Annotated in this window: 94 protein-coding genes, 1 tRNA gene and 2 pseudogenes; 43 read left to right on the forward strand and 54 right to left on the reverse strand. The window is 37.0% G+C overall.

The features are described 5' to 3' along the window. The first annotated feature begins 35 nt into the window (after nt 1-35). The 7 genes from DK858_RS12965 (at nt 36) to DK858_RS12995 (ending at nt 3,189) form a co-directional block, all read left to right on the forward strand. The gene (locus DK858_RS12965) at nt 36-569 is read left to right on the forward strand and encodes a hypothetical protein (RefSeq protein ID WP_109397857.1); all 534 of its coding nucleotides are present in this window, start codon (nt 36-38) and stop codon (nt 567-569) included. Further along, nucleotides 562-1,014 carry a single-stranded DNA-binding protein gene (gene ssb / locus DK858_RS12970; RefSeq protein WP_109397775.1) on the forward strand — a complete coding sequence of 151 codons (453 nt, stop codon included), beginning with the start codon at nt 562-564 and terminating at the stop codon, nt 1,012-1,014. Before DK858_RS12965 ends, ssb begins: the two co-directional genes overlap by 8 nt. Before the next feature lie 65 nt (nt 1,015-1,079). After that, nucleotides 1,080-1,346, forward strand: a complete 267-nt coding sequence (locus DK858_RS12975) for a hypothetical protein (protein WP_109397776.1) — start codon at nt 1,080-1,082, stop codon at nt 1,344-1,346. A 35-nt stretch (nt 1,347-1,381) separates the two neighbouring features. Further along, the gene (locus DK858_RS12980) at nt 1,382-1,696 is read left to right on the forward strand and encodes a hypothetical protein (protein ID WP_109397777.1); all 315 of its coding nucleotides are present in this window, start codon (nt 1,382-1,384) and stop codon (nt 1,694-1,696) included. 69 nt (nt 1,697-1,765) lie between these two features. Beyond that, nucleotides 1,766-2,443: a hypothetical protein gene (locus DK858_RS12985; protein WP_109397778.1), complete on the forward strand. Its 678-nt coding sequence runs from the start codon at nt 1,766-1,768 to the stop codon at nt 2,441-2,443. A gap of 33 nt (nt 2,444-2,476) precedes the next feature. Beyond that, on the forward strand, nt 2,477-2,950 hold the full coding sequence (locus DK858_RS12990; protein WP_109397779.1) for a class I SAM-dependent methyltransferase: 474 nt from the start codon (nt 2,477-2,479) through the stop codon (nt 2,948-2,950). A 50-nt stretch (nt 2,951-3,000) separates the two neighbouring features. Beyond that, nucleotides 3,001-3,189 (forward strand): helix-turn-helix transcriptional regulator, encoded by a 189-nt coding sequence (locus DK858_RS12995; protein ID WP_099660096.1) that lies wholly within the window; start codon nt 3,001-3,003, stop codon nt 3,187-3,189. 76 nt (nt 3,190-3,265) lie between these two features. On the opposite strand, the gene DK858_RS13000 is transcribed toward DK858_RS12995, so the two are convergent. Beyond that, nucleotides 3,266-3,342, reverse strand: a tRNA-Arg gene (locus tag DK858_RS13000). Nucleotides 3,343-3,532: 190 nt separating this feature from the next. On the opposite strand from DK858_RS13000, the gene folD reads away from it, so the two are divergent. The 4 genes from folD (at nt 3,533) to DK858_RS13020 (ending at nt 6,893) form a co-directional block, all read left to right on the forward strand. Continuing rightward, on the forward strand, nt 3,533-4,405 hold the full coding sequence (gene folD / locus DK858_RS13005; protein WP_109397780.1) for a bifunctional methylenetetrahydrofolate dehydrogenase/methenyltetrahydrofolate cyclohydrolase FolD: 873 nt from the start codon (nt 3,533-3,535) through the stop codon (nt 4,403-4,405). 3 nt (nt 4,406-4,408) lie between these two features. Further along, nucleotides 4,409-4,621 (forward strand): ribosome-associated protein YbcJ, encoded by a 213-nt coding sequence (gene ybcJ, locus DK858_RS13010; protein ID WP_023582608.1) that lies wholly within the window; start codon nt 4,409-4,411, stop codon nt 4,619-4,621. A gap of 650 nt (nt 4,622-5,271) precedes the next feature. Beyond that, nucleotides 5,272-6,213: a 1-phosphofructokinase gene (fruK, locus tag DK858_RS13015; RefSeq protein WP_109397781.1), complete on the forward strand. Its 942-nt coding sequence runs from the start codon at nt 5,272-5,274 to the stop codon at nt 6,211-6,213. 236 nt (nt 6,214-6,449) lie between these two features. Continuing rightward, nucleotides 6,450-6,893, forward strand: a complete 444-nt coding sequence (locus DK858_RS13020) for a hypothetical protein (RefSeq protein ID WP_109397782.1) — start codon at nt 6,450-6,452, stop codon at nt 6,891-6,893. Nucleotides 6,894-6,970: 77 nt separating this feature from the next. Here the strand turns inward: DK858_RS13020 and cysS are convergent, their stop codons facing one another. Next, complete coding sequence (gene cysS / locus DK858_RS13025; protein WP_109397783.1) at nt 6,971-8,362, reverse strand: cysteine--tRNA ligase; 1,392 nt, start codon at nt 8,360-8,362, stop codon at nt 6,971-6,973. Between the two features lie 375 nt (nt 8,363-8,737). On the opposite strand from cysS, the gene ppiB reads away from it, so the two are divergent. The 7 genes from ppiB to DK858_RS13060 all read left to right on the forward strand — a co-directional run bounded on the left by ppiB (nt 8,738) and on the right by DK858_RS13060 (nt 16,502). After that, complete coding sequence (gene ppiB, locus DK858_RS13030; protein ID WP_006533972.1) at nt 8,738-9,232, forward strand: peptidylprolyl isomerase B; 495 nt, start codon at nt 8,738-8,740, stop codon at nt 9,230-9,232. Nucleotides 9,233-9,244: 12 nt separating this feature from the next. Beyond that, nucleotides 9,245-9,967 carry a UDP-2,3-diacylglucosamine diphosphatase gene (locus DK858_RS13035; RefSeq protein ID WP_109397784.1) on the forward strand — a complete coding sequence of 241 codons (723 nt, stop codon included), beginning with the start codon at nt 9,245-9,247 and terminating at the stop codon, nt 9,965-9,967. Nucleotides 9,968-10,101: 134 nt separating this feature from the next. Further along, nucleotides 10,102-10,623 carry a 5-(carboxyamino)imidazole ribonucleotide mutase gene (gene purE, locus DK858_RS13040; protein ID WP_109397785.1) on the forward strand — a complete coding sequence of 174 codons (522 nt, stop codon included), beginning with the start codon at nt 10,102-10,104 and terminating at the stop codon, nt 10,621-10,623. After that, nucleotides 10,620-11,687, forward strand: a complete 1,068-nt coding sequence (gene purK / locus DK858_RS13045; protein WP_109397786.1) for a 5-(carboxyamino)imidazole ribonucleotide synthase — start codon at nt 10,620-10,622, stop codon at nt 11,685-11,687. The genes purE and purK overlap by 4 nt, the downstream gene beginning before the upstream one ends. Before the next feature lie 123 nt (nt 11,688-11,810). After that, a complete protein-coding gene (locus tag DK858_RS13050) occupies nt 11,811-13,070 on the forward strand; it encodes an MFS transporter (RefSeq protein WP_109397787.1) in 1,260 nt (419 codons plus the stop codon). Between the two features lie 67 nt (nt 13,071-13,137). Beyond that, on the forward strand, nt 13,138-14,163 hold the full coding sequence (locus tag DK858_RS13055) for a mechanosensitive ion channel family protein (RefSeq protein ID WP_109397788.1): 1,026 nt from the start codon (nt 13,138-13,140) through the stop codon (nt 14,161-14,163). 176 nt (nt 14,164-14,339) lie between these two features. Continuing rightward, on the forward strand, nt 14,340-16,502 hold the full coding sequence (locus DK858_RS13060; RefSeq protein WP_109397789.1) for an ornithine decarboxylase: 2,163 nt from the start codon (nt 14,340-14,342) through the stop codon (nt 16,500-16,502). Between the two features lie 88 nt (nt 16,503-16,590). On the opposite strand, the gene ybbP is transcribed toward DK858_RS13060, so the two are convergent. Both ybbP and ybbA read right to left on the reverse strand, forming a co-directional pair. Beyond that, entirely contained in the window at nt 16,591-19,032 is a 2,442-nt protein-coding gene (gene ybbP / locus DK858_RS13065) for a putative ABC transporter permease subunit YbbP (RefSeq protein WP_109397790.1), read from the reverse strand. Further along, nucleotides 19,029-19,715 (reverse strand): putative ABC transporter ATP-binding protein YbbA, encoded by a 687-nt coding sequence (ybbA, locus tag DK858_RS13070; RefSeq protein WP_109397791.1) that lies wholly within the window; start codon nt 19,713-19,715, stop codon nt 19,029-19,031. The genes ybbP and ybbA overlap by 4 nt, the downstream gene beginning before the upstream one ends. On the opposite strand from ybbA, the gene tesA reads away from it, so the two are divergent. From tesA to DK858_RS13095, 5 genes are all read left to right on the forward strand, one after another. Further along, nucleotides 19,686-20,315, forward strand: coding sequence for a multifunctional acyl-CoA thioesterase I/protease I/lysophospholipase L1 (tesA, locus tag DK858_RS13075; protein ID WP_109397792.1), 630 nt, complete (start codon nt 19,686-19,688; stop codon nt 20,313-20,315). The two genes, ybbA and tesA, sit on opposite strands and share 30 nt — an antisense overlap. A 50-nt stretch (nt 20,316-20,365) precedes the next feature. Next, nucleotides 20,366-21,151: an SDR family oxidoreductase gene (locus DK858_RS13080; RefSeq protein ID WP_109397793.1), complete on the forward strand. Its 786-nt coding sequence runs from the start codon at nt 20,366-20,368 to the stop codon at nt 21,149-21,151. A gap of 84 nt (nt 21,152-21,235) precedes the next feature. Next, complete coding sequence (locus DK858_RS13085; protein WP_109397794.1) at nt 21,236-22,093, forward strand: co-chaperone YbbN; 858 nt, start codon at nt 21,236-21,238, stop codon at nt 22,091-22,093. A 37-nt stretch (nt 22,094-22,130) separates the two neighbouring features. Next, nucleotides 22,131-23,054 carry an SPFH domain-containing protein gene (locus DK858_RS13090; protein WP_109397795.1) on the forward strand — a complete coding sequence of 308 codons (924 nt, stop codon included), beginning with the start codon at nt 22,131-22,133 and terminating at the stop codon, nt 23,052-23,054. 2 nt (nt 23,055-23,056) lie between these two features. Then, nucleotides 23,057-23,548, forward strand: a complete 492-nt coding sequence (locus tag DK858_RS13095; protein ID WP_109397796.1) for an NfeD family protein — start codon at nt 23,057-23,059, stop codon at nt 23,546-23,548. On the opposite strand, the gene cueR is transcribed toward DK858_RS13095, so the two are convergent. Then, nucleotides 23,499-23,912 carry a Cu(I)-responsive transcriptional regulator gene (cueR, locus tag DK858_RS13100; RefSeq protein WP_109397797.1) on the reverse strand — a complete coding sequence of 138 codons (414 nt, stop codon included), beginning with the start codon at nt 23,910-23,912 and terminating at the stop codon, nt 23,499-23,501. The two genes, DK858_RS13095 and cueR, sit on opposite strands and share 50 nt — an antisense overlap. Nucleotides 23,913-24,043: 131 nt before the next feature. Here cueR and copA point away from each other — a divergent pair, with 131 nt between their 5' ends. From copA to ybaK, 4 genes are all read left to right on the forward strand, one after another. Next, on the forward strand, nt 24,044-26,986 hold the full coding sequence (copA, locus tag DK858_RS13105) for a copper-exporting P-type ATPase CopA (protein WP_109397798.1): 2,943 nt from the start codon (nt 24,044-24,046) through the stop codon (nt 26,984-26,986). A gap of 365 nt (nt 26,987-27,351) precedes the next feature. Then, nucleotides 27,352-28,884: a YadA C-terminal domain-containing protein gene (locus DK858_RS13110; protein ID WP_109397799.1), complete on the forward strand. Its 1,533-nt coding sequence runs from the start codon at nt 27,352-27,354 to the stop codon at nt 28,882-28,884. A 120-nt stretch (nt 28,885-29,004) separates the two neighbouring features. Then, nucleotides 29,005-29,814, forward strand: coding sequence for a TraB/GumN family protein (locus tag DK858_RS13115; protein WP_109397800.1), 810 nt, complete (start codon nt 29,005-29,007; stop codon nt 29,812-29,814). A 23-nt stretch (nt 29,815-29,837) separates the two neighbouring features. Further along, a complete protein-coding gene (ybaK, locus tag DK858_RS13120) occupies nt 29,838-30,317 on the forward strand; it encodes a Cys-tRNA(Pro)/Cys-tRNA(Cys) deacylase YbaK (RefSeq protein ID WP_109397801.1) in 480 nt (159 codons plus the stop codon). A gap of 120 nt (nt 30,318-30,437) precedes the next feature. On the opposite strand, the gene ushA is transcribed toward ybaK, so the two are convergent. After that, nucleotides 30,438-32,102: a bifunctional UDP-sugar hydrolase/5'-nucleotidase UshA gene (ushA, locus tag DK858_RS13125; protein WP_109397802.1), complete on the reverse strand. Its 1,665-nt coding sequence runs from the start codon at nt 32,100-32,102 to the stop codon at nt 30,438-30,440. A 285-nt stretch (nt 32,103-32,387) separates the two neighbouring features. Between ushA and DK858_RS18355 the strand changes: the two are divergent. Further along, a pseudogene (locus DK858_RS18355) lies at nt 32,388-33,048 on the forward strand (MFS transporter); the annotation flags it as partial. 238 nt (nt 33,049-33,286) lie between these two features. Beyond that, nucleotides 33,287-35,047 (forward strand): YbaL family putative K(+) efflux transporter, encoded by a 1,761-nt coding sequence (gene ybaL / locus DK858_RS13130; RefSeq protein WP_109397803.1) that lies wholly within the window; start codon nt 33,287-33,289, stop codon nt 35,045-35,047. A gap of 118 nt (nt 35,048-35,165) precedes the next feature. Here the strand turns inward: ybaL and DK858_RS13135 are convergent, their stop codons facing one another. From DK858_RS13135 to DK858_RS13170, 8 genes are all read right to left on the reverse strand, one after another. Further along, nucleotides 35,166-36,476, reverse strand: coding sequence for an inosine/guanosine kinase (locus tag DK858_RS13135; protein WP_023582630.1), 1,311 nt, complete (start codon nt 36,474-36,476; stop codon nt 35,166-35,168). A gap of 103 nt (nt 36,477-36,579) precedes the next feature. Further along, nucleotides 36,580-37,698, reverse strand: a complete 1,119-nt coding sequence (gene wzz(fepE), locus DK858_RS13140) for an LPS O-antigen length regulator Wzz(fepE) (protein WP_109397804.1) — start codon at nt 37,696-37,698, stop codon at nt 36,580-36,582. A gap of 163 nt (nt 37,699-37,861) precedes the next feature. After that, entirely contained in the window at nt 37,862-38,842 is a 981-nt protein-coding gene (gene hemH / locus DK858_RS13145) for a ferrochelatase (RefSeq protein WP_109397805.1), read from the reverse strand. Between the two features lie 163 nt (nt 38,843-39,005). Next, nucleotides 39,006-39,650, reverse strand: coding sequence for an adenylate kinase (adk, locus tag DK858_RS13150; RefSeq protein ID WP_006534026.1), 645 nt, complete (start codon nt 39,648-39,650; stop codon nt 39,006-39,008). Nucleotides 39,651-39,831: 181 nt separating this feature from the next. After that, a complete protein-coding gene (gene htpG, locus DK858_RS13155) occupies nt 39,832-41,715 on the reverse strand; it encodes a molecular chaperone HtpG (protein ID WP_109397806.1) in 1,884 nt (627 codons plus the stop codon). 226 nt (nt 41,716-41,941) lie between these two features. Further along, nucleotides 41,942-43,126 carry a formate-dependent phosphoribosylglycinamide formyltransferase gene (purT, locus tag DK858_RS13160; protein WP_109397807.1) on the reverse strand — a complete coding sequence of 395 codons (1,185 nt, stop codon included), beginning with the start codon at nt 43,124-43,126 and terminating at the stop codon, nt 41,942-41,944. A gap of 124 nt (nt 43,127-43,250) precedes the next feature. Continuing rightward, nucleotides 43,251-44,162 carry an EamA family transporter RarD gene (gene rarD / locus DK858_RS13165; RefSeq protein WP_109397808.1) on the reverse strand — a complete coding sequence of 304 codons (912 nt, stop codon included), beginning with the start codon at nt 44,160-44,162 and terminating at the stop codon, nt 43,251-43,253. A 232-nt stretch (nt 44,163-44,394) separates the two neighbouring features. Beyond that, nucleotides 44,395-45,342: an aminoimidazole riboside kinase gene (locus DK858_RS13170; protein ID WP_109397809.1), complete on the reverse strand. Its 948-nt coding sequence runs from the start codon at nt 45,340-45,342 to the stop codon at nt 44,395-44,397. A gap of 272 nt (nt 45,343-45,614) precedes the next feature. Here DK858_RS13170 and DK858_RS13175 point away from each other — a divergent pair, with 272 nt between their 5' ends. Next, on the forward strand, nt 45,615-47,081 hold the full coding sequence (locus DK858_RS13175; protein ID WP_109397810.1) for a glycoside hydrolase family 32 protein: 1,467 nt from the start codon (nt 45,615-45,617) through the stop codon (nt 47,079-47,081). Between the two features lie 29 nt (nt 47,082-47,110). Here DK858_RS13175 and DK858_RS13180 read toward each other — a convergent pair whose 3' ends face one another. Further along, nucleotides 47,111-48,106 carry a LacI family DNA-binding transcriptional regulator gene (locus tag DK858_RS13180; protein WP_109397811.1) on the reverse strand — a complete coding sequence of 332 codons (996 nt, stop codon included), beginning with the start codon at nt 48,104-48,106 and terminating at the stop codon, nt 47,111-47,113. Nucleotides 48,107-48,571: 465 nt separating this feature from the next. On the opposite strand from DK858_RS13180, the gene DK858_RS13185 reads away from it, so the two are divergent. From DK858_RS13185 to allS, 6 genes are all read left to right on the forward strand, one after another. After that, the gene (locus DK858_RS13185) at nt 48,572-49,207 is read left to right on the forward strand and encodes a response regulator transcription factor (protein WP_109397812.1); all 636 of its coding nucleotides are present in this window, start codon (nt 48,572-48,574) and stop codon (nt 49,205-49,207) included. 943 nt (nt 49,208-50,150) lie between these two features. Continuing rightward, nucleotides 50,151-50,813, forward strand: a complete 663-nt coding sequence (locus DK858_RS13190; RefSeq protein WP_109397813.1) for a CDP-alcohol phosphatidyltransferase family protein — start codon at nt 50,151-50,153, stop codon at nt 50,811-50,813. A gap of 3 nt (nt 50,814-50,816) precedes the next feature. Continuing rightward, nucleotides 50,817-51,539 carry a lysophospholipid acyltransferase family protein gene (locus DK858_RS13195; protein ID WP_109397814.1) on the forward strand — a complete coding sequence of 241 codons (723 nt, stop codon included), beginning with the start codon at nt 50,817-50,819 and terminating at the stop codon, nt 51,537-51,539. Next, entirely contained in the window at nt 51,526-52,461 is a 936-nt protein-coding gene (locus DK858_RS13200) for a phosphatidate cytidylyltransferase (RefSeq protein WP_109397815.1), read from the forward strand. The genes DK858_RS13195 and DK858_RS13200 overlap by 14 nt, the downstream gene beginning before the upstream one ends. Before the next feature lie 334 nt (nt 52,462-52,795). Beyond that, nucleotides 52,796-53,617, forward strand: a complete 822-nt coding sequence (locus tag DK858_RS13205) for a CPBP family intramembrane glutamic endopeptidase (RefSeq protein ID WP_109397816.1) — start codon at nt 52,796-52,798, stop codon at nt 53,615-53,617. A gap of 378 nt (nt 53,618-53,995) precedes the next feature. Continuing rightward, a complete protein-coding gene (gene allS, locus DK858_RS13210; protein ID WP_036934748.1) occupies nt 53,996-54,910 on the forward strand; it encodes an HTH-type transcriptional activator AllS in 915 nt (304 codons plus the stop codon). A 58-nt stretch (nt 54,911-54,968) separates the two neighbouring features. Here the strand turns inward: allS and DK858_RS13215 are convergent, their stop codons facing one another. Genes DK858_RS13215 through DK858_RS13235 form a run of 5 tightly spaced genes read right to left on the reverse strand, consistent with a single transcriptional unit; the run spans nt 54,969 to nt 61,003 of the window. Further along, entirely contained in the window at nt 54,969-56,210 is a 1,242-nt protein-coding gene (locus DK858_RS13215) for an MFS transporter (RefSeq protein ID WP_109397817.1), read from the reverse strand. Nucleotides 56,211-56,235: 25 nt separating this feature from the next. Next, the gene (locus DK858_RS13220) at nt 56,236-57,141 is read right to left on the reverse strand and encodes a carbamate kinase (RefSeq protein ID WP_109397818.1); all 906 of its coding nucleotides are present in this window, start codon (nt 57,139-57,141) and stop codon (nt 56,236-56,238) included. A 47-nt stretch (nt 57,142-57,188) separates the two neighbouring features. Next, nucleotides 57,189-58,016, reverse strand: coding sequence for an oxamate carbamoyltransferase subunit AllH family protein (locus tag DK858_RS13225; protein WP_109397819.1), 828 nt, complete (start codon nt 58,014-58,016; stop codon nt 57,189-57,191). 41 nt (nt 58,017-58,057) lie between these two features. After that, nucleotides 58,058-59,323 (reverse strand): YlbE family protein, encoded by a 1,266-nt coding sequence (locus DK858_RS13230; RefSeq protein ID WP_075673293.1) that lies wholly within the window; start codon nt 59,321-59,323, stop codon nt 58,058-58,060. Between the two features lie 12 nt (nt 59,324-59,335). Continuing rightward, entirely contained in the window at nt 59,336-61,003 is a 1,668-nt protein-coding gene (locus DK858_RS13235) for an acyl-CoA synthetase FdrA (protein WP_109397820.1), read from the reverse strand. A gap of 1,150 nt (nt 61,004-62,153) precedes the next feature. Between DK858_RS13235 and DK858_RS13240 the strand changes: the two genes are divergently transcribed. Next, nucleotides 62,154-63,626 (forward strand): anion permease, encoded by a 1,473-nt coding sequence (locus DK858_RS13240; RefSeq protein WP_109397821.1) that lies wholly within the window; start codon nt 62,154-62,156, stop codon nt 63,624-63,626. A gap of 70 nt (nt 63,627-63,696) precedes the next feature. Here the strand turns inward: DK858_RS13240 and DK858_RS13245 are convergent, their stop codons facing one another. From DK858_RS13245 to DK858_RS13285, 9 genes and pseudogenes are all read right to left on the reverse strand, one after another. Next, nucleotides 63,697-63,999 (reverse strand): helix-turn-helix domain-containing protein, encoded by a 303-nt coding sequence (locus tag DK858_RS13245; protein ID WP_109397822.1) that lies wholly within the window; start codon nt 63,997-63,999, stop codon nt 63,697-63,699. A gap of 48 nt (nt 64,000-64,047) precedes the next feature. Next, nucleotides 64,048-65,031 carry a fimbrial protein gene (locus tag DK858_RS13250; RefSeq protein ID WP_109397823.1) on the reverse strand — a complete coding sequence of 328 codons (984 nt, stop codon included), beginning with the start codon at nt 65,029-65,031 and terminating at the stop codon, nt 64,048-64,050. Next, the gene (locus tag DK858_RS13255) at nt 65,012-65,305 is read right to left on the reverse strand and encodes a helix-turn-helix domain-containing protein (protein WP_185901171.1); all 294 of its coding nucleotides are present in this window, start codon (nt 65,303-65,305) and stop codon (nt 65,012-65,014) included. Before DK858_RS13255 ends, DK858_RS13250 begins: the two co-directional genes overlap by 20 nt. A gap of 25 nt (nt 65,306-65,330) precedes the next feature. Next, complete coding sequence (locus DK858_RS13260; RefSeq protein ID WP_109397824.1) at nt 65,331-65,822, reverse strand: fimbrial protein; 492 nt, start codon at nt 65,820-65,822, stop codon at nt 65,331-65,333. Between the two features lie 12 nt (nt 65,823-65,834). Then, nucleotides 65,835-66,350: a fimbrial protein gene (locus tag DK858_RS13265; protein ID WP_109397825.1), complete on the reverse strand. Its 516-nt coding sequence runs from the start codon at nt 66,348-66,350 to the stop codon at nt 65,835-65,837. A gap of 87 nt (nt 66,351-66,437) precedes the next feature. Continuing rightward, on the reverse strand, nt 66,438-68,948 hold the full coding sequence (locus DK858_RS13270; RefSeq protein ID WP_109397826.1) for a fimbria/pilus outer membrane usher protein: 2,511 nt from the start codon (nt 68,946-68,948) through the stop codon (nt 66,438-66,440). Between the two features lie 24 nt (nt 68,949-68,972). Continuing rightward, nucleotides 68,973-69,641 carry a fimbrial biogenesis chaperone gene (locus DK858_RS13275; protein WP_109397827.1) on the reverse strand — a complete coding sequence of 223 codons (669 nt, stop codon included), beginning with the start codon at nt 69,639-69,641 and terminating at the stop codon, nt 68,973-68,975. Nucleotides 69,642-69,700: 59 nt separating this feature from the next. After that, nucleotides 69,701-70,231, reverse strand: a complete 531-nt coding sequence (locus DK858_RS13280) for a fimbrial protein (RefSeq protein ID WP_006534062.1) — start codon at nt 70,229-70,231, stop codon at nt 69,701-69,703. Nucleotides 70,232-70,876: 645 nt separating this feature from the next. After that, nucleotides 70,877-71,410 (reverse strand): annotated as a pseudogene (locus DK858_RS13285) (histidine phosphatase family protein); the annotation flags it as partial. Between the two features lie 179 nt (nt 71,411-71,589). Here DK858_RS13285 and DK858_RS13290 point away from each other — a divergent pair. Both DK858_RS13290 and DK858_RS13295 read left to right on the forward strand, forming a co-directional pair. After that, nucleotides 71,590-72,414, forward strand: a complete 825-nt coding sequence (locus DK858_RS13290; RefSeq protein WP_194294850.1) for a VanW family protein — start codon at nt 71,590-71,592, stop codon at nt 72,412-72,414. Nucleotides 72,415-72,559: 145 nt separating this feature from the next. Next, a complete protein-coding gene (locus DK858_RS13295) occupies nt 72,560-73,489 on the forward strand; it encodes a Dyp-type peroxidase (RefSeq protein ID WP_109397829.1) in 930 nt (309 codons plus the stop codon). Nucleotides 73,490-73,569: 80 nt separating this feature from the next. On the opposite strand, the gene DK858_RS13300 is transcribed toward DK858_RS13295, so the two are convergent. Beyond that, entirely contained in the window at nt 73,570-73,917 is a 348-nt protein-coding gene (locus DK858_RS13300; protein WP_109397830.1) for a hypothetical protein, read from the reverse strand. Between the two features lie 304 nt (nt 73,918-74,221). Here DK858_RS13300 and DK858_RS13305 point away from each other — a divergent pair, with 304 nt between their 5' ends. Next, complete coding sequence (locus tag DK858_RS13305) at nt 74,222-74,848, forward strand: Fic/DOC family protein (RefSeq protein ID WP_109397831.1); 627 nt, start codon at nt 74,222-74,224, stop codon at nt 74,846-74,848. On the opposite strand, the gene DK858_RS18165 is transcribed toward DK858_RS13305, so the two are convergent. Both DK858_RS18165 and DK858_RS18455 read right to left on the reverse strand, forming a co-directional pair. Continuing rightward, on the reverse strand, nt 74,845-75,009 hold the full coding sequence (locus DK858_RS18165; protein WP_006536548.1) for a hypothetical protein: 165 nt from the start codon (nt 75,007-75,009) through the stop codon (nt 74,845-74,847). The genes DK858_RS13305 and DK858_RS18165 overlap by 4 nt on opposite strands. Before the next feature lie 200 nt (nt 75,010-75,209). Beyond that, nucleotides 75,210-75,677 (reverse strand): DUF4102 domain-containing protein, encoded by a 468-nt coding sequence (locus DK858_RS18455; RefSeq protein WP_109397832.1) that lies wholly within the window; start codon nt 75,675-75,677, stop codon nt 75,210-75,212. A 118-nt stretch (nt 75,678-75,795) separates the two neighbouring features. Here DK858_RS18455 and mutS point away from each other — a divergent pair, with 118 nt between their 5' ends. Further along, the gene (mutS, locus tag DK858_RS13315) at nt 75,796-78,360 is read left to right on the forward strand and encodes a DNA mismatch repair protein MutS (RefSeq protein WP_109397833.1); all 2,565 of its coding nucleotides are present in this window, start codon (nt 75,796-75,798) and stop codon (nt 78,358-78,360) included. A gap of 86 nt (nt 78,361-78,446) precedes the next feature. On the opposite strand, the gene DK858_RS13320 is transcribed toward mutS, so the two are convergent. The 17 genes from DK858_RS13320 to cysJ all read right to left on the reverse strand — a co-directional run bounded on the left by DK858_RS13320 (nt 78,447) and on the right by cysJ (nt 97,170). Beyond that, complete coding sequence (locus DK858_RS13320; protein ID WP_109397834.1) at nt 78,447-79,601, reverse strand: hypothetical protein; 1,155 nt, start codon at nt 79,599-79,601, stop codon at nt 78,447-78,449. Continuing rightward, nucleotides 79,598-80,860 (reverse strand): hypothetical protein, encoded by a 1,263-nt coding sequence (locus tag DK858_RS13325; RefSeq protein ID WP_109397835.1) that lies wholly within the window; start codon nt 80,858-80,860, stop codon nt 79,598-79,600. The genes DK858_RS13320 and DK858_RS13325 overlap by 4 nt, the downstream gene beginning before the upstream one ends. Nucleotides 80,861-81,029: 169 nt before the next feature. Next, the gene (rpoS, locus tag DK858_RS13330; RefSeq protein WP_109397836.1) at nt 81,030-82,013 is read right to left on the reverse strand and encodes an RNA polymerase sigma factor RpoS; all 984 of its coding nucleotides are present in this window, start codon (nt 82,011-82,013) and stop codon (nt 81,030-81,032) included. 677 nt (nt 82,014-82,690) lie between these two features. After that, a complete protein-coding gene (gene nlpD, locus DK858_RS13335; RefSeq protein ID WP_109397837.1) occupies nt 82,691-83,809 on the reverse strand; it encodes a murein hydrolase activator NlpD in 1,119 nt (372 codons plus the stop codon). A gap of 153 nt (nt 83,810-83,962) precedes the next feature. Next, nucleotides 83,963-84,589, reverse strand: coding sequence for a protein-L-isoaspartate(D-aspartate) O-methyltransferase (locus DK858_RS13340; RefSeq protein WP_006534074.1), 627 nt, complete (start codon nt 84,587-84,589; stop codon nt 83,963-83,965). Beyond that, nucleotides 84,583-85,347, reverse strand: a complete 765-nt coding sequence (surE, locus tag DK858_RS13345) for a 5'/3'-nucleotidase SurE (protein WP_109397838.1) — start codon at nt 85,345-85,347, stop codon at nt 84,583-84,585. The genes DK858_RS13340 and surE overlap by 7 nt, the downstream gene beginning before the upstream one ends. Then, nucleotides 85,325-86,380 carry a tRNA pseudouridine(13) synthase TruD gene (gene truD / locus DK858_RS13350; protein WP_109397839.1) on the reverse strand — a complete coding sequence of 352 codons (1,056 nt, stop codon included), beginning with the start codon at nt 86,378-86,380 and terminating at the stop codon, nt 85,325-85,327. Before truD ends, surE begins: the two co-directional genes overlap by 23 nt. Then, nucleotides 86,377-86,862, reverse strand: a complete 486-nt coding sequence (gene ispF / locus DK858_RS13355; RefSeq protein ID WP_109397840.1) for a 2-C-methyl-D-erythritol 2,4-cyclodiphosphate synthase — start codon at nt 86,860-86,862, stop codon at nt 86,377-86,379. The genes truD and ispF overlap by 4 nt, the downstream gene beginning before the upstream one ends. A 4-nt stretch (nt 86,863-86,866) precedes the next feature. Beyond that, nucleotides 86,867-87,613 carry a 2-C-methyl-D-erythritol 4-phosphate cytidylyltransferase gene (gene ispD, locus DK858_RS13360; protein ID WP_109397841.1) on the reverse strand — a complete coding sequence of 249 codons (747 nt, stop codon included), beginning with the start codon at nt 87,611-87,613 and terminating at the stop codon, nt 86,867-86,869. A 39-nt stretch (nt 87,614-87,652) separates the two neighbouring features. Beyond that, entirely contained in the window at nt 87,653-87,943 is a 291-nt protein-coding gene (gene ftsB, locus DK858_RS13365) for a cell division protein FtsB (protein WP_228407317.1), read from the reverse strand. Nucleotides 87,944-88,273: 330 nt separating this feature from the next. Then, complete coding sequence (gene cysC, locus DK858_RS13370; protein WP_369961159.1) at nt 88,274-88,891, reverse strand: adenylyl-sulfate kinase; 618 nt, start codon at nt 88,889-88,891, stop codon at nt 88,274-88,276. Then, nucleotides 88,888-90,339 (reverse strand): sulfate adenylyltransferase subunit CysN, encoded by a 1,452-nt coding sequence (cysN, locus tag DK858_RS13375; protein WP_109397844.1) that lies wholly within the window; start codon nt 90,337-90,339, stop codon nt 88,888-88,890. Before cysN ends, cysC begins: the two co-directional genes overlap by 4 nt. A gap of 11 nt (nt 90,340-90,350) precedes the next feature. Then, nucleotides 90,351-91,259 (reverse strand): sulfate adenylyltransferase subunit CysD, encoded by a 909-nt coding sequence (gene cysD / locus DK858_RS13380; protein WP_109397845.1) that lies wholly within the window; start codon nt 91,257-91,259, stop codon nt 90,351-90,353. 11 nt (nt 91,260-91,270) lie between these two features. Then, complete coding sequence (gene cysG / locus DK858_RS13385) at nt 91,271-92,695, reverse strand: siroheme synthase CysG (RefSeq protein ID WP_109397846.1); 1,425 nt, start codon at nt 92,693-92,695, stop codon at nt 91,271-91,273. 205 nt (nt 92,696-92,900) lie between these two features. Continuing rightward, nucleotides 92,901-93,632, reverse strand: coding sequence for a phosphoadenylyl-sulfate reductase (locus tag DK858_RS13390; protein WP_109397847.1), 732 nt, complete (start codon nt 93,630-93,632; stop codon nt 92,901-92,903). Then, nucleotides 93,629-95,359: an assimilatory sulfite reductase (NADPH) hemoprotein subunit gene (cysI, locus tag DK858_RS13395; protein ID WP_109397848.1), complete on the reverse strand. Its 1,731-nt coding sequence runs from the start codon at nt 95,357-95,359 to the stop codon at nt 93,629-93,631. Before cysI ends, DK858_RS13390 begins: the two co-directional genes overlap by 4 nt. Then, a complete protein-coding gene (cysJ, locus tag DK858_RS13400) occupies nt 95,359-97,170 on the reverse strand; it encodes an NADPH-dependent assimilatory sulfite reductase flavoprotein subunit (RefSeq protein ID WP_109397849.1) in 1,812 nt (603 codons plus the stop codon). The genes cysI and cysJ overlap by 1 nt, the downstream gene beginning before the upstream one ends. A gap of 297 nt (nt 97,171-97,467) precedes the next feature. Between cysJ and queD the strand changes: the two genes are divergently transcribed. Next, entirely contained in the window at nt 97,468-97,833 is a 366-nt protein-coding gene (gene queD, locus DK858_RS13405) for a 6-carboxytetrahydropterin synthase QueD (RefSeq protein ID WP_109397850.1), read from the forward strand. Nucleotides 97,834-97,912: 79 nt separating this feature from the next. Here the strand turns inward: queD and queE are convergent, their stop codons facing one another. Then, the gene (queE, locus tag DK858_RS13410; protein ID WP_109397851.1) at nt 97,913-98,584 is read right to left on the reverse strand and encodes a 7-carboxy-7-deazaguanine synthase QueE; all 672 of its coding nucleotides are present in this window, start codon (nt 98,582-98,584) and stop codon (nt 97,913-97,915) included. A gap of 166 nt (nt 98,585-98,750) precedes the next feature. Between queE and DK858_RS13415 the strand changes: the two genes are divergently transcribed. Beyond that, the gene (locus DK858_RS13415) at nt 98,751-100,118 is read left to right on the forward strand and encodes an amino acid permease (RefSeq protein WP_109397852.1); all 1,368 of its coding nucleotides are present in this window, start codon (nt 98,751-98,753) and stop codon (nt 100,116-100,118) included. An 87-nt stretch (nt 100,119-100,205) separates the two neighbouring features. On the opposite strand, the gene DK858_RS13420 is transcribed toward DK858_RS13415, so the two are convergent. The 4 genes from DK858_RS13420 to DK858_RS13435 all read right to left on the reverse strand — a co-directional run bounded on the left by DK858_RS13420 (nt 100,206) and on the right by DK858_RS13435 (nt 103,972). After that, a complete protein-coding gene (locus DK858_RS13420; RefSeq protein WP_109397853.1) occupies nt 100,206-101,387 on the reverse strand; it encodes a methionine gamma-lyase in 1,182 nt (393 codons plus the stop codon). A gap of 19 nt (nt 101,388-101,406) precedes the next feature. Then, complete coding sequence (locus DK858_RS13425; RefSeq protein WP_109397854.1) at nt 101,407-101,805, reverse strand: hypothetical protein; 399 nt, start codon at nt 101,803-101,805, stop codon at nt 101,407-101,409. A gap of 10 nt (nt 101,806-101,815) precedes the next feature. Beyond that, entirely contained in the window at nt 101,816-103,009 is a 1,194-nt protein-coding gene (locus tag DK858_RS13430; RefSeq protein ID WP_109397855.1) for an NAD(P)/FAD-dependent oxidoreductase, read from the reverse strand. 177 nt (nt 103,010-103,186) lie between these two features. Continuing rightward, a complete protein-coding gene (locus DK858_RS13435) occupies nt 103,187-103,972 on the reverse strand; it encodes an endonuclease/exonuclease/phosphatase family protein (protein WP_109397856.1) in 786 nt (261 codons plus the stop codon). Between the last annotated feature and the right edge of the window lie 293 nt (nt 103,973-104,265).

A 104,265-nucleotide genomic window follows, 5' to 3' on the forward strand; every position in this document is an offset into this window, starting at 1 on the left:
GATTTTTATTACCTAAAAATTGTGTGGAGAGAATAATGTCTTATATTGCAACAGCAACAAATAAACATTTCTATTATCTCGATGTACGGATCGAAGATATAGATATTCAAGATATTGCCAGTGGCCTTGCTAATGAATGTCGCTTTAATGGACAGATTGATAATTTCTATTCTGTTGCTCAGCATTCTGTATATGCAAGTTATTTAGTTGCACCTGAATTTGCTTTAGAGGCCCTACTTCATGATGCCAGTGAAGCTTATGTCAAAGACCTACCATCACCACTTAAAAAGCTATTGCCTGAATATAAATTAATTGAATTACGTGTAGAAAAGATGATCCGCAAAAAATTTGGGCTACCTGAATCTAAATCTGATGCGGTTCCTTTTGCTGACTTAATGATGTTAGCCACAGAAAAGCGTGATTTAGAAATTGATACAGGTAGTAACTGGTTAATGCTTGAAGGTATTCCAGCAAGTGATTTTGTTGTTAATCCACTAACACCGCCACAAGCAAAAGCCTTATTCCTCCGCCGTTTTAATGAGCTTTATAAGGGAACTGAAAATGGCTAACGGATCAGTAAACAAAGTAATTCTTATCGGCAATTTAGGGCGCGATCCTGAAATTCGCTACCTGCCTTCTGGTGGTGCTGTTGCCAATTTAGCTGTGGCCACATCAGAAAAGTGGCGAGATAAACAAACGGGTGACAACCGAGAAAAGACAGAATGGCACCGTGTCGTTCTATTTGGAAAACTCGCTGATATCGCCAGTGGCTATTTGTGTAAAGGCTCACAAGTTTATATCGAGGGCCAACTACAAACGCGCGAGTGGGATGATAACGGTGTTAAACGCTATACAACAGAAATTGTTGTAAAAGTTGGCGGTTCGATGCAGATGCTAGGTGGTGCTAGTAAATCAGCAGGGTCACAGTCGGCACAGCAAAACCTGCCATCAGCTCAATCTCAAGCACAGAGTAGTCAACCACCAATGGATTTCTCAGACGATATTCCATTTTGACCCCTACCAGTTTAACCAAAGGATATAACCATTACTCAGTGCAAGGATGCAAACAGGAGATAGATATGAAAAAGCAAACAGTAGATTTACTAAATTCTAATGACGAAACTATTTTGATGATGCGAGGCTGCCAAACCAAAGAGCAAGTTATCGACACTGCAATTAAAGAAAACATTATTTGTGAAAGCGATAAATCGGAATGGGTTAATTGCGATCGCGTTGATGTTTGTTATTACAAGGCAGTTCCTCGTGATGGTTATTCAGCATATTACTATCCATCAAATAAAGATGTTAAAGGTGCATTTTTAGCGACAGCTTTAATTATCTTTTAATTTAACTCGCAGGGATGCAATGAAGAGGAATGAATATGAAAGTTGAACAATCTCAAGTTACTAAGCTTGAAATTACAAATGTAGAAAAACACGACCCAATTAGAGTCTATTTAGAAGATGATAATCAAGGCCATGGTCGATTAACCATAACTGAATGGGGAGAAGCTTGGACTGCATATTGGCCTGCAATGTCATGTTTGTTAATTGATTTTATTATCAGAGCTGATAACGGATATTTAATTAGCTATCTTTCTTCAAAACCATTAGGTGTGAGAAGCGTTGCATACAAACGTCTAGACTCTAGGTTAAACGCTGTTCGTGGAGCATTAAAGCAAATAAGTGTGAATTAAGGAAGTATTTTGACCGTGGATTAGTCAAATGGATGTGAGTATGATTTCCACTTTAAATAAGGAGGATTCATGAATAAGAAGTGGTTACTGTACCTAATTGTCGTAAGTGCTATTTTTTCTTCGGTAACTTACGCTATTTTCTTTCATTTGAATATTGATGAAAATAACAAATGGAGTACATTTTTTAGTTTTACATCTGCATTTAGTATATTTTCTACTATTGGTGTTTATTTTTGGCAGAAAAATGATGCATTAAACAAGCAAAAGGATATTGATGATAGAATCATAGAGAAAATTGAGTTTAAACTAAAAATTATCAATTTAACAATAATTTCACTAATTACATTTTTAAAAAATGCTTCAAATTATGATATTGAAATTGATAGAAATGTAGCCATTTTTAAAAAGATATCCCCTTTAATTAAAATTGGAGACATGGAGGAAGAACCTATAAATAAAGTAGATATCATTTATGATGATTTAGACAATGAGATTAATCAATATACCATGCTAGTTAGTAAAAAATTATATAACATAATAAAAGATATAAATGTATGTGAAAGAAAAATCTTCTCTACTATCTACTTATACGCAGATCATAATTCTTATATAAAGAATAATATCGATAATTCAATTTCAATTGAAAGTGAAGTAGAAATAGATGCTAAAGAGGCAATAAAATATCTCATAAGTCACAGAGAAGAGATATCTAAAATAAAAAAACTTATTTATAACACTATGCAATAGAAGGATTTTTATCCCTAAAATTAAGAGGATATAATGAAGCCAATACTTGATATGTGTTGTGGCTCCCGTATGTTTTATTTTGATAAACAAGATGACCGTGTTTTATTTAATGATATTAGAGCCGAAGAACATATTTTATGTGACGGGAGAATTTTAAATATAACACCAGATATTATTTCTGATTTTAAAAATCTTCCTTTCCAAGATAATTCATTTTATCAAGTGCTATTTGACCCACCTCATTTAATTAGAGTTGGCAAAAATAGCTGGATGTTTAAAAAATACGGTTCGTTAAATAAAGACTCATGGAAAGAAGATTTAAAAAAAGGATTTACTGAAGCATTTCGTGTGTTAAAGCCAAATGGAACCTTATTGTTTAAGTGGAATGAAACTCAAATACCCGTTAAACAAATATTAGCTTTAACTAATGAAAAACCAACTGCCGTTCAGCGTGTAGGGAAAAACGATAAAACACATTGGATGGCGTTCTATAAAGGAAATCAGTAAATAACCACCAGCATTATTTAACGTGTGTACGGCACGAGTGGAGAGAAAATATGTCAGCACTAATAAAATATATAAAGATGAAAGAAATGGTTCAATTGACAGGAAAAAGCAAAACTACGTTATGGAGAATGTATGCCAAAAGAAAGGAATTCCCAAAACCACAAAAAACAAAAGGTGGTACATTTTTAGGTTGGCCAGAACATGTCTATGAAGAGTGGGTTAGAAGTGAAAAACTGTAATGCTAACTTGACCCGTTACTTGACCCGCATCTCTCGCGGGTTTCTTTTTAAAAACGCATAACTCATTGATTTTAAATGGTACGCCCTACAGGATTCGAACCTGTGACCTACGGCTTAGAAGGCCGTTGCTCTATCCAACTGAGCTAAGGGCGCCAAGAAGAACTTTAGACATCTGCAAGAGTGCTGATAACGGATGTGAATTATACGTTCAACATTCTGAGAGTCAACGATTTTTCAACGATATCAAACTATATGGTCAAAATATGGCAAGTATTCGACTGACAGATTGCTCCTGATCTGACAAAATAGACCAATACCGTAATTGAATAATTTGGATGTATAGATGTCAGCAAGAATTATAGATGGGAAATCGATTGCGCAGACCATCAGAAGCGAAGTTGCAGAAAAAGTAAAACAACGTATTAATGCAGGAAAACGAGCGCCTGGTTTAGCGGTTATTTTAGTAGGAGATAACCCAGCATCACAGATTTATGTCGGAAGTAAGCGCCGTGCTTGTGAAGAAGTCGGCTTTATTTCTCGCTCTTATGATTTACCAGATACAACCAGTGAAGCTGATTTATTGAATCTGATCGACCAACTTAATAAAGACAATACCATTGATGGTATCCTTGTTCAGCTCCCTTTACCTGCTGGAATTGATAATGTTAAGGTTTTAGAACGTATCCATCCTGATAAAGATGTCGATGGCTTTCACCCTTACAATATCGGCCGCCTATGCCAACGTGCACCTAAATTACGCCCTTGTACACCTCGTGGAATTGTCACACTACTCGAGCGTTGTAATATTCCAATGAATGGCTTAAATGCCGTTATTATTGGTGCATCAAATATTGTTGGTCGCCCAATGAGCTTAGAGCTATTACTTGCAGGTTGTACAACTACAGTTACCCACCGTTTTACTAAAGATCTACGTTTTCATGTTGAACATGCAGATTTAGTCGTTGTAGCAGTAGGTAAACCTAACTTTATTCCTGGTGAATGGATTAAACCTGGTGCAATCGTGATTGATGTTGGTATAAACCGCCTTGAAAGTGGAAAAGTTGTCGGGGATGTTGATTTTGAAGCCGCCTCTCAACGTGCGGGTTGGATTTCTCCTGTCCCCGGAGGTGTAGGCCCAATGACAGTCGCAACGCTTATTCAAAACACTCTGCAAGCATGCGAAGAATACCACGACCCTGAAACAGGAAATAATTAATCAATGGAAACATTTCAATTAGATGGGCACGACTATGTCGAGCTTTGTGATTTATTAAAACTTCAAGGTTGGACTGAAAGCGGAGCAGCTGCTAAAAGTGTCATTGCTGAAGGTTTAGTGAGTGTTGACGGTGAAGTTGAAACTCGTAAACGCTGTAAAATTGTTGCAGGAAAAGTTGTCACCTTTGGTGAGTTTTCCGTTAGCGTCAGCAAATAATCAGCAAATCAATTAATATTGAAAAAGCGTTGCTATCTTAGCCTCGCTTTTTTTCTTTTTAATCCTTTTTTACCTTAAATAGACTTTTTCTTCCTCTTTTTTCTTATTTAATCACGTAAAAAAAAAGGAAATAACATAACCAATTGAATTAAAATAAAATAATTAAATTTAATTTAATATATTTAAATTTAGATCATTATTTTTAAACTTATCTATGATTATAATCTCCTTTCAGCGTTCAGCAAATTGTACATTTTATAAAAAAATAGATAAAAAGAAATGCTATAAGTTATTATTTTATATACAGATAACACGTTTTAACCATTACTGTAAAACTTCAGCAACAAACCTTTTTGTTGATACTTTTATCCATTTATTCATGTTTAAATGCATTAAAATGTGATTTAGATCTAATTTATTTCTACTTTCATTAGGCAAAAGAACATTGTTTGTACTAAATTACAGGTTATAATTTGAAACGATTCAGCTTAATGATACGATTTGAGTCGTTATTTTATAATATTTACATCATTTTACCCTTTATCTAACAGGAGATTTTATGCTCGACTTACCCACTCAAGGTATCTCTGTTTTTGCTAAATTACAGCAAAAATTGATGCCTGTTCTTTTATTTAAGGTAAGGAACTAGCATGAAACGCAGAGTAGCAACTATCACACTCAACCCTGCATATGATCTTGTAGGTTTAAGTGCTCCTATTGAACTTGGTGAAGTTAATCGAGTTAAAACAGCAGGCTTCCATGCTGCGGGTAAAGGCATCAATGTGGCTAAGGTTTTAAAAAGCCTTGGTGTTGATGTTACTGTTGGGGGTTTTTTAGGCAAAGAAAACCAAGATGGATTCCAAAAAGAGTTTAGTGATTCGGGTATTGCTAACCGTTTTCAAATGGTTGAAGGTCGTACTCGTATTAACGTCAAACTCACAGAACCCAATGGTAAAGTGACTGACTTCAATTTTTCTGGTTTCGAAATCACAAAACAAGACTGGACTCGCTTTGTCAATGATACGCTAAGTTGGGCGGGTCAATTTGATATGATTTGTGTCAGTGGTAGTGTACCTCCTAGCATTGATCTCAATGATTTCACTAAATGGATGACACGCTTACGTAGCGAATGTATGTGTTTGATCTTCGACAGTAGTCGAGATGCCTTTGTCGCAGGATTAAAAGCTGCCCCTTGGCTTGTTAAACCTAATCATCATGAATTAGAAATTTGGGCGGGTAGATCCTTACCTGAACTTTCTGATATTGTGCAAGCAGCTCAAGCATTGCGTCAGCAAGGTATTGCTCATGTTGTTATTTCATTAGGTGAGCAAGGTGCGATGTGGGTTAATGCCTCTGGTGCATGGATGGCTAAACCACCTAAATGTGATGTTGTAAGTACCGTCGGAGCTGGAGACTCTATGGTTGGTGGTTTAATTTATGGTTTAATGATGCGACAAACCAGTGAACATACCTTACGTCTTGCGACTGCCGTTTCTGCACTTGCTGTGAGCCAAACCAATGTTGGTATTCATGATCGCGAACAATTAGCAAAAATGATGACAGAAGTAGAATTAACTCCGCTAAAATTATAAGTAATCATACTCTATGGTAATTTGAATAATATTAAGTAGAATTACCAACTCCTCTATTAAATAGATTAACGTTCTACTATAAAACATCAAAAATAGAATCTCTTTAATTGATTAATTTCTTTTATTATTAAATCAAACTTTATTTTTTCTATTTATTCGATAAACTTCACTTTAATAAAATTTAACAAAGATATTCTCAAACCAATAAAAACTTATTTCTGTTTTTAGGAGAAGTTATGGAAAGGCCCATAATACTTTTATGGATCCAAGTTATTTCAGTATTATTTTTAGGTGTTAGTTTATTTATATTAGTTGCTGGAGCACCAATTTATTTATTGGCAATGGCAATGGGGGGAGGCCAAACAATGCTAGCAGGACTGTTCATCATGCTGTGTTTAATTATAACGATGATCATGCAAGTAACAGCATGGATAAAACTCGCTAAAAATAGTAGAAATGCTTACTCTTTTTTAAAAATATCATGGGTATGTTTATCTATTTCACTCTTTTTTATACTTAGTATTTCGATGTCATTAACAAATATATCGGAAATTAGCTTTGTAGTTTTTTCTATTATCGTGATCTTAACACATCGACTCTTTTTCTCTGAAAATGTAATTACTTATTTTGAATATAAACAAAAAGATAGCAAAAGAGAAACAAATATTATTAGTCAATAAATTAATCATTAGACAAAAAAATATCGGATATTAAATATCCGATATTTTTATATTAAACACGATACTCAATTATCGTATTAATTATTACGACGCCAAACAGTTCCTTGAGGACCATCTTCTAAAACAATCCCCATCGCTGTTAATGCGTCACGAGCAACATCAGCCGCTGCCCAATCTTTATTTTTACGAGCATCATTACGCTGTTGAATTAATAATTCAATTTTTTCAACTTCACCTGCGTCATCTGCTTTAGCACCACTTTGTAAGAAATGCTCAGGCTGTTGCTCTAATAAACCTAATACTTTAGCAAGCTTACGTAATACTGCGGCTAAACCATTCGCTGCATTCATATCAACCGCTTTTAGACGATTAACTTCACGCGCTAAATCAAACAAAACGGAATAGGCTTCAGGTGTATTAAAATCATCGTTCATTGCGTCAATAAATTGCGCTTCAAACGCTTCGCCACCCACAGGCTGTGCATTTTCATCTGTACCACGTAATGAAGTATAGAGGCGTTCTAATGCAGTACGAGCCTGTTTTAGGTTTTCTTCAGTATAATTAAGTTGACTACGATAATGGCCCGATAATAAAAAATAACGCACTGTTTCAGCATCGTAATAAGCTAACACATCACGAATAGTAAAAAAGTTATTCAGTGACTTAGACATTTTTTCTTTGTCTACCATCACCATACCAGAGTGCATCCAGTAATTAACGTAAGGACCATCGTGAGCACAAGTTGATTGCGCTATTTCATTTTCATGATGAGGGAACATTAAATCTGAACCACCGCCATGAATATCAAAATGATGCCCTAACTCTTTACTATTCATAGCAGAACATTCGATATGCCAACCAGGGCGACCATTTCCCCATGGCGACGCCCAGCTTGGTTCACCCGGTTTAGACATTTTCCATAAAACGAAATCCATTGGATTGCGTTTAACATTAGCCACTTCAACTCGAGCACCAGCTTGTAGTTGCTCTAAATCTTGGCGCGAAAGTAAGCCATAATCAGGATCGGTATCAATCGCAAACATCACATCGCCATTGTCGGCAACGTAAGCATGTCCGCGTTTAATTAGCGCTTCTGTTAATTCAATAATTTCAGCAATATGATGTGTTGCTCGTGGCTCTGAATCTGGGCGAGCAATATTTAATGCATCAAAATCTTTGTGCATTTCAGCTAACATACGTGTGGTTAATTGTTCACATGTTTCATTATTTTCAATCGCACGTTTGATGATTTTATCATCTACATCCGTTACGTTACGGACATAGTTAACATCATATCCTAAGTAACGCAGATAACGGGTTATGGCATCAAAAGCCACAAATGTACGTCCATGACCAATATGGCATAAGTCATAAATAGTGATGCCACACACGTACATACCTATTTTTCCTGCATGGATAGGTTTAAATTCTTCTTTTTGGCGAGTGAGAGTATTAAAAATCTTTAGCATCAGTGGACGTTCCCGTTTTCAACTGTACGTGTTTATTACGTTTTTATATAAAAGAAAATAACAACTACTATAGCATGATATTAATTAGAATATTGGATCTTGAAGGCAAAGCAAACTCAAGATTAGGGTTTTTATCTTACTCTGCTTAGCGCTTATTTTCACTGCTCAATCGCGGCTAGTGAACAATCAATCTTCTATTATTTGGCTAAATTTTAGCGAAACGTGTTTTTTCCTTTTATTACTGATTTAGTTAGCAAGAAAAAACAGCGTAAGAAAAAGATGCATACTGACTAAATTAGGCAACTATGATATAAAAACGGGACTGTTGTTTATGCCCAAATCTGGGTAAAGCTAAAATTATATTAGGATCTGAATATGGTTACTTTTCATACCAATTACGGCGATATCGTGATTAATACATTTGCAGACAAAGCACCTGCAACCGTAGAAAATTTTTTAGACTACTGTAAAGAAGGATTCTACGATAACACTATTTTCCACCGTGTCATCAACGGTTTTATGATCCAAGGTGGTGGTTTTGAACCAGGTATGAACCAAAAAGCGACCAAAGCACCTGTAAGAAACGAAGCAAATAATGGCCTAGCAAACAACCGCGGTACATTAGCAATGGCTCGTACGAACGATCCACATTCTGCTACTGCTCAATTTTTTATCAACGTTGCAGACAACGATTTCTTAAATTTCCGTGCTGAAAACGCAAATGGTTGGGGATATTGTGTTTTTGCTGAAGTTGTTGAAGGCATGGATGTTGTTGATAAAATTAAAGCTGTTTCCACAGGTCGTAGCGGTTTCCACCAAGATGTTCCTCGTGAAGATATCGTCATTAAAAGTGTAACGGTTAGCGAATAAGCCTCACTTTTTATGTGTACGCTTTTTATTGCAGACCTGCATTTAAGTGAACATGAACCGGCAATCACTGCCGGTTTTCTTCGCTTTTTAAAAGAACAAGCCATTCATGCAAAAGCACTTTATATCTTGGGTGATTTTTTTGATTTTTGGATAGGTGACGATGATCCCAATCCTTTACATCAACAAATTGCTCAAGCTCTGATGACACTAAAAAATGCAGGAGTACCTTGCTATTTTATTCATGGAAATCGTGATTTTTTAATTGGCTCTCGTTTTGCAAAAGAGAGTGGTATCACCTTACTTCCACAAGAAAAAGTGCTCGAAATTGGAAAAAATCGCATATTAATTTTGCATGGAGATACACTTTGTACGGATGATGAAGCGTATCAACGTTATCGTAAAAAAGTACATAATAAATTTATTCAGCGCTTATTCTCACTCCTGCCTCTATTTATTCGACTGCGTATCGCTGACAAAATGCGCTCACGTAGCCAGCACGAAAATCAGTACAAATCAGATGCTATTATGGATGTTAACCCACAAGCTGTGATTGATACTTTTAAACATTTCAATACAGAATGGATGATCCATGGTCATACGCATCGTCCAGCAATTCATACTGTCAACATTGATGATAAAATACATTATCGTGGTGTATTAGGTGCTTGGCATACTGAAGGTTCTATGTTTAAAGTAACAGATGAAAAAATAGAACTTATTCATTTTCCCTTTTAAGCTGTTCCGTTTATTTTCCTTATAAAAAGCCATTTTTTTCTTTACGCAAACGTTTTCCTATGCGTGTTAGCGTGATACTATCATGCTCAGTTTATTAGGCTATATCCGTTTATGCTTACAGGAGCAGTTAAGTAATGTCTTCTCAAGTTGGTCTAAATACCTCTTCCGCTAGAATCGCCATTGTAATGGGCTCTAAAAGTGACTGGGCAACAATGTCTCATGCCGCTGATGTACTAGACGCACTACAACTCCCTTATCATGTTGAAATTGTCTCTGCACACCGTACTCCTGATAAGCTATTTAGCTTTGCAGAACAGGCAAAAAGTAATGGCTTTGATGTTATTATTGCAGGGGCAGGTGGTGCAGCCCATTTACCCGGTATGCTCGCAGCAAAAACACTCGTTCCTGTATTGGGTGTTCCTGTTCAAAGTGCTGCATTAAGCGGTATTGATAGCCTTTACTCTATTGTACAAATGCCAAAAGGTATTCCTGTGGGAACATTAGCGATTGGTAAAGCAGGCGCAGCTAATGCTGCCTTATTAGCTGCTCAAATTTTAGCATTACACTCTCCTACTATTTTTGAAGCACTAACGGCATGGCGTACATCACAAACTGACGATGTATTAAATAACCCTGATCCAAGGGAGGCACTATGAAGCCGGTTTGTGTTCTGGGAAATGGTCAATTAGGGCGAATGCTAAGACAAGCAGGAGAACCTTTAGGAATTGCGGTTTATCCAATAGGATTAGATGCAGAGCCTGAAGCCGTTCCCTATCAAAAAAGTATAATCACAGCAGAAATTGAACGCTGGCCTGAAACCGCACTCACCAAAGAGTTAGAACGCCATACTAACTTTGTAAACCGTGATATTTTTCCATTGCTTGCCGATAGATTACCTCAAAAACAGTTACTCGATGAACTGGGCTTAGCAACGGCTCCTTGGCAACCATTAACAGCACCAACACAATGGCCTGATATCTTCTCTCAACTGGGTGATTTTATTATTGTAAAGCGCCGTGTTGGTGGTTATGACGGCCGTGGTCAATGGCGTATTCATCCCGGTGAAGAACAGCAATTACCTGCTGAAATCTATGGTGAATGTATTGTTGAGCAAGGTATTCCCTTTTCTGGTGAAGTGTCATTAGTAGGTGCAAGAGATTGTAACGGAAACTGTGTTTTCTACCCTTTAACTCACAATCTTCACCAAGAGGGTATTTTACGCATGAGTGTTGCATTACCAACGCCTGCGTCAGAATTGCAACAATCAGCAGAAAAAATGCTGACCGCCATCCTTAATAAACTCAACTATGTCGGTGTAATGGCGATGGAGTGCTTTATTGTTGGTAACAAATTGCTTATCAACGAATTAGCTCCTCGAGTTCATAACAGTGGCCACTGGACACAAAATGGCGCCTCAATTAGCCAGTTTGAGTTACATCTACGTGCAATTTTAGATTTACCTATGCCAAAACCTGAAGTTTGCCAGCCGGCAGTAATGGTTAATTTGATTGGTACCGATGTCAATCCACAATGGCTTTCATTGCCATTAGTTCATTTACATTGGTATGAAAAAGAAGTTCGCCCTGTTCGCAAAGTGGGGCATCTCAATCTTGTTCATCGTGATAACCAACCATTGAAAGAGACACTCAAATCATTAAGCTCAATGCTTGATGATACCTATCAGTACCCTATCAAGTGGGCTTTAGAAAAATTAAGCTAGCAGTCCGACTCATAAAGTTAGAGAATAATAGCCTTTAAACGAACAGACCTCAAATAAAGAGGTCTGTTATTCGCTATTTTCTCCTGATTATTCAGGTTACTGCACCCATTTGTTGGAGTCAGGATGCAAGTCACGCAACAGGTTTTTGGACCCGTTTATCAGTGGAGTATGCTGATATTATTGGGCTTTGTGTATTTTTTAGCTACCGCAACCACATTTACCTCTTTAGGTGTTGTTCTTCCTAGTATGATAAATGAACTTGAGTGGAACTGGACTCAAGCAGGACTTGGCTTTACGTTATTAGGGTTAACCTGTGGCCTTGCGAGTTTTTTACCTACCTTACTGATCCGTAAATTGAGTGTTCGTCTTACACTACTGATTGGGTTGAGCATTTTTGTCAGTGGTTTCTATTTTCTTTACGAAACATACACCATTACGCGTTATTTTTTGGGTACTGCACTGTTAGGTATTGGTTTTACACTACTGGCTACCGTACCCGGTACTTATGTTATTTCCCGCTTATTTGAAAAACAGTCCTTTGCCTTTGGCGTCTATTTTACGATTGGTGGATTAGGTGGTGTTGCCGGGCCTTGGATCTACTTTTTGGCAACCCACTTTTGGCATACATGGCGAATGCATTGGCTTATTTCAGCGATCACACTTACCATTGTTACGCTTATCACCATTTTATTTTTACGCGAAGGTAGTAAAGAGCAAGAACACGCAAAAAAAATTAGCCAACTTCAAACCACAAAACGTATCTATCAAACTAAAGAGATTTGGACAGCCCGTCATGCTTTAAGAACATGGCAATTTTATGTTATTGCTGCGACTTACACGGCCTTTTTATGGTGTGGGATCACTGTCAATAGTTTTGCTGTTGCACATATTATTGAAAACGGTTTTGGTGAAACTATTGCCGCGACACTATTAAGTAGTATGGCATTTATCAATGCCTTCTCACGCTTAGCGGGGGGAGCTATTGGTGAATGGTTAGAACCTAAAAAATTACTTATTGCAAGCTTAAGTATTATTATTATTGGCTTGCTCGCACTAAGCATGGCTAACACTTGGATTTATCTGATCTTATTTACAGTTTGTGTCGGTATTGGTTATGGCATGACATTCTTAGCATCCAGTATATTGCTTGCTAACTATTTTGGTCGTTCCCCTTATCTTGAGCTATTTTCAGTAATGAATTTAATTTCAACATTGGCTTGTTTAGCGCCATTCTTTGCTGGGGCAATCAAAGATATTTCAGGTAGTTTTACACCTGCATTCTTGATTTTAACCCTACCTGTTTTACTGATTTTAGTGGTCACTTTGTTTATGAAACCACCGGTTTACCCTAAATTTCAGCATGCAAGTGAGCAAGAAAAATAACCATTAAATAAATAAGATAGCGAGTTTCATATTATAAAAACGCATTTTCTAAGGAGGCGTTAAGCTGATGAATGATGCATTAATAATAAAATACTCAATAGGTATTGGCATTGCTTTAGCCTGTTTTGTTGGTTTTGTCATCGTATCTCTTTTTCATGACAAAAAGAAAAAACGCCACAGAAATATTATTGTTCATATCAGCCAAGCTATTTTTCTTTGTAGTTTAGTGATTATCTTAAGCCAATATTGTGAAATGGCTGTTGTTGATTTTAATCTCCATTTTATCTCTTTTAGGATGATTAATTTCGTTACTTATGTTGGCATTGCATTAATTTTAATGAGGAAATTTTTCTTACTAATTAACCGACTAGAAAAAGCTCAAATTAAAAAAGGCAGTGATCCTACTTCTGCTCGTATTATTTCTCGCATATTCAAAATCACTCTATTCGTTATTATCATTTTATTGTTCGGTGAGCATTTTGGTATGAGCTTATCCGGCTTAATGACATTTGGAGGATTAGGTGGCATTGCTATTGGCATGGCAAGTAAAGATGTATTAAGCAATCTTTTCTCTGGTGTCATGCTCTATTTCGATCGTCCTTTTAATATTGGTGATTGGGTACGCTCTCCCGACCGTAATATTGAAGGCACTGTAGTCGAAATTGGCTGGCGTATTACCAAAATCATTACTTTTGATCATCGCCCTCTTTATATTCCCAACTCCATTTTTTCATCTATTAGTGTTGAAAATCCGGGAAGAATGACAAATAGACGGATCCAAACTGAAATTGGTTTACGTTATGAAGATTCAGATAAAATTGGAGTTATCGTTGAAGAGATCCGCACCATGCTAATGCAAAATGACAAAATCGATACACAACAAACGTTGTTAGTCTATTTTAATCAATTTGCAGACTCTTCGCTCAATATTATGGTGTATTGTTTTACCAAAACAACGGTATGGGCACAGTGGCTTGAAGCTCAGCAAGAAGTCTATTTAAAGATGATTGAGATTGTGCATAAACATGGCGCTGATTTTGCCTTTCCTTCTCAAACAATCTATCTCGAAAAACCTTCTCCAATTACCCAATAATAGAAAATGGATAAGTTTATTTCCCATAGACTTATCCATTTACCGATTTATTACAATGTGAATTTATGCGTTTTATATGCATAAAACCATTGCTTCTAACTTTTAATTTATTTCAATCATATTCACAACCAAGTATATTGGTCGCCAATTCTTCTATTGATGCAAATGCGAGTATAATGAAAAAAATGAAGTTGGCGTGTCACCCTACTCTTTCACACTATTTTTATTGTGAACGTCCGATTGTTGATATTGTTGATGCAAATTTAACGCAAGTATCAGCAGTAGTGTTGTCATTATCAGATATTGAGTCCGGCGAATTAGATCGCATTCATCAAACTGGCTTTCAACTCCCCGTATTTATAGCTGCTAATCTTAATGATGCAATTAGTGCTGAATTGCTTAATCAAGTTTCAGGGATTGTCATTACAGATAAAAGTGCACATCAAAAAAATAGTACATTAATTAATAAAGCGGTGCAGCAATATGAAGAGAGCCTATCCACCCCATTTTTTTCACGTTTAGTGAATTATGTTGCCGAAAAGAACATTGCTTTTGATTGCCCCGGTCATCAAGGTGGAGAATTTTTCCGTCGTCATCCCGTAGGTGAACAGTTTTATCAATATTTTGGGGAGAATCTATTTCGCGCTGATCTCTGTAATGCGGATGTAGAAATGGGGGATTTGCTTATTCATGAAGGAGCGCCTTATGATGCCCAAACTTTTGCCGCGCAAGTGTTTAATGCCGACAAAACCTACTTTGTTTTAAATGGGACATCCTCCTCTAATAAAGTTGCCTTAAATGCGTTATTGGCACCAAATGATTTAGTGCTGTTTGATAGAAATAACCATAAATCCAATCATCATGGTGCACTAATTCAAGCTGGAGCAACACCTGTCTATTTAGAAACAGCTCGTAATCCCTTTGGCTTTATTGGTGGTATCGATGCTCATTGCTTTGAAGAGCACTATTTACGCCAACAAATTGCAGAAATTACACCGGAACGTCAATTCGCTAAACGCCCTTTCCGTTTAGCGGTTATTCAACTAGGCACTTATGACGGTACAATTTACAACGCGAGGCAAGTTGTCGATAAAATTGGTCATCTTTGTGATTATATTTTATTTGATTCTGCATGGGTGGGTTATGAACAATTCATTCCAATGATGAAACAATGTTCGCCTTTGTTACTAACACTGAATGAAGACGATCCTGGTATTCTCGTTACTCAATCTGTTCATAAGCAGTTAGCGGGATTTTCACAAACCTCACAGATACATAAAAAAGATGCCCATCTTAAAGGGCAATCTCGTTATGTTAATCATAAACGTATGAATAATGCTTTTATGATGCATGCATCCACCAGCCCATTTTATCCCCTTTTTGCCGCTCTTGATGTCAATGCAAAAATGCACTCAGGCAAAAGTGGTGAAGCTATGTGGATGAGTTGCGTAAAGCAAGGCATTGAAGCCCGTAAATCATTACTAAAGCAGTGCCAGTTTATTAAGCCATTTATTCCTGAAGTGGTTGATGGTATTGCTTGGCAAGATCACGACACAGATGAAATCGCCCACGATCAGCGTTTTTTTAATTTTATTCCTAATGATAATTGGCACTCATTTGAAGGTTACACCACCAATCAATACTTTGTGGATCCTTGCAAATTAATGCTTACAACACCGGGTATCGATCCTCATACAGGGGAATATGGATCTTTTGGTGTACCAGCCTCTATTTTGGCAAATTATCTACGTGAGCACGGCGTTATCCCTGAAAAAAGCGATCTCAATTCAATCTTATTTTTGCTGACTCCCGCAGAACATCAAGCAAAGTTTGATCGCTTAATCTCTTTGATTGTTCAATTTGAAAAACACTTAATTGAAGATGTGCCATTAGAACAAATCTTGCCTTCTGTGTGTCGTCGCTATCCATCTCGTTATCAGGGATATACATTACGACAACTCTGTCAGGAAATGCATGATATTTGTGTCAGATACAATATCAAATTACTGCAAAAACAGATGTTTAGAAAGAGTCACTTTCCTAAACGAGCATTAAGTCCGCAACAAGCTAATATTGAGTTTGTTCGTGGTAATGTTGAATTTTTACCTTTAAATAAATTAGCAGGACGCATTGCCGCTGAAGGTGCTTTACCTTATCCGCCAGGCGTTTTATGTGCTGTACCCGGTGAAATTTGGGGAGGTGCTGTTTTACGTTATTTTCAGGCACTTGAAGCCTCGATTAATCAGCTTCCGGGCTTTTCAACTGAACTTCAAGGGGTCTATATTTATGATGAAGAAGATGGCAGTAAGCAAATTTATGCTTATGTTATAAAAGAATAATTGTCTTATCCTTTCCCATAAAAAATGCTGATACTTAATGGCATCAGCATTTTTATTTAACACTATTTATAACTCTTATTTATTCTAACTATTCGCCTTGGATCCGTCGATATTGACCTTTATCTTGCAACAACCTAACGCCTAAGATACTGCCACATAATGAAAGTAATAATGCCGCAACAATAGGTACAGTGAGCCACATTCCCCATTGCGGTTGCCACGGGAACTTAAACACTGATATTTGTAATAAGCTTAATGCGACTTCTGCACCAATGGCAGCGGCTAATCCCGCCATTAAACCTAATAATGCAAATTCAGCCCAAAGAGTCCGTCTTAATAATGATTTACCTGCGCCTAATGTTCGATACACCACTAGCTCAATGCGTCGTTGTGTCATTCCTACCTGAATTTGCGCAACTAACAATAACGCTCCACAGATCATGACCAATCCAACCATAATCTCTAATGCTCGGCTGACTTGTTGTAAAATTTGTTGAACTTGCTGAATTAATGCACCTGTATCTAACACGCTTACCGTTGGAAATTGCCGATTAAGTGCCGTAATTAATCCACCCTCACCATTGTAATAAAAACTACTCATCCATTTTTCTGGCTGATTACTTAACCCTTCTTCAGAGAAGATAAAGAAGAAATTAGGACGCATATTTTCCCAATCGACATGACGAATACTTGTAACAATGGATTTAAATTCACGAGTATCACCGACAAATGTTAATTCATCACCCAATTTAATATCGAGTTGTTCTGCAACACCTTGATCCAGAGAAACTCCATTCCCCTCAGGAGGCCATGTTCCCTCAACAATCACGTTATCTTTTGGCAATTCGCTATGCCATGTTAAGTTAAGCTCTCGACGAACGGTGTTATTACCTGCATCACGTTTATCTGCCCACTCTTTAGCATTATGCTCATTAATTTGTGTTAAACGCGCTAACACCACAGGGAATGCATCTGTAGGCTCAACATTATGCTTTGCCAATAAAGTATTAATTTCTTGAACTTGGGGCTCAGACATATTGATGAGAAAATAATTAGGGCTATCTTCTGGTAATTGCTTTTGCCATTTATCGAGTAAATCCCCTTGAATAAGGACTAAAAGCGTTAATAACATAAATGAAAGCGCAAAAGCCGCAAGCTGAGTCATCGTTTGAAAAGGTTGTCGTAATAAACGAGTAACGGCTAAGCGCGCACTAAGTTGACGGAATTTAAATTGCTTTAATACCCATAACCCTAGCCAGCCAATTATTCCAAGTAAAAAAGCGATAACAACAACACCAAATAGAATTGACCAGAGTAAAACACCTGTTCCCGCAAAAAGCGTTAAGGCACCGACAACAATTAGGCCTACTATCGGTAAATAATAACGAAGAGGCCATATAGGCGCCGTAGTATCACTTCTTAATACACGGGAAGGTTGTGTTGCCATTAATTGGTAGTAAGGCCTTATTCCCGTTAATAATGCAATTAGCAATAAAGAGCCTACAGACCATCCCCATGGTAAGAAACTTGCATCGGGTAAACTTTTCGGTAACACCGGCGCTAAAATTTGTAGCAGTATCGTTTCGAAAATAAGTCCTACGAATGAACCGACAATAATAGCGCCAATCAAAATCACGCCCCATTGCCCAATGATCCATTTTCTTAATGCACGCTTATCTGCCCCTAATGTTTTTAATACCGCAATTAAGGTATGACGACTGCGACAATAATGAGCCATGGAAACCGCAACTGCCGATATAGCAAGCAATAGCGTTAATAGAGCTGAAAGTAAAAGAAAGTTTTTAGCACGCTCCATTGATTGCGAAAGCGCACCACTATCTTGTTTTAAACTATTCCAACGTTGATCGGGTTTTAATAGTGGATCGAAGCGTTGTTGATAACTATCAATTACGGACTCATTACCGGCAAACATATAGCGATAAGTTAGGCGACTTCCGGGTTGTACTGCTCCAGTTGCTTCAACATCATCAAGATTAATTAAAATACGGGGGGCTATTTGAAAAGGATTAAACCCGCTGTCTGGCTCTTGAATTAATACACCACTAATCGTAAAGGATGCATCGCCTACATCAATTTTATCGCCGACTTTGATATCAAGTAATTCGAGTAATCTAGCACCAACAAGCGCAGTTCCTTTTTCAGGTTTTAACCCTGCTGGCTCTGTTTCCAACTCACCATACAGTGGATATAATTTATCCGCAGCTTTCACCAACGCGAGCTGGGGTGTATCACCTTCAGGAGCATAAGACATCGTGGTAAATTGCATTTGGCGACTGAGCGTTAACCCTTCGTTCTTCGCCTCTGTAAGCCAGTTTTCATCAACGGGATAAGACGCACGTAAGACTAAATCGCCAGCAATTAAATCACGACTTTGAGCGTAAATACTTTTATCTATGCGATCACCTATACGCCCTAAAGCAAGCACACAAGCAACCGCAAGCGCTAGAGAAAGCCAAACAATTAATAGTGCGGGAGAACGCCATTCACGCCAAAACCAACGCCAAATCATGACTCCTCCTTAAGTTGTCCATCTACTAATCGTAATCGTCTTTGGCAACGAGCAGCTAGCTCATTGTCATGTGTTACTAAAATCAATGTCGTGGCATAGTCTCGGTTAAGAGAGAACAGCAGGTCAGCAATTTTATCGCCCGTTTTACGATCAAGATTCCCTGTTGGTTCATCAGCAAAAAGAATAGCGGGCTGAGTACAAAATGCTCTTGCTAATGCAACGCGTTGTTGCTCACCGCCAGAAAGTTGTGCTGGCATATGGTATAAACGTTCGCCTAATCCTAACAGCTTAAGTAAATCAACTGCACGCGCATGGCTATGCTTTTCTGACTCACCTTTTAATAATGCGGGCAACTGCACATTTTCGAGCGCATTCAATGTTGGGATCAACATAAATGATTGAAAAACAAACCCAACATGTTGGGCTCGTAACTTAGCACGTTCTTCTTCATTCATTTTTGTGAGATCTTCTCCCATTAAATGCACACTGCCAGAGCTTCCATCATCTAATCCAGCAATGATCCCTAGAAGCGTCGATTTCCCCGATCCTGACTCACCAATTAACGCAATTGTTTCAGCAGGCTCGACAACTAACTCAACACCCTGCAATATAGAGATCTGACTATCACCTTGTCCTACTTGTTTGGTTAACTGATGAACTTCAAGAACCTTTTCCGTCGACATACATTTTTCCTTATCATTATGATGATGTTTAGCTTTAAGGCTATTGCTACTGATACCTTTTTAATCTTTGGTGACAGCTTGAGTGCAGGATATCGTCTTCCGATTGAAAGTGCATGGCCACAACGCCTTGCTGATAAATGGAAAACAACCTACCCTGAAATTAATGTTGTTAATGCAAGCATTAGTGGTGAAACAGCCTTTCAGGGGCAAAATAGGCTTCCTGATTTGCTAAAACAACATCAACCACGCTGGGTTTTAATTGAGTTAGGTGCAAATGATGGCTTACAGGGATACCCTGTTGCACAAACAAAGGAGGCATTACAAAACATCATTACACAAGTAAAAGATGCCGGTGCAACGCCACTTTTTATGCAAATAATGATTTCACCTAATTACGGTAAACGTTATACACAATCATTTTCAGCGATCTATCCAAAGCTTGCTGAAGATAATGCGCTTCCTCTGCTTCCTTTTTATATGGAGCAAATCGCAGATAAACCTGAGTGGATGCAAAATGACAGCATACATCCCAATGAAGATGCTCAGCCTTTTATTACGCAGTGGATGGATGAAACATTATCCCCTTACTTAACACGTTAGACTATTCTGACAGTAGTTGACGTAGATTAAACGAGATTAATTGTAAAATTATGCAAAAAACGGTATTGATTACAGGAAGTTCCAGTGGAATAGGACTCTGTGCGGCAAAAGCACTAAAGAAAAGAGGCTATAGAGTTCTTGCTGCTTGCCGTAAAGGCGAAGATCTTGAACGCATGGAAACGCTGGGATTAGAACCTATTTATCTTGATCTTGATGATCCAAAAAGTGTTGAAAATGCGGCATTAGAAGTTATTCGCCTAACAAACGGTCGTTTATATGGATTATTTAATAATGGTGGATTTGGTGTTTATGGCTCACTAGATGCCATTACCCGCCAACAAATGGAAAAACAGTTTTCTACTAACTTTTTTGGTTTACATCAGCTTACTACATTACTTCTGCCAGCAATGTTACCTCATGGTGAAGGAAGAATTATTCAAACCAGTTCTGTTATGGGGATTATTTCAACAGCGGGTCGAGGTGCTTACGCAGCCAGTAAATATGCAGTAGAAGCATGGTCTGATGCGCTAAGAATGGAAATTGCGCATACAGGTATTAAAGTCAGTTTAATAGAGCCAGGTCCAATACGAACATGTTTTACTGAAAATGTCGCTCAAGCCGAAAAAGATAAACCCGTAAAAAATCCGGGGATTGCGAGTCGTTTCACATTAACGCCTGAAGATGTTGTGAAAAAGCTTATTCATGCTTTAGAAAGCCCAAAACCTAAGATACGTTATCCCGTAACCTTACTGACTTACGCTGTCAGAATACTAAAACGTTTTCTACCTGATGCTTTAATGGATGTTATTCTCAGTCGCCAAAGTGGCAAGGCTTGATTTTTCAGGATCCACCCTTACTTATTAATAAAATAGCGTTATAAATCGCATCTATATTTAAAACTCTCAAAAAGGGGCAAGTTAATGTTAGCAACTGCACATATTGTTGATGTAAATGAATCAAATATTCAACAAGTTATAGAACAATCTATGACTAAACCGGTCATGATGTATTTCTATTCAGAACGTAGCCCTCATTGTGCAGAGCTTGGCGCAACATTAGATAAACTGGCAGCCGAATTTGCTGATCAATTTATTTTGGCAAAATTGGATTGTGATGTTGAACAAATGATTGCCTCACAATTTGGCCTACGTGCGATCCCTACTGTTTACATTTTGCAAGAAGGTCGCCCTGTTGATGGTTTCCAAGGCCCTCAACCTGAAGAAGCAATTCGCCAAGTGTTAGCCAATGTATTACCAAAACCAGAAGAATTAAAAGCAGCACAAGCCTCTCAATTACTTTCTGAAGGAAAAACCGATGAAGCTTTACCTCTGCTAAAAGAAGCTCATCAACTGGCACCTAAAAACAGTGAAATTACGCTTGCGCTAGCTGGTGCATTAATTTCTTTAAATAAAAATGAAGAAGCTCAAACGCTATTAATTACTATCCCATTACAAGATCAAGACAGTTACTACCATAGTTTGTTAGCGCAAATTGAATTACAAAAACAGGCTGCTGACACACCTGAAATTCAACAGCTACAAAACGATTTTAATCAACAACCTGAAAATACCGATCTTGCTATTCAACTCGCACTAAAATTACATGAAGTTGCTCGTAATGAAGAGGCGCTAGAGTTGCTATTTAGTTTTATCAAAAAAGATCTCAATGCAGGTGATGGGCAAGTTAAGAAAACCCTGATGGATATTCTATCAGCCTTAGGTACTAATGATAATTTAGCGTCTAAATATCGTCGTATGGTGTATTCTTTACTTTATTAATTTTATTTTCTTATAAAAGCAGACTTAGGACAGGTATATGGAAATAGTCATTGGTATTATCATCTTATTCGCTATTATTTTAGTTTTATGTGGTGTTAAAACCGTTCCACAAGGTTATCAGTGGACTGTCGAACGTTTTGGTCGTTACACTCGGACTCTAGCGCCAGGACTTCAAATTCTTATACCATTTGTTGATCGTATTGGTCGTCGTATCAATATGATGGAACAGGTCCTTGATATTCCGTCTCAGGAAGTCATTTCTCGTGATAACGCCAACGTTAGCATTGATGCGGTCTGCTTTATTCAAGTCATCGACCCTGTGAAAGCTGCGTATGAAGTTAATAATCTTGAACTTGCAATTATCAACTTAACATTGACGAATATCCGTACAGTATTAGGCTCCATGGAACTTGATGAAATCCTTTCTCAACGTGACCAAATCAACAGTCGCCTTTTACTAATTGTTGATGATGCAACAAACCCTTGGGGTATCAAAATTACTCGTATCGAAATTCGTGATGTTCGCCCGCCAAAAGAATTGATTTCTGCAATGAACGCACAGATGAAAGCTGAACGAACTAAACGTGCCGACATTCTTGAAGCTGAAGGTATTCGCCAAGCGGCTATCTTAAAAGCAGAAGGTGAGAAACAAGGGCAAATACTGAAGGCTGAAGGTGAGCGTCAATCTGCATTCTTACAAGCAGAAGCCCGTGAACGTGCAGCAGAAGCAGAAGCTAAGGCAACTCAAATGGTATCTGAGGCCATTGCAAAAGGTGATATGCAAGCCATTAACTACTTTGTTGCTCAAAAATATACTGATGCACTCTCTCAAATTGGTTCAGCTAATAACAGTAAAGTTATTATGATGCCATTAGAAGCAAGTAATCTCATGGGCGCGATTGGTGGTATTTCTGAATTACTCAATACCAAAAAAAGTGACTCTGGCAACAAGAGCAATTAATTATGATTGAATGGATTAGTGCTCAACCTGCACTTTTCTGGCTTTGTCTTGGTGGCTTGCTGTTAATTACAGAAATGTTAGGAACAGCAGGATACCTTTTGTGGTCAGGAATGGCGGCTCTATGCGTATCGTTGATCACATGGATATTGCCTGTTAGCTGGCCTATTCAAGGTATTCTATTTGCGATATTAACGGTTATTAGTGCTGTACTTTGGCACCTTTGGCTTAAACGCAGAAAACTATCAAAAGAAGCTGAAAACTTAAATCAGAAAACGCATCAACTGATTGGTGTTCACGCGGTTTTATTATCAGATACTGAAAACGGTTTTAGTCGCGTAAAATTAGCTGATGGCAGTTGGCGTGTTTATTCAGACACGCCATTAGTTGCCGGCGATAAAGTAACAGTAATCGCAATTGATGGTATTACCTTACAAGTGACTGCGCTTAAACAGACTGTTTCTGGTGATGACAACACCCTGACAAATGATCGATGATCGGGCAATCGGCTCCGTCATCACCGGGGCATTCGCTGGCTAACAGAAGTAACCGTTGGCGAATATCGTTGAGCTCATTAATTGTTTTCTCAATTTCAGCCACTTTTTTTAAGGTGGCTTCTTTCACATCAGAACTATGGCGAGAAGGATTTCTTAACAACATCAATAAAGCTCTACACTCTTCTAAATTAAAGCCAACTTCTCTCGCTTGTCGTAATAATGTTAACTCTTCAATATGTTGAGCCTGATAATAGCGATAGCCATTTTCACCTCTTCCCGGTGGGGTTATCAAGTCTTTTTCTTCATAAAACCGAATGGCTTTAGCCGTTAATCCTGTTTTACTGGCGATTTCACTAATATTCAAAATTCCCCCTTGACCTTCCCCTTGCGGAAAGGTTTAGCCTTTATCTCAATAAGAAAAAACCTTTAAAGAAAGCAAGTTACCGAATATTGCGCAATAATAGAGGTAACGCTTTTATGATGGAGATAATTAACATGGCAAAAACTGTAATACTCGCATTGAAAGGACTCTCATGCTCCCACTGTGTTAACAGTGTAAAAAAAGCACTTGATGCTCGCAATGACATAGAGCAGGCAATAGTAACTATTCAATACGCTAAAATTGACAGCGATGCAACTGCTGAAAGCTTAATCAACACAATTGAAGATGCAGGCTATCAAGCAAGTCTGGCAACACAACCCGATGTAAAATTAAGCCTAAGTGGCCTTAATTGCATGAAGTGTGTCGGTAAAACTGAAAAAGCATTATTAGCCGTTGAAGGTGTTGTTGCCGTTAATGTAACAAAAGAGTCGGCTGAAATTTTTGGTGACGCGAATGCGGATACTTTAATTGCTGCAATTACTGCTGAAGGTTTTCAAGCAAACTTAGCTCCTACTGACAACGTCATTCATTTAACTCTATCTGGCTTAAATTGCCAGCATTGTGTCAGTTCAGTTAAAAAAGCACTAGAAAATACAGCGGGTGTTGACACTGCTGAAGTTGAATTAACACACGCAAAAGTAACCGGTTCTGCAACCGCTGAAACCTTAATTACCGCCGTTACAGAGGCAGGTTTTGAAGCACAACTAGCGAGTACTGATTTCCCAAAAACTGAGCCGCTGGCGCAAACGCATGCACAACTGGAAGCATCGTCAGCGGCTGTTTGTGATGTTCCAGTCGAGAATGCTGATATTGATAATGGCACTGAAATCAATATTGACGATGACAACAGTGTTCAGCTTTTAATTGATGGTATGACTTGTGCAAGTTGCGTAAACAAGGTTCACAAAGCATTACAATCCGTTGATGGTGTTGAAAATGTGCGTGTAAATCTAGCAGAGCGCAGTGCATTAGTGACCGGTGAAATCGATCATGATGCACTTGTATCTGCCATCGAAAAAGCCGGTTATGGTGCTGAAATTATCCAAGACGACATAAAACGTAGAGAACGTCAGCAAGAAGTTGCTGTTGCCAATATGAAACGTTTTCGCTGGCAAGCTGCATTAGCGTTAATTGTCGGTATTCCTGTGATGATTTGGGGAATGATCGGCGACAATATGATGCTCACCGAAGATAACCACAGTATTTGGTTAGCAATTGGCATTACAACATTGTTTGTAATGGTTGTTGCAGGGGGACATTTTTATCGTAGCGCATGGCAGAGCTTAAAAAATCGTAGTGCCACAATGGATACCTTAGTGGCATTAGGAACAGGTGCCGCATGGCTCTATTCCATTACCGTAAATTTATGGCCTGACATTTTTCCTGCTCAAGCGCGCCACCTCTATTATGAAGCCAGTGCAATGATCATCGGTTTAATCAATCTGGGTCATATGCTTGAGCAAAGAGCCCGTCAGCGTTCATCTAAAGCATTAGAGCGACTATTGGATTTAACGCCACCAACTGCAAGAGTCATCACTGAAAATGGTGAAGTTGAAATGCCATTAGCTGATGTTAAACAAGGAATGACTTTACGTTTAGCAACGGGTGATAAAGTACCAGTTGATGGTGAAATTATCCAAGGTGAAGTGTGGATGGATGAAGCAATGTTGACAGGCGAGCCCATTCCACAACAAAAAACAGTGGGTGACACTATTCATGCTGGAACAACGGTTCAAGATGGCTCTGTGCTATTTAAAGCGGCAGCAGTGGGTAGTAAAACAACACTTGCTCGTATTATTAAATTAGTTCGCCAAGCACAAAGTAGTAAACCTGAAATAGGACAGCTAGCTGATAAAATATCAAGTGTATTTGTACCCATTGTCGTTGCTATTGCCCTTATTGCTGGTGCTATTTGGTATTTCTTTGGTCCATCACCACAAATTACCTATGCCTTAGTGATTATCACAACTGTTCTTATCATCGCTTGTCCTTGTGCTTTAGGTTTAGCAACACCTATGTCAATTATTTCAGGTGTCGGTCGTGCGGCTGAATATGGCGTATTAGTTCGTGATGCCGATGCACTACAACAAGCGAGTCTGCTAGATACTTTAGTGTTTGATAAAACAGGAACGCTGACAGAAGGTATGCCTCAGGTCACTGATATTCATACTTTCAATCAAATAGATGAAACTCAAGCACTGACATTGGCGGCCTCTTTGGAAAATGGTTCTAATCACCCATTAGCTAAAGCCATTTTAACACGAGCTGAAGGCATTGATTTTCCTGAAGTAAACAAGTTTCGTACATTAGCTGGTATGGGGCTAAGTGGTGAAATTAATGGCAAAACAGTACTTTTAGGTAACCCTAAATTGATGGTTGAATCCGGTATTGATATTAGTGAAGTTAATTCATTGATTGATTCTCAAGCAGCCAAAGGTGTTACGCCTGTTTTGTTAGCGCAAAGCGGCAAAATTGCGGCATTACTTTCGATTCGCGATCCACTCAGAGAAGATACGGTAAGTGCATTACAACGTTTACATCATCAAGGTTATCGCTTAGTGATGTTAACAGGAGATAATCCAATTACTGCGAATGCAATAGCAAAAGAAGCCGGTATTGACCAAGTTATTGCGGGTGTCATGCCAGAAGGTAAAGCACAAGCTATTACTGAGCTTCAAGCACAAGGTCGTCGTGTTGCAATGATTGGAGATGGTATTAATGATGCCCCAGCATTAGCGAAAGCAGATGTCGGCATTGCAATGGGTGGCGGTAGTGATATTGCTATTGAAACCGCGGCTATCACATTAATGCGCCATAGTTTGCATGGTGTTGCTGATGCCGTTGAAATATCAAAAGGCACGCTACGTAATATGAAACAAAATCTATTTGGTGCTTTTGTTTACAATAGCTTAGGTATTCCCATTGCAGCTGGTATTTTATACCCATTCACGGGAACATTATTAAACCCAGTAGTTGCTGGCGCAGCAATGGCTTTATCCTCAATTACTGTTGTTAGCAATGCAAACCGCTTATTGCGTTTTAAACCCAAGCAATAACACCTAACAATATATTAATAAATATTATATTTAAACCTCTTTTACTTATCGGTAAAAGGGGTTTTTTATTATTTATCAATGATTATTAATATTTTCAAAAGGTTAAAAAAAAAGCCGATATTTCTATCGGCCAGTCAAAGAGGAATTTCTCATTATACAAGAGAGTCATCACTCCGCTCTCTTAACGCTAGAATAGCAATATATTATAAGTTTTTCATTAAAATTTATCGGCACAATAAACTTAAATTATAGTTTTTAAAAAAAGAACAAACTATCATTTAATTTTTTTTTATTATTGTAGAAAACTATTATTTAAATAAAATAAAAAACTTACACAAAAATAACACTTTTAAAAGGATTTAAAAATGAATGTAAATAAAATTATTATTACAATATTACCATTAATTTATTCATCTCATGTATTTTCAGATGAAATGCATTATATAATACCAGATGAAACTCCATTTATCACCGTTGAACAAGATACGATAATCACATCTCCCTCTTCTTTTGATCAAAAAATAAGTAATTATTATATTAAGTTAGAAAAAAATAAAATATTATTAACTGATGAGATAATAGAAAAACTCAATAAAAACATAGGGAACATAAAAACAACATCTGGGGAAAGTATTACAAAAGAAAACATTAAAATAAAAAATAGTTTAATTATTTCACCGAAAGATATAGAGATAAGATCAAAGATTGCTTCTCTTTTTAATGAAATACAACCCCCTACTCTCGAATCAAACGATGATTCATATATTACATTTAATAAAAAAGCCGTTCTTCAATTTCTAGACGAACATAAAAATGATGATATACAGATTGCACGAACGGCATCAGCTAACCTAACAATTGAACAATACAATGATATTGTTAGTAGAGAAAAAAACAATATGATAAACCAAGGAGATTTATTTTCAATTGAAAATGAATTCAATAAAAAGATCGCTGCGTTAATCAAAAAGAACAATATTGAACTAAGTAAGTTTGATAATCAAATTAAGCTTAATAAGATGATAAGTAAAGTTAATAAATCCAGTCACGAAATGAATTTAGAAAAAATATTAGCAAATGAAGGCAGTATTGATACTAATAAAAAAGGCATTGATACCAATAGAATAGGTGTTAATATAAATAAAGAAAATATTGATAACAATAGAAAAGGCGTTGATATAAATAAACAAAATATTGACACTAATAGAAAAGGCATTGATATCAATAAAGAAAACATTGATACCAATAGAAAAGATATTAATATAAATAAAGAAAATATTGACACCAATAGAAAAGGCATTGATATCAATAAAGAAAACATTGATACCAATAGAAAAGATATTAATATAAATAAAGAAAATATTGACACCAATAGAAAAGGCATTGATATCAATAAAGAAAATATTGATACCAATAGAAAAGATATTAATATAAATAAAGAAAATATTGACACTAATAGAAAAGGTATTGATATAAATAAAGAAAATATTGATAATATTAAAGATAACTATATCGATAATCTAAATATCAATGGAAGCAATATTTCATTAAAAAGCCATTTTGCTACCCTTTATATGGAACAATCAATCTCAAGAAGCGAAGTTAAAACGCTAAAAAATAACTTTGAGCATTTTAAATCTGAAACCCAAAACCGTTTTTATAAAGTAGAAAAACGCGCTAATCAAGGTATTGCCTCTGTAGCTGCAATGAGCAATTTACCTTTTACTGACTCAGCAACATTTAGCACAGCTATCGGTATTGGTAATTATCGCAATGCAACGGCTCTTGCTTGGGGGATGCAATATCGTATTAATGAAAATGTAAAAGTCAGAGCTTCTACGGCGTGGAATGATTCAAATAATTTTGTCTCAGCCGGTGGTGTTGGGATCAGTTGGTAATACTTTACTCAAAAAAGTAAACAAAGTGAAAGCTAAGTAAATACTTGGCTTTCGCTGTTTCATTCCATTGAAAATCCGTTATGCTGAGACTGAGTGATCGACACTAAAAGGAGCATATCAATGACGGGTATTTTTCAGAAAATCAAACATTGGGTAGGGATAAAAAATACTGCCCATTACCCTTATCCTGCTGTTGATATTACGCTACCTAATAATATCTCTTTACACCTTGTGGGGAGTATCCATATGGGGGTTTCCACCATGTCACCACTTTCCAATGTGCTACTCAACGAAATAAAAAATGCAAATGCTATTATTGTGGAAGCCGATATTTCCACAGATGTACAACCGTTTGATCAAGCATCCCTTTTTAGAAAGTCGCTAGAAACACGCTTAAATAACTCTCTTTTTGCTCAAGTCACATGTCATTGTGAAGATCTCGCTCTCTCACTTTATCAACTTGAAAATAAACCACTTTGGCAGATTGCATTGATTTTACAATCTACCCAAGCAATGCAACTTGGATTACAACCGCAATATGGTATTGATTACCAGGTCATTCAATATGCTAATGAGTACAAAAAAAACATTATAGAACTTGAAGGCATTGAGGATCAGGTCGCATTATTATTAAGCTTCCCTGATGATGGTCAGCAATTACTCGAGGATACACTAAAAAATTGGCACGATAATGCACGTACATTGCAAATCATGATCAATTGGTGGTTAAATTATAATAGTCAAGAGAAACAACCACCTTTACCGAATACCTTTAGTAAAGCTGTATTTGATATTTTAATGGAAAGCCGTAACCAAAAATGGGTAAGCATCTTATCAAAATTACCGGCTGGACGTTATGTGGTAACTGTAGGTGCTCTTCATTTATTTGGTGAAGAGAATCTGATTGATTTACTAACAGGTCAATCATAAAAACATTGTGATTAGGAATAACTATGACTCCCGCTGTCAATTTATTGGAAAAACAAAAAATTAAATTTACGCTTCATCCTTATGAACATGATGCGAATGTGCATAATTTTGGTGATGAGGCCGTTGAAAAATTAGGTTTAGATAATCGCCAAGTATTTAAAACACTGTTAGTTGCTTTAAATGGTGATGCTAAAAATCTTGCCGTTGCAGTAACACCCGTTTCTGGTCAATTAGATTTAAAACTCGTTGCTAAGTGTTTTAAAGCAAAAAAAGCCGATATGGCAGATCCACAAATTGCACAAAAGGTCACTGGTTATTTAGTGGGTGGAATAAGCCCATTAGGTCAGAAAAAACGCCTACCAACCGTGATTGATGAACAAGCACTTGAATTTAACACTATCTTTGTTTCTGGTGGTAAACGAGGCTTAGATATTGAGTTATCTGCAAAAGACTTAGGTGTAGTGTTAGGTGCTCAATTTGCACTTATTCGTAAAGAGTCATAATCATTAATGATTTTTTATTTTAAGGCTCATCCTCAAAATAAGAAATTAACGTGATTAAGAGCAAAATAAAAGGCGACATAAAATGTCGCCTTTTGTCTATATAAGCGTTATTGATAAAACTTATTTTTTATAAACAATTTCGCCTTTAGGTTCGAAATCTGCGGCTTTCAATGGAGAGTGCGCTTCGATATAACCTTTTAAGACTTCAGCATCAACAAACCCTGTATTAACATAACCCGGATGAGTATCAATCTTAGGATAACCATCACCACCAATGCCGTTAAAGTTTAGTGTCGCCATACGGTAAGACTTCGTTTTATCCAATGGTTTGCCTGCAATTTTAACATCGCTAACTTTACAATCTGCATCTACTGTTAAGCTAACATTGTAGAATTGAGCATAAGCACCAGAGTCTACTTTCATACATGCAACCGCAGACAAATAAGGCTCGACTTCCTCACCTTTAAAATCAACATAAACCAGTTCGTTAGCAAAAGGTTGAACTTTTAACACGTCTTTATAAGTGATATCACCAGATTCAATTGAATCACGCACACCACCACCACTCATAATGGCAAAGTCTGCGTTCGCACGTTCAGCTTGAGCGGATAATAATAGACGCGCCATATTGGTCTGAACAAAACGAACTTTACTACGATCACCTTCTAATTTACCAACAACTTCACCCACTTTAATATTCAGTTGCTCACCCCCTTTTTCTTGGTAAGGTGTCAGCAATTTCATCATTTCAGGGTTATGAGGAATTTCTTCTGTATAGTAAACAAGCTCGGTTGTACCGTCATCTTTCTTCACTTTCTGATTTAAGTTGATTGGAATTAATTGGTAATGCTTTAACGTGAATTCACCATTACGGAATTCGAAATCTGCACGACCAACATATTTACCCCATTCATGAGCCTGAACAATCCATGTACCATTTTGATTATCTGGTGCACAAGGAGTGCCTGGTACATAATCAGCTTGTTTGTAGTTTTTATTCTCTTGAGACATACAAACAGGATCTTGTGAGTGACCACCCACAATCATATCAAGGTAGCCTTTTGGTAATTCACGCGCCATTTCCACATCACCTGGTGCGTTAGAGCCATGATTACCATCATCATAGTGACCCATATGCGTTGCTGCGATAATAATGTCTGGTTTTTCTGTTGTACGCAGTTCTTCTACAACTTTTTTAGCTTCATCTGAAGGTTTGCGGAATTCAGTATCAGGGAAGTTTGCTGGGTTACCAATACGCACAGTATCATCAGTCGTTAAGCCTAATACTGCAATTTTTACACCTTGCTTATCAAAAATGGTGTAAGGCTTGAATAAACGCTCACCCGTACTTTTTTGATAAATATTCGCAGATAAGAATGGGAATGTTGCCCATTTTTCTTGTTGGCGCAAAACATCTAATGGATTATCAAATTCATGATTACCCAAAGCCATTGCATCATACCCCACAAGATTCATACCTTTAAAATCAGGCTCTGCATCTTGTAAATCAGATTCTGGAACACCCGTATTGATATCACCGCCCGATAACAGCAACACGCTGCCGCCTTTTTTAGCGACTTCATCTCGAATGTTATCAACAACCGTTTTTTGTGCAGCTAAACCATATTCTCCACGATCGTTATGCCAAAAATGGCCATGGTGATCATTGGTATGCAAAATAGTAATTTCGTAGGTTTTATCCTTTTCCCATGCCTGAGACATCGCAGGCGTCATCGCTAAAGAAACCGTCAATGCGCATGCTGATAATTTAAAAGATAAGCTCATGGTATATCCCCATGTATATTATTTATTGAGAAGGTTCTGCCATGGTTCTACAGTAGAAAAAGAAGACAGAAGTTAAATACTTTTGCTGTATTTTATGATGTAGGTTATATAATTTTTTTATTATTTCATTGATCCAATAGTTTTTTTGAGACATGAATCAAACTCTATTTCTCACAAAAGCACTCAATTCAAATAAGATGTAAACCAGACCAATAAAAACATAAATAATTTACAAAAAAATAATACGGAAAGGAAAGTAAATATCCGTTGATTCTCTTTGTTACGTTGCTGGCAATTGTAGTGCTATTGCAAGTTAGTCGCAGGTATAAAATTCAACAAGATGCTCAGAAAAAACAACCTAACACGCTAAAAAGGAAAGCAATATTGCCATGTAAGCCCCTCTTGGGCTATTTAGCTATTTTACTTATTCTTATTTTTTCTAAGCATTTTTATCTTACAAACATCAGTAGCTACTATACTTTCTACTTAATACCTAAATTTGACGTTTCAGTACAAAGTACACCTGTTTGTTTTCCTCTTCGCTTGTCGCAGCTAACACTATAAATGTGGATCCAGTAGACGATAAAATTTGGCAGAAAATACGTTATTTGAGGAACTATTCTTGGTGTTGCACCTTTTACGCTGATATGACCCTATACCAACCTTTACTGGACGGACGTATTGACTGTATTCATTGGTGTAATTTTGGCTTCAGCATTTTCTGCTATCTCAGTTTATGCTCAAGAGTTAATTTTAGGTGAAAAAAGCATGATTTCCGCGCATTTCTTCGGAGTTGCTTTTAGGATGGATGAATTAATGCTGAGGTCTTAGAATATATTACGGTTCAGAAGAGTATTGAATATGTCTATCATATCTTCGCCCTCTCTCTATACTAGGTATTTTCCCCATTCTTCTTACTAAGATTGGGTGCAATAAAACTGAATAACTTGTAATTACCCCTGTTACTAAAATGAACCAGAAACAGATTATTTCTTACTTTAAAAGGTAAGACTAATTAAAATAACACAGAAAAGTGTATTTGCATTAAAAAATTCAATCAACTTGCTATTTTAATAAATAATCGATAATTTTTAGCGAATTTATTGCATGAATACGTTAAACTATTAGCCTGCTATATTACTCGCCCCCCGATACATGTAGTTTTATAAAAAGAAGGAGAATTGATGCCGCATTCAACACCCCTCATTACCACCATTGTTGGTGGATTAGCACTTGCTTACATTTTAGGCATGATCGCTCAACGGCTAAAAATTTCACCTTTAGTAGGATATCTTGCTGCGGGTGTACTCGCTGGCCCATTTACTCCCGGCTTTGTTGCTGATACCTCTCTCGCCCCTGAACTCGCTGAAATTGGCGTTATTCTGCTAATGTTTGGCGTAGGTTTACATTTCTCATTAAAAGATCTCATGGCAGTAAAAGCCATCGCTATTCCGGGTGCTATTGCTCAAATTGCAGTAGCAACACTATTAGGGTTGGGATTATCAGCATTTTTTGGCTGGGGTTTATTTAGTGGCATTGTATTTGGTTTATGTCTATCAACAGCAAGTACCGTTGTTCTTTTACGTGCACTAGAAGAAAGAGGTCTGATTGACAGCCAACGAGGCCAAATTGCTATTGGTTGGTTGATTGTTGAAGACTTAGCAATGGTGTTAGCCCTTGTACTACTTCCTGCTATTGCCAATATGCTGGAAAGTAGCGATCAAACCAATATTTCTCAACTTATGATTAATTTAGGTATCACTGTCGGTAAAGTTGTTGCCTTTATCTTAATTATGATGATTGTTGGTCGTAAGTTGATCCCTTGGATTTTAGCTAAAACGGCGGCAACAGGCTCTCGTGAGTTATTTACATTGAGTGTACTCGCTCTCGCTTTAGGTATCGCTTATGGTGCTGTAACCTTATTCGATGCTTCTTTCGCATTAGGCGCATTCTTTGCCGGTATGGTACTTAACGAGTCTGAATTAAGCCACAGAGCGGCTCAAGATACTTTACCACTGAGAGATGCTTTCGCAGTTCTGTTCTTTGTGTCCGTTGGTATGCTGTTTGATCCAATGGTGTTAATTGAACATCCTCTTGGGATCTTAGCAACACTGGCTATCATTATTATTGGTAAATCTGTCGCCGCGTTGGTGCTTGTACGAATGTTTGGGCATTCTCGACGAACAGCCTTAACCATTTCAGTCAGCCTTGCACAAATTGGTGAATTTGCCTTTATCCTTGCAGGTCTAGGTGTGGCGCTAAACGTTTTAGAGCCAGATGCACGTAATCTTGTTTTAGCCGGTGCTTTAGTCTCTATTATGTTAAACCCAGTGCTATTCTCTTTATTAGACCGTTATCTGGCAAAAACAGAAACCAAAGAAGAAGTGGAACAGCTACAACAAGAAGAGCTGGAAGAAGAGATGCCTGTCCCTGTTGATATTTGTGGTCACGCCATTATCGTCGGTTATGGACGTGCAGGAAGCATGCTTGCTGAAAAATTATTAGCTCAATCTATTCCATTAGTTATTATCGAAAATAGCCGTAATAAATTTGCTGAGTTAAAAGAGAAAAGTTTAAACACCGTGCTGGGTAATGCATCGACTAAAGAGTCACTTGCTTTAGCTCGCATTGATTGCGCTAAATCTTTATTACTGACGATACCTAATGGGTATGAAGCTGCAGATATCGCTGAAACCGCAAGAAGTATGAACCCTGATTTAAATATCATTGTTCGTGCTCATTTTGACGATATTATTGTACGAGCTAACTATGATGAAGAAGCGTCTTTTATCCTTGAGAAAGGGGCAAATCACGTCATCATCGATGAAGATCAAACCGCATCTGCAATGGCAGATATGCTAATTAAAGAAGTTGAGTTTGGTTGTGCTATTGATGATACACCTGAAAATGGTCAACAAATCATTGCACCTAGTGCAACGCAATAATCAAACACAGTTAATCACTTAAATTCTATGGATTTAAGTCAATAAAAAACCTATCAATAAATGTTGATAGGTTTTTTTATTTCATACAGATAAAACAAGTCTTAGAAACTATACAAACTTAACGTTCCCAATAAGCTTCTTCTAAGCTGTCTTCTTTTTCAGGTAAGCCTCGTGTTAAGCGAGGTGAATGCTGACTTAGCACTTGATAACTCACTCGGTTAGCATATTTGCATACTTGTGCTAACGATGAATAAGTTAAATAAGTCCGAGGATGCTTACTTGAATTGGGCACATTGATGCGATGGTAGCTATTCGCTGTAATATCATGCAGTAACGCTGATAATGCTGCATCACCTGCACCATTCGTATTCATGATTTTTTCAGGACCACCCATATAAGGTTCAATATGAGAATAGACTTTCTCTGGCTCTTCACAATCTTTACGACGCATTGCACGACTAAATTCATAACGATTAAATTCAGCAATAGCACCGGGTAATAAAGGATGTGTGGTTTGACGCTTAAAGTTGTGTTCTGTATAACCGCCCATATAAAGTCCTGCAGGACCTGCGGTACACAGCACTAAATCAACCCATTCTAACGCAACATCGGAAGCTAACAGAGGATCTGCATGTCCCGTTAATTCAAAAGCTTCATCTTCATTCATTGCGACAACAGAAACGTGCTCTTTTAAGAAATCACGCCACCATTGTGGATCATCTGCAATAACATATTTTGTGCCCAGCGTCAGAACAACAGGCACATCATATTTTTTCGCGTATTCAATCGCTTTCATGGTTGCTAACGGCATCGGTTCACCCGGTTTACAGCGAACTAAATAAGCCGTTAACACTAATGCGGAAGCTTCTGCAATCACCTCTTCCGGAATGCTTTCTGGTTTAAGCTGGTTCATTTGACCTGGGCTAATCGCAAATGTACGTTCGCCATTTTCCGTGATCAGCGTGAAACAACGCCCAATGGCACCATCAACACCTTGGAGGTAATTAAGATCAGTACGGCTAGATGTGTTACATAAATAACGATAAGCATAGCTACCAATCTGAATGTTATTACACATAGTACCTAATAACACAGAGCGATCATCAGCTAATACCGAGTAGTTATGTAGCGTATTACCAATCGTACCGCCAGCAAACTCGTGTGTTATCAGATTATTATCTGTTAATTCACGATAAAGTGCCTCTGCGACATCATCTTCAATAACAAGAGAGTGTCCCTGACTCAAGTTATAACGGTTAATAAACTCTTCATCAACTTTCGCTTCAATATCAACCAATGTTTGGTCAATACCGACGATATAAGCGCGAGAGGATTCGCTCTCCGTCATATTGATGATGGGTTGTAATAGAGGATCTCGTAAACTAACGGGAAAATAGTGTTTGGATTTTCGTTTGCCAGGGAATTTCATTGTGAACGATGCTACACAGCTAAAAAAGATGCGCAATGTTAACACAATATTATGGGAGAGACAGTAGGTGTACGTCAGTACACCTACTTATTTAAAGATATTTTTATGCAGTTTTACGACGGCTTCTTGCCATATAGCTCAGTAAAACACCCATAACAGACAGAATGAAACCAACAAAAGCGGCGCCAACTAAAATCAGGGCACGTTTAGGTGCATCTTTTTTAGTCGGTTCGTAAGGCTTCAACATATATTTGAATGGTACAAATTGAAGATCATCTAATTTTACTTTTTCTAATTGCTTCATATTGTATAAACGGTTTTTCAGATCAGAACTTACCGTTGTTGGGTCTGTGATAGCTTCTGTAATGGCTAATTTACTGCTTAACGCATCAGAACCCATGGCAATAGAATAATCAGGGTCATCTTTAATCTGTGCACCCTCACTGGAAATTGGTTTTTTAACTCCAGCGGCATTTGCGATTTCTAACGCATATTTTAGACGTTGCACATTCACATTACGCGCATTAGCGATACGCTCTAAATCCATTTCATAGGCTTTTTGTGCAAAACTTAATTTACGCTCAATTTGATCATCAATTTCGTCTTTTACTTCCATTCGTACTTTGGTAGAAATAAAACGAATATAACCAGAAAGCAAATCGTAAGCTTCTTCAGGCGTTGGGGCGGTAAAACTTAAATTAATTTCCCCACTAAACTCTTCATCACTATTCTTGCTATCCGATGATTTTAAATTAATATCTTTCGTTACAATATCTTCAATTAATCTACGCTTATCTAATGGCGTTGGTTCTTCCATTTTTGCCAGTAAGCTTTTGTAGTAGTCAGTACTAACTAAAAATTCTTCACGTAAAACACGAGAATTATAGTTATTGATAAATTTTTGATAAACAGATGAACCATTCACACCTGTATCAACATCCACTAAGCTAAGCTCAGTCAATGTTGCTCTTAATTGCTTCATTTCATCGAGCATTGGCTTGGTAATTGCAGCTTGGCTAGTCCATTTTTGTGGTAAAAAGCTTGCAACAGTAAAGCCAACGATAGCAAATAATAACGTGATACCAATAATGACAAACTTTGATTTATAAATAACAGAAAATAATTCAAAAAGATCGATTTCATCATTCTGTTTTAGATAGAAATCGTCAAAATGTCCTTTATCAATTTCTGAAGATTGTGGTTTTGAAAGCTTACTATTCATTTTCCTGCCTAAATTTATGTAATGCAGTGTCCGTTTATCAGCACTTTTAGTGATTTCCACTAAAAGACTTAAAAAATGAGAAAAGATAAGTTTATATATAACTGAAATATGATCAAATTAATATATCATCAAATCCGATAATTTTATTTATCGAATTCAGTAATTATTTTTCGCATACCTCTCGGATCATCGCTTCTAGCAAGTCAATATGCTCAATTTCAGCATTTAATGCCGGAATGTATTCGTACTGTTTACCACCACCATGAATAAAGAACTCTCGGTTCTGTTCATTAATTTCTTCTAATGTTTCCAAGCAATCAGATGAAAATCCTGGACATACAACCTGCACATGTTCAACCCCTTCACTTCCCAGCTTTTCCATCGTTTTATCTGTATAAGGCGATAACCAAGGTTCACGACCAAAGCGTGATTGGAATGTCAGCATAACCTGTTCCTTAGGATAACCTAACCGCTCTTCTAATTGCGCTTTTAGTTTTTCTGTTGTGAGACAACACTCATCATAATAAATATCCCCCGTTTTGATAAAACGCTCCGGAATACCATGAAAAGAGAGAATTAAACGATCGGGTTTACCATATTGCTGAAAGCTTTTCTCAATAGAGGTGACAAGTGCTTTGATATAAAGAGGATGTGTAGGATAACTACGAATAAAGTGAAGAGAAGGTATTGTACGCATGTCTTTAAAAACTCGGCTAACACCATCAAATACCGCAGCAGAAGTAGAGCAAGAGTATTGAGGATAAAGTGGTAACAAAATAATGCTCTCAACACCTTGTTGTAATAGCTTTTCCACCCCTTCATTTAGTGATGGGTTACCATAACACATCCCTAGTTCCACGGGTATATTAGGTAATCGCTGCGCAACAGCACGTTGTTGCGCTCGGCTATAAACTAAAAGAGGTGAACCTTCATCCATCCAAATCTGTTGATATAACTTAGCTACCTTAGGTGAACGAAACGGTAATATCACCCCTTGTAATATTGGTTTCCAAATCAAAGGAGAAATATCAACAACACGAGGATCGCTAAGAAATTGTGCTAAATAACGTCGAACAGCACCCGTTGTCGGCGCATCAGGTGTGCCAAGATTAACCAAAAGAACACCATACTTAGCATCATTCATACTATGACTCCTTAGAGTTATTTTATTAGGATAACCAAAGAGTAGAAGAATAAAGGAAAATAATAGATTGTGCTTGTCAATTTATTGGATTGAACTCTTTACCTTATTTTCTAGAGATAAAAAAAATCCCGGCTAAACCGGGATTAATCATCACAATGACGCATTAGCCAAGGATACTTTTCAGTTCAGCGTTAATTTCGCTTACTTTTTGTGTACCATCAACTTTGAAGTATTTCGCATTGCTTGCTTTAGCTTCATTTTGATAATAGGAAACTAATGGTGCTGTTTGAGTATGGTATTCAACTAAACGTTTACGAACCGTTTCTTCTTGGTCATCTTTACGTGTTGTTAATTCTTCACCCGTCACATCATCACGATTTTCCACTTTAGGTGGATTAAATTTCACATGATAAACACGACCTGATGGTGCGTGAACACGACGACCAATAATACGCTCGACAATGATGTCATCAGGTACAGCAAATTCCAGTACGAAATCCACATTGATACCTGCTTCTTTCATTGCATCAGCTTGTGGAATTGTTCTTGGGAACCCATCCAACAAGAAACCATTACGGCAATCGTCTTGTTTGATGCGCTCTTTAACTAACGCAATAACTAATTCATCTGTAACTAACTGGCCATTATCCATCAGTGCTTTTGCTTTCAGTCCGAGTTCTGAACCCGAACTTACTGCTGCACGTAACATATCACCAGTTGAAATCTGTGGGATACCATAGTTTTCTTTAATGAATTGAGCCTGAGTGCCTTTACCAGCGCCTGGAGCGCCTAGCAGAATGATACGCATCGCGTAAATCCCCTTGCATTTAATTTTTTATATTTAAACTCGAAAACGCATTACCATACCATTTTGTGAGGTCATCGCTCAAGAAATCACGGTAGCGATTGCATTTTATTTTTATCGAAAAAGAAAAAACCACGCTATCTCTTCAGATAAACGTGGTTTAAATGTTTGAAAACGAAAACAGTTACGCTTTTTGAACTAAAAGTTGATTCACTAAGCGAATAAACTGGTTTGGATCCTCTAAAGAGCCTCTTTCAGCAAATAAAGCCTGATCCAGTAATAAATTAACCCAATCCGCAAATAGCGCTTCATCTGTTAGTTCTGCTGTTTGCTTAACTAATGGATGATTTGGATTTAGCTCAAAGTTGTATTTCACTTCTGGCACTTCTTGCCCTGCTGCAGCAAACAATTTGGCCATTTGTGTTGTCATTTCATCCGCACTGGTTGTCACAATGGCAGGCGTATCTGTTAAACGATGTGTTAATTTCACATCTTTAACTTTATCTCCCAGCAAGGTTTTAATGCGCTCAACAAAAGGAGCTAATTGTTTATCTGTTTCTTCTTGCTCAGCATGTTTCTCTTCATCAGCAAGTTTATCCAGAGATTCATCTGCTTTACTAACAGACTGGAATGATTTGCCATCAAACTCAGTCAGATAGTTCATCATCCACTCATCTATACGATCAGATAACAGCAGTACTTCAATGCCTTTTTTACGGAACAGCTCTAAATGCGGACTGTTTTTCGCAGCAGCATAGCTATCAGCAGTGATGTAATAGATTTTCTCTTGGCCTTCAACCATACGGCTAACGTAATCTTCCAGTGAAACAGTTTGAGCATCACTGTCGTTATGCGTTGACGCAAAACGTAATAATTTAGCAATTGTTTCAATGTTAGATGAGTCTTCTGCAGGACCTTCTTTTAAGACTAAACCAAACTCTTTCCAGAATGCTTGATACTCTTCCGGCTTGTTTTCTGCCAGTTTTTGTAACATCTGTAATGCACGTTTAGTTAATGCACTGCGTAAATTACGTGTAACAGAGCTATCTTGTAAAATTTCACGAGAAACATTTAACGGTAAATCATTAGAATCAACTAACCCACGGATAAAACGCAGGTAATTAGGCATAAACTGCTCAGCTTCATCCATAATAAAGACACGCTGTACATACAGTTTTAAACCATGACGTTGTTCACGATTCCATAAATCCCAAGGTGCTTTTGAAGGCACATATAATAAGCTTGTATACTCTTGCTTACCTTCTACACGGTTATGTACCCAGCTTAATGGGTCAGCAAAATCATGAGAGATATGTTTATAAAACTCTTTATACTCTTCATCACTCACTTCGGCTTTATTACGAGTCCAAAGTGCTTGCGCTTTATTAATTTTTTCCCATGTCACTGTGCCGTCTTCTTCATTTTTCGTTTCAATTTCAACAGGCAGAGAAATATGGTCAGAATATTTACTAATAATGCTACGCAGACGCCAATCATCTAAATACTCATCTTCACCTTCACGTAAATGAAGTGTGATGTCAGTACCACGATCAGCCTTTTCAATATCAGCAACGGTGTAATCGCCTTCACCTTCAGATTCCCAAAAAACACCTTTATCTGCGCTTTCACCTGCAGCTCGAGTACGTACTGTCACTTTATCTGCAACAATAAACGCAGAATAGAACCCAACACCAAACTGACCAATTAGTTGGCTATCTTTAGCTTGATCTTGTCCGATAGATTCTAAAAATGATTTTGTCCCTGATTTTGCGATAGTACCCAGGTTATCAATGACTTCATCACGAGTCATACCAATACCATTATCACTGATAGTCAAAGTACGTGCTTCTTTATCAGTGGAAATACGCACATGCAAATCGCCGTTATTTTCATAAAGCGCTGCATCTGATAATGCTCGGAAACGCAATTTATCAGCCGCATCTGATGCATTAGAAATCAATTCGCGAAGGAAAATTTCTTTATTGGAGTAAAGAGAATGGATCATTAATTGAAGAAGTTGTTTAACTTCTGACTGAAATCCTCTTGTTTCCTGACCTTTCATACTCATTTTTACCTCAATTAATCCTAATTTGGCGAAAAAAATCGATATGAGTAAAAAGTGGGGATAGTTAAGCTAGTTTCAAGGGTCGAGTAAAAAATTAAGCTAATAAAAGTGATTACCCCCCTTATATGATGAAAGTTTGAGCCCAAATAATACTTACTGGATGTTTTTACCGCTAAGTTGATAATATTCACTTAGCGGTAGAATAGGCTAACTTAGATTACATTTCTAATTATTTAGCATCACTTACAACGATTGCTTTTGCACCTGCTTTTGCTTCATCTAATGCGTGTTTTATCGTATCAGCGTGAGCAAGTACAACACCTAAACGACGAGATCCGGCAATTTCAGGCTTCGCAAAAAGGCGAATTTGACGATCCGCCTTCAACGCTTTTTCAATACCGGAATAAACGATATTCGTACTATAAAGCGCTGGTAAAATAACCGCGGATGCACAAGGACCTAATTGACGAATACCACCAATGGGATAGCCTAAAAAAGCACGAACATGAAGCGCAAACTCTGATAAGTCTTGAGAAATGAGTGTCACCAATCCTGTATCATGAGGACGAGGTGAGACTTCATTAAAAAATACCTCATCACCTTGAACAAATAACTCAACACCAAATAAACCATATCCCCCTAAGTTTTCAACCACTTTACTTGCGATATGCTGTGCTTTAGCAAGTGCAATATCACTCATCTTTTGAGGTTGCCATGATTCACGGTAATCCCCTTTTTCTTGTCGATGACCAATAGGAGCACAAAAATGGATCCCATCGACAGCGTGAATAGTCAGTAAAGTGATCTCAAAATCAAACGGGATCATTTTTTCAACAATAACACGACCTTTTCCTGCTCGTCCGCCCTCTTGCGAGTAAGTCCAAGCTTGAGCTAAATCGTTTTCATTACGAATAACACTTTGCCCTTTTCCGGATGAGCTCATGACAGGTTTTACAATACAAGGAAAACCTATTGCTAAAGCGGCTTTTTTAAAACTCACTTCATCATCAACAAATTGATAGTTCGATGTAGGTAAATGTAGTGTTTCCGCGGCTAAACGACGGATCCCTTCTCTATCCATAGTGAGCTTTACAGCACGGGCACAAGGAACCACTTGTTGCCCCGCTTGTTCTAATTCAAGCAATAATGTTGTAGCAATAGCTTCAATTTCTGGAACAATAAAATCAGGTCGCTCTTGTTCAATTACTTGCTTTAATGCGTCGCTATCCAGCATATTTACAACATGATAGCGATGAGCAACATGCATAGCAGGAGCATTGAGATAGCGATCAACGGCAATAACTTCAATGCCTAAGCGTTGGCATTCTATCGCGACTTCTTTGCCTAATTCACCAGCACCTAATAACATCACTTTTGTTGCACTTGCTGTAAGAGCCGTACCCAACACTGTCATTTTTTATCCTCACTATTAATCAAAACCACAATCACGCAAACGATTGCTTTTATATAGCATAGCGGATTTAGCATGATAGAAAAATAGCCAGATAAAAAAATAATCAAACAGGAAAATAAAACAATTACACCGTTTGGCTACGTTTTCCTTTTTGAATTTTTAGATAATTAAGACGTTTGCGAATAAGAGCCAATATACAGCATAAAAGCCCTAACCAAATCAACGAGAAACTCACGCCTTTTACTTCATCAAAAGCTTCATGGAATAAGAAAACAGCCAATAAAAATTGAATAGTAGGCTCAATATATTGTGCTAATCCGATTACAGTTAATGTGGTTCGTTTGACTGCTGCGGTAAAGAACAATAATGGCAATATAGTGACAGGTGCGGTTAGAATATAATAAAAACGAGTCAGATTATCTGCGGAAGGTAATGCGCTTTTATCTGTTATCAACAACCAAATAGTAACCCCTATTGCTAATGGCATTAACCAGAGTGTTTCGATAAATAAAGAAGTGATCACATCAAAACGAATAAACTTACGGATCAAGCCATATACAGCAAATGCCCCCCCCATCATAATAGCGAGTACAGGTAATTCACCGTACATCCACAATTGGTACCCCACTCCCGCACAAATTAAGGTAACCGCCCATTTTTCTGCTAGATTAAGCTTTTCTTTAAGAAAGATGACACCTAATAAAATAGAGAAGAGTGGATTAATAAAATATCCCAAGCTCGCCTCTAATACTTGTTGATGTGTTAATGCATAGGTAAATGTACACCAAGAAACGGCCATAGCCATTGAGCTAAATAGGCACATAAAAATAGAGCGCTTATCCTGTAAAACAACGCGCCATCGTGTCCTATTTTTAATAAAGAGTCGTACTAGTAATAAAAGAGGGATAGACCAGATCAAACGTTGAGCCAACATTTCTAACGGTTGCGCCCCAGGTAACAGACGATAAAACAGAGGCGTTATTCCCCAAAGAATATACGAAAAAATGGCTAATACCGCGCCTGATTGAGCCCACATTTAATGTTCCATCAATAAAAGTCAATAAGGTTTAATATCATACGCTTAAAACAGACAGAACAATATGATCAGCATCGCTGATTGATCAAACATCAATACGACGACATAGACAAGATAAAAAAAATCTCCACAAATAACGATTCCGAGAAAAGTCGTTATAAATGGAGAATTGGAAAATACCATTAAGGGAAAACCGTGGTAAAAACCACAACCAGAAAAAATAGGTAAGTTGTTAGAAAATCTCCCTAACATGTAACGGTGGTTGCTGCTGAACAAAATCACGTAATTTTTTACGACTTGGTGCTGCGGCTATCGCCCCTTTTTGGGTCGTGGCTAAAGCACCACAAGCAGCCGCTTGTGTCACTATTTTTGATAGATATTGTTCATCTTCAGCAAAACCATATTCAGCAAGCGCGGCTAACAAACCTGACATAAAAGCATCACCAGCACCGGTTGTATCAATACATTCAACGATAAAGGCGCTAAATGCGACTTGAGTATTTGGCGTAAAAACTAAACAACCTTTAGAGCCTTGAGTGATCACTTTTAAACGAGCGGGATAATCTTCTAATTTATTAAGTGCATTATTCAATGTCACTTCTTGTGTCATCCATGTAAGCTCATCTTCTGATAATTTTAATATGTCAGCTTTACGCGCATATTGATCAATAACTTCACGCATTTCTTCGTGATCACGCCACATTTGAGGGCGTAAATTAATATCAAAACTCAGCAGTGAATCGCTTTCTTTAACATTTTTGATTGCACAATCTAATGTCGAGCGACAAATGGGATTCACTAATGCTAAAGAGCAAAAATGCAAAATATCTTTATCAAAAGCAGGTAAAGATTTTTCGGTTAAAAATTGATCCGCAGACTCAGCCACTAAGAAAGTAAAATCACGCTCACCATTTTCTTGTAAAGAGACAAGAACAGTACTGGTGCGGTGAAACTCATCAAACTCCATTGCACGAGTATCCACACCCAGGTCAAATAATGTTTTTTGCATAAAATGGCCGAACGCATCTTCACCAACTCGTCCAATAAAACCACTTTGTTGACCAAGCTTAGCAACACCAGCAGCAACATTGACAGGCGCACCACCAGCGCATGCTTCATATTGCATGTTTTGCAATGGGATCAAGTCAACAACAGCGTCACCTAAAGACCAGACTTTCATAATCTCTCCTGAAGATAAGCAATTATTTTTCTTAACTATATTCTGTTCTTATGACTATTCATAACGAATAAGTAAATATATTGCTCGTAAATCCACACTGATAACGTTAACATAATAAGATAATATGATAAAGTCAATCTCATACATCGTATTTTTTTCACTCTAAATGTTATCGTTAACAACAGGAGTAATAGTGTGATTAGTCTGTTCTTTACCTTTTCTGTGCTCTTAAAAACACACTAATAACTCTAAAATAGAATAAGGATAATGATATGAAACACCGCTTAGAACAATCAACAACAGCCTTACATACTTTGATTGAAAAACGAGGCAACAAATTTTATCCCCAGTTTCATTTAGCTGCGCCCGCGGGTTGGTTAAATGATCCTAATGGTCTTATTTATCATGATGGTTTATATCATGCCTTTTATCAGCACCATCCTTATTCTCAAGATTGGGGGCCTATGCATTGGGGACATGCTACAAGCGCCGATATGATCCACTGGCAACACCAACCCATTGCGTTAGCACCGGGAGATGAGTACGACAAAAGTGGTTGTTTCTCAGGATCAGCAATTAGCCATGAAGGTAAACTCTATCTTTTCTATACAGGACACAATTGGTTAGGCGCCGAAGGGGATGATAGCCAAATCTATGAAGCACAATGTGTTGCTATCAGTGAAGATGGCATTCATTTTGAGAAAAAAGGCATCGTTTTAGAACCCCCTAAAGGCTATATGCATTTTCGTGATCCTAAAGTCTGGTATCAAGAAGGTAAATGGTGGATGGTTGTTGGTGCACGTGATGAAAAAGATCAAGGACAAGTCCTACTCTTCTCTAGCGAAACCTTATTTGTAGAGGGACAGCAGTGGAACAACGATTACACTGTTTTAGGAAAAACGGATGATAAAAATGTCTATATGTGGGAGTGCCCTGATTTCTTCCCGATTAGTCAAGAAAACGAATTTGCAATCGTCTTTTCACCACAAGGAAAACGCGCTGAAGGCTATCAATATCGCAACCTCTTTCAATCAGGTGCATTAATTGGCAAGTGGTCACCAAATCAACCTTTTAAACCACAAGGGCACTTTATTGAACTTGATAATGGCCATGACTATTATGCGCCACAATCATTTACAACACCTGATGGTCGCCGTGTTTCTATGGGATGGATGGATATGTGGAATTCACCAATGCCTACAAAATCTGAGTTTTGGTCTGGCTGTTTTACACTCCCTCGTGAAATCACTTTTGATAAATCTAAAAATCGCTTACGCATGCTCCCCGTTAAAGAAGTGGAATCATTACGTCAAGAAAAACAGACTATCCAGCCAGTAACACTCAGTAATCAATCTATCGAGCTAGTAAATAATACCCAAGCTATCGAACTCGATTTAACATTATCTTTAGACAGTCACGCTGAGAAATTTGGCTTATGGATAGGTGAAGGGCTTGAGCTTTTTGTTGATAATCAATCACATCGTTTAGTTCTTAACCGTCATTATCCTCAGCATAATATAAGTGGGGCTAGAAGTATTCCATTACCTGAAGGTTGTGAATTGAACTTACGTATTTTTATTGATCGTTCATCAATTGAAGTCTTTGTAAACAAAGGGGAATTCACCCTAAGCAGTCGATATTATGCTCAACAAGATACCCAAGCTTTACATCTTTTTGCCATGAATGGTGATGCAACATTGATTAATGGTGAATATTGGCAACTAAACAGTATTTACTGATATTGAGAAGATAAGTAAGACGTGAGTCTTTAAATAGACTCACGTTCAACTAATTGACAAGGTACGTGTACGGTATCCCTATGGTTTCTTTCTTGAATGATATGCAACGTCGCTTCTTTACCTAACTCATAATGAGGCAGTTGTACCGTTGTTAATGGAGGATAGAACAACTCTCCTGTACCAATCATATTGTCGTATCCCAAAACAGCCACTTGCTCCGGAATACGTAACCCCATAGAAAGTAAAACTTGGTAAGCTAAAAATGCGATACGGTCATTACCACAAATGAGAATATCAAAGTCAGCTTTTTGATGAACACAATGCTTTTTCAATATTTCAATCACATCACGGTAGTGTTCATCTCCAAATATCATCGTATATTGTTGTAGATGTGACAATGGCAACCCTGCCTCTTGCCAAGCATCTTCAACAGCTTTACGACGAATAGGACCTGCAACTGACTCTTCGGGTATATAAAAACACAAAGGACGACGATACCCTTTTTCGATGACTTTTTTCATCGCAAAATACTGCCCATGATAATCATCGGGAATATAAGTTGGAAAAGCATGTGTTTTATCTAAGCAGTTTGCTAGCACTAAATTCTTATCAAACAACTTTTCATGTACAGTGATCTCACGCAGCCCCATAGTGGTATAGATGATACCATCTGGACGTTGAGCCAAAAGTTGCCAAATTGCATTTTCATAACAATCTTGTGCAGTCAAATTGACAACAAATGAACTCCAACCAAATTCTCTTGCGGTTTGTTCTATCGATAGAATCATTTCCACCGAAAATGGTGTCGTTGCGGTATCAATGGCCAGAACACCAATTGATGATACTTTTGTTCCTTGACCACGAATTTTTCGTGCAGAATAATCTGGAACATAGTTAAGTTGATCAATCGCATTTTGAACTTGTTTCAGTGTTTCTGGTTTTAATAACTCAGGGTTATTAATCGCTCTTGAGACTGTCATCAAAGAAACGGATGCAAGTCGAGCTACATCTTTCAGTGACGCCATAGTATTGGCTCGATTGGTTTATTAAAAAGGTCAATAGAAATAAAGTGCTATTTTACAAGAAGTAAAGTCAAAAAGCCACAAAGGGAATTGTGTTGTAACTAAATGCGACTATTAATTAATTCATAAAAAGACACCTAAATATATTATTTTTTTACTTATTAAGTGAGTTTAATATAGTTAAAATCACTTACGAGAAAAAACTTAGTTACAATTAATAATAGTTATTCCTCTCGTCATTATAGAAATTAATTATTCTTATCTATAAAATACAAATATTGAAACAAAACAAAGTTCTGATATTTTATCTATAATATAATACAGAAGTATTAATCATTTTTAATTTGATATATTCTGAATATAGCTCCGTTACGTGAATGTTACCCTACACAAAAAACTTATAAATTAGTCAAATTTCGTTACTCATTCACTTTTAGTGTAAGAGCAAAGTAAAACCAGGAGCAACATATGGAATCAATAATCCACTTAATCACTTTTGAAGATGACAGTACAAAAGTTCAACTTAAAGCTGTTCTTTCTTCTTTAGCGGCTAATGTGAAAACCTATTCAAATGAACAGGCTTTCTTAAAATACTATTTTTCATCGACAAAAGGAGCTCATAAAGAGTGCATCATAATTAATACAAAAAGCAGTGCTGCCCCCTCAATTGCACTGATTAAAGAACTTAACAAATTGAAAAACATTATCCCTATTATTATTATTTCTGGGGATAGTTCCATTGAAAGTTGTCGTAACGCATTTAAATCAGGGGCTTTTGAATATTTAACTCGCCCTCTAAATGTGAATGAACTTCTTAATATTGTCTCGGAATCTTTCCTACATTATGAAAGTGAAGTTGAGCAATTCCGAACATATATATCTCTAAAAGATAAATTTGGTAAGTTATCTAATAGAGAAAAAGAGGTTATGGAGATGATCCTAGAAGGAAATACGAGTAAAGAAGCAGCAGAAAAACTTTCGCTATCGCCTCGAACAGTTGAAGTGCATCGTTCAAATATGTATACAAAATTGAAAATAAGATCACTACCACAATTAGTTCAAGAATATGATTTCTTTAAGAAATATGACTTAAGAGCAAACTAATCTACAATGTGATTTCTATTTATCAATAGGTTGTATTATCTAGCGATATAACGATATGACCTGTTTAACTTTCATTATCTTTTATTAATGAGAGAATGCTGTACTTCTAAAAATATTCTATTTTGGATGAATTACACCTAATATGGGAATAATTAATACGTTAGACACCATTCTACGATAGAAAGGGTGGCAACTTATTTCGATGCCCCCTTTCATTAGTGTTCGTTTAATTTCAATTTAAAAAAACACGTATATATTGTTTTCATAATCGCCATTATCAATAACTATTATGATTCTTTTTTATTAATAATAGAAATATAAGAAAAGATAAAGCTATTAATTTGATGTAAATCATTTTTCACTTATTATAAAGATGATTATTCTTATTTTTAATTTCTCATTTTCTTTATTCTTATTTCACGAAGAAAATTATTAATGATTAAAAAATAATACAAAAGAAATCCCCGTCTCTCTTTTTATGCCCATTTAAAGACTATTTATGCGGTTTGATTTTAGATCTAAACAAGAATTTCTTTATAAGAAAATTCTAACCAACGCATTTTAATTGCGATTATTTAAACTGTAAAATAAGAAATAATAATAAGTATTTCCTTTTATACCCCCTTTTACTTAAGAAATTTATTCTCTTTATAGTTTAATTAATGTAATACATCATTTACTATTTCTACTTAGTAACAATCAAATAAAGAATATCATTAAACGATCAACTCATGTAAGTATAATGCACTAGCCATGAATAAGTATTAACACCTATAAAAACAAATGATTATTGATGATTGATTTATAGTCTTAATAAGAACATAACAATAAGATATTAATCCACACAAAAAAACATAAGACAAACTTATACGTTTATTCTTATTCTCACTTTGTGCAAATGCCTTTATGCTATACCCTCCTAACTCGCTTTTTAAAAAGAAAAATGAACGCTCAAGATAAAAACCGCCGCCCTATAAAAGCAAGACAAACAAGCTGGGCTACAAAGTGTAGTCGCTACTTACAACAAAAAGGGGCAACCCCAAACGGTATTTCCGTGTTTAGCATCATATTTGCATTACTTGCCGCCTTATCACTTTTTTGTGCTCTCTTTTACACATCTGGATTATTACGATCAATTTTACTGCTCCTTGGCGCTATCATGATCCAAGGTCGCCTCATTTGTAATTTATTAGATGGTATGGTTGCCGTCGAAGGTGGCATGAAAAGCCCTGTAGGTGCTGTTTATAATGAATTACCAGACAGAATTGCCGATACTTTAATTATTTTAGGTGTTGGTTATGGATTATCTCCTGACTTTTCTATGGCCATTACGTTGAGTTGGGTGGGTGCTTTTTTTGCAGTAATGACCGCTTATGTTCGCGTATTAGGTGGTGCTTGTGGATTAGAGCAACAATTTACAGGCCCAATGGCAAAACAGCACCGAATGGCATTATTAACCTCTGTTGCTGTTATTGCTGCATTTATTCCCAGTTTTTGGGGAATATGGCTCTTTTTTATTTCCTTATGGATTATTATCTTAGGTTCAACGCTGACCACAATTTTCAGAACCCGTCGAATTTTACGGGATTTAGCACAAGGTGTCTGATTAATGAAAAATGGAAAACTTGCTTTCGATGCAAAAGTGGTATCATCCGTCTTAGTCTCTATTTGTCGATTTTTAACCGGTATTCGCGCCAAACAAACCTCACCTATTGCAAAAGATACACCTTGCATTTATTACGCTAACCACTCTAGTCATCTTGATGGTTTAGTTATTTGGTCTTGCCTTTCGCCCAATATTCGCCCTTATGTTCATCCAGTTGCGGCTGAAGATTATTGGAATAAAAACCGCTTACGCCGTTATTTATCTCGTCGTATCTTTAGAGCTATTCTTATTCCTCGACATGCGACCAAAATGAATTCTCTACAAGAGGAAAATTCTTGCGAAGAAGTTGTAAAACACCCCACTAATGATTCGGCATCATCTACACAAAATAAAACCAATGCACTTGTTTTGATGCAAGAAATTTTAGACCAAGGGGATTCTTTAATTATTTTTCCAGAAGGTACTCGAGGTAATGGCGAATCTATTCAAGATTTTAAAGCGGGTCTTTGGCATCTCTCTCGTAAAAATCCGAATGTACAATTAGTCCCTATTTATCTCGAAAACTTGAACAGAGTTCTTCCTAAAGGCTCTCGCTTAGTTGTTCCGGTTATTTGTAGTGCAATTTTTGGAGCCCCTATTAGAGCCACTCATGAAAATGAAAGTAAACAAGAGTTTCTGGTAAGAGCAAAAAGCGCGTTAGAGGAGCTACACAATGGAACGTATTAATAACGAGGTCTTCTGGATCTTTATTGGACTCTTCTCTTTCTTAATTATCGCCAGCATTATTGGCGCTATTTTAGCAGCAGTAAAAGGCCCAACTTCCACTATCACAAATCTTAATTCAAGGATAAACGCGTGGTGGGTAATGTGTATTATTGCAGGCGTTGCAATAGGAATTGGGGCAATCGGATCTGTCATCCTATTTACTATTATCTCATGGCTTGCATTACGCGAACTTATTACCTTAACCCCCACACATCGTGGCGATCATGAAGCGCTCTTCTGGTGTTTCTTCGTTATACTGCCTCTCCAATACATTCTTGTTGGTGTGCAATGGTACAACTTAATGGCGGTATTTATTCCTGTTTACGCCTTCTTATTAATACCAACACGTATGGCACTTTCAGGCGACACTCGCCACTTCTTAGAACGTATGGCAAAAGTACAATGGAGTGTGATGATAGCCATTTATTGCCTAAGTTATGCTCCAGCACTTTTAATGTTACCAATTGAAGGTTTCGAAGGCCGTAATATCAATTTATTGCTCTTTTTAATGATAGTGGTGCAGGTTTCTGATGTGCTTCAATATGTGTTTGGTAAATTATTTGGTAAACATCCTATCGTGCCTAAATTAAGTCCAAATAAAACAGTGGAAGGTTTTTTTGGTGGCATTATCTCAGCTAGCTTGATTGGTATGATGTTGTGGTGGGCAACACCTTTCTCATGGTGGGCAGCATTTTTACTCTCTTTAGTGATTACATTGGCCGGTTTTGCCGGTGGTTTATGTATGTCTGCAATCAAAAGAGACAGTGGTGTAAAAGATTTTGGTACGATGATCGAAGGTCATGGTGGCATGATGGATAGAATGGATTCCCTCTGTTTTGCAGCACCTATTTTCTTCCATGTTATTCGCTATTTTTACGTTTAGTTTTACTTGGTTTAATCAAAAGTAAACTAACCTATATGGGCTAAAATGCCGGTATTAAAACTGAACTGCACCCCCAAAGTTGGACACCAACTTTGGGGTGTTTTACTCATGCTAATTTAATATCACAAATTGACAATCATCATATAAATTAAACATTTGTTTTAATTTTAGATTAAAAATCAATTTTTGGTATTTTATATATAATTCAAATAATTAAATAAAAATATTGTCAGTAAAGAGGTCTGCTTTCTCTACTTTTTTATTTATAATGATAGCCTAGAAGGCCGCTATCTTTTACCCTAGCGCTCCTTTTCATTTTATAACCTTTACAATTATGATCACTTGGCTACTTCTTGCTTTTTCTTTGTTATTTTTGGGTTTTAATCGCACTCTTGCATTTATTTCACTGATATTTACAGCAGTTAGCGCATTTATAACCGGTGTTATTACATGGCATACCTTGCCAGTTATTGTTAGTATTCTCTTACTCGCGTTCGCCTATTCTCGCTATAAAAAACAGCCTCTACTTAGAGCAATCATCATTCTCATGCTTGTCATTATTGCCAGTGGATTAACTTTTCACCTTATTCCTGGTTTTAACAATTTACGTTACCTTTCACACGCCATTATAGGAATGAAAAGCGCCCCTTTCTCTTTTTATTTCAACGCTGATAAAGCATTATTACCTTTTATTTTTCTAATCTTTATTCCAACGCTTTTTGTCTGCGAACCATTAAAAAAAGCAAATAAATTACAGTGGACAATGCTAATTATTGCCATTCCTGCATTGTTATTAATCGCTGTAAAACTGGGAGGATTAGCAATTGAATTACACTTACCATCGTGGTTACCTGCATTTATTCTCGCAAACCTCTTTTTTGTATCACTTGCTGAAGAAGCATTATTTAGAGGTGTTATTCAGCAAACATTATCTCACTATCTTCCCCCTTATATTGCACTATTAATAGCAGCCATTATCTTTGGTCTAGCACATTTTGCAGGCGGATTACTGCTGATTATATTTGCTTCACTGGCAGGTATTATTTATGGATTAGCCTGGATGTGGAGTGGGCGGCTTTGGGTTTCAACGCTATTTCACTTTGCACTTAATCTGACTCACCTGCTCTTTTTTACCTATCCTTTTAAAATAGCCTGATCTCTATTTTTCATATTATAACGATGACCTATTTTTTATCCTGATCTTCACTGCCTTTTACTGATATTTTAACTTCGTCAGTAAAAGGATGAGTGAAACGTGAAAGCAATCACACAAATAGAATACAGATACTGTTCTTAGCGCCCATCATCCGATGAAATTTTTGTTAGTATGCTTTATTGCTTATCTATAAATAATCAAAACTTCATACGGCAAATAACAATAAGCTAAAAATAATAACATCCATTAACACGATAAGAAGTTGTCTTACTTTGCGGTATAGACCTCAGAAAAAATAGGTAAGCTTTACTTTGTTCACTTTTTTAATTCAGCATTATCTGCTGATATTTTGCCTCTCTTATTACCAGGACAAAAGATATGTTAGACCAAGAAATGATCCGTACCTTTATACAGGTAGCCGATTGCCAAAGTTTTACCAAAGCTGCAGATGTACTTCATAAAACATCAGCGGCGATTAGTTATCGTATAAAAACATTAGAAGAAAATATTGGCACCCAACTTTTTAATCGCACTACAAGAACCGTTACACTTACGCCGGCAGGTGAATATCTATTAGAGAAATGTCGTCAATGGATTGTATGGTTAGAGTCAATGCCAGTGGAACTCCAGCAAATGAATGCCGGTGTCGAACATCAGGTCAATATTGTCATTAATAATCTTCTCTATGATCGTACTGCGGTTGCCAGTATGTTGGCTTGTCTTCATCAACGTTTTCCTTCTACCCAATTTCATATTACTCGCCAAGTCTATATGGGAGTTTGGGATGCGCTTATTAACGAAGATTATCATTTTGCTATTGGTGTTACAGGCAATGAATCCCTTAAGAATAATATTAACATTTGTGCGATGGGCGAAATTCAATGGCAATTTGTTGTCGCCCCTAATCATCCTTTAGCCAATATCAGTGGTGTACTAAGCGATGATCAAATGCGTATGTATTCTGCAGTAAACGTTGAAGATACTTCTCGCCATCTTTCTAAACGCACAGCATGGCGTTTATCGGGTCAACATGAAATACGCGTACCTGACTTACATACAAAATTAGCCTGTCATTTAAAAGGTGTGGGAATAGGATTTTTGCCATTAAGTTTATGTAAACCACTTATTGATAGCGGACAGTTAATTGCGAAAGAAGTGAAAAATCGTCGTCATAATTCCCCCCTTTCATTAGCATGGTGTGAAGATAAAAAAGGCGCAGTAGTCAGTTATTTAGTGGAGTTATTTAAGCAAAATCATCCAAGCGTGCAATCGTTTTACGATCCTTTAAATTAAAAAGGCAAACCGAAGTTTGCCCTTTTAGTGTGTATTCAATAACTATCAGAATCACGTACTAGGCTTTTGCTTCTTCATTATTGTTACTTTCTTTAATAAAGAGGCTTGCCACAATACCGATACAAATCAGAATAGCGGCAAAGTAGAAACCCGAGTCCATACTACCGGTTTGGTCTGATAGGAAACCAGTTAATGTTGGTGCAAAAACAGAGCCCAGCATACCGATACAGTTATAAACACCAAACGATGTACCTAGAGCATGTCGCGGTGAGTTATCAGCAACCACAGCAACAAGTACTGGGTTTGTACTGATTTTACCTACAATACCGTAAAGGATCAGTGCGCCAATTAGTACTGGCATTGATTCTGACATTGGTACAGCAAGGATCGCGATTAATGACAGTGGTAACATGATCAGTAATACAGGTTTACGACGACCAATTTTATCTGAAACCCAGCTAAAAATAAGTGAACCAGGGATAGCAAACCACGGCATTAATGATGCGATAGTTGAAATTTGTGTTCCTGTAATTCCACGCTCTGTTTCTAAGTAGTAAGGTAGCCAAGTGACTAATACAAAGAAACCATAGATCGAACAGAAGATAGTGACATATGCAAGGTTAATATTGCGATTACCAAATAAATCTTTAAATGTCAGCTTAACTTTCTGTTTTGGTGCGCCATTTTCTGTCGCTGGTTGTGCTTTTGGCTTATCTTTGATGATCCATAACATCACCAAACCAATAATAATAATTGGCACACCAATAATATAGAACGGAGCTCGCCAGCTCATTCCCATCTCACCAACAGAAATACTTGAGATGTAGTAACCAATAGACAAACCAAATGCCATACCACTATTGATAATCGCACTACCTAATGTAATACGATGTTTTGGTATCGCTTCTGAAGATAGACCATACTGAGGACCATAATAGAAACCTTGGAATATCCCCACCATGACCCATGCGAACATAAAGGTTACGTAAGTTGGCATCATACCCGCAATAATGGTAAATCCACCAAAAAGAACCACACCGGTTACTAATACTTTTTTCTTACCTAAATAGTCACCAATCATGCCTGATGGAATATTTAATGCAGTATATCCGATAAAGAAAATACTCATGATGGAGCCAAGTTGAGCTTTAGTCAGATCAAACTCAGCACCAATATTTACCATTAAAGGACCAACAATAGCACGGCTACCATACAGCGCAATCCAACCAAAGAAGAAGATAATGGTCAGTTTGACCCAATAAGGGACTTTGCCTTTCTCATTCACTTGTGCATCGTTCATAATGACGCTCCTGAAAGAATTTTTATTAAGACTTATAAATTAAAGTGCCAGACTGACCTTCAATAACTTGTTGAATATTTTGTAATGCACCAATATGAGCTTGTTGCCCTGTTGCATTAACAAAATCACTCACTGCCATAATTTTTGGTCCCATTGCACCATCAGCGACAGCCATTGGTGCAAGTTCTTCTGGTGTTGCTTCACGAATTGCAGCTTGTTCTGGTGTACCCCAATTTTTATAAATAGCATCCGCCTCTGTTAAAATAACAAAGTGCTCTGCATTTAATTCACGAGAAATTAAAGCCGCAGTTAAATCTTTATCAATAACAGCTTCACTACCAATAAATTCATTATTTAAATTGTTGACTGGAATACCGCCGCCACCACCACAAATAACAATATGACCTTTGTCTAATAAAAGCCTTACTGCTTCAATATCAATGATCTTTTTCGGTATTGGTGATGGCACAACACGACGATAATGTTTACCGTCTTGTTTAAATGTCCATTGATACTTCGTAATTAATTCTTCTTTATCAGCTTCATCATAAATAGGGCCGATAAATTTACTTGGATCACTAAATGCTTCATCATTAATATCGACTGAAACTCGAGTCATTACCGTTGTAATAGCTTGTTCAGGATGATTTTGATTAATTTTCTGCATCATCATATAACCAATCATACCTTGGCTTTCTGCTACTAAAATATCCAGCGGATAGGCTGGAACAGCTTGATATGCAAGATTTTGTAGTGCAAGCAATCCAACTTGAGGCCCATTACCGTGTACTAATACAACACGATACTCTTTAGCTAATTTATTAATTGTCTCTGACATCAGTTCAATATTTTTATATTGATTTTCAGCAGACAAAATTTCTCCGCGTTGCAATAATGCATTTCCGCCTAAAGCAATAACAATTGTTTTCATAATTATCCGTATCCGAATGTTTATATAAATTCTTTTATTAAAAAAAATTAATAAATATGCTGCTGTTGTTTTTTAGCTTGGTAACCAATCCATAATCCCAGTAATGTATCCGCACCGGAATGATGACCAATAGAGAGTATTTCCAACATATCCTTAAAAATAATCTCTTTATTCTTTATTTTTTTACCTAGTTGAATGAGATAGGTAGAAAATATTCCCTGTGTGGCATATTCCAAATAATGCTTACTGACAATGGTGGTCAATTCAGATAAAGGCGGTGTGTTATAAAAAAAATTATTAAGTTTATTTTCTGGCTCTGCTAAGTAATGTGCAAATAACATTCCCACCAGCATATCATCGGAACTTGGTGTTAATCCGGGGCCTTTGCCTGTAAAAATAGCCCAGTTAACAGCATTGCCTAATAACTGATTATGAAATAGCTTAGTTAATAATTTAATTTCACTAAGTTGCGCGATTTGACGGTAATTTTTTAATGATCCGTATAACCCCGTTGCAATTGAGGGGGATAACAGAGAAAAAAAACTTTCTAACCAACGCAAATCTAAATCCGCTTTATCTTGTAAGCGCAAATTCTCACGTTGACCTGCGATCAAGGTAAGCTTATTTGTGAGTGTTGCTTGATGATTTTTAAGCTTCATCACTATCGAGGGATGGCACTGTTTTGCAAAATAATCAAAATCTTCTTGTTTCAGTAACCATCCCATCGGGCTTAATCCTCTACCTTCACGATGAAAAGTGATTAAGCGTTGTTGAGGACAAATGAAATTCAAAGCATGGTCATAAATGCCCACACATTTAATTTCACCTTCAAAGTCAGTGATATGCTGGCTGGTTTGAAGTGCTTGAATTTGCATAATGCCCCCTTTATTGCTGTACTTTGTCGTTAAAAACGAAATTAAGCGTCGATACCCAGCTCTTCAGCAAGTGCAACAATCGCTTTCTCAAAGCAACCTAAAGGTGCGCGTACAGTACCAGCGCCAATCTGACCAACCCCCGGCTCTTTATGTGCAATACCCGTGTTGATTAGTGGAGTGATCCCTGTTTCAACAACGCGACGAGCATCTAAACCTAAACATGCGCCTTGGAAATCCCAAGTTGGAATTTGCAACATCATGTTACGAGCAAGGTAGATCTCAGCCATTTCTTCCGTTACTTCACGCGCTGCATCCATACCACCAGAAGCACCGACAAAACGAGTTACACCAGGAGCTGCAACCATGGCTGCGCCACCAATACCAAAGGTTTCAGTGATTGCACTATCGCCAATGTCTGGGTTTGCATCTGCTTGACTAAAGCCAGAGAAGAACAGACCTTGTGGTGTATTGACTGGCGCGGTAAACCATTGATCGCCCATTCCACTGATTTTGATCCCAAAGTTACTACCATTGCGTGTCATCACCGTGACGATAGTACCTTGCTTGATTTGAGCCCCTGCATCCATCGCGGCTTTACAGTAAGCCATGGCTAAGTTCAGGAAGAACTGGTCTGTAATGCTCAGGAATTTAGTTACTTTGGTAATTTCAGCTTCTTCAAAATCTAAAGTCCCTAGTACTGGTGCAAGCTGGCGCAGTAACAATGCAGATGCGGCAATGTTACGTTGGTGGAATTCATCACCCATCGTAATTGCTTGACCCATAATTGCCGTCAGATCGATACCGTTTTCAAATGTTGCAATCGCTGCTTTTAATACTGGCGCTAAGCTATTTTTCATCCAATGTAAACGCTCTTGCACATCTGGACCGTAAGCGCCAAAGCGCATCACTTTACCGATACCTTCGTTCATGTTGCAGTAAGCGTAGTTACCATGAATGTGGTTTTTGATAACCAGCATTGGCATATGAGCAGAAGTAATCCCCCCCATTGGGCCTACTGCATTCACGTTATGGCAAGGAATAAACTCGATTTCCCCTGCTTCTAACATGGCTAATGCTTGTTCTTCAGTTTCTGCCCAGCCTTCAAATAAAGAAGCACCGATACATGCACCGCGAACAGGACCACTCATTTCACCCCAAGTCACTGGTGGACCTGCATGAAGTAGTTTTTTACCCGTTTCTAAAGTAGGAACAACTTCTTTTGCTAAGCTAACATCACACCAGTGAGGACGGGCTTCACGGATACGTTCGATAACTGCTTCATTCGCTTGTTCGATAGTTGAATACATATCTGCAATTCCTTATTTCAATTTCTTTAATATTTCAGCCAGTTTTTTATTACCACCTGCGACAGGTGCCCACTGATAATGAACAACAGGGGTGCCACTTGATTGCAGATCGTCAGCAAAGCTACGTAATCCTGCGTTGATCACAGAGATCCCGTTAAGCAGTGGTGACACGTCAGCATCTGCTTCAGCTGGATGTGGCTGGATTAATTCTTTTGCTAATAAAACCGCTTCCGGCAACGTATCCATCACAATAATGCCCGCTTCTTTTAGCTGTTTTTGCTGTTCGCTACGGTTTTGTGGATCGTCTTCAGTACCAGTAATGGTTGCGATGGTGATTAATGGATTGGCTTCGCCACGTTTTTCATTCAGTTTTTTGATTTCTTGAATTAACGCACCAGCAGGATCTTGAGTTGCACCATAACCAATAACAAAATCAACCAGTAATACGCCAACTTCTGTTTTATTACTTAGCTCACTGATAAATTTGTTACGTGTAGATGGGTCAATCATTGGGTGTGGTTTACCCTGTGTATAAAAATCATCACCCATATCGATGATTTTGTGACCATCAGCATCTAGCATTGTGCCTTGCTTATGCTCGTTATCGACGTCAACATTAAGTTTTTCAGATAACAACATGGCGCATTCAGCCGCTAGCGTACCACCGGCATAAAGACCAATGATTTTCTTACCTGTAACTTTTGGCAATTCCGCTGCGATATCTTCAACACGCGCTAATTCAGCCGCAATGCGTGCCGTTTCATCTAACGTGCGAGTGAAATAGATATTGTCGTCTTGGAATTTCTCAGGTGTTGTTCCTAAGAATTGCGCCACAATCGGTTTATTATGGCGTTTCATTTCAGCAATAATTTTTTGACGAACAGCCGGTGCTGGTGGCTTAGATACAAAGGCAATAACACGCGTATTAGGATCAGCCGCCAGCATATTGATAGCAGTAATTGCACTGATACCACCAATTTGCTCAGTTAAGTCACGACCACCTAAACCAATTGAGTGAGAAATACCTTGGCGCTGTAAAACAATTTGAGAGGTAATTTCTTGAATACCTGTACCTGATGCACCAACAATACCAATTGAGCCTTTCGGTGCAATGTTAGCGAAAGCTAGAGGTGCCCCTGCAATATTTGCCGTACCACAATCAGGTCCCATCACAATTAGACCTTTTGCGGCTGCTTTTTCTTTTAATGCTTTTTCATCTGCAATAGAAACGTTGTCAGAGAACAGCATAACGTTACAGCCATCTTCTAAACCGGTATCGGCTAACTCGGCAGCATATTCACCGGCGATAGAGATAAGTAACATATTGGCATTAGTATTTTTTTGTTTAGCAGTACGCCAGCTACGTACTGTCGTTAGTTTGTTACCGCCTTTTTGGCCACTTGCAATTTCTGCAAGTGCTTCTTCTAAAGCCGTAGAAATCATGTCGATAATGGCAGGATCGTCTGATTCCGCTTTAATTGAAACACAAATGTCATTCGGTGTTGCTTCGTTAAACATGTCATGCCAAAAACCGGTGACATCAAGAAGAGATTTATTCGCTGGTGTTCCCATCATGACGGAAATTTCTTCCACCTCTGGGGCTTCACTTAATTTTCGGGAAATAATCATCAGGCTTACTGAATCCTGAAAGCTCCCTTTTTTAATAAAAGCATGGATCATTATGATATCCTTAACGCATTTAATATATGTAACAGCACATATCTATTTGCATTTCGTTTTTTTGATAATAAGAAGCCTATTTGCTTAGATTATTAAGCAATATAAATAAATGTCTGATTTATTAATTTCTAATCTCTGCATATAAACATACTGAAGAAATATTGAAATGTAGAGTGATAGAAGTCACACTTATTTATTGTAAAAAATTTTTATTTAATCGAAGGGTATTTATTAAATAAATTATGATGAGAAAAGTTTATTAATTCAGGAATAGAACCTAAAAACACGGAGATAACTTTAACAAGAAACAAACAATTATTATGGCGTAAAACTCAAATAAAACAAATAGAAATGATATTTGGTTTACAATTTCATAACATACAACAGTAAGTAATTATTATCAATAAATAAAAAACTATTTTTCTATTTTAAATTACCCTTTGTTTTAATTACATTTAAAACCATAAGAAAAAACCTTTCATTTAATAAGAGCTATAAAATATAAAAAATATTAAATCTATAAATTATAGTTACCGCTTAATAGTTTTAAATTACATTCTTAACCTCATATTATTAGTAATAATATTCGCAGAAAAACCGTATAAATCATTCTTTTAAAAACGTTAACCTAATTACATCTTAATTATTTTGACAACATAGTTTTGATAAATATTATATAGAACAATAAATCATAGAAATATTGATTTTTTTGTTATGGTAGCTCCCTCTTGTAAACTAAACATCCCACTCAAAATGGGACAAAGGTTTATAGCGTTTTTTGCCAAATCAGCCCCCCATCACTTTCAAAAAATAGTAGAGATCATTCATCGTTTATCACCTATAAGGTTATTTTTAATATTTAGCTGAATTGTTTCAGGTGCCGATATTATGTCAAAAAAACAGTGATAAATATTACTGCCCATTATTCAGCTATTGCTAATAACATTATAATCACCCTATATTTCAATAACATTAAGTTACATAAAACCTTTTATTTTAAAATAAAGTTAATAAATAATTTTATTTTTATGACATCAGTCAATGAATATTTAATAATATGTTAATAAGATTATCTTTAATAAAAATACTTATTAACTTTACTTTTTACTTCCGATTATTTATTTAACCTGCAACTTAATGGAATAACCTGATGAATAAATTAACTCCATTACGCCCCATACCCACATTAATCGCCGTTTCTATTACCCTTATTATCTGGTTTCTTATCCCCGTACCACAAGGTGTTGACCCCAATGCTTGGCATTTATTAGCACTCTTTGTTGGCACTATCGCAGCAATTATTGGCAAAGCACTTCCTATCGGTGCAGTTTCTATTATTGCTATCGCATTAGTCGCTGTTACAGGTGTTACTAATCCTAATTCAACCAAAGCCGCTATCGGTGATGCATTAAGTGGATTTTCCAATGATCTTATCTGGTTAATTGGGATTTCCATAATGGTATCAATGAGCCTAAATAAAACCGGACTCGGCGCTAGAATTGGGTATTATTTTATTTCACTATTTGGTAAAAGAACGATTGGTATAGCTTATTCATTAGCGATCGCCGAAACGATACTCGCTCCTGTAACCCCCAGTAATACGGCTAGGGGAGGTGGGATTATTCACCCTATTATGCGATCAATTGCAGATAGCTTTAATTCAAAAGCAGAAGATGGCACCAGTAATAGAATTGGACGTTATCTCTCTTTAGTGAACTACAATATAAACCCGATTACTTCTGCCATGTTTATTACGGCAACTGCTCCTAACCCACTAATAGTCAGTTTAATTATTAGTGAAACAGATCCTACACATGAGCTTAGCTGGTCTATGTGGGCAATTGCGGCTTTTGTACCGGCTATCGTTTCATTAATTTTAATGCCTATTGTTATTTATCTACTTTATAAGCCTGAAATAACCAGCACGCCAAATGCACCTCATTTCGCTAAAGAGTGTTTAGCACAATTAGGGCCCATTTCATTACCTGAAAAAATAACGCTTGCCGTCTTCGCCTTGTTATTAATTATGTGGGCTGGTGTCCCTGCATTATTATTTGGTGATGGATTTAGCATTAATGCAACAACCGCGGCATTTATTGGTTTATCGATTTTATTATGTACAGGTGTTTTAAATTGGGATGATATTTTAAAAAATAAAGGCGCATGGGATACCGTAGTTTGGTTCTCTGCATTAGTTATGATGGCATCCTTCTTAGGAAAATTAGGATTAATTAAATGGTTATCACTCAGTGTTGGGGCAAGCATTGATAGCATGGGGATCAGTTGGGTCAGTGGCATGATATTACTGGTACTGATTTATGTCTATTCTCACTATTTCTTTGCCAGTACCACAGCTCATATTACGGCAATGTTTGCCGCCTTTTATGCGGCAGGCCTAGCCCTTGGTGCACCACCAATGTTATTAGGGCTAATTTTGGCATTCTCATCTTCATTAATGATGTCATTAACGCATTATGGTACAGGTACTGCGCCCATAATTTTTGGTTCAGGTTATGCTACATTAGGTGAATGGTGGAAGACAGGCTTTGTGATGAGTGTGGTTAATCTTATCATCTGGATCACGCTTGGTAGCGTATGGTGGAAAGTGCTAGGATATTGGTAAGTTTTTAAAAATATCGTTTTAAATAAAACAAATATAAGATGCCTAGTTAATTATTAGGCATCTTATAAAGTTAACGCCAGATATCATTATTTGCGATAATTGACTCTGATTGATAATGGCTTTTTTTATTCTCTACTTTATCTTTCTCAACAGCATGTTGAACATCATCAAAAAAATAATTTAAATCAACATCAAAAATATAGGATAAAATATAAATACTTTCCGCATGGATGTTTGACTCACCATTTTCAAAACGAGATTGATGTTGCTGGCTTATTCCTAATAACGCACCAAGCTCACTGCCACTCATACTGTGTGCTATTCTTAACTCTCTAATTTTAGCGCCAACTAATTTTGATATCTTTTTATTCATAACATCTCCAAAAAATAAAACTGATAATATCAAAAGTATACTTATTAATTATTCATACAAAATATTCACCACCGCAATTGAATTTGCACTTCCTGGTGTTATAGTACTTCCTGTTTTTATATAGCGCGCTTTCCAACCAAAAATGTAATCGCCAGATGCAACCTGATTTTGTAAACTATTTTTAGTGTTTAATTTAATGGGATTATTATTTTTATCTAATAACTGAATTCCAATTCCTTTTGCTGAATTTTCACCCGATAATTTTAACTTACCTGTATTTACATCAATATATCCAGCACTACTCGTTACAGTAGCTTTAATATTTGTTCCCGCAGCACAACTTAACGTAATAGGAATATCAACATTTTTACTTACATCGCCAATATTTTTAAATTGGGTATCATACCAAGTGCCCATATTAACATTATAATTTGATGATTTAGTTGAACATTTCAAGGAATTTATTTTTATTGCATTTAACGGCAAATATAATGATGATATATTCCAAGTACTATTTCGAGGTAATGTATTATTTTGTACAACTTTAGCAAGCATTCCCCAATTCACACTTCCTGATTCAGTAACTCTACCTGTTTTTAATATTTTAACAGTCCAGTATGGATTTATTATTGTATAATGATTCGCTGACGGATTTGCCATATTATTGTGAGTTAAATTTAATAGTCCTAACTCATGTAGTTTAACTTGTATACCAATACCCGGAATATTGGTCTGCACGATTTTATTAGCATTAGGTACCCAACCATTAATATAAGAACCAGAAATTGTTGCATAACCACAGTCTCCATCCTTACCAGAAAATGTATTTATAGGCCCATTTTTATAATTTATACGAAATTCATCTAATACACGTGTTCCCATATCATCATATTGAATTGAATAAATTTTATTCGGTATATCCACTCTAATATTTTTTAGATTTGGATTTTGAATACAAGCGGAAAAAGTATATGTTGAATAAAATAAAACCCCACTTAATAAAAAAATAGATTTAGTGCTGACATGGCGCATTTTTATCTCCTAATTTATCTATTATTTTATTTTTCATCTCTTTTTGTTCTTCTTCATCTAAAATAAAAAATTGGCTTAAACAAATATCAAAAATATGAGCATATTGATTAAGTCTATCCAGATTAATTCTATTAATTCCTCTTTCATATCTTGATTGTTGTTGTTGACTAACCCCAATTAGTTCAGCTAATTCATTTAATGAAATCCCCTTCATTTTTCTATAATAAGTAATTTTTTTACCTATTGCTTTCGATACTGGATAGCGATTAATCACTTTCCACTCCTAGGTTAAGTAGTTTTTAATTATAAATTAACGTAAACTCAAGATGACTTTTAAATGTTCCCGTACTGATTCCATCACCAGTTTTAATTAATCTTGCTGCTAATGGATATTCTGCCATCTTTGTTTGACTATTAATTATTGCCTCTAATTTACTACCATTTTTTATTATGGTTTTATTTCTATTTTCAACTAAATTTAGTGCGATATTTTTCGCAGATCCATTATTAATAAAATAATTTCCATTATTAGGATCTGCTGTTCCCGCTATCGTTAGCGTCGCTTTTTGTGTGCTTATTGGACAATTTTTTAGTTTTATTGAAAAATTGATCCAATCTGTATTCTGATTATTTTTTAAATCTCTAACATTTACTTTCTTAAAATCAATTAAATAGTTCTTATTCTCGATCTCACAAGGCGATACTGTTACAGTGCCATAAATATTAATATTTACAGTACTCGCCATGGTAAAAGCGGAATAAAACAAAAGTAAAAAAATCATCGCTTTCATAGTATTTCTCTTTTATAAATAGACAATATTTGCAGTCACTTTCGCTGATATTGTTCCTGGCATTCCCTTTCCTGATGGACTAAAAGCTCGCGTTCGTAGCCCCAAATTAATATCAGTCCGCCCATTTAATGTAATGATTAACGACTGTTGATTTCCTAGTTTTAACGTGCCTGTCCAATTTTCTAATTGCACTGCAATATTTTTAGCACTTCCTTGATTTCTATATAAACTACTCGGGTCAGCAGCATCCGAAACACCTGAAAAAGTAAGCTTTATTTGATTAATCGCCGTAGAACAATTTTTAAAATCTATATAAAAAATATTCCAACTAGAAGCTGAATTCGCCTTTTCAAAATTAGCAGCAGGTATATCTTTTAAATTAACATTAATATTATCACCACTCGAAATATTGCATGTAGCGACCCTAATATTGCCTGTAAAATTTAAATTAACGCTGTCTGAAGCCCACGATGTTGGACTTATTATTAGAACATTTATTAAAAATAACTTATTGATTATATTTTTCATTTTCATTTCCTACACGTAGCAGATATCGACAGCTATATTTTAATTAGCTGTAATAATGCAATTTAATTAACAAAGTGTTTATATCATTTATTTATGGCAAACTACGGTAGTTTTATAAAGTCCTAAATAATGAGAGATGCCTAATAAATTATAATTTGCACTACATTGTTTATCATTATATTTAACAATAAATTGCCCTTTTTCATTTAACCCAGACAAATAAACTTCACCATCATTACCTACGATGTTATTTAATTGTGGATTATCTTTAAAAATGACTTGTGATCCAAAAGGAATGAATTCACCATTTTCCAACGTTAATGCAATTAATGCACGATAACCAACATTTGCAGAAAAATTTGCTTTTACTAATGCGCCACGACTAGGAGAAACAGTCTGGCTCGTTAACGCCATTTCCGTATTTTCTGGTAATGCTGAAGTATCAATATCAATCGTATTTTTACGATATGGTGTAATATAAGGCACTAAAGCATAACCATAACTGTTCGTTTCCACCCCTGCCTGATTTAAAACAGCAACATCAGCAGCTTCAGGAATGTTTACAATCGCCGAGGTTTCACCAAGCTGTTGACCTAAGACAACACCGCCAGAATGCGCGACTAAACTACCATTAACACCATAATATAAATTATAATTATCTTTACTATATCCACTCCCTCCTGTCATTTCACCGTACTTACCCTTATACGATGCATTTAAATTTCCAGAAGATCCTTGATCTTGGTTTGTAAATGCTTGTTGTAGACTCCAATTTAATCGATTATTTAATTGAGATGCAGAAAGCCCCACACTTCCTGTACTTGGACTTTGACTACTGCTATTAGTGTTGAAGTTATAATAAAACGTATCATCAAAAACACTAAAAGGTACACTTACCGATAGCGCTAATTGGTGGTCATCATTACTTTTAGCGTAACTGCTCGATCGATAAGAATAGTTATTTGTATTTTTATTATAGGTATAATTTAAACCGTAACTAATACCCTGCCAGCTGTTGTTATATCCCACAGTGGCTGACTGCGTTTTTCTATCACTATTCCAGTAGTTTTCTCTGACATATCCGATAGAAAGAGAACCGTATTGCTCCCCTAAATTCTGGTTAATCGTAATTTCAGCTCGATTACGACGGCGTTCTATTTCGGGTGCACTGATACCATTTCGATATTCGTCAAAAACCTCCGCCAAACTATAATATCCGTCAGTTGAATAACGGTAGCCTGCTAGGGCAATATTCGTTCCAATCGTATTTAGATTTTTGTTATATCTGAAACGATAAGACTGCCCGCGCGATGTATCACCATTATTTAATTTTGAGTTTGCTTGAGTAACATCTATTGAAATTGCGCCTAATGCACCTAAGTTTTGTCCTATACCAATAGAATACGCTTGGTAATTATTGCTAAGTTGACTTCCACCATAAGCTGTTGCTCCATAAGGCAAACCATAAATTAATGTCAATTGACCAAATTTCTGTTTTTCAATTTCTTTATCATAAGCACGATATTCTCCCCCTGTAATACTATAAGAAACATAACCTTCACGTTGTAAAACGGGTAAAGAAGCAAAAGGTATTATTTGGTGTTGTTCACTTCCATTTGATTCTTTGATTGTGACATACAAATCACCACTACTTCCCGTTGGATAAAGATCATTAATTTCAAAAGGACCTGCTGCCACTTCTGTTTGATAAATGGTATAACCATTTTGTCTAATCGTAATCTGTGCATTACTACGCGCAATACCACGTACTACAGGTGCATATCCACGTACACTTTCAGGATACATGTCATCATCAGTACCAAGTTGTATGCCTCTAAAAGGTACGCTATCAAAAACAGAAGAAGGTGATACACCATCCCCTAAAATTAATTGGCTTTTCAGTTGATTAATACTACGCGATAAATACGTATAAACAGTATCCCACTTACTAGATTTATCATCACTATTAGACCAAGTTGTATAATTTCTCAAACGCCAAGGGCCTATATTTACTCCAGGTCTTAAATTAATATAGTTTGATGTTGTATTTGAGCCATTACTCTTACGATCATAATTTTTCGAACCGCTATAACTGTAGTTCAATAACAGTGCTGTAATACCATTATCTATATTATTTAAATCAACAAATCCTCTAGGATCCTTATTCATCGCTATTTGAGGAATACTTAAATACAAGCGTTGAGAATTAAATTGAAATTCACTTTTTGCATTAGGGATCGCTGACAAATTAACACAATTATTTCCTTTTGTTTCTAATTCTTTGTATTCACTTGTTTTAATACCAAATTTAGTGAGATCAGATATTGATAAGCAGGGTATTAACTTGCCATTATCTACCTTCTCAAACTTAATATTTTCAGTACCAATTAAATTAGTATTAACATAAATATCAACATAATATTTACCGGGTAACTGCTCATTATTTTCAAACTGAGATAAATCAATTGAGCTTTTATTGGGTAATTCTAAAAAATCAGGATCAAAATAAAGATTATCTAAATTGGATCCTTCCGCATACAGCGAGGCTGTATAGCCTAAATATAAAATTAGGCTAATACATATTTTATTCATTTTCATATTAAAACCTAAGTTTATAGGAGATTATATTTTGATCTCTGATAAATCAGTAACTGCACCATAATCATTAATAACTTCCCAATTAATAGTGCCATGTAGCTCCTCGCTATTAATATCAAATGATTTTATTGAGTAAGGGGCAACATAAGAAACATCATCAACAGCCTTATTATTAAATTTGATCATTTGAAAATTAAAAAAGTAAGGTGTTGGGTTTTTTACATTTATTTTATTTCCCACTTTTGACCACTCTAACTTTTTCTGTTCTTCTACAAAATTGACATTTTTTAACTCTTTGGGTCTAAAAATTAACTTCATCTGAGTTTTAAATGCGATTTGTAGAGAATTTTCTGTTCTCTCTGTCGCTGGAATTGTTTTAATATTTAACCAAAATAAAGATTCTCTATCACTGGGTAAATTATTTTCAGTTAAAAAGATTCTTAATGTATTTGTATTACTACCATTTAATCTGAATAATGGTGGCGTTATAGTAAAGTTTGATTGTTTTTTTTCATTAATATCATCAATCCAAGACTGAATTAAATAGGGAATATTATCCGGATTTTCGACACTAATACTGACGTCTTTTTTCCCTTCATCATAAATAACACGAGTACCACCAATAACAACTCCCGCATTTGCGGTATTTAAAAAAATAAACAAAGAAATAAAAGAATAAATAATAGCCTTCATATCCCCACCATTAATTGAGTAAAAAGGTTCAAGTCCTTTTAAACCTTTTTATTTTTTAATTAATTATAATTGATAGTAAATGTTGCATTACCATTTGCTAGACCTGCGGTTACTGTATCGGATTTAGCAATATAACGCGCACGGAAGTCCAAATTATTAACAACATTGGCCCCTGTTTTTAATGGATATTTTTTCGATTCAGTAAATAACGGAATAACTTTATTTGTATCATCTGTAATTTGAATACCAACACCTTTTGCTACATTGGCTTCGTTTTTCAAGGCAATTACAGTATTATCACCAGAATAATTATCTGCATCGAATTTTACGGCAGCACTACTTGCTGTTGCAGGGCAATTAATTAGCTTAATTGTGAATTGTGTTGCCGAAGCCGTACTACCCGTAGTTGGTAATGCAGTTTTAGATACTTTACCTAAATTCACTTTTAACGCATCAGAACCCGATGCGAGTTCACAAGCGTTATCTATAATTTCACCTGTAAAATCAATAGTGCCATCTTCAGCTAAAGCGTTATTAACTGCAAAAATAGAACCACTAGCAATGAATATTGCAAGTAAATTTTTCTTCATTTATTTTTCTCCAAAGAGTCATTATAAATATATTTATTAATATATTTATTAATATTATTTTAATATATTGATTAATTTTTTGATTGATGCATTTATCAAGTGAAAATCAGCAATTAACTCAATATATGAGTATTATTATATTATTTTTTAGAATAAACAAGTTTTGGTTATAGCGGTATAATATATAAGAATAAAAAATAAAACAGGATTTAAATCTAGACAAACACTTTATTAGTTAATAATTAAAGCTTATTTTTAATTAATTGCATTATTCATATTTAGACACAATGTTGTTAAATCAAAATAAAATTAAAATGCTACTTTTAATAGTAAATAGATTTTTTATCTCATTTTATAACTCATATCGTGTAAACCAAATAAACAATCAATCTCTATTTTCACTCCTTTACATCAATTTATCACTTTAAAGAGTTAATATGTATTTTTTATGAATGTTCATTTAAATTATTAATTGAAAAACAAGCATAAAAAGGATAGGAAATATTGCATATAAAATATATGATTTTGTTTTTCATTTTTATATATAAAAAAGAACAAGGTTTCCCTTGCTATGATTTAGTATCGGCGTTTTTTAGATATCTTTATAGAATATTAATATTTTTTAAGAATCATTTCTTATTAATCTTAATCTGCGACATTCGTATCTGGCCTATAAAAGCCAATATTATAAACTTCTAATTTCGGTGATTTTTCAGAATTAAGTTCAAAATTAAATATCGTTATTGTGCTTGGTGTTGCGGGTAATAAAAATTCAGGTGACAGATTTAAAAATACTTTGCAAGTTGCACGAATAACACCACTATGTACAACTGCTAATAAATCACTGTCTTCTTTATTTACCCACCCTTGTAATGTAGCACCAATGCGATCGCAAAAATCAAACCAATTTTCACCTTTAGGTTGTGTATATGTTCCTACTCGCCAATTTTTGTATTTATCTGCATGATGCCTAATGAGTTCTAGTTTTCGCTGTCCTATCCATTCTCCCATATTTAACTCACGTAATAACGGCTCTTTAACGGCTTCAGAATGACCAACAATTTCTGCTATTTGTACTGTTCGACCTAAATCTGACGTAATAATCCTCACGGGTGATAACAATTTAATACTCTCTTTTATCGCCATTACTTGGTTAATACCTTTTGGTGATAAACAAGAATTTGCATGTCCTTATAAACGTTCAAGCTCAAATTTTAACGAAAAATATCAATAAATAAATTTATTGATCAAATTATTATCCCTATTATTTTAAGGATATCAGCGTATCAATATTATCATTAAATCGTTATCATACTCTCGTTTACTTCTTTCTATTCTCTATTGTTTAAAAGGATTTTATGCGTAGAACACTCTCATCTTATCACCCTATTCTTTATACCTTGAGAGTGGCACAACGTCGTTTATTTCGTTCCCTTAGTTGGCGATTTTCAGGTCGAAAATACAGCAGAGATGTTCAACCAGAACAACGACTTTCTTATCGTTACCTAAAACACACTTCTAAATTAATTAGTCGCCGTGGCGAAAGTGATATTCAATTACAATACAATAAGATAACGAATCTTAAATTAGTTGAAAAAGCGTTAGATGGTATCGTGATAAAACCTGGAGAGTATTTCTCTTTTTGTTATTTAGTTGGTAAACCTAGCTATAAACGAGGTTTTATTGATGGTATGCAACTCTCATATGGTGAAGCAAGAAAAGGTGTAGGCGGTGGAATTTGTCAGGCCAGTAATTTAATACATTGGTTAGCACTACACTCTGAATTAAAAGTAATTGAAAAGGCAAACCATAGTTTTGATCCCTTTCCTGATGAAGGTAGAGTACTTCCTTTTGGCTCAGGAGCCGCTATTTTTTATAACTACGTAGATTTAGTCTTATATAATCCAACACCTTATAATTACCAAATTAGATTACATGTCGCTGAACATCAATTAGAAGGAGAACTTCTTTGCAGTGAAGCAAGAAAATATCGTTATCATATTTATGAAAAATCATCCTCTTTTATCAAAAAGGGAGAACATGTATATCGTTGTAATGAAATTTGGCGAGATATTTACACTAAGAACAATGTGGGCGCCTTCCCTCAATTAATTACATCAGAATTGCTTTATAAAAACAGTGTAGTTGTGAAATATGATATTTCAGATGAACAATTAAATTAATACATCTCATTAACATACTAAAATAGAGATAAAACCCGCCCCCTCTCTTTGTAATAAATAGGGTTTTGGTGTAAAACTAAAAAACAATATTTTGTAAATATGACTTAATTACCATTCATCTATTATTCGTCATTTAGGGATCACTATGAAATACCAAGATGTTACGAAATCACCCTGTGAAAATGCTTATTTTTTAGTTTTTAACCTCAACTACTCACCTGAAAACCGCGATATTCTAATCGATTTTTGTAATAATTTTTCTGGACTAATACGTAGTATGAGAACTCGTTTTCCTGAATTGGAAACAAGTTGTGTTATGGGATTCGGTGCAAATGCATGGACGACGTTATTTCCCAATCAACCAAAACCCAAAGAACTAAATACTTTTAAAGAAATTAAAGGTAACACATATACTGCGGTTTCTACTCCGGGCGATCTTTTTTTCCATATTCGAGCTCTCAAAGTTTCAGCCTGTTACGAATTAGCGTCTATTATCAGCCAAAAGCTAAAGAATATTGTTATGCCGGTTGATGAAGTTCATGGATTTAGATATTTTGACGGACGTTCTATTATTGGTTTTGTCGATGGAACTGAAAACCCAGAGTATGAAGATGAGCGTGCTTCTTATGCCGTTATCGGCGATGAAGATCCTGAATTTACAGGTGGTAGTTATGCCTTTGTACAAAAATATATTCACGATATGGAAGCATGGGAAAAACAGCCTGTTATCGAACAAGAGAAAGTCATTGGTAGACATAAATTTAATGATGTGGAGTTAACTGATGAAGAAAAAGAGCCCGGCTCACATAATGTTGTAACCAATATCCAAGATGAGAACGGTGAAGATTTAAAAATAGTCAGAGCCAACATGCCTTTTTCCAATCCATCAAAAAATGAATATGGCACTTACTTTATTGGTTATGCACGTTATTTTTCAACAACTAACCGAATGTTAGAAAATATGTTTGCAGGTACACCTGAAGGTCATACAGATAAATTACTTAAATTCAGTACCCCTGTAACAGGTACATTATTCTTTGTTCCATCGCCTGAATTTCTAGATGATATAGCGTAATTTATTACAAGTAGATATATAGGCTTGCTACTTATATATCTACTATATTACTTTTTATAATGGCTTTTTATCGAGAACAATTATAAACCAAAAACATTAACGTAAAACTCTTTACCATCATCTGTGCTTTCAATGGTATAAGTAATCGGAATTGAATTTTTACCACCTTTACCTTCAAAAGAAAGTTCTGCAGCACATGAGTAAGTATCTCTTTTCTCATCATGTTCACGCGTACGTACGCTTTCTACTTTGATCTTAATTTGATCGATCACTGCTGCCATTTTTTGATCGCGCAATTCATCTTTTGTAATATCAATCACTAAATTTTTGGCTTCAGTGCTATTACAGTTAGGTGTTGCATCACTACATCCCACTAAAGGTAATGCTAATGCACCTAATAACGTTAATTTTAGAATTCGAGTTTTCATATTGGTTATTTCTTCCTTGCTCACAAGATAAAATAAATTTTTCAATATTTTACCTAATAATTAACTAGCAACAATATAGTGAGTGAACAGTCAGAATAAGATAACAATAGAAATTAATATTTTGGTATTAAGGTCATCATTAAGTAAAACCTACAAACTTTAACTCCAATATTAATAGGCTTCGATTTCTTGTTTGTTAATTACACCAATGATGCATGGGTGTGTTAGCATTGAATATAACGCTATTTATTGATTTCCCAGCAAAACCTACGATTTAACCTACACTTAATTAATCCTTTGATTTATAGGTAGTTATTTTTTATTTGATGTTTTTAGCAGCGAAGGAAAATTTACCGACGGTTCTGATGAAGAAGTGCTAGCTAATAAGCTAGGGCTTTCAAACGTTGATGATATCAATGATGCTGAGCTTGTCCTGTTAGAAAAACTGTATCACGTCATTTTTGAAGAACAATTCCCAACTGAGCAAATTACCGTATCACTTATTCAGCGTTGGCACCGCCAATGGTTAGGAAATGTTTACGAGTGGGCAGGTCAGTTACGTACGGTGAATATTAGCAAGGGTGGCTTTATGTTTGCCCCTGCGGGTCGTGTTGCAAAGTTACTTGCTCAATTTGAAAAAGAGTATCTAGCGAAGTACACACCTTGCACCAATATGAGCCGAGAACAAACCATAGAAGCTATTGCCACAGTGCATGTTGAGTTAATTCTGATACATCCATTTAGGGAGGGGAATGGGCGCTTATCGCGCTTACTTGCTGATGTGATGGCAGTACAAGCTGGTTTCCAGCCGTTAGACTATGAAAGTTGGACTCAACAGCCCGAACAGTACATTGCAGCAATCCACGCAGGGTTAAATCTTAACTATGAACCCATCAAATATTGGGTTAATGAAGCCTTGAAAGCGAACTAAATCGCAAGTTTCAAATGTCCAAACTTCTCACGCTTCGCTTTCATTTCTTCTTCAAGGCGACGAGACTCCTGCCCTGTTTCAATAGCTGTAGAGGTTGCTACCGAGCGAATAAGTTGAGTACGAGTTGGTCTTGTTGCTTGAATTAATTCGTTCTTTTTCATAGTAGTCTCACTTCAAACTGACGATAGTGCATTTTATCATCGTTGTTTTATATGGCAACATAGATCACTTTCTAATCAAAATCTTACAGCACAACGTTATTTCGTTTCCGTCTGCTCTGAGCGAAGAGCAGACATTAATGCCACGCTCTCCGGAATTCAGGGAGCGAAGCGAGTTGAATTTCCGAGTGAGGTGTTTTATGTTACGCACAATTATCTACCAGAAGATAGAAAATTAAAAGTAAAGAGCCTCTTTGTCCCGGGGAAAGCTGTTCTATATGAGCATCTTGAAACATCAGAGTGTATCTGGGTTTCAGATACGCCAAGTCGTATAAAAAGTCATAAACTTCACTTGCTGAACGTCCTTTACGTAATATCGACTCGATACCGACGGCTCCACTCGAGGACTTTTCCAGCTTATCATGTAATTCGGATAGAAAATTAAGCAAAGACTTTTTATTGTTCAGGTCATACTTGTCTTTTAAATCTTTTAGCTCAGTGACAGGGCATCGGCCTAATTGACGTAACTGTTTCAACTCTTGTAACTTAACTCTCGCTTCACTTAATGAAGTTTGAGGAAAATTACCGATCTTTAGTATAAGATAATTAAAGGTTTTTAGTGAAAAATATAGGTTGTTAGTTTTATTATGCCCATTATCTCGTTTCAGCAATAGCAACCTACACTGACATAGGGGATTCTGTGATATTTTATAAGATATAATGCGATCTTATGAGACAATAAAAAAACATAGAATCAAGTTAATTCAATAAGTTAATATAGATAACCCAATGACTGACAACCAAAATTTCGAATCCCACACACCAATGATGCAACAGTACCTTAAACTTAAGGCAGAGCATCCTGAAATTTTACTGTTTTATCGTATGGGTGACTTTTATGAACTGTTTTTTGATGATGCTAAAAAAGCCTCTCGCTTATTAGATATTTCATTAACAAAACGAGGCCAGTCCGCAGGACAACCTATTCCCATGGCGGGGGTTCCACATCATGCTGTTGAAAACTATCTTGCTAAATTAGTTCAACTAGGGGAATCCGTCGCTATTTGTGAACAAATAGGCGACCCTGCAACCAGTAAAGGCCCTGTTGAGCGCAAAGTTATCCGTATTGTTACACCTGGTACTGTCACTGATGAGGCCTTACTTGAAGAGCGCCAAGACAACCTTTTAGCCGCTATTTGGCAAGATAAAAATGGTGCATTTGGCTATGCAACATTGGATATCACATCTGGACGTTTCCGTGTTACGGAAATGCCCGATAGTGAAAGCATGATTGCCGAATTACAACGCACCCATCCAGCTGAATTACTCTATCCAGAAACTTTTGAATCAATGGCACTGATTGAGCGCCAGCAAGGCTTGCGTCGCCGCCCTATTTGGGAATTTGAACTAGAGACAGCAAAGCAACAACTGAATCTGCAATTTGGTACTCGTGACTTAACGGGCTTTGGTGTTGAGAATGCACATTTAGCACTCTGCGCTGCTGGGTGCTTATTACAATATGTGAAAGATACACAACGCACAGCATTGCCTCATATTCGTAACATCACGATGGAACGCCCTCAAGATTCCATTATTTTAGATGCGGCAACTCGTCGTAATCTAGAATTAACACAAAATCTTGCTGGAGGTACTGATAACACACTGGCCTCCGTCCTCGACCTTTGTGTAACCCCAATGGGAAGCCGTATGCTAAAACGTTGGATACACACACCATTACGCCAGCGTGAACAACTCGTTAAACGACAAGATGCAATTAGTGCATTACAGCCTCTCTATTTTGAATTACAGCCTTTTTTACGCCAAGTTGGTGATTTAGAGCGTGTATTAGCTCGTTTAGCATTACGTTCAGCACGCCCTCGTGATCTTTCTCGTATGCGTCATGCTTTTCAGCAGTATCACGATATTCATCAAGTACTTGAACAAACTGATATGCCTTACATTAAAGAATTACAAAAGCGTATTAGTCAGTTTGATGAATTATGTGAATTACTTGAAAATGCCATTGTTGAAACACCACCAGTATTAGTCCGTGATGGTGGTGTTATTGCTTCAGGCTATAATGCTGAATTAGATGAATGGCGAGCATTAGCCGATGGCGCAAGTGATTACCTTGATAAACTTGAAATTCGTGAACGAGAAAAATGGGGTATTGATACACTTAAAGTTGGCTTTAATGGTGTACATGGCTATTACATTCAAGTCAGTCGTGGACAAAGTAATTTAGTGCCTATGCACTACGTTCGTCGTCAAACATTGAAAAATGCTGAACGTTACATCATTCCTGAATTAAAAGAGTATGAAGACAAGGTATTAACTTCTAAAGGTAAGGCATTAGCTATCGAAAAAATGCTCTACGAGGAGATTTTTGAAAAACTATTACCTCACCTTACGGCATTACAAATTAGTGCTGAAGCTTTAGCAGAAACGGACGTTCTCGCGGATCTTGCTGAGCGTGCAGAATCATTAAATTACACTCGCCCAGAATTAAGTGAAAAAACAGGTATTCAAATTACAGGGGGACGCCACCCTGTTGTTGAACAAGTTCTTAGCGAACCCTTTATTTCTAATCCATTACAATTAGCACCTCAACGTCGCTTATTGATCATTACAGGCCCTAATATGGGAGGGAAAAGTACTTATATGCGCCAAGCCGCATTAATTACTTTACTTGCTTATATTGGTAGCTTTGTACCTGCTGAAAAAGCCTTAATTGGTCCAGTCGATCGTATTTTTACGCGTGTAGGGGCTTCTGATGATCTTGCTTCTGGTCGTTCTACTTTTATGGTTGAAATGACAGAAACGGCCAATATCCTACATAATGCGACGGAAAACAGCTTAGTCTTAATGGATGAAATTGGTCGAGGTACATCCACTTATGATGGATTATCGCTAGCTTGGGCTTGTGCTGAAAACTTAGCAAATCGTATTAAAGCAATGACACTCTTTGCAACCCACTATTTTGAATTAACCACACTGCCTGAAAAACTTGAAGGTACTGCAAACATTCATTTAGATGCTGTTGAACATGGCGATACTATTGCCTTTATGCACAGTGTTCAAGAAGGCGCAGCAAGTAAAAGCTATGGTTTAGCTGTGGCATCGTTAGCGGGGGTTCCAAAAGAGGTGATCCGCCGTGCTAAACAGAAGTTAAAAGAGCTTGAATTGCTATCCGGCCACACTGGCGCTGGCCATGTTGAAACATCACAACTGATGTTATTAACAGAAGCTGAGCCCTCTGCTATTGAATTAGCATTGGATAAAATCGATCCGGATGCTCTAACACCACGACAAGCATTAGAACAACTTTATCGTTTAAAAGAGATGGCAAAATAAGCCATCATGGTAAATATGAAAAATGGCGCAATGTTTATTTCCATAGCGCCATTTTTATAACGATTTAATCAAAGATAAAGATAACTCTACTTAATTGAAGCATGGCTATATTTAAGTCGTTCTCCCAATAACAATAAAGTATCTTCATCGCCGTAATTGTCAAATAAACGAATAAACGAAGATAAAGCTGGATTAAACATCATATCGTCATTAATTTTCTCATAAGAAGTATATTTTTTTGTTTTTAATGAAAAAACCAGCGTAACTTTATCATCGTTATGGCCTTTATTTAAAATCAAATCATCATTACTTATCATCAAATCATTTAGATATTTATAACCACTTTCATAGAAAGTTTCTAAATTTCCATCAGCTTGACGTTGAACAACAGAATAGAGATCACGAGATGCTTGTTGAGCAATTAAATAAATCTCACCTTTATCATTTTGAGCAACTTCTTTCACACGCAAAGGAAGCCAGCGTGTTTGTGTTACTTCTTTATTGACTAAATTGAGCGTAATTTCTAACGTGTTTGTTGTGTAATGATGATTATAAAAAATAATAAGGGAATCACCTGAAAGGGCATAATGAAATTGTGTAAATTCACCGAAATCTTCAGCGTAATACTGCTTTACCAGATCTTCTGTATTAACTGAATATTCCCAACTTTCACCTTCATCTAAACTTGTCAGTATCGTCTTATTATCAACTAAGACTAATTGTGATGTTGTTTGTGAAAAGAGTAATTTTCCACCAATTAATGTTAAAGGAAAACGATAATGACCATCGTGAGTTTCTTGCCAAGGAATTAAATCTGCTACTGTAAACTCTGCTAAATCTATATGTTGACGTCCCTGCTCTGTAAATAAAACACATTTATCAAAAGCACAATAAGCGTTGTAAAAGCTACCTTGCCCTTGTAATACAAATCGCGTGCCTTCTTTATCAGAATAGTACAGCGTATATTTTCGCTGATTATCTTGGCGGTACAGTCGACCATAAATATCTACGTCATATCGCCCACTATCAGATTCAGTTTTAATTAGGATACCATTTGATGAATTAAAGGTTTTACGTAAATCATAACGAGAATAGGGAAATGACGATAACGCCGAGGCATTTTCATTTTTCCATTGCCACTTAGTGGCAAAACCATGAAAAAGTACACCATAAAAAAGCACTAAGCTTAAAATAAATAAGCTAGTGATAATAATAAAAGGCTTACGGAAAAAAGGATTCATTGACTTAACTCCGTAACATAAACCGTTTTTTTATTTTCAACACATTGCTGTTGAAGCAAAAAATAGGTTTGATAACTGCTATTACCTTTTTCTGATAATAAAATATAAAGATTCGAAAACAAGGCAATTAAAAAAGCAAATCCAGTGATAATTAAGCTAAAGATGATCCCCATTCCTAAAAAGGTATCACCAATAAAGAACCAATCCCATTTATCCCAATAATTACCATTATCGTAAACATCCGAAATAGATAAAATAGCAAAAATAGAAAAAATAAAGGCACTGATCAAGCCTGTAATTAACAATGCTAATCGCTTAGTACGTTGATGCCCAATATACATTTGTCCTGAAATTGAATAAGCGCCATTATCTGTATGATTATAAATCCCCAAGACAACAGGCCCTGAGCACTTATCTTCTGCTTGCCAAAAAAACAATTCAACAACATCATCATCAGCAAGAAACAAATTATGATCAGAATAAAATAATCGCTCTCTATAACTTAATACAAAAGGATGTTTATCAATTAGACAGGATATTTGAATTATTACACTCTCGCTATTACGAGAATGTACTTTAATTCTATCAACATGATGAAGTTTTATTTTTCCTCTAACGCGTTGTACTTTGCTGTCTTTTATAGGAATAGTTGTTTTTTTACGAGTAGTCATGCACTTTAGTAATGGTATTGTTTTTATATTAGGAATAATCAGTTGTTCACCATCAGATGCAATAATATCTTGTTTAGCGATGACTTTATCTAACGCCTTTATTCTCTTTCTATGTTTAGGTCTGGTGCGCTGAAAGTAACGATAAGCCTTTTCTCCAATATAACTAATACCCATCATCATCGCACCGAATGCAATAACCATGGAAACAACGATAAAAAAGTTCACGTCAAGATGAAGAATCGAAAAATAACTCCAATAACTGCCAACAAACGTCAGAATAAATGCAAGCAATAACCATTTTTGTTGTTTTTCTGTTAGCGTGAATTTTCTTTCAGGCTCAAGCCTTCCTTTTGTATCATGATAAATCCATTGCACCCAGAAACTGCCATCTTTCAATAACTCGGCACAGATTTTAAGCTCATCACCTTGTTTTAATCGTTTAAGAAAATCTTGAGAATTAGCAAAATCTTCTTCATTAAAATAGAAGTTTTTACCTGATGCTATTAATCTCACCATTCCCTTCGGAGAGATTTTACTTTGGTTAAAATCGCAACGCTCTAGTTTGACGCTTAAAAAATAATCTTTCATATCTTACTTTATCACTTTCATCAGGCTAACGAGGTGCAAGATTGCGCTCTTGTTTTAGCGTTTTGAATCACATAATACAAGATAAAGAAAAGCCGATTAGCAACCCTACTAATCGGCTTTGGTAATAACAATATGTCAATTAAAGCTATAAACGAAAATCAGTGGCTAACTATGCTTTGAAAAGTGCTTCAATACATAATCCCTGACTTTGTAGAATGTCTTTTAAGCGACGTAGTCCTTCAACTTGAATCTGACGAACCCTTTCTCTTGTCAGACCAATTTCTCTACCAACATCTTCTAAAGTTTCTGCTTCATAGCCTAATAATCCAAAACGACGAGCCAATACTTCACGTTGTTTTGGATTCAATTCAAATAACCACTTTATGATATTTTCCTTGAGGTTATTATTTTGAATTGTTGCTTCCGGCCCTTCTTCGTTTTCGTCAGAGATAATATCAAGTAATGCTTTATCTGAATCACCACCAATTGGGGTATCAACAGAAGTAATACGTTCGTTTAAACGTAGCATCTTACTCACATCTTCGACTGGTTTATCTAATGTTTGCGCAATTTCCTCAACACTAGGCTCATGATCGAGTTTATGTGCTAATTCCCTTGCCGTTCTTAAATAAACATTCAGCTCTTTAACGATATGAATGGGAAGGCGGATAGTACGAGTCTGGTTCATAATGGCACGTTCAATGGTTTGACGTATCCACCATGTCGCATAAGTTGAAAAACGGAAACCTTTTTCAGGATCGAATTTTTCAACTGCACGAATAAGTCCTAAATTCCCTTCTTCTATTAAATCAAGCAGGGCCAGACCTCGGTTTGTATAACGACGAGATATCTTAACAACTAAACGTAGGTTACTTTCTATCATTCGTTGTCTTGAAGGAATATCGCCTCGCAACGCTCTGCGGGCAAAGAAAACTTCTTCTTCAGCGGTCAGCAACGGAGAATAACCAATTTCTCCTAAATAAAGCTGAGTTGCATCGAGCGCACGCTGATTGACTCCTTCAATAAGTTCAATTTCATCTTGAGCATCAGACTCATTCTCAGTCTCTTTTGCAGCAACTTCATCGAACTCTTCCATGTTCTCTTCAATTTCATCTGTATATAACTCGTCTACTCTTAGCGTACTTTGGCTCATCAGCTGCTCCTACCCTTGATAATTTAGGTAAACGACCATAATTAAAGCCTGTTTACCAGTTTATCGCTGTGTCACGACACAACGGGTTTACTGATTTTCCCTTGTAACGAATTACAAAATAAAAGATAACATAATCTATTTTACTGTTAATTTTACTCTTTATTTATTCAATATATAACTTAACTATTGAGTGCAGGTTATTAACAGTTTTTTTATTATATTTCACGTATATTTATCTATACGTGAAAGTACTCTATTTGATGTACTATTTGTGACTATTTACATCTAAAAAAACAAATAAAAACCCATAATAATATCCAACAATTAATATTACATACTATTATTAAAAAGATAATCAAATAAAGAAAATTCCCACCTAAACAATGAGTTATTTTATAGTCCATCTTTTAATAACAGTGAATCTTTATTCATTTTTTATATAACAATTTTTAGCATACGCATTCATTGGTTGATAATCAACTGTCTAATTTAACGTTATCAATAATTTTATATTGATCTCTCATTTTTAATAACCTTCAAATAAGCAGTTTTACCTAGATGAAAATTATTTTTTTTCAATATATTAATTAATTACAGATAAAAAAAGCCCTCTTCTTTTTGTAAAGAAGAGGGCTTAACTTTAGGATTATTCGCTATACATATAAAAAATTACTTATCTATTTCTTAGGTAAATAACTCATTGGATTAAGTGATTTTTCTTTATAGCGTATCTCAAAGTGTAGTCGGACAGAACTGGTTCCAGAGCTACCCATTGTGGCAATTTGCTGACCCGCATTCACATTCTGCTGTTCTCGCACCAAAATAGTGTCGTTATGTGCATATGCACTGAGGTATTCGTCATTATGTTTAATGATAATAAGGTTACCATAACCACGTAATGCACTCCCCGCATAAACCACTTTACCTGCAGCTGTTGCAACAATTGGTGAGCCTTTTGTACCACCGATATCGATACCTTTATTGCCACCAGGAGCACTTGAGTAACTTTCGATGATCTTACCTTGAGCAGGCCAAATCCACTTACCAGAAGCAGCCGTTGGTGCTGGCGTTGCCGAAGTTGTAGTATTTGTATTTGTTGTCGGCGGCGGAGTTGTGGTCTTTGGTTGTGTTGTTGTAGGTTTAGTAATCAATGGTCCCATAGCACCATTGTTTGTTGGCTTGGTATGTGCCGTTTGGACACCCGCACTACTTGATTGATTAATAACTGATGTATTGACATTGGTATTAGTTCCCGTATTAACCTGACGGTTACCGATATTCAACACCTGTCCCACGTTTAAGCTATAAGGTTCTGGGATGTTATTCATTGATGCTAGTTCTTTTACATCACTATCTGTTATCCAAGCGATATAGAACATAGTATCACCCCGTTTTACTGTGTACGTGTTACCGTTGTAGTTTCCTTTCGGAATACTGTCATAGTTACGGTTATACACAATGCGTCCAGAGCCATCAGTGTTTACATTTTGAGCTACAACTGACGTTTGAGAACGAGACTGACTTTGAGGTTGTTCCATGCCTCCATTAGACGAAGCAGAGTTCACCTTAATAGAAGGAGGAGGTGACGATTGTAAGGGGGTAGTTCTTTCAATCGGTGTCGCATTACTGTTAGTCATCACAGGTGCGGTTGATACCGTATTATTTGAAGAGCTATCATTTACAGAGGTAATTGGCGCAGGACGATAAGGTGTATCTGCACAGCCTGTTAATGCAAATCCAATTACCGAACACATGATTGCCCAGCGGACATGCTTAATTGGGCTTTCTGAATTCATACTTCCTTCTCCCTTTAAAAAGGCATTAGCATCTAGCAATTTGTCGAGTTAAACAAAAAGACTGCAATTTTTTGAAAATGTTTCATTTATTAGTGCAGATTACGACAAGCTATTAAAAAGCAGTAATAAAAAACGGTCAGATTTATCTGGAAGTTATGCTAACTCGCCTGCAATTAAAGGAACAAATCTAACGGTTTCTATAGATTGATAGTGAAAATCATTACCTAAACGTCGGATAAACTTCAGTATTTGTTGTTGTTCACCGACAGGTATTATCATCCTGCCACCATCGGCTAACTGCATCAATAACTGTTGCGGTACTTCTGTTGCACATGCGGTCACTATTATCGCATTAAACGGGGCTTTTGATGACCAGCCCTCCCATCCATCACCATGACGTGTCGAAATATTATGTAAATCAAGGTGTTTAAAACGTCGTTTAGCTTGCCATTGCAATATTTTTATACGCTCAACGGAACTAACATGATGGACTAAATTTGCTAATACTGCAGTTTGATATCCCGAACCCGTACCAATTTCTAATACAGAGTCCGTACTTTGTAATTCTAGTAGCGCTGTCATTTTGGCAACAATATAAGGCTGTGAAATAGTTTGCCCATTGCCAATAGGCAAAGCCGTATTTTCGTAAGCCTTATGAGAAAGCGCTTCATCAATAAAAAGCTCTCTTGGTACTTTACTCATTGCTTCCAACAGGCTCTCATCCTTGATGCCATGCTGTTTTAACATTGTCAGTAAGTCTTTCATTGACCGACTTAACATGTTTTTTTGACCTCTGCTTTATTTAACCAATTTTGTAGTAAATCGAGTGCATTATAGGCTGTTAAATCGACATGTAATGGGGTTATCGAAACATAACCTTCGTCAACAGCAGCAAAATCTGTATCGGGACCTACATCATTTTTTTCACCTGGAGGCCCAATCCAATAAAGATTATTTCCTCTAGGATCGGTATGTGTATAAACATGTTGTGAAGCATGACGGCTACCACAACGTGTAATACGAAAACCTTTTACTTCATCAAGAGGAATATCAGGTACGTTAATATTGAGAATATTTCCCGCTCTTAAAGGTACTTGTTGTAACATGGCTAAGACTTCACAAGTGACTTGAGCAGCTGTCTCAAAGTGCGTTTCACCATCAAGTGAAACAGCAATGGCTGGCAAACCTAAAAAACGCCCTTCTGTTGCTGCTGCAACAGTACCTGAATAAATAACATCATCACCCAAATTAGGGCCATGATTAATACCAGAAACCACAATATCAGGACGAGGACGCACTAAATGATTTACACCAAGATAAACACAATCTGTTGGTGTCCCCTCAACAATCGCAATATCGCCATTATCAAGCTCTTGCTTACGTAAAGGTCTGTCAATGGTTAAAGAATTAGATGCAGCACTACGATTGCGATCAGGTGCAACAATTTGTACATCATAACGCTGACGCAATGCTTTAGCGAGGGTCTGTATCCCTTTCGCCATCACACCATCGTCATTACTCACCAATATTTTCAGCATCATCATTCCCTAATAAAATTAATTCACGTACAACGCTAGTTGCAAAGCTTCCTGCTGGTAAAAAGAATGACAGAGATACAGTTGTGTCGTCTAACCAACTCCATGACATATTTTCTGGTAATACATTGATAGCACGTCTTGTATTATCAACTCGTTCTTGTCGAGCCAGCGACCAAAATGCTTCATATTCTGCCAGATTTTCTGTTTCAAAATCCAATGCTTGTGATTGTGTACCTAAATCACCTTTACCCGGCAAAGGTGCGGTAATATGAACATCATGCTCTTCATAACGAATTTGTGTTTGAGCCAGTTCAGCTTCATCAACAACAAACCAACTCCCTCTTCCATGCAGTTGCATTGCATCACCAAGTATCACTTTTGAATATAAATCACATTCCAATCTTTTGCTGACAAGATGATTAAACATTGCACTACGAGCAGCGGAGAGATAAAAGCTACGTTTTCCTCGTTCTTTTACGCGGATTTCGTCTGTTGCCCAACGCATAGCTTGCCGTAAATTATCACCATTACGACCAAATCGTTGAGTACCAAAGTAGTTAGGAATACCTTTCGCTTTTATTTGTGTCAATCGAGTATCAACAAAATCACGATCAGAAATTTCTCGTAACACCAATCTAAAGTGATTACCTTTTAAGGTTCCTATGCGTAATTTACGTTGTTGGCGAGTGGTTTCTAGAATTTCGCAACCCTCTAAAACCAGTTGACTAAAATCAGGCATCTCTTTACCCGGCATTCGCAGGCAAAACCATTGTTCAGTAACGGCATTTCTGTCTTTTAATCCAGCGTAACTAGCATCACGAGGATGGATCCCAACAAACTTTGCCAATTTTTCAGCAACAAAAGCCGTGTTACAACCTGTTTTTCTGATTTTCACCATGACATGTTCGCCTTCACCATCAAGGGTGAAACCAAGATCTTCACAGACAATGAAATCTTCAGGAATCGACTTTAATAAGCCTGTTGCTTGTGGTTTTCCATGTAACCAATGAAGTTCGGGGAGTAAATCGCTCATTCAGATAATGACTCTTTCATTAATAAAACAACAGCTTCACAGGCAATGCCTTCTTTTCTACCAACAAATCCAAGCTTTTCTGTTGTGGTGGCTTTCACATTGATATCATCAATATGACAATCAAGATCTTCAGCAATATTGACGCGCATTTGCGGTGTATGAGGTAGCATTTTTGGTGCTTGAGCAATAATCGTGACATCTAAATTGCCAATTCGATAACCTTTTGCTCTTACGCGAGAAAACGCTTCACGAAGGAGTACACGGCTATCTGCACCTTTATATGCCGGATCTGTATCAGGAAACAATGTGCCAATGTCACCCATCGCTACCGCGCCTAAAATAGCATCTGTTACCGCATGTAATACTACATCGCCGTCAGAGTGAGCTAACAACCCTTGTTCATAAGGAATTCTGACGCCGCCAATAACAATAGGACCTTCACCGCCAAATTTATGTACGTCGTAACCGTGTCCAATTCTCATCTTATTATGTGTTCCTTATACTGGTGATTTGGCGTGAGAGGAAAAACTCTGCGAGCGCTAAATCTTCTGGCTGAGTAACTTTGATATTATCTGCACGACCTTTAACTAATAAAGGTTCATATCCAGCAAACTCCATCGCTGAGGCTTCATCAGTGATCGTTGCTTTTTGTGAGAGTGCATCCTCTATATTTTGTTTTAATAACAATGCAGGAAAAAATTGTGGCGTTAAAGCATGCCATAGGGTTGTTCTTTCTACAGTTTGTTCAATATGATTATCTTGTTGATGACTACGTTTCATTGTATCGCGAACAGGCGTCGCAAGAATGCCACCGCAAAATTGTGGATCCATAACGTTTTCATCAATTAATTTTATAAGATGATCAAGATCGCCAAAATGCAGACAAGGTCTTGCCGCATCATGTACTAACGCCCAAGTATTTTCAGAAAAATGTTGAGTGACATACTCTAAACCTGACAATACAGAGTCAGCACGTTCCCCCCCACCATTAACCGTAATTATTCTTTCATCTTGCGCTAAAGGTAACGTGTGAAAATAGCTGTCATTTGGGCTGATAGCCACGATAATTCGCGTTATACGTGGGTGTTTTAATAGGGCATTAATGGTATGTTCAAGAATAGTCAATCCACCAATCTTCAAATATTGTTTTGGGCAGACTGACTGCATTCGGCTTCCAATACCGGCCGCAGGAATAACGGCAACAATAGGAAGAGTAGAGTTTGTTATATTCATTATGGTATTTGTATCAGGACACACTATTAATTCAATAAATTAACGACGTGGTTGAGATTTATCACTCACAATACGGAAAAATGCCTCATTAGGCTTTATCATTCCTAATTCACTACGAGCACGTTCTTCTAACGCTTCTTGCCCGCCATTGAGGTCATCAATCTCTGCAAATAGACGATCATTACGCTCTTTTAGTTGCGTATTTTGCGCCAATGCAGATTCAACTTCTTGAGTTACTTTGTTGTAATCATGGATACCATTTTTACCTAACCACAATGAATATTGTAGCCAACCAAGTAAAATCAGAAGTAAGACTGTTAATTTCCCCATTACCACCCCCAAGATTAATGGGCTAATCATCCCACAACTCAACCACAGACGCCACAAAAGTGCTGGAATATATTACATTATTATTCCTATTCTTCTCACTATAAACATGGATAACTTCTATAAAATTCAGACTAAGGTTTGATTTTTTCTTATTCAGATGAAGAGTTATGAGATTAATGTATAAATAATAAATGCGTAATTAAAGCGTGAGATGTGTTTTAAATGATATGCCTAATTAAAGCATTTTCGCTCTAATTGCATACATTATCTCTACACATTTCCCCTTTTTCTGGAAGGCTCGTGCAGAGATAACTTCATATCACCATAAAATTAACGGTAAATTTGGTTTTGTTGTAGATAGGTGAGGATTTGTTGGATGAGTTCACTTATAGAACGCGTGCCATCTAAATGTAATTCAGGATCAATAGGCGGTTCATAAGGAGAATCTATCCCTGAAAATTGCTTTATCTCACCACGTCTTGCTTTTTGATAAAGCCCTTTCGGATCACGGGCTTCACAAATAGAAAGTGGGGTATCAACAAAGATCTCAATAAATCTTCCTTGCTCAAAGCGCTCTCTAACATGTTGTCTGTCTTTTTGGTAAGGCGAGATAAAAGCCGTTAGGACAATAAGCCCCGCATCGACCATCAATTTAGCGACTTCCCCCACTCGGCGGATATTTTCGTGTCTATCTTCTGCGCTAAATCCAAGATCACAACATAATCCATGACGTAAATTATCCCCGTCTAATAAATAGCTATGAATGGGAGAATGCTTTTGTGAATACTGATAAAGCGCTTGTTCTAGCGCATCAGCAAGTGTAGATTTACCTGAGCCAGATAACCCCGTAAACCAAAGCACACATCCTTTGTGCGCTTGTTGTGATTCGCGTTCATTTAATCCAATTTTATGAGGATGCCAAACAATATCGTTACTTATCACCTCTATTTTCCTCCAAGAAGATCTCTCGCTCCCCAATGGGGAAAATGGCGACGAATAAGCTGATTTAACTCGACTTCAAAAGCATCGTATTGCGTCATAGTTTGGATCGAATTATCTCTCGTTTCCCGAATAAGCCCAGCGCCTACAGTGACATTACTTAGCCGATCAATAAAAATTAATCCTCCAGTATCTGCATTGGCTTGATAGTTATCCAGCACCAATGGCTCTTCAAATGAGACGTCAACGCTACCAATGGCATTTAAACTTAAGCTATCTGTCACTTGTTGGGTGAGTTTGTTTACATCCACTTGATAATGAATATTCTCTATTTTGGCACGGCTTTTTTTACCTGCAATTTTGATATCTAGAATATGGCCTTGTACTAAAGGCTGCTCTGACATCCACACTACGTCAATTAACGCATAAGTGCTAATATTGGCAGTTGTATCTTTATCATCAACAATGATATCTCCACGGCTAATATCAATTTCATCAGCCATCACCAGTGTGATTGCTTGTCCTGCCTTAGCGTGCGTTAAATCCCCCTCAAAAGTAACAATACGTTTAATCGTTGTATGTTTTTCTGATGGTAATACTTTGATTTTTTGCCCTTGGTAAAGCACTCCTGAAGACACCGTACCGCTGTATCCTCTAAAATCTAAATCTGGACGATTCACATATTGCACTGGGAAACGCAGTGCCTGAACATCTGAACCCAATTTAACAGGTGCATCCTCTAATAATGAAAGTAACGTTTTTCCTTGATACCAAGGCATATTCAATGAAGGGGAAACCACATTGTCACCATCAAGAGCAGAAATGGGCACAAATTCAATGGTGAGATCTGTTGGAAGCTGCTCAGCAAAATGCAAATAATCTCGTTGGATCGAATCAAATGTCGCTTGTTGATAATCCACCAGATCCATTTTATTAATTGCAACAATCAAGTGGCGGATCCCAAGGAGTGTGCTGATAAAACTGTGGCGTCGTGTTTGTTCTTGTACACCTTTTCGAGCATCGATCAACAGAATAGAAAGTGAACTTGTTGATGCTCCTGTCGCCATATTGCGAGTATATTGCGCATGTCCGGGCGTATCAGCAATAATAAACTTACGCTTTGAAGTTGAAAAATAACGGTAGGCAACATCAATAGTGATCCCTTGCTCTCTTTCTGCAGCTAATCCATCCACCAGCAAAGCCAGATCGAGCTTTTCACCCTGAGTGCCGATCTTCTTACTTTCATTTTGTAATGTAGAAAGCTGATCTTCATAGATCTGCCTTGTGTCATGAAGTAAACGTCCTATTAATGTACTTTTTCCATCATCGACGTTTCCACAGGTTAGAAATCGCAGTAATCCTTTATTTTGTTGAGTTTTAAGATAGCGCTCTACACCACCCTGTTGTGCAATTTCACCCGCGACAAGTTGATTCGTTTTTACAGCTAAAAGTCCCATATTTCCTCCAATTAAAAATAACCTTGGCGCTTTTTCAGTTCCATTGAGGCCGACTGATCACTGTCAATTAAGCGCCCTTGTCGTTCACTGCTGGTGGAAATCAGCATTTCTTCAATAATGGCGGGTAGCGTTTCTGCTTGTGAAGGAATAGCACCCGTTAATGGCCAGCACCCTAATGTTCTAAATCTCACTTTTTGCTGTGTAATCACTTCACCCGGTTTTAGATCAATTCTGTCATCATCTACCATAATTAAGGTGTCATCACGCTCAATCACCGGTCTATTTTTGGCAAAATAGAGAGGAACTATGTCGATATTCTCTAAATAGATATATTGCCAAATATCGAGTTCCGTCCAGTTAGATAGTGGAAATACACGAATACTTTCACCTTTATTAATCTGTCCGTTATAATTTTTCCATAATTCAGGTCGTTGGTTTTTCGGATCCCAACGATGCTTTCTATCTCTAAACGAATAAATACGCTCTTTAGCTCGTGATTTTTCTTCATCACGACGCGCACCACCAAATGCCGCATCAAAACCATATTTGTCTAAGGCTTGTTTTAGCCCTTCGGTCTTCATGATATCCGTGTGTTTTGCACTACCATGAATAAATGGATTGATCCCCAGTTCTGCGCCTTGTGGATTTTGATAAACTTTAAGATCAAAACCATATTCTTTAGCCGTTTTATCTCGAAACTCATACATTTCTCGAAATTTCCAACCAGTATCAACATGCAACAAAGGAAAAGGTAATTTCGCGGGATAAAACGCCTTGCGAGCCAAATGCAACATCACCGAAGAATCTTTGCCTATTGAATAAAGCATGACGGGATTTTCAAATTCAGCGACAACTTCTCGCAGAATATAAATGCTTTCTGCTTCTAATTGCTGAAGATGCGTTAATTGTGTTTCATTCATAACAACCTCATTTAGGCAAAATGAACTAAAGGTGAATGGAGTGACGACAAGGATTGATAAGCATGCCTGTCACCAAACCAGGCAAGTTGGTGATGTAGCGCCGCAACTTCTCCCACAATTAATAAGGCAGGGGTTGGCGCTTTTTCGGCTAACTGTGCTAATTGTGTTAGATTTCCTGTGAAAACTTGCTGATCACGACGAGTACCACAACTAATTACCGCGATAGGTGTTAATGGAGAACGCCCAAGTTGGATTAAACGCTGACTAATAAACTCGGCTTTTGCTGTCCCCATATAAATAGCGAGAGTGTGATTAGCTTGCGCTAATGATGCCCAATCCGGCTCAATTCCATCTGCTTTACAATGCCCAGTCATAAAAGTGACACTTTGAGCATATTGTCGATGCGTTAAAGGGATCCCCGCATAAGCACTTGCTCCACTTGCTGCCGTGATCCCCGGTACAACTTGAAAAGGGATACCATGTGCGATAGCAATTTCAATTTCTTCTCCACCACGCCCAAAAATAAACGGATCACCACCTTTTAATCGGACAACCCGTTTACCAAGTTGCACATATTTCACGATCAATGCATTGATTTCCTCTTGAGAAACACTATGGTGCCCCGCTCTTTTACCTACACAAATGGTGTCAGCATCACGACGAACAAGCTCTAAAACCTCTGGACTCACTAAACTGTCATAGAGTACAACTTCGGCTTGTTGAATAACCTGTAAACCGCGCAGTGTTAATAATCCTGCATCACCAGGGCCTGCTCCAACTAATGCAAGCTCGCCTTGTTGGATCTCTTTTTGTTTCAATTGTTGCTCAAGCAACGCTTCAGCTTGTGCTAATTGATCACTTGCTACTAAAGAGGCGAATTGACCACTAAAGGCTTGCTCCCAAAAACGACAACGAGCCTGGAAAGTCTCTAAATGCTGTTTCACTTTTTTGCGCCATTTTCCAGCAATTGTTGCCATTGAACCTAATGAACTTGGTAATAAGGCTTCTAATTTCTCGCGGATCATACGCACTAAAACGGGTGCTTTTCCGGCAGATGAAATCGCAATCAAAATAGGGTTTCTATCGATAATGGCGGGGAAGATAAATGAGCATTGAGGTTGTGAATCCACCACATTGACAAAAATATTCCGTGCTTGTGCATCAAGATAAACTTGCTGATTAAGCACACTGTCATCAGTTGCTACAATCACCAGCATCATTCCAGATAGATGTTCTGGTTGATATTTAGCTGATACCCACTCAATTTTCCCTTGCTGATAAGCAAGGTGTAATTCGTCACACAGCTGAGGTGCAATCACTCTTAAGTAAGCGCCAGCTCTTAATAACAGTAAAGCTTTACGCGCAGCAACATGACCACCACCAATCAATAACACTGGGCGTTCTTTTAATTCCACAAATAAGGGTAGGTAATCCATACGCGCATTTCACCTTCGTTGTTCACTTTATAACTAACGACTATAAAAGGTGCTCTAGGGGTTATGAAATGACAAAAAGCTATGTGATGGAACAGAAAGGAATAAGGAAAAATAAAATATTTTCAAATGGTTATAATTTTAAAAATGACAAAGAGGGCAATAGACAAGCGCTATTCCCCCAATGATTTATGAGTAGATAATGACGTTATTCGTGTAATCCACACTCACGTTTTAAACCAAAAAATCGTGTTTCTTCTTCACTCATACCCTCTTCCCATTTTCGAGTTGTGTGAGTATCTCCCACAGAGAGATACCCTTGCTCCCATAAAGGGTGATAAGGTAAGTCGTTTTCTTTAAGATATTGATAAACTTTCTTATTATCCCAATCTACTATGGGTAAAAACTTAAAGATCCCTTTTGCGATTGAAAGCACAGGTAAATGTTCACGGCTTTTAGCTTGTTGTCGGCGAAGGCCTGCAAACCATGTTTGAGCCTGTAATGTTTTTAGTGCCCTTTCCATTGGCTCTACTTTGTTTATCTGGTTATAACGCTCTATACCATCAATACCTTCTAACCAAAGTTTGCCGTAACGCGCTTCTTGCCAAGATGAAGATATTTCAGCTCGATAGACCTTCAAATTAAGTTGTAACTGTTGAGTCAACCTATCAATAAATTGATAGGTTTCAGGAAATAAGTAACCTGTATCAGTCAAAATCACCGGGATATCAGGATATTGTTGAGTAATTAAGTGCAGACATACCGCTGCCTGAATACCAAAACTAGAACTTAATACATAGGCTTTAGGTAAATGTTCTAAAGCCCAAGTAACCCGTTCAATAGCACTTAATTGCTCTAACTGTTGATTAATCTGGCTTAAAGCATGTGTCTGATCTTCAACAGGTAGCTGTTTTAATGAAGCAAGCTGAACTAGGCTCATATCGCCTCCTGCACTTCATAAAAATCAATTGCCGAATTCAGTACTGGTTTAACAACATCGGTACGAATAAGAAAATCACCGAAGCCTTCATTGTTATGACGAGAAACCGCCCATTCACCAATCAGTGGATCTAATATCGCAATGATTTCTTGCGAGGTAATATTTTCACGATACATTCTAGGGATGCGTGTTCCAATGCGATCTCCCCCTAAATGCAAGTTGTAGCGATCAGGAGCTTTACCCACCAGCCCAACTTCTGCCAACATAGCTCGACCACAACCATTTGGACATCCAGTTACACGAACCACAATATGCTCTTCACTCATACCATGTTTTGTCATTAAGCTATCAAGAGTATCGGTGAATGAAGGTAAAAATCGCTCAGCTTCTGCCATCGCCAATGGGCACGTTGGAAAAGACACACATGCCATCGCATGTTCACGCAGTGGCGTAACTTGACTATTAATCAAACCATATCGACGAGCGATTGCTTCAATATTGGCTTTTTCATTCTCAGGCACTCCTGCCACAATCAAATTTTGATTGGCAGTCAGTCTAAAATCACCCTGATGAATTTTGGCAATTTCCGCAACTCCCGTTTTTAATGGAGCATCAGGCGTATCAATCAACCGCCCACTTTCAATAAATAAAGTAAGATGCCATTTATCATCAACGCCTTTTAACCAACCAATTTGATCACCTCGATGGGTAAATTCATAAGGTCGAATAGTATCAAAAGTCACTCCAGAACGGCGCTCAACCTCTTGTTTAAACGTCTCTACGCCAACACGTTCCAATGTGTATTTTGTTTTTGCATTTTTTCGTTCGGTTCGATTTCCCCAGTCACGTTGAGTTGTCACTATCGCTTCGGCAATAGCCAAGGTATTCTCAATAGGAATATAACCAAATTCACTGGCTAAACGAGGAAAGGTATTATTATCGCCATGCGTCATTGCAAGACCGCCCCCCACAAGCACGTTAAAACCAACTAGGTGCCCGTTTTCAGCAATCGCAATAAAGTTCATATCATTAGCGTGAAGATCAACATCATTATAAGGCGGGATCACTACCGAGGTTTTAAACTTCCGCGGTAAATAGGTTTCTCCCAAAATAGGCTCTTCATCTGTTGTTGTAACTTTCTCTTTATCTAACCAAATTTCCGCATAAGCACGGGTGCGCGGTAATAAGTGCTCTGATATTTTTTTTGCCCACTCATACGCTTCTTGGTGTAATGAAGACTGCACTGGATTTGAAGTACATAACACATTACGGTTAACATCATTTGCTGTTGCTAGAGCATCAAGCCCTGTTGCAGCCAGCATCTGATGTGCGGGTTTTACATTGCCTTTTAAAATGCCATGAAATTGAAATGTTTGACGATTAGTAATACGAATGCTGCCATAAAGCGTATTTTCAGTTGCAAACTTATCAATACTAAGCCACTGTTTAGGCGAAATAATGCCACCAGGTAAACGGCAACGTAGCATCATCGCATGACGAGGTTCTAACATTTGCTCTGCTCGTTCAGCGCGAATATCTCTGTCATCTTGTTGATACATGCCATGAAAACGAATTAATAGAAAGTTATCGCCTTCAAAACCACCCGTTAAACCATTTTGTAAGTCTTCTGTAATAGTACCGCGTAAAAAGTGACTCTCTTTTTTCATGCGTTCACTATCAGCTAGTTTACCTTCAACCACTAAGGGCGCTTGAGTATGTGATTTCATTAATAGACATCCCTCTGATAACGCCGTTCTAGGCGTAGCTCACTTAAGTATTCATCTGCTTCTTCAATATTTTTATTGCCATACTCCATCACAATATCTAACAACGCCTGTTCAACATCTTTTGCCATTCGTGAAGCATCACCACAGACATAAAGATAAGCACCTTGCTGTAACCATTGCCAAATCTCATTACCACGCTCACGCAATTTATCCTGTACATAAATTTTATGTGCTTGATCTCGTGACCATGCTAAATCGATATGAGTTAACAGACCGTTTTTAACATAACGTTGCCATTCCACTTGATAGAGAAAATCTTCTACAAAATGAGGATTACCAAAAAATAACCAGTTTTTACCTGTTGCTGCGTCATTTTCACGTTGCTGCATAAAACTTCTAAAAGGAGCAATACCTGTACCTGGACCAATCATAATGACAGGTGCCGTGTTATCTTCAGGTAGACGAAAATGTGCATTTTTTTCGATAAAAACATTGACGCTATCGCCTTCTTTTAATCTATCCGCTAAAAAACCTGAGGCTCCGCCGGTATAAGTACGGGAATTAACGTCGTAACGTACAACCCCTAAAGTAAGGTGCACTTCGTCCTCGACTTCTTGTTGTGACGATGCAATAGAGTAAAGACGAGGCGTAAGTGGACGTAAAATATCAACAAAGTCTTGTGCAGTGGGTTGAGCACAATATTGGCGTACCATCTCATTAATAGGGTATTTATCTGCATATTGCTGAAGCTTGGTTTTATCAGACACCAATGACAATAGATCTTCATGGCGCGTCAATTGGGCATAGGCTTTTACGATAGGTGCGCTATTTTGAGTGAGTTCACAATGGTACAGTAACGCTTCTTTTAAGGTAAATGTTTGAGATTTTAACGTAACAGGTTCATCCCCCTTCAGCCATAACAAGGTAATAAGTTCATCCACTTTTTCAGGGGAATTATTAAACCAAACGCCTAGCGCATCACCCGGTTGATATTGCAAATCAGAGCCTTCAAGACTGATTTCAATATGGCGAATATCTCTATCTGAATTTCTGCCTGTGATTTTTTGATTAGTCAGTAAGGTAGCAGTAAAAGGCGCATCTCGATGATAAAGCGAGGCCTCAATCGTATCCGTCGTACCTGACTGTGTTTGTTGTAAGACTTGCGTACGTTGTGCGGGCACTCTTGCTTTTAAGAGCGTTGTAAGCTGCTCTATCCATTCATCCGCAACAGCTTGATATTCAACATCCGCATCAACTCTTGGTAATAAACGTGTTGCGCCCAGTTGTGCAATTCGCTCATCAAAATCTTTTCCAGCCTTACAAAAATGCTCATATGAAGAATCACCTAAGCTCAATATTGCATAAGCCGTTTCTTTCATTTCAGCAGCTTTTTTAGTGTTCAGATATTTATAAAAAGCTATCGCTTCTTCAGGAGGATCGCCCTCGCCTTGAGTCGATACAATGATGATCAAGGTTGTAGTTTTATGAAGCTGTTTAAACTTATATTCACCTGCGGAATATAGTTCCACATTCAATTTATGAGCAACCAAATTATCTCGTAACTGTTCTGCAAGGTGACGTGCATTACCTGTTTGAGAAGCAGAGATCAATGTAATAGTTTCCTGCTCTGGCACTAGTGCAGAGGTAACCGTTGTCGATGTCGGTACGACCGAAGGATTAAGCTGTCCCCACAAATAGCCAGATAACCACGCAATTTGCGCTGTTGAAAGATCTTTTGTTGCATCCTGTAATTTACTCAATTGCTCCGATGTTAATGGAAGCATTGATAATAATGGAGGTTGATTGCTCATTTATCCTGCCTTAAAAAGCAAAGCACTTATCTGTGCTTTATTGTTCTTTGATAATATTTCTAATATTGAGAGGGTATCCCACGACTAGATAGTGAATTAAAGACCTGTTGGCTCTATCTAATAACCTTAAATGCTAAATTTATTTATTGGTTTCCTTTATCAATATAATGAATAAGCAAAAAGGAACATAAGAAGCCATTAAGATTAAGGGAGATTAGGCGTGATACGCTAAATCGGCTACACTGGTAACCTTCGTTCTATTTGTGTCTTTTTTTTACTAATTAAGTCAAGAGAGTTTTGATGACAACCACCATCTTTAAAGATTTTCAGTTTGAAGCTGCCCACCATTTACCACATGTTCCTGAAGGCCATAAATGTGGGCGTCTTCATGGGCACTCTTTTCTTGTTAGATTAGAACTAACAGGTGAAGTTGATCCACATTCAGGTTGGCTTATTGATTTTGCTGATGTGAAAGCCGCATTTAAACCTACTCTTGAGCGCCTAGATCACTACTATCTTAATGAAATTGAAGGCCTAGAAAATCCGACCAGCGAAGTGCTGGCAAAATGGATTTGGCAACAAGTAAAACCGTCATTGCCATTATTATCTGCGGTGATGGTGAAAGAGACGTGTACAGCAGGATGTATTTATCGCGGTGAGTAAATCAGGTTTAACATTAAACCGCTATCACCTAAAAGAAAATCAGCCTGTTATTGGCTGATTTTTTATATTAAAAACATCATCACGCAATATTTAAATATTTATGCGTTTGCATCGAGAAACGCCAATTACGTTCAATACAGGTTTTAATACATAATGCCGTCGCACTCTCTTTACAACTAATGGGCTGTAAGGCAACAACAGGTGCAGGGTGTTCTGTGCGTAATACCAGTAAGGCATCTAACGCTTCAATATCTTTTTCACGCCCAACGGGATGTTTTATCTCATTAGCTCGATTGATTGCACTAGGCAATACCGCAAATCCCCCTTTCATGCCTACTTTTGGGGAAAGTGTCACCCATGTTTTCTCACTACATAAAATATCGTGAGTACCACTGGTTTCTATCTGACAGTCAAAACCTGCTTGCTCCAATCCTTCAGTTAAAGGACGTAAATCATATAAGCAAGGCTCTCCACCTGTAATAACTACATGCTTTGCACTATAACCTTGCTGTTGGAAAAGTGATAAAATCTGAGTAACATTGGCTTCTCCCCAAGCATCGCTTTCTTGCGTTTTAATAGGAATATCGCCAAGAGGAACTTTTTTTTCGTCTTCTTTTTCCCAAGTATGTTTGGTATCACACCAACTACAACCTACAGGGCACCCCTGTAATCGAACAAAAAGCGCAGGAACGCCAGTAAAAACACCTTCACCCTGTAAGGTTTGAAACACTTCATTAATAGGGTATTGCATAAGAAACTCTGATATCCAATGAATGCTGATGATTATTACAGATAACTATCTCACCGTAAGAGGCTTTATGATAAGGTACATGGTTTGTTTTGAATAGCTAACGTGCGAGAAGACACTGAAAAAGAGGATAGAGTTCCTCCGTTGGACAGAGATGGGAATACTTTAGATGCAAAAAGAGAATCAACTTTCACGAGGATTATCAGGGCGGCACATTCGTTTTATGGCGCTAGGCTCTGCAATCGGTACGGGTTTATTTTATGGCTCTGCGGCCGCTATTGAGAAAGCGGGTCCTGCAGTATTGCTTGCTTACCTTATTGGTGGAGCAGCAGTATTTATGGTTATGCGTGCATTAGGTGAAATGGCAGTTCATCATCCAGTTGCAGGCTCTTTCTCACAATATGCAAGCCATTATATGGGGCCTTTAGCAGGCTTCTTAACGGGCTGGAACTACGTTTTTGAAATGCTGATTGTCTGTTTAGCCGACGTTACAGCATTTGGTTTCTATATGAAACTCTGGTTTCCCGATGTTGATCAATGGATATGGGTATTAGGGATAGTTTGCTTTATTGGCGCCTTAAACCTTTGCCACGTAAAAATATTTGGCGAAATGGAATTTTGGCTTTCTATCGTTAAAGTCACTGCAATTATTGCCATGATAATTGGTGGCGTTGTCATTATGATGTATGGCTTTGGCCAACAAACTGAGCATCCTATTGGTATCTCTAACTTATGGGAGTTTGGCGGTTTTATGCCAAATGGTATTGAAGGGGTTATCGCCTCACTTGCCATTGTGATGTTTGCGTTTGGTGGGATTGAAGTGATTGGTATTACTGCCAGTGAAGCTAAAGATCCCGAAAAAACCATTCCCAAAGCAATCAATGCCGTACCGTTTCGTATCTTATTATTCTATGTACTGACGATTTTCATTCTAATGTGCATTTTCCCTTGGCAACAAATCGGCCATAATGGTAGCCCATTTGTACAGATTTTCTCAAATCTAGGGATCAATTCAGCAGCCAATATCTTAAACCTTGTCGTTATCACCGCTGCAATTTCTGCGATCAACAGTGATATCTTTGGTGCCGGTCGTATGATGTATGGCATGGCGCAAGAAGGACAAGCACCAAAATCCTTTATGAAACTGACTCGTAATGGTGTGCCTTGGATGACAGTATTAGTGATGTCTGTCGTGCTATTACTTGGCGTGGTACTTAACTACCTTATCCCTGAGCAAATTTTCGTGTTAATCGCCTCTATTGCAACATTTGCAACAGTTTGGGTTTGGTTAATGATTTTACTTTCTCAAGTCGCTATGCGTCGTAAGATGAGTGCGGATGAGGTAAAAACACTGAAATTTCCAGTACCATTTTGGCCTGTTGCCCCCGCTCTGACAATTGTCTTTATGGCGTTTGTTATCGCAATCTTAGGCTATTTTGAGTCAACTAGAATGGCATTGGTTGTCGGTATGGTATGGGTAGCGATTTTAACAATTGGCTACTATGTCGGTATCAAACCGAGAATAAACCAGAAGTAAGTCACATTTCTGTATTAAACAATAAAGGCTGTAGATAATTTCACAGCCTTTTTCTTTATCACAATCACAATGTATTAACTCAACCACTTAAGCCAGTGCTTGTTCTAGATCAGCAATTAAATCATCCACATCTTCCAGACCAATTGATAATCGAATCAAACCATCACTAATACCATGTCGTTGCCGCTCTTCGGCACTATAAGTGGCATGGGTCATTGTGGCAGGATGTTGAGCTAAAGATTCGCAGTCTCCTAAACTCACTGCTCGACTAAAGAGATTTAAACGATTGAGAAACACTCTACCGGCTTTTATGCCTCCTTTTAGCTCAATAGCTATCATGCCTCCGGCTAAATGCATTTGACGTTTGGCGAGTTCATGCTGAGGAAAAGAAGCTAATCCCGGATAATGGATAGTTTCAACCTTAGGATTATCTGCAAGATATTCTGCGATACGTTGTGCATTTTTACAGATTTGCTCCATCCTTATGCCTAGCGTTTTTATTCCTCGTAATATTAATGAAGCATCATGAGGAGACAAACAAGCACCCGTCATATCCTTTAAACCTTCAACTCGTATTTTGTTTGCCAAGTCATGAGTGGTAATAATAGCACCAGCCGTGACATCTCCATGACCTGATAAATATTTGGTCATAGAGTGCACAACGATATCAGCACCTAAAGTTAATGGCTGTTGTAAATAAGGTGAGCAATAGGTGCTATCAACCATCACTAAAATATTATGTTGATGAGCAATTTCAGATATTTTTGCTATGTCGCTAACACGCATATTAGGATTAGCAGGGGTTTCAAAGAAAATTAATTTTGTTTTCTCAGTAATCGCTTCTTTTAGTTTTTCAAGGTTAGTTAAATCAACGTGCTTTATTTTAACACCAAATTTAACAAGTCCATGATTGAAAAACGTAAAAGTGCAGCCATAAAGCGTCATATCAGCAATAAGTTCATCACCCGGCTGAAGTAACGACCAACATGTTGAGGTAATAGCCCCCATTCCTGAAGAAAAAACAATAGCACCTTCACCATTTTCTAATTGCGCTAAACGATTTTCTAATAACGCTAAAGTAGGGTTTGAGATCCGAGAATAAAAATGCCCTTTTTCTTTACCCGCAAAACAATCTGCACCGTATTGTGCTGTTGGAAAAACAAAAGTGGATGTTTGAAAAACAGGAGGCACTAATGCGCCCTGAGAATCTAACGGAGAATAGCCATAATGTATTGCTTGAGTATTAAAGTGTTTATTACTTTGCGTCATTATATCTCCTAGTTATTAATTAATCCTCTATTCGTTGGTTATTTTCCCCGATAATTTGAACAGTTCTTAGAATAATTGAAATTCCTTTAAGGGTATCGGGATTTTTTAATAATGAAAAAGTTGAACCTAATGTATATTTTTTATCTTGATAAATAGATTCTTTCTTTGCCATATTATAAGCAGCACTCAATTCCCATACTGGAATTAATGTTTCTTCAAAAGCAACTGAAAGTTTTTCTATCGTTGCATTATCTATAATATCTATTGAGTCTGATATTAAAGATAATAAATCCACGATATTGTCAAAGCGTTTTAATGCTAATAATGGTCTAGCTTTTTCTAATAGATGCTGAAGATGTACTTTATCCTCGTCGGAAAACAGTAGTTTTTCTGCCGCGCTTATATTATTTTCGCTCATTATTATTCCCCTATAATAGTCCTCTAACGGTCGCCCAATATAATCCACGGTTATAACTATTACGTAATAATCCACCTAATTTAGTAGGAGGCGTAGGTATTACATCATGTTTATAGTCATACTGTAGTGGCATACCTGCTGATAACCCCATTTGAGCAACCGCTTGTACTCGACCATCATAAATCGCCGCAGGGTAGCCATAGCGAAGTTCACCACAAATGTTATTAGCAATCACACCAGCTTGGTTATGACAACTACCACCGGCTTTACTGATCGGTAAATCAACGGTATCTCCAATGACATACACTTGATTAAGCCCATAAACTTGTAATGTTTCAGGATCAGTAGGTAACCAACCTTCACCATTGTTATATTCACTTAACCCTGTATTACGAATCGCTTCAACCGCAGTAATAGGGGGTGTACTCATTAAGATATCAAAAGGTTCTGCTTCACCCTCTTTTGAGTAAGCAATCTTCTTATCAGGATCAACATGACTCAATGTAAAACCACGCTTAGCTTTTATATCGCGTTCTGAAAATACCGCAGGAAGGACTTCACATACCTCTTTTTGCATAAAGAGGCAATTTCTTAAAAGCTGAGAAACCGTAGGATAGGTATAAACAATTTCAATATTTTTTCTAACACGACGTTGACGTAAGAATTCATCCAACATCAATGTCGTTTCCATTGGTGCGATACCACACTGATGAGGTACATTGGGCGTTTCAGGGAAACTCACTGTAATAAAGACACGCCCTTTTTCAATTTTAGCGAGTTTATCAGCGAGGTTTCTGGCCGCTTCATATTGATAAAAGTGGCTTCCTGCTTCTTTTAAACCTTCAATACGATGAGGGCTTGGAACACAACCTGTTGCTAATACAAGAAAATCATAATTGTATTTTTTCTTTGATTCACAATAAATAATTTTATTATTAAAATCAAAGCGCTCAGCTTTATCAATAACAAATTCAATTTCAGGTCTTAATAAACTTCTTTCTGAACGCATTAGCTCTTCTTTTAAAAAAAGATTAAATGCAATATACATAAATGCAGGTTTGTAATAATGATTGGGATTATCTGAAATAAGAGTAATTTTAATTTTATTTGAAAAGATTTCGTCATTTAATTTTTTAGCTAGGATATTAGCAAGAATAGTTCCACCGGTACCACCACCAATAATAACTATATTTTTTGTCGGCATTTTATTTCCTATATCTAGAGATATTAGATAGACAAAAAAAGTATAGTAAAGGGCGTTAATATAACAAATAGATTAAATAGATAGATTAGTTAAGTGCAATATAGTTATACTAATAAATATAGTTATATGACATTTAAATATTATATGTTTAATATTTATTAATGTTATCATAATCAATTAATAGAATGTTGCAATTAAAGGATTATGATCGGATGCATCAGTGATCAACACTTCAGCATTATTTAACGATAGTCCTCGATAAAAAATATAATCTAACGGTTTGCCAAAGGCTTTAGTACGCCAATCATTATCAAAAATAACTTCTTTAAGTCCTAGTCTTCTCGCAAAACGTTTTAATACATTGATTCTTGGACGACTCCACGCATTAAAATCCCCTGCTAAAATAACCGGTCCTTTATGATGCATGATATGAACAGATAAATTGCTCAATTGACGCTGATAAACATCAACTCCAAAACTAAAATTAATCGCATGTACATTAATGACCATTAAATGATCACCCGTAATTAATGGGTATACCGTAATTAATGCTGATTTGGACAGTCGTAAAAAGGGCTCTTTTTCTCTGAGAGGACAGCAATAGATAGGGTGAGAACTTGATAATGTCATTACGCCCGCGGGGTGTTGTTGAAAAGCTAAAGCAGGAACTTGATCTGCAATCAAATGATGAGCCCCAGCAAAACGTACAAGCTCAGGTGTGGTTTGAGCTTCTTGTAATAAAAGCAAATGCGTATCTGTTGAAAGTATTTCCAACATATTGCGCCAATTAGGGCGTTGCTGTTTATAGATATTCCAAACCGCAATTTTTAGAATGCCTTCGGTGTAAAGAGGCATTCCAATAGGTAGAGTATCCTTTCTTTCACTTAAAGGCGGGCTAGGCTCAATTCGCTCAACAGGTTGACCTGCCACAAAACGCACTGAATAAGTCGGTTTTTTCGCCATTAGCAACCTCAGGTAAACAGCAAGATCTCTTGCTATAACTGAAGTATACCAAAGGCAAGCTTCACTCTCATCCTTTAAAAGGACATCATTATCAACAAAAGTAATTATTTTTATACATAATAGTCATGTTTACTTAAAATCATCTGATTAATTGATGCTTAGCTCTAAATTTTAAGCAAAAAAAAACCTAAGTCGTTAGACTTAGGTTTCTTAATGTTGGCGGAACGGACGGGACTCGAACCCGCGACCCCCTGCGTGACAGGCAGGTATTCTAACCAACTGAACTACCGCTC

It is taken from the genome of Proteus faecis (genome assembly GCF_003144395.1).
GTDB classification, from domain to species: domain Bacteria; phylum Pseudomonadota; class Gammaproteobacteria; order Enterobacterales; family Enterobacteriaceae; genus Proteus; species Proteus faecis.

What these genes read in the sequence shown, in the direction of transcription:
- adk (WP_006534026.1), bottom strand. Translation starts at nt 39,650, where the DNA reads ATGCGTATCATTCTGCTAGGCGCTCCAGGCGCTGGTAAAGGCACTCAG.
- ssb (WP_109397775.1), top strand. Translation starts at nt 562, where the DNA reads ATGGCTAACGGATCAGTAAACAAAGTAATTCTTATCGGCAATTTAGGG.
- rarD (WP_109397808.1), bottom strand. Translation starts at nt 44,162, where the DNA reads ATGTGGGCTCAATCAGGCGCGGTATTAGCCATTTTTTCGTATATTCTT.
- DK858_RS12995 (WP_099660096.1), top strand. Translation starts at nt 3,001, where the DNA reads ATGTCAGCACTAATAAAATATATAAAGATGAAAGAAATGGTTCAATTG.
- DK858_RS13180 (WP_109397811.1), bottom strand. Translation starts at nt 48,106, where the DNA reads ATGGCGTCACTGAAAGATGTAGCTCGACTTGCATCCGTTTCTTTGATG.
- DK858_RS13435 (WP_109397856.1), bottom strand. Translation starts at nt 103,972, where the DNA reads ATGGCGAAAAAACCGACTTATTCAGTGCGTTTTGTGGCAGGTCAACCT.
- ftsB (WP_228407317.1), bottom strand. Translation starts at nt 87,943, where the DNA reads ATGGGGAAATTAACAGTCTTACTTCTGATTTTACTTGGTTGGCTACAA.
- DK858_RS13300 (WP_109397830.1), bottom strand. Translation starts at nt 73,917, where the DNA reads ATGAAAACTCGAATTCTAAAATTAACGTTATTAGGTGCATTAGCATTA.
- DK858_RS13325 (WP_109397835.1), bottom strand. Translation starts at nt 80,860, where the DNA reads ATGAAAGATTATTTTTTAAGCGTCAAACTAGAGCGTTGCGATTTTAAC.
- DK858_RS13060 (WP_109397789.1), top strand. Translation starts at nt 14,340, where the DNA reads ATGAAAAAAATGAAGTTGGCGTGTCACCCTACTCTTTCACACTATTTT.
- DK858_RS13295 (WP_109397829.1), top strand. Translation starts at nt 72,560, where the DNA reads ATGAAATACCAAGATGTTACGAAATCACCCTGTGAAAATGCTTATTTT.
- ppiB (WP_006533972.1), top strand. Translation starts at nt 8,738, where the DNA reads ATGGTTACTTTTCATACCAATTACGGCGATATCGTGATTAATACATTT.
- DK858_RS13270 (WP_109397826.1), bottom strand. Translation starts at nt 68,948, where the DNA reads ATGAAAATGAATAAAATATGTATTAGCCTAATTTTATATTTAGGCTAT.
- DK858_RS12990 (WP_109397779.1), top strand. Translation starts at nt 2,477, where the DNA reads ATGAAGCCAATACTTGATATGTGTTGTGGCTCCCGTATGTTTTATTTT.
- DK858_RS13205 (WP_109397816.1), top strand. Translation starts at nt 52,796, where the DNA reads ATGATCACTTGGCTACTTCTTGCTTTTTCTTTGTTATTTTTGGGTTTT.
- DK858_RS13085 (WP_109397794.1), top strand. Translation starts at nt 21,236, where the DNA reads ATGTTAGCAACTGCACATATTGTTGATGTAAATGAATCAAATATTCAA.
- DK858_RS12965 (WP_109397857.1), top strand. Translation starts at nt 36, where the DNA reads ATGTCTTATATTGCAACAGCAACAAATAAACATTTCTATTATCTCGAT.
- DK858_RS13190 (WP_109397813.1), top strand. Translation starts at nt 50,151, where the DNA reads ATGAACGCTCAAGATAAAAACCGCCGCCCTATAAAAGCAAGACAAACA.
- cysS (WP_109397783.1), bottom strand. Translation starts at nt 8,362, where the DNA reads ATGCTAAAGATTTTTAATACTCTCACTCGCCAAAAAGAAGAATTTAAA.
- ybcJ (WP_023582608.1), top strand. Translation starts at nt 4,409, where the DNA reads ATGGAAACATTTCAATTAGATGGGCACGACTATGTCGAGCTTTGTGAT.
- copA (WP_109397798.1), top strand. Translation starts at nt 24,044, where the DNA reads ATGGCAAAAACTGTAATACTCGCATTGAAAGGACTCTCATGCTCCCAC.
- DK858_RS13080 (WP_109397793.1), top strand. Translation starts at nt 20,366, where the DNA reads ATGCAAAAAACGGTATTGATTACAGGAAGTTCCAGTGGAATAGGACTC.
- DK858_RS13235 (WP_109397820.1), bottom strand. Translation starts at nt 61,003, where the DNA reads ATGATCCATGCTTTTATTAAAAAAGGGAGCTTTCAGGATTCAGTAAGC.
- DK858_RS13430 (WP_109397855.1), bottom strand. Translation starts at nt 103,009, where the DNA reads ATGCCGACAAAAAATATAGTTATTATTGGTGGTGGTACCGGTGGAACT.
- DK858_RS12985 (WP_109397778.1), top strand. Translation starts at nt 1,766, where the DNA reads ATGAATAAGAAGTGGTTACTGTACCTAATTGTCGTAAGTGCTATTTTT.
- cysI (WP_109397848.1), bottom strand. Translation starts at nt 95,359, where the DNA reads ATGAAATCACATACTCAAGCGCCCTTAGTGGTTGAAGGTAAACTAGCT.
- ispF (WP_109397840.1), bottom strand. Translation starts at nt 86,862, where the DNA reads ATGAGAATTGGACACGGTTACGACGTACATAAATTTGGCGGTGAAGGT.
- DK858_RS13055 (WP_109397788.1), top strand. Translation starts at nt 13,138, where the DNA reads ATGAATGATGCATTAATAATAAAATACTCAATAGGTATTGGCATTGCT.
- DK858_RS13230 (WP_075673293.1), bottom strand. Translation starts at nt 59,323, where the DNA reads ATGTATTCAACTATCGAACAAGCGAATGAAGCAGTTATCGAACGTATC.
- DK858_RS13020 (WP_109397782.1), top strand. Translation starts at nt 6,450, where the DNA reads ATGGAAAGGCCCATAATACTTTTATGGATCCAAGTTATTTCAGTATTA.
- cysG (WP_109397846.1), bottom strand. Translation starts at nt 92,695, where the DNA reads ATGGATTACCTACCCTTATTTGTGGAATTAAAAGAACGCCCAGTGTTA.
- DK858_RS13280 (WP_006534062.1), bottom strand. Translation starts at nt 70,231, where the DNA reads ATGAAGAAAAATTTACTTGCAATATTCATTGCTAGTGGTTCTATTTTT.
- DK858_RS13185 (WP_109397812.1), top strand. Translation starts at nt 48,572, where the DNA reads ATGGAATCAATAATCCACTTAATCACTTTTGAAGATGACAGTACAAAA.
- DK858_RS13260 (WP_109397824.1), bottom strand. Translation starts at nt 65,822, where the DNA reads ATGAAAGCGATGATTTTTTTACTTTTGTTTTATTCCGCTTTTACCATG.
- DK858_RS13420 (WP_109397853.1), bottom strand. Translation starts at nt 101,387, where the DNA reads ATGACGCAAAGTAATAAACACTTTAATACTCAAGCAATACATTATGGC.
- DK858_RS13110 (WP_109397799.1), top strand. Translation starts at nt 27,352, where the DNA reads ATGAATGTAAATAAAATTATTATTACAATATTACCATTAATTTATTCA.
- DK858_RS13195 (WP_109397814.1), top strand. Translation starts at nt 50,817, where the DNA reads ATGAAAAATGGAAAACTTGCTTTCGATGCAAAAGTGGTATCATCCGTC.
- surE (WP_109397838.1), bottom strand. Translation starts at nt 85,347, where the DNA reads ATGCTGAAAATATTGGTGAGTAATGACGATGGTGTGATGGCGAAAGGG.
- ispD (WP_109397841.1), bottom strand. Translation starts at nt 87,613, where the DNA reads ATGAATATAACAAACTCTACTCTTCCTATTGTTGCCGTTATTCCTGCG.
- DK858_RS13275 (WP_109397827.1), bottom strand. Translation starts at nt 69,641, where the DNA reads ATGAAGGCTATTATTTATTCTTTTATTTCTTTGTTTATTTTTTTAAAT.
- DK858_RS13215 (WP_109397817.1), bottom strand. Translation starts at nt 56,210, where the DNA reads ATGAACGATGCACAAGTGAATGAGAAAGGCAAAGTCCCTTATTGGGTC.
- DK858_RS13115 (WP_109397800.1), top strand. Translation starts at nt 29,005, where the DNA reads ATGACGGGTATTTTTCAGAAAATCAAACATTGGGTAGGGATAAAAAAT.
- DK858_RS13240 (WP_109397821.1), top strand. Translation starts at nt 62,154, where the DNA reads ATGAATAAATTAACTCCATTACGCCCCATACCCACATTAATCGCCGTT.
- DK858_RS18165 (WP_006536548.1), bottom strand. Translation starts at nt 75,009, where the DNA reads ATGAAAAAGAACGAATTAATTCAAGCAACAAGACCAACTCGTACTCAA.
- purT (WP_109397807.1), bottom strand. Translation starts at nt 43,126, where the DNA reads ATGACAGTGTTGGGTACGGCTCTTACAGCAAGTGCAACAAAAGTGATG.
- DK858_RS13170 (WP_109397809.1), bottom strand. Translation starts at nt 45,342, where the DNA reads ATGAAAGTCTGGTCTTTAGGTGACGCTGTTGTTGACTTGATCCCATTG.
- DK858_RS13050 (WP_109397787.1), top strand. Translation starts at nt 11,811, where the DNA reads ATGCAAGTCACGCAACAGGTTTTTGGACCCGTTTATCAGTGGAGTATG.
- ybaL (WP_109397803.1), top strand. Translation starts at nt 33,287, where the DNA reads ATGCCGCATTCAACACCCCTCATTACCACCATTGTTGGTGGATTAGCA.
- truD (WP_109397839.1), bottom strand. Translation starts at nt 86,380, where the DNA reads ATGAGCGATTTACTCCCCGAACTTCATTGGTTACATGGAAAACCACAA.
- DK858_RS13250 (WP_109397823.1), bottom strand. Translation starts at nt 65,031, where the DNA reads ATGCGCCATGTCAGCACTAAATCTATTTTTTTATTAAGTGGGGTTTTA.
- allS (WP_036934748.1), top strand. Translation starts at nt 53,996, where the DNA reads ATGTTAGACCAAGAAATGATCCGTACCTTTATACAGGTAGCCGATTGC.
- purE (WP_109397785.1), top strand. Translation starts at nt 10,102, where the DNA reads ATGTCTTCTCAAGTTGGTCTAAATACCTCTTCCGCTAGAATCGCCATT.
- cysD (WP_109397845.1), bottom strand. Translation starts at nt 91,259, where the DNA reads ATGAATGAAACACAATTAACGCATCTTCAGCAATTAGAAGCAGAAAGC.
- DK858_RS13320 (WP_109397834.1), bottom strand. Translation starts at nt 79,601, where the DNA reads ATGAATCCTTTTTTCCGTAAGCCTTTTATTATTATCACTAGCTTATTT.
- DK858_RS13035 (WP_109397784.1), top strand. Translation starts at nt 9,245, where the DNA reads ATGTGTACGCTTTTTATTGCAGACCTGCATTTAAGTGAACATGAACCG.
- DK858_RS13290 (WP_194294850.1), top strand. Translation starts at nt 71,590, where the DNA reads ATGCGTAGAACACTCTCATCTTATCACCCTATTCTTTATACCTTGAGA.
- DK858_RS13220 (WP_109397818.1), bottom strand. Translation starts at nt 57,141, where the DNA reads ATGAAAACAATTGTTATTGCTTTAGGCGGAAATGCATTATTGCAACGC.
- cysJ (WP_109397849.1), bottom strand. Translation starts at nt 97,170, where the DNA reads ATGAGCAATCAACCTCCATTATTATCAATGCTTCCATTAACATCGGAG.
- DK858_RS13175 (WP_109397810.1), top strand. Translation starts at nt 45,615, where the DNA reads ATGAAACACCGCTTAGAACAATCAACAACAGCCTTACATACTTTGATT.
- DK858_RS13090 (WP_109397795.1), top strand. Translation starts at nt 22,131, where the DNA reads ATGGAAATAGTCATTGGTATTATCATCTTATTCGCTATTATTTTAGTT.
- DK858_RS13390 (WP_109397847.1), bottom strand. Translation starts at nt 93,632, where the DNA reads ATGAGCCTAGTTCAGCTTGCTTCATTAAAACAGCTACCTGTTGAAGAT.
- ybaK (WP_109397801.1), top strand. Translation starts at nt 29,838, where the DNA reads ATGACTCCCGCTGTCAATTTATTGGAAAAACAAAAAATTAAATTTACG.
- htpG (WP_109397806.1), bottom strand. Translation starts at nt 41,715, where the DNA reads ATGAGTATGAAAGGTCAGGAAACAAGAGGATTTCAGTCAGAAGTTAAA.
- ushA (WP_109397802.1), bottom strand. Translation starts at nt 32,102, where the DNA reads ATGAGCTTATCTTTTAAATTATCAGCATGCGCATTGACGGTTTCTTTA.
- rpoS (WP_109397836.1), bottom strand. Translation starts at nt 82,013, where the DNA reads ATGAGCCAAAGTACGCTAAGAGTAGACGAGTTATATACAGATGAAATT.
- nlpD (WP_109397837.1), bottom strand. Translation starts at nt 83,809, where the DNA reads ATGAATTCAGAAAGCCCAATTAAGCATGTCCGCTGGGCAATCATGTGT.
- DK858_RS13135 (WP_023582630.1), bottom strand. Translation starts at nt 36,476, where the DNA reads ATGAAATTCCCTGGCAAACGAAAATCCAAACACTATTTTCCCGTTAGT.
- DK858_RS13340 (WP_006534074.1), bottom strand. Translation starts at nt 84,589, where the DNA reads ATGTTAAGTCGGTCAATGAAAGACTTACTGACAATGTTAAAACAGCAT.
- ybbP (WP_109397790.1), bottom strand. Translation starts at nt 19,032, where the DNA reads ATGATTTGGCGTTGGTTTTGGCGTGAATGGCGTTCTCCCGCACTATTA.
- DK858_RS13265 (WP_109397825.1), bottom strand. Translation starts at nt 66,350, where the DNA reads ATGAAAAATATAATCAATAAGTTATTTTTAATAAATGTTCTAATAATA.
- ybbA (WP_109397791.1), bottom strand. Translation starts at nt 19,715, where the DNA reads ATGTCGACGGAAAAGGTTCTTGAAGTTCATCAGTTAACCAAACAAGTA.
- DK858_RS12980 (WP_109397777.1), top strand. Translation starts at nt 1,382, where the DNA reads ATGAAAGTTGAACAATCTCAAGTTACTAAGCTTGAAATTACAAATGTA.
- hemH (WP_109397805.1), bottom strand. Translation starts at nt 38,842, where the DNA reads ATGAATGATGCTAAGTATGGTGTTCTTTTGGTTAATCTTGGCACACCT.
- DK858_RS13425 (WP_109397854.1), bottom strand. Translation starts at nt 101,805, where the DNA reads ATGAGCGAAAATAATATAAGCGCGGCAGAAAAACTACTGTTTTCCGAC.
- DK858_RS12975 (WP_109397776.1), top strand. Translation starts at nt 1,080, where the DNA reads ATGAAAAAGCAAACAGTAGATTTACTAAATTCTAATGACGAAACTATT.
- DK858_RS13200 (WP_109397815.1), top strand. Translation starts at nt 51,526, where the DNA reads ATGGAACGTATTAATAACGAGGTCTTCTGGATCTTTATTGGACTCTTC.
- cysN (WP_109397844.1), bottom strand. Translation starts at nt 90,339, where the DNA reads ATGGGACTTTTAGCTGTAAAAACGAATCAACTTGTCGCGGGTGAAATT.
- DK858_RS13245 (WP_109397822.1), bottom strand. Translation starts at nt 63,999, where the DNA reads ATGAATAAAAAGATATCAAAATTAGTTGGCGCTAAAATTAGAGAGTTA.
- tesA (WP_109397792.1), top strand. Translation starts at nt 19,686, where the DNA reads ATGAACTTCAAGAACCTTTTCCGTCGACATACATTTTTCCTTATCATT.
- purK (WP_109397786.1), top strand. Translation starts at nt 10,620, where the DNA reads ATGAAGCCGGTTTGTGTTCTGGGAAATGGTCAATTAGGGCGAATGCTA.
- DK858_RS13415 (WP_109397852.1), top strand. Translation starts at nt 98,751, where the DNA reads ATGCAAAAAGAGAATCAACTTTCACGAGGATTATCAGGGCGGCACATT.
- DK858_RS13225 (WP_109397819.1), bottom strand. Translation starts at nt 58,016, where the DNA reads ATGCAAATTCAAGCACTTCAAACCAGCCAGCATATCACTGACTTTGAA.
- fruK (WP_109397781.1), top strand. Translation starts at nt 5,272, where the DNA reads ATGAAACGCAGAGTAGCAACTATCACACTCAACCCTGCATATGATCTT.
- queE (WP_109397851.1), bottom strand. Translation starts at nt 98,584, where the DNA reads ATGCAATACCCTATTAATGAAGTGTTTCAAACCTTACAGGGTGAAGGT.
- DK858_RS13095 (WP_109397796.1), top strand. Translation starts at nt 23,057, where the DNA reads ATGATTGAATGGATTAGTGCTCAACCTGCACTTTTCTGGCTTTGTCTT.
- mutS (WP_109397833.1), top strand. Translation starts at nt 75,796, where the DNA reads ATGACTGACAACCAAAATTTCGAATCCCACACACCAATGATGCAACAG.
- folD (WP_109397780.1), top strand. Translation starts at nt 3,533, where the DNA reads ATGTCAGCAAGAATTATAGATGGGAAATCGATTGCGCAGACCATCAGA.